Raw genomic sequence first — 111,542 nt, 5'->3', positions numbered from 1 at the left:
GCCGGTCACGCCCAGCTTCCCCTCGACCAGCGGCAGCTGACCCGAGGTGTAGACGTACGGGCCGGTGCGGAGCGCGGGCACATAGGAGGCCAGGGGCGCCGCGACGGCGGGCAGCGTCAGGCCGAGCCCGGCGAGCCTGCCCTCGACCGTGCCGTCCGCCATCAGCCCTTCTCCCGCTTCAGATAGGCCACCAGCTGCTCCGGGTTCGGGCCGGGGACCACCTGGACCAGCTCCCAGCCGTCCTCGCCCCAGGTGTCCAGAATCTGCTTCGTGGCGTGCACGAGCAGCGGTACGGTCGCGTATTCCCACTTGGTCATGGGGCCGACTGTAATGCCTCTCCGCCGGGCCCTGGTGCGTAGGGCGAGGGGGGACTGGTTAGGCTCCCCACTGTGAGCAGGCTCCATGTCATCAGTGGCAAGGGCGGAACCGGCAAGACCACGGTCGCCGCCGCACTCGCGCTGGCCCTCGCGGCCGATGGCAGGCGCACCCTGCTGGTGGAGGTCGAGGGCCGTCAGGGCATCGCGCAGCTCTTCGAGACGGAGCCGCTGCCCTACGAGGAGCGGAAGATCGCCACCGCGCCGGGCGGCGGGGAGGTGCACGCCCTGGCGATCGATCCGGAGTTCGCACTTCTGGACTACCTCCATATGTTCTACAAGTTGGGCTCGGCCGGACGCGCCCTCAAGAAGCTCGGCGCGATCGACTTCGCGACCACCATCGCCCCGGGGCTGCGGGACGTCCTGCTGACCGGCAAGGCGTGCGAGGCGGTGCGCCGTAAGGGCAAGGACGGCCGCTTCGTCTACGACTCCGTGGTCATGGACGCGCCGCCCACTGGCCGCATCACCCGCTTCCTGAACGTCAACCACGAGGTGGCCGGGCTCGCCAGGACCGGTCCGATACACAATCAGGCCCAGGCCGTGATGCGCGTCCTGAAGTCGCCCCAGACGGCGGTCCACATGGTGACCCTCCTGGAGGAGATGCCGGTCCAGGAGACCGCGGACGGCATCGCCGAGCTGCGCGCCGACGGCCTTCCGACGGGCGGGGTCATCATCAACATGGTCCGGCCCGCGATCCTCGACCACGAGGCCGTCGAGGTGGCCGCCAACGGGCAGCGCGCGGCCGTCGCCAAGGCGCTCTCCCAGGCCGGCCTGGGCGGCGCGCGCCGCGGCGGCATGGCCGAGCGGCTGGTCGACCCGCTGCTGGAGCAGGCGCGCGAGCACGCCGAGCGGGTGATGCTGGAGCGGGCGCAGCGCGCCGAGCTGACCGGGCTGGGTCTGCCGCTGCACGAGTTGGAACTGCTCACGGACGGCATCGACCTGGCCGGGCTGTACCGGCTCGCGGCGGATCTGCGCAAGCAGTGGCCGGCGTGAGCGGCGCCCGCCGTAAGGGCGCCACGGACAACGAGTCGTACGCAGGAGGCGGCATGAGCATGGACGTGGCAGCCCGGCTGGACATCGACGTCCTGCTGGACGATCCGCAGACCCGCATCGTGGTGTGCTGCGGCTCCGGTGGCGTCGGTAAGACCACCACCGCCGCCGCCCTGGGCGTACGGGCCGCCGAGCGCGGCCGTAAGGTCGTCGTCCTCACCATCGACCCGGCCCGCCGGCTCGCCCAGTCCATGGGCATCGACGCGCTGGACAACATCCCGCGCCGGGTGGAGGGCGTCGGCGGCGGGAACGGTGGCGAACTGCACGCCATGATGCTCGACATGAAGCGGACGTTCGACGAGTTCGTGGAGGCGCACGCCGACCCCGAGCGCGCCCGGGCGATCCTCGCGAACCCCTTCTACCAGTCGCTCTCGGCCGGTTTCGCGGGCACGCAGGAGTACATGGCCATGGAGAAGCTCGGCCAGCTCCGGGCCCGCGACGAATGGGACCTGATCGTCGTCGACACCCCGCCCAGCCGGTCGGCGCTGGACTTCCTGGACGCGCCGAAACGTCTCGGCTCCTTCCTGGACGGGAAGTTCATCAAGGTCCTGATGGCCCCGGCCAAGGTCGGCGGCAAGGCCGGGATGAAGTTCCTGAACGTGGGCGTCTCGATGATGACGGGCACGGTCAGCAAGGTGCTCGGCGGGCAGCTGATGCGCGACGTTCAGACGTTTGCTGCCGCGATGGACACCATGTTCGGCGGATTCCGTACTCGCGCGGAGGCCACCTACCGGCTCCTACAGGCTCCGGGGACGGCCTTCCTCGTGGTGGCCGCGCCGGAGCGGGACGCCCTGCGGGAGGCCGCGTACTTCGTGGAACGGCTGGCCGCGGACCAGATGCCGCTGGCCGGACTGGTGCTGAACCGGGTGCACGGCAGCGGTGCCGAACAGCTGTCGGCGGAACGTGCGTTGGCCGCCGCGGAGATCCTGACCCTGGCGGGCGACCCCGTGGATCCGGACGATGCGCCCGCGAACGCCGCGGAGGGTAGCGATCCGGCCAAGAACGGCGCTGGGGCAGAAAATCTTGCCGACGGCGGATTTGTCGATCCCCCCTCAGGGAATGCTCAAGCGCGGAACCCCTCGGCAGCGGACCCCGACGTCTCCCCCACGTCGGCGGACTCGTCGGCGGAGCGGCTCGCCGCGGGACTGCTTCGGCTGCACGCGGAGCGTATGCAGGTGCTCGGACGCGAGCAGCGCACACACGACCGCTTCACGGCGCTCCACCCCGAGGTTCCGGTGGCCCAAGTGGCCGCACTCCCTGGCGACGTACACGACTTGGCAGGACTGCGGGCGATCGGCGAACGCCTCGCGGTCCCGCTGGAGCGGACCAAGCGCGCGGCGGGCTGAGTCGGTGCCCGCCGGGCGGTCGGCCGCCCGCGCATGGATGGAGACGCACGACAGCACGACAGACAGCAACAGCACGCACAGCGAGCGACAGCGGCAGCGGTGATGGCCCGTACGGCGCCCGGTGACGGACGCCGAGGACAGGCGCGCGGACGCCCGTAGCCGGGCCCCCGGGTTCGGGGCTCGGGCTTGCCTCAGGCTCCGACGGACGCCTCTGCTCAGCCGACGGCGCACGGCACGCACAGGCAGAGGCAGACCCACGCCCCATGCGCAGGCAGGCCACAGTCGCCCGTGGCCGAAGGCAGCACTAGCAGCCGAAGGTGGCACCAGTGGCCCAGGCGGTGGACCAACCCCCGGGCCGCGACGGCCTGTTAACCATGGCACACCAGGCCATGCCGCACCAGGGTGCCGCACCAGGCCATGCCACAGGACGCCATGTCAGCCGAGGCCGTGTCATACGCGCCCCCACAGCCCCACGGCCGACCGCGGCCTTGGCCGCGGTCGTGCTCGGAGGCGTGCGCGTACCCGTACCCGCCCCTGACGAGGCGCGCCCGTACTCGCACCCCCACTCGTGCCGAGACGAGAGGTGGGTGAGGTGATGATGAGGCGAGACGCTCACACCGGCAGGCCGTGAACCCAGCAGGCCAGTAACCCATCAGGTCAGCAACCCATCCAGGTCAGCAACCCATCAGGCCGTCAGCCCGGCAAGGCTGTCAGCGGCCACCGGCGGACCGCCGCCGGTCTATCCGACCGCGGCGAAGCGCTCGTAGTCCTCGTCGTCGAAGGGCAGAATCCCCGCGCTGCGCTCGTACTCGATGCGCGCGGTCTCCAGGAGCCTGCGCCAGGAGGTCACCGTCGGCCGGCGGCGCAGCAGTGCTCGCCGCTCGCGCTCGGTCATCCCTCCCCACACACCGAACTCCACGCGGTTGTCCAAGGCATCCGCAAGGCACTCGGTGCGCACCGGGCATCCGGTGCAGACCGCTTTGGCCCTGTTCTGTGCCGCGCCCTGGACGAACAGTTCATCTGGATCAGTAGTGCGGCAGGCGGCCTGCGCACTCCAGTCGGTTACCCAGCCCATGCTGGCGCCGTCCTCTCCCGAATCGGAGCTCCCCCACGGCGACAAACGGCATATTCACCGTCGCCAGTTGAGGACGTTACGGAAGCGAGACACAGTGCAACACCCCCTCCAGGCCCAATCTTGGATGGTCCGAACGGACTATGGGTACGCGGCAGATCACCCAACGGAGTGAGCTGACGACATTTGCGATTACTAGTGCAAATCCGGGCAGTTCACGCACCGAACAGCGGGCAGCTCGGGACAGGGGGCCGCAATCCGGGCAGCTCTCATCGCTCACTTGAGTGAGGGTGGAGGTGTGGCTCAGCCACACAGCTGTGACTGGCGTGAAACAGCTTATGCGAACACCCGGTCCCCTGTCCGGCGATTCGAGACGTAGGCTGCGTCCTATGGGAAACACGCGCTCGAGCGGAGGGCTGTCCACCGCTCAACAGGCCGCCAAGTTCCTCGGCGTCAGCGCGCTGGCCGGTGCCGTGATGGCCGGGCTCGCGCTTCCCGCCGTCGGGGCGCTCGGCCTCGCGGCCAAGGGAACGGTCGAGGAGTTCGACGGAATTCCGGCCAATCTCAAGACGCCGCCGCTCAGCCAGCGGACCACGATCCTGGACGCCGAAGGCGGGGAGATCGCGAAGGTCTACTCCCGCGACCGGACGATCGTGAAGCTGAAGGACATCGCCCCGTACATGCGGCAGGCGATCGTCGCGATCGAGGACGCCCGCTTCTACGAACACGGGGCGGTCGACCTCAAGGGCGTGCTGCGCGCGGTCAACACCAACGCGCAGGACGGCGGCGTCTCCCAGGGCGCCTCCACGCTGACCCAGCAGTATGTGAAGAACGTGTTCGTCGAGGAGGCGGGCGACGACAAGGAGAAGGTCGCCGAGGCCACCCAGCAGTCCATCGGCCGCAAGATCAAGGAACTGAAGTACGCGATCAAGGTCGAGAAGGAACTGGGCAAGAAGCGGATCCTCGAGAACTACCTGAACATCACCTTCTTCGGGCAGCAGGCGTACGGCATCGAGGCGGCCTCGCAGCGCTACTTCAGCAAGTCCGCCAAGGATCTGAAGCTGGAGCAGGCGGCGCTGCTGGCCGGTCTCGTCCAGTCGCCCAGCCGCTACGACCCGATCAACGCCCCGAACGCCGCCAAGGCACGCCGCGACACCGTTCTGCGGCGCATGGCCGAGGTGAAGGACATCACCCCGGCGCAGGCCGCCGCGGCCCAGAAGAAGCCGCTCGGCCTCAAGGTCAGCATGCCCAGGAGCGGCTGCATCACGGCCGTCAAGGGCGCCGGGTTCTTCTGTGACTACGTCCGCGAGACCCTGCTCAACGACCCGACCTTCGGCAAGACCGCGGAGGCGCGCGCCAAGCGCTGGACCCAGGGCGGTCTGACGATCCGCACGACGCTCGACCCGCAGGCCCAGGAGTCGGTCCAGAAGTCGATCAAGAAGCATGTCTACCAGTCCGACCCGGTGGCCACCGCGGTGACGCTGGTCGAGCCGGGCACCGGCAAGGTGCTGGGGATGGGCCAGTCCAGGCCGTACGGCTTCGGCGAGAACGAGACCCAGATCAACCTGTCCGCGGACAAGTCCATGGGCGGCTCGAACTACGGCTTCCAGGTCGGCTCCACGTTCAAGCCGATCACCGCGGCGGCCGCCATCGAGCAGGGCAAGAAGCCGTACCAGCGCTACTCCTCGCCGTACAAGATGAAGTATCCGAGCCCGGTCACCACCTGCAAGGGCACCTGGAGCAACGACGAGGGCGCGACGGTCGAGAACGAGAACGAGAAGGAGGTCGGCCCGTACGGGATGAAGGAGGCGACCGCCAAGTCGGTCAACACCTACTTCGTCCAGCTGATCAGCGACATCGGGGTCTGCCCGGTGACGCGGATGGCCGACAAGATGGGGGCGAAGCGCGCCGACGGCAAGGAGCACAACCAGGTGCCCTCCGTCACCCTCGGCTCCGAGGGCTTCTCGCCGCTGACGATGGCCAACGCCTACGCGACCTTCGCCAACCGCGGTGTCTACTGCTCCCCGGTCTTCATCGACTCGATCACCGGCCCCGGCGGCAAGAAGCTGAAGGTGCCGCAGTCGAAGTGCTCCCGCGCGATGTCGGAGAAGACCGCGGACACCATCAACACGCTGCTGCGCGGAGTGGTCGAGGACGGCACCGGCAAGCAGGCCGGGCTCCAGAGCCGTCCGAGCGCCGGTAAGACGGGTACGACGGACGAGCGCAGGGCCGCCTGGTTCGTCGGCTACACCCCGAACATGGCCGGTGCGGTGTGGGTCGGCGGCCCGGGCTCCAAGGGCGTCAAGATGGAGAACATCACCATCGGCGGCGTCCCCCACGACAAGGTCTACGGCGCGGACACCCCGGGCCCGATCTGGAAGGACGCGATGAGCGGCGCGCTGGACGGCAAGCCGGCGCCGGACTTCGTGAACGTCCAGATCAAGGACCCGAACCAGCGCAAGCCCCACGACGACAAGAAGCCGGGCGACCGCAGGCCGGGCCGCGACAAGGGCAACGACAACGGCGACAACGGCGGCCAGGACAACCCGTGGCCGGACATCTCCCTGCCCCCGGACCTGATCGGCGGCGGCAATGGGAACGGCGGGAACGGCAACGGGAATGGTGGCTGGCGCTTTCCGCGGTAGCGGTGGCTCGTGATGGAGCGCTGAAGGGGGCCGGACGGAGATGTCCGGCCCCCTTCTTATGTATGCGCGCGGGGATCCTTACGGCTCTTATGCGCGCGCGGGGATCCTTACGGCCGCGATGAGGGCCGTGGCAGCCTTACGGCCGCGATGGGAGCCGTGGCAGCCTTACGGCGCCCACGAGCCCACAGCGCCGAGCACGCCCACCCATCAACGCGACGCACGCACCTCGTAACACAACGCGACAAGGCGCGGCCTCAGGGCGGGGCTACCCGCCCGCGAGCTGCCGCTTCACCGCGGCGGCGACCCGGCCGCCCTCCGCCCGCCCGGCGATCTTCGGGTTCACGATCTTCATCACGGCGCCCATGGCCCGCGGCCCCTCCGCGCCGCCCGCCGCGGCCTCCCGTACCGCCTCGGCCACCAGGGCGTTCAGCTCGTCGTCCGTAAGGGGCTTCGGCAGATACTCGGCGAGCACCTCGCCCTCCGCCCGCTCCCGCTCGGCCTGCTCGGCGCGGCCGCCCTTCTCGAACGCCTCGGCGGCCTCACGGCGCTTCTTGGCCTCCCGGGCGACGATCTTCTCCACCTCGGCGTCGGACAGCTCACGTGCGCTCTCGCCCGCGACCTCTTCCTTGGTGATCGCGGTGATGGTGAGCCGGAGAGTCGAGGAGCGCAGCTCGTCGCGCGCCTTGATCGCCGCGGTGAGATCGTCCTGCAGCCTGGACTTGAGCGTGGTGGTCATGGCGTCGAGTGTGCCAGCACTGGCCGGGAATCACCCGAAGATTTCTCCCCCGGCGGCGTTCTGCGACCATGGACGGCATGCGCGCGCGATACGGAGTACCACTGGGAATCACGGCGGTCGGCGCGGCCGGTCTCGCCTATGCCGCCTGCTTCGAAGTCCGGTCCTTCAGGCTCCGGCGGATCACCGTTCCGGTGCTCCCGCGGGGGATGCGCCCCCTGCGCGTCCTGCAGGTCTCCGACATCCACATGGTGAGCGGACAGCGCAAGAAGCAGCGCTGGCTCCAGTCCCTGGCCGGGCTGCGCCCCGACTTCGTGGTGAACACGGGGGACAACCTCTCGGACACGGAGGGCGTGCCGGAGGTTCTGGACGCGCTGGGCCCGCTGATGGAGTTCCCCGGCGCGTATGTCTTCGGCTCGAACGACTACTACGGTCCGAAACCGCGCAACCCCGCCCGCTATCTGCTGGAGAAGGCCAGCGGTAAGCACGGTCTGAACGGCAACCCCCCGGTCGTCGGCGCCATCCACAACCCGTGGACGGAGCTCCGCGACGCCTTCGACGCGGCCGGCTGGGTCGGGCTGTCCAACACCCGCGGCCGGCTGAAGCTGGAGGGCATCGAGATCGCCCTCACCGGCCTCGACGATCCCCACATCAAGCGCGACCGCTACGCCGAGGTGGCCGGCGGCCCCGAGTCGGGCGCCGATCTCTCCCTGGCCGTGGTCCACGCGCCGTATCTGCGCGTCCTCGACGCCTTCACCGCGGACCGCTACCCCCTGATCCTCGCGGGCCACACCCACGGCGGCCAGCTGTGCATCCCCTTCTACGGCGCCCTGGTCACCAACTGCGACCTGGACGCCCGCCGGGTCAAGGGCCTCTCCCAGCACCAGGCCGGCGGCCACACCTCCTACCTCCACGTCTCCGCGGGCTGCGGCACCAACCGCTACACCCCGGTCCGCTTCGCCTGCCCCCCGGAAGCCACCCTGCTCACCCTCACCCCCCAGACCCCCTGACCCCACCCGCCCACCGGGACCGCCCCGACCTGCGGGACCTCGAAAACCGGATTTCGTCTCTGGCCATAGGTCCGCTAAAGTAGAGCTCGTTGCTTCGGGGTGTAGCGCAGCTTGGCAGCGCGCTTCGTTCGGGACGAAGAGGTCGTGGGTTCAAATCCCGCCACCCCGACTGAAGGAACACCAGGTCAGGGGCCTGATCCGCGTAAGCGGGTCGGGCCCCTGACGCGTTTCGGAGTCGGTCGGTGACGGCCGGGGCGCCGCGATGATCGTTCGGTCGGGTCACGTGCTCGGGTCATGGCCACGAAGGGCTGGCTGCGGGCGAGTTGCTGTCGCTCGGGTGCCGTCTCGGACGAGCCGGACCGGGCGTTGACGTACTCGTCGTGGCGCGGCAGGCAGACGTACGTGAATCCAAGTCCCTTGGCCCGGCGGTAGCTGCCCAACTTCACGGCCTCGACGGGGCGTGCGTCGGGCGGGACGCCTATTCGGCCGCGTCGGTCCAGCCCTGGCGGCGGAGGACGGCCGGGATGTCGGGGGCCTGGTAGTGGGCGCCCTTGAGGACCTTGCCGTCGGCGCGGAGGGTGGGGCGGCCGTCGGGGCCGAGTTTGGTCATATTGGCCCGGTGGATCTCGGCGATCACCTCGTCGAGGTCGATGCCGTGGACCAGAGCGGTGCCGTAGGCGACGTAGACGACGTCGGCCAGTTCGTGGGCGAGGTGGTCGAGGGTGCCGTGGGCGCTCGCCTCGGCCACTTCGGCGCACTCCTCGGCCAGGAGGTCCTGGCGGTGGGCGGCGAGTTCCGGTGAGACCTCGGTGGGGGTCGTACGGGCGTCGAGGCCGAAGGCCAGGTGGAATTCGCGGACGAGGTCGGCGGGAGAGCGGCGCATTCATCCGATCGTACGCGGGGGGTGGGGTGCTGGGTGCGGCTGAGGGGTGGTGCGCGGGCGCCGCCCAGCGCAGTGCGGCGCGTGGGGCCGTCGTGCGTCGGCGCGCGGATCCTTGGGCGGGTGCCTAGGGTGAGGCGTATCAGGTCCTCGACCTCCGCCTCCGGGGTGGTGCACCCATGAGTCTCAGCATCCGCAATCAGCTCCCCGCCACCGTCGTGTCCGTGACGCCCGGCGAGGCCATGGCCACGGTCCAGGGGCGGCTGGCCGGGGGGCAGGTCGTGACTGCCGCCGTGACCATGAGTGCCGTGCAGGAGCTCGGCATCGGGGAGGGCTCCGAGGTGACGGCGCTGGCCAAGGCCACCGAGGTGGCCCTGGCCACCGGGGAGGTCTCGGGGCTGAGCATCCGCAATCGCTTCCCGGGCACCGTCAGCCGCCTCACCCTCGGGGCCGCCATGGCCACCGTCGTCATCGACATCGGCGGCGGCCAGGAACTCACGGCCGCCATCACCCAGGACGCGGCGGCGGAGCTGGGGCTCGCCGAGGGCAGTCGCGTCACCGCTCTGATCAAGTCGACCGAGGTGTCGCTCGCCACCGTGTAAGGCCGATGGGCGTTGGGGTGGTGGGGTAGTGGGGTGGTGAGCCGGACGGCCGGATGGGCCACTGCCCTCGCCCCCTCACCCGCCCAGATCTCGCCAACCCCTCCCTCCCCCGCCCCACGAATTTCTACAGTGCTGTAGATTTTGACTCCGGTCCACCGAGCACCAGGAGGAGATCGTGGGAGTTTCCCTGTCCAAAGGCGGCAATGTCTCGCTGAGCAAGGAGGCGCCGGGCCTGAGCGCCGTCCTCGTCGGCCTGGGCTGGGACGTGCGGACGACGACGGGCGCCGACTACGACCTCGACGCGAGCGCTCTGCTGTGCGACGAGGCCGGTAAGGTCGCGTCCGACCGGCACTTCGTCTTCTACAACAACCTCACCAGCCCCGACGGCTCCGTGGAGCACACCGGCGACAACCTCACCGGTGAGGGCGAGGGCGACGACGAGGCCATCAAGGTCAACCTGGCCGCCGTGCCCGCCGAGATCGCCAGGATCGTCTTCCCGGTCTCCATCCACGACGCGGAGAGCCGCGACCAGAACTTCGGCCAGGTCCGGAACGCCTTCATCCGGGTGGTCAACCAGGCCGACAACGTCGAACTCGCCCGCTACGACCTGAGCGAGGACGCCGCGACCGAGACGGCGATGGTCTTCGGCGAGCTCTACCGCAACGGCGCGGAGTGGAAGTTCCGGGCGGTCGGCCAGGGGTACGCCTCGGGGCTCGCGGGCATCGCATCCGACTTCGGCGTCAATCTCTGACTGACGCCCTCCTGCGGCCGCCGGGCCCGGCCTTCCCCCTGAGGCAGGCCCGGCGGCCGATTCATTCCTACTCATCGAGGAAGCGCGGACATGACCGCCCCACCCGGTTTACAGGCCGAGGACAGGCCCGACTTCGAGCGGGCGCTGCACCAGGCGCTGCGTACGGCGGAGATCCGTGAGGCCCTGCGGCGCAACGGGGCCACCGGGGACGCGGACGTCCAACGGCTGCGCACCCAGGCGCTCGTGGCGAGCGAGCTGATCGCGACGGCCGCCGCGCCCGAATACGCCGCGTACCTCCGGCAACGCGCCGCCGCGGCGACTTCAGCGCCCGCCGCGCCCGCCGCGTCCACCGCGCCCGCCGTAGCTGCCCTGTCCGGCTCGCCCGCCCCCTCGGCAGGCGTCAGGGGACTGCTGCCCGTGCTCGCCGTCCTCACCCCGGCTCTGGCCGGCGCCTCGACCGCGGCCTTTCTGCTCCTCGGCGGGCTGCTGGGGCTCCTCGACTCCCAACGGGAGCTGGCCGACGCACTGTTGACCGCCGGGCTGACCAGCGCGACGATCGCGGCGTTCACTCTGGTGGTGGGGGCGGCCTGTCTGCTCGTCACCGCCGTACGCCACCGCACCTCGGCCCCCGACCAGCGCCCGCGCCCTCATGGGCGTCCACGCCTCCACCGGCCCCTACGCATCCACCCGCATCCACCCACGCACCCGCCCTACGTCAGGCGCCGGGATGACGCGGCCGTGGCCACGGCCCGTGACGCCTGGCTGAGGGCCCTTCTTCACCGCGGCATCCTGCCGTTTCTGCGCGACCGGCTGGAGAGGTCGCACAGCCCGTCCCGGACGAGTCAGAAGAGCGAGAGAGGAACCACATGACGGTAAACCTGGCCAAGGGTCAGCGGATCAGCCTGAGCAAGTCCGACGGGGGTGAGCTCACCGCGGTGCGCATGGGCCTGGGCTGGCAGGCCGCGCCGCGGAAGGGGTTCCTCGCCCGGCTGACCGCCAAGGAGATCGACCTGGACGCCTCGGCCGTGCTCTTCGCCGGACGCGAAGCCGTGGACGTCGTGTTCTTCCAGCATCTGACGAGCGACGACGGATCCGTACGGCACACCGGCGACAACCTCGTCGGCGGCGCCGGTCAGGGCGGCGACGACGAATCGATCCTGATCGATCTGCAGCGCGTTCCGGTCCATGTCGATCAGATCCTGTTCACGGTGAACTCCTTCTCCGGACAGACCTTCGCCGAGGTGCAGAACGCCTTCTGCCGTCTGGTCGACGAAACCAACGGCCAGGAGCTGGCCCGCTACACCCTGAGCGGCGGCGGCCCGTACACGGCCCAGGTCATGGCCAAGGTTCACCGCGCCGGCGGGACGGGCGGAGCGAGCGGGGGCTGGCAGATGTCGGCGATCGGCGCGCCCGCCACCGGGCGGACGTTCCAGGATCTGCTGCCGGTCCTCGCCTCCCACCTCTGACCGGTCACCCCTGCCGCCGATACGGCCTGTGGCGCGCTTCGCGCCACCCGAGGGAGAATCTGAGGGTGACCGAGCGAAAGCCACCGGGCATCAGTTTCGAAACGTGGGCCGACCGACAGATCCGCGAGGCGGAGGAACGCGGCGCGTTCGCCAACCTCAAGGGCAAGGGAAAGCCCCTCCCCCATCTCGACAAGCCCTACGACGATCTGTGGTGGGTCAAGGAGAAGATGGCCCGCGAGAAATTGTCGTTTCTGCCGCCGACACTCGTACTGCGCAAAGAGGCGGAAGACGCGCTCGCCGCCGTGGAGAAGGCGCCGTCGGAGCGAATGGTGCGGGAGATCCTCTCGGAGGTCAATGACAAGATCCGGGAGGCGATCCGGCGGCCCCCGCCCGGCCCGCCGCTCAATCTCGCGCCCTTCGACATCGACGAGGCCGTACGGGCGTGGCGGGAACGCCGGGACCGCGAGCGGGCGGAGGAGGGCTGAGTGGGTGGGCCGGGATGCGTGCCCCGGCCCACCCGCAGTCCAGAGCCTCGGGCCCGCCCCGGACTACTCCTCGTTGCCGTACGGGCGAGTGATGATCTCCATGCCATGACCGGCCGGGTCCATGAAGTACAGCCCGCGCCCGCCGTGATGGTGGTTGATCTCGCCCGGCTGCTTCAGATGGGGATCGGCGTAGTACGTGACCCCCTGCTCCCGGATCCGCGCGAAGGCCGCGTCGAACTCCTCGTCCGAGATGAGGAACGCGTAATGCTGCATGACGATCGACTCGCCGGGAATGGTGGCGAAGTCCAGGGTGACACCATTACTGGTCTCCACCGGAACGAACGGGCCCCATTCCTTCCCGACCTCGAGGCCAAGAATGTTCGCCAGGAATTCGGCGGATTCGTGATTGTCCAGAGAATGGACGATCGTGTGATTCAACTCGACAGACACTGTGGAATGCCTCCGTAAGGCAATCTCACGGGCACCTCCATGCCTCACCCAGCCGGTGACCGACACGCGATGCCGTACTCCCGATCGTAGGCGCCGCCGCCTACGGCCGTCGAGGGCCCCTGCCCCCTCCTCCTCAGCCTCAGCCCTCTCCTCGGCCTCGGGCCTCTCCTCAGCCTCGGGTCTCCCCTCGGGCCTCTCTTCAGCCTCTGCCTCAGCCTCGCCTCAGTCGGCGGGATCCCCGTCCGCGGGCCCCTTCCGCACGGCCGCCACGCTGAAGATCCCGCCCTCCGGGTCGCGCAGCGCCGCGATGCGCCCATAGGGGGTGTCGGCCGGCAGGGCGAGGACGCCGCCGCCGAGCTCCGTGGCGCGTTCGGCGACCTCGTCGACGTCCTTCACACAGAAGTAGACCCGCCAGCGGGGCCGGACGTTCGGGTCCGGGGCGGCCTCGATGGCGCCGCCGCGCAGCCCCGCGACCGCCTTACCGTCGATATGGAGGACCACCCGGTCGTGCTCGAAGCGGACGTCGCAGCGCTCCCGCCCCTGGGTGTCCCAGCCGAAGACCTGCCCGTAGAAGAGCGCCGCCTCGAAGGCGTCACGGGTGCGCAGCTCCAGCCATACGGGCGCGCCCGGTCTGCGCTCGCCCCACCAGGCGGAGGTCAGATCGCCCTCCCAGATGCCGAAGTTGGCCCCGTCCGGGTCGGCCGCCCAGGCCACCCGGCCGCTGCCGAACTCCAGCGGCCCGACCGCGACCGTGCCACCGCGCTCCTGGACGCGTGAGGCCACCTCGTCCGCGCTGTCCGCCGCGAAGTACGTGGTCCAGATGACCGGCAGGCTCACCCCCGCCGACGGGGACGAGGCGCCGATGCCGACGGTCGGTACGCCGCCCTCGGTGTACGCGATGGTGTAACGGCCGTGCCCCTGCCGGGTGGGGCGGAAGCCCCAGCCGAAGAGCTCTCCGTAGAAGTGGTGCGCGCGGTCCAGATCCGCTGCCATGAGACTCACCCAGCAGGGCGCGCCCTGGACAGCACGGAACCTCTCCCGCAAGGCCGCTCACCTCACTCGTATCCCTGGGGGCGCCACAGACGTCCCGCAGGCAGCCGTCATCGCTCGCGCATCGTGCCCGATATGTACACCTTCCTCTGATTTCCCGGCCCGCGCCACCTTCCCGCCCACCGGCGTGCCCACCGGCGTGCCCACCCGTGCGCCCGCCGATGCGCTCTCCGGAGTGCCCGCACGGGGAGGGAGCACACGCCGTTGTGGCGCATCACACCGGAGCGCGTCCAGCATCGGAGCACGGCCGTCCGGGCACGGCAGGGCAGTATTGCGCCATGTCGAATCTCCGCTCAAACATCGTCGCCTGGCTGGGCCGCAAGTACTTTTCGAGAATCCAGAAGAACGGCTTCGACTTGTCCAAGATGTCGTTCCTCCCGGACGCCACACTGGCACCGCTGAGGCGCGACGGCCTCGACCCCATTTCCGATCTGTCCCGAACCAGGGCAAAGGAACCCATCAGCAAGATATGGCTGCCTTTCGGTATCAATGCCTGGCTTGTCACCGGATATGACGAGACCAAGGCGGTGCTCGGAAAGGCGAAGGGCTTCAGCTCCGATTTCACCAACCTCGCGGAACGGAACATCGGCGTCGCCCCGCAGCAGAATCCGGGAGGTCTCGGTTTCAGCGATCCACCGACGCATACGAGACTGCGACGCCTGCTGACGCCCGAATTCACCATGCGGCGGCTCAGCAGGCTCACCCCGCGCATCCACTCCATCGTGGAGGAGCGCCTCGACGAGATGGCCGCGGCCGAGGGCCCGGTGGACCTCGTGGAGGCATTCGCGCTTCCCATTCCCGCGCTGGTCATCTGCGAACTGCTCGGTGTGCCGTACGAGGACCGCGATGACTTCCAGCGCCACAGCACGGCGCGGTTCGACCTCTTCGGCGGGGCGAACGCCTCCTTCGGCGCGATGTCGGACTCCCTCTCCTATCTGCACGGGATCGTGCGGAAGCAGCGTGAGACGCCCGGCGACGGGCTGCTCGGCATGCTGGTGCAGGAGCACGGCGACGAGCTCGACGACCAGGAGCTGGCCGGGCTCGCCGACGGGGTGCTGACCGGCGGTCTGGAGACCACCGCGAGCATGCTGGCGCTCGGCACGCTGGTGCTGCTCCAGGCACCCGAGCACTTCGCCGCGATACGTGACCAGGACGATGTCGTGGACCCGTTCGTGGAGGAGCTGCTGCGCTACCTCACGGTGGTGCAGGTGGCCTTCCCGCGGTTCGCCCGCGAGGACATGGAGATCGCGGGCACCCGGATATCCGCCGGCGATCTGGTGCTGTGCTCACTGAGCGGGGCCAACCGGGACGAGAAGCTGGGACCGGACATGGAGCGGGTCGATCCGCACCGGCAGGCCCCCTCTCATCTGGCCTTCGGGTACGGCATCCACCGCTGCATCGGCGCCGAGCTGGCCAAAATGGAACTCCGGGCCGCCTACCCCGCGCTCATACGGCGGTTCCCGGAGATGCGGCTCGCGGTACCGGCGGAGAAGCTCTCGTTCCGGAAGCTCTCCATCGTCTACGGCGTGGAGGAGCTGCCGGTGCTGCTGAGGTAGCCGAGCCCGGGGAGGGGACGGGGCGAACGGGAGGGGAGGGGGACGGGGTGAAGGGAAGGGGGCGGGGGCCGGAGGGGTGGGAGGGTAGCGGGTATCGGGTATCCGATATCGGGAGGGAATTCAGAAGCGCTCGACCAAGTGCTCGCGCTCACGCGGGGGCTCGTACGACGCCGGCCAGAAGTCGGTGATGGTCTGGATCCGGCCGTCCGCCGAGGCGGTGAAGAAGCTGATCGCCTGCGTCTCCTCCTCGTCCACGCTGAAACTCACCCAGGAGACCGCCTGATCGCCGTCGGTGATGACGCGCTCGACCTCCAGGCTCCACTCGCCCACGTGCTCCGCGTTGAAGCGGACCACGCCGTCCCGGCCGAGCACCCGCTCGCGGGTCTGCGGCAGCTCGTAGCGGACGTCGTCGGCGAGGGTGGCACCGAACGCCCGCCAGTCCCTGGCCTGGGCCGTTGCCCAGTACGTCTCCACCGTCGCGGCTATGTCGGCCATCAGCTCCCCCTCGGTGTGCGGCCTGGCGTCCATCCCGCCGGGAACGTTATCCACAGGCGCGGGGCGACGCCAGCGCGCATGTCGGGGTGCGGCGCAGAATGGTGGGCATGACTGAGAGCACGGAGTCCATGCCGGACTGGGAAAAGCGCTTCCGGGCGCCGCGAGTGGGGCTGCCCGACTGGGCGGAAGACGCCCCGGACCACTCGCTGTTCGTCTCGAACGCCACGGGTACGTACGAGCTGTACGCATGGGACCGGGCCACCGGTGCCCAGCGGCAGGTCACGGACCGGCCGAACGGGACGACCGACGGGGTGCTGTCGCCGGACGGCCGGTGGATCTGGTGGTTCTCGGACACCGACGGCGATGAATTCGGGGTGTGGCTGCGCCAGCCGTTCAGCGGCGGCGAGACGGACGAGCGCCCGGCCGACGAGCCCGCGACCCCGGGTCTGGCCCCCTCCTACCCCGCGGGGCTCGCGCTGGGCCGTGACGGCACGGCGGTCGTCGGGCGGTCCACCGACGAGGACGGCTCGACCATCCATGTGGTGCGCCCGGGCGGCGAGTCGGAGGAGATCTACCGGCACCGCGAGTCCGCCGGAGTCGGCGATCTCTCCCATGACGGAACGCTGATCGCGATCGAGCACACCGAGCACGGCGACGCGATGCACTCGGCGATCCGGGTCCTGCGGCCGGACGGGACGGCCGTCGCGGAGCTGGACGACACCAAGGGCGGCACCGAGGAGCTGGGCCTGTCCGTGATGGGGTTCGCGCCCGTGGAGGGGGACACCCGGCTGCTGGTCGGGCATCAGCGGCGCGGCCGGTGGGAGCCCATGGTGTGGGATCCGACGACCGGTGTGGAGACGGCGCTGGCGATCGACCTGCCCGGTGACGTGGGGGCGGACTGGTTCCCGGACGGATCGGCGCTGCTGGTCGAGCACAGCCATCAGGCCCGCAGCGAGCTGTGGCGGTACGACCTCGCCTCCGGCGAGCTGACCCGCCTGGAGACCCCGGCGGGCACGATCTCGGGCGCCACGGCCCGGCCGGACGGCACGGTGGAGTTCCTGTGGTCGTCGGCCGAGAAGCCGCCCCAGGTGCGGTCGACGAGCGGGCGGACGGTGCTGGACCCGCCCGGATTCACCGCCCCGGAGTCGGTGCCGGTCACCGACGTCTGGGTGGACGGCCCCGGCGGGCGGGTGCACGCGCTGGTGCAGAAGCCCGCGGGCGAGGGCCCCTTCCCCACGGTCTTCGACATCCACGGCGGGCCGACCTGGCACGACAGCGACGCCTTCGCGGCGGGCCCCGCGGCCTGGGTGGACCACGGCTTCGCCGTGGTGCGGGTCAACTACCGCGGCTCCACCGGCTATGGGCGGGCGTGGACGGACGCGCTCAAGCACCGGGTCGGGCTGATCGAGCTGGAGGACATCGCGGCCGTGCGGGAGTGGGCGGTGAGCTCCGGGCTCGCCGACCCCGAGCGGCTGGTGCTGGCCGGTGGTTCCTGGGGCGGCTATCTGACGCTGCTGGGGCTGGGGACCCAGCCGGCTTCCTGGGCGGTGGGGCTGGCCGCGGTCCCGGTCGCCGACTATGTGACGGCCTACCACGACGAGATGGAGGCCCTGAAGGCGATGGACCGCACCCTGCTGGGCGGCACCCCGGAGGAGGTGCCCGAGCGGTTCGAGGCGTCGTCCCCGCTGACCTATGTGGAGAAGGTGCGGGCGCCGGTCTACATCTCGGCGGGGGTGAACGACCCGCGCTGCCCCATACGGCAGATCGACAACTATGTGGAGCGGCTCGAGCGGCAGGGCACCCCGCATGAGGTCTACCGCTATGACGCGGGGCACGGCTCGCTGGTCGTCGAGGAGCGGATCAAGCAGTTGCGCTTGGAGATCGAGTTCGCTCGGCGTCATCTGGGGTCGGGTCCGCGTCCGGCGCCGTCGGAGCCCTCGGCTCGGGCGGCGTGATGCCGAGGGCCAGATCGCGGGCCGTCTCGGCCTCGCGGCGGAACAGCCGGAACCACATGAAGACCACGAAACCGGCGAAGACGAACCACTCACCGGTGTAGCCCAGGTTCTGGAAGGCCTTGATGTCGAGCCCGGTGCCCTCCGCCACCGTGGGGGGCACCGGCTTCAGAGCCCCGGGAGCCTCGGCGGAGGTGACCCAGGCGTCGTACACCTGGTACGGCACCAGGTTGACCAGGGAGGCGGCGCTGATCATGCCCAGCTGACCGCGGGGGAGGCCACCGCTCGCGCTCACCCCGTCGCCGCCCTGGTGCTCGGACGCCTGCAGCGCACCGGTGACGGTCACCTCGCCGGAGGGGGGTGCGGGCACCTTGGCGGTGGCCGCCGGATCGTCGGCGTCGCCGGGGAGCCAGCCGCGGACGACGGGCAGCGCCTTGGCGCCGCCCTCGGCCTCTCCCCTGCCCCCGGCCTTGATCCCGCCCTTGTCCCCGTTCTTGTCCCCGTTCTTGTCCCCGTCGTTGTTCACATCCACGCGCAGCAGAGTCAGCACATAGAAGCCGTCGCGGCCGTCCAGCCGCCGGTCGGGCACGAGGAGTTGATGTGCGGTGTCGTATCGGCCGGTGGCGGTGGCCCGCTCCCCGGAGGTCTTCGCGGTGACCGGCAGCAGATCGCCCAGCGGCCGGGCCGCAGCCTTCCGCTCGGCGGACGCCTCGTCCTGCTGCTGGTTGTGCGTGTTGACACGCGTCTCGAAGCGGCTGAGCTGCCAGCTGCCCATGAAGAGGCAGACCGGGATCGCCAGCAGGGTGAACACGTTGATCACCCACCAGCGGGGTGTCAGCAGAAACCGATACACACCCCCACGGTACGGGCCTCGCGTCGCGGCCCCGGCGGCGGGGCCGCCTCACAGAGCCCTACGCCGCGGCCCCGGGATCCCGCCTGGGCGCACCCGGACGGCCGCGGGGCCTCCCGGCTCAAGGCCCCCGGGAGGCCGCTGCTCCGCGGCTCTGGGAGGACGTCGGCGGGCTGTGGAGGGCGAGCGTCGGGCTCTAGGACGCCAGCAGACCGGTGCGGTAGATCGTTCCGGCGCAGGCGCCGCCGATCGTCACGCTCGCCGCGGCGGGGTCGCCCGCCTCCGGCGTATGGCTGACCAGGACGCTCGCGTCCTGCGGCTCACCGCCACCGCCGCCGCCACCCGGGGTGCCGCCCGGATCGCCCGTGCTGGGGTCGTCCTGCGGTCCGTCCTGGGCCGCCTCCGTGGAGGGGTCGGGGGTCGGGGTGCCGGTGGTGGAGCAGCCGCTGGTGCCGCCGCCCGACGCCGGGATCCAGGCGAACTTGACCTCGTACGCCTGGCCGGGCTTGAGGATGAGCGTGCCCGGCTGGGTGGAGGGGTCGGGCAGTCCCGCCGCCGCGTCTCCCGCCGTGTGGTCCACGACCAGGATCCGCGAAGCATCCGCACCGCCCTGGGCGCTCACACCCACCGAGCCGCTGCCCTCGACCGTGCAGGCCCGGTCCGAGACGTTCACGACGCGGAACGAGCCGTAGACCCGCCCCTCGGCGTCGGCCGCTCCGACCGATCCGGCGCCACCGCTGGTGAGCTGGGCGCGGCTGCAGGTGGGAGAGGTGGCGTTCAGCGTGTTGGTGGGGTCGGGGGCCGCACCGCCGGAGCCGCCCTCCTCGCCCTTCGACGGCCTGTCCTTCTCCTTGTCCTTGCCCTTGCCGCCCTTGTGCTCCTCGACCGTGTCGGAGGGCCCGTCGGCGTCCTTGCCGCCGCTGCCCTCGCCGTGCGGACCGCCGCCGGCCTCAGGGGTGCGGTGGCTGCTGGCGGCGTTGGCCGGGCGGTCGTTCGAACTGTCGCTGGTGGTCGCGACGTGCACCAGCGCCGGTACGGCCGCGCAGCCGAGCACCACCGCCGCCACGGCCCCGACCAGGGCCTGGCGCCGCCGCGCACGGCGGGCGGGCACGGCGCGCCGAAGATGGTCGAGGGAGTCGGGGGACGGCTCGAGCTCGTCGACGACGCGGTGCAGCAGCCGCCGCAGCGCCTCCTCGTCCTCACCGCCGGGCTCGTCGTCGTCGAGCCGAATCCGGAAGGGCGTCACCCGCTCCGGCTCGGACCCGGCGGACTTCTTGCCCTCCGTGGCCTCGGCGGACCCGGTGTGCTCCTCGGCCGACCCGGTGTGCTCCTCGCCGGACCCGGTGTGCTGGCCGGCGCCCGCGGGCTCCGCAGGCTCGCGGGCCTCCGCGCCCTCACGGGCATCCCCAGGCTCACGGGTCTCCGCGGACCCGGCGGACTCACGGGCCTCAACGGGCTCCGCGGACCCGGCGGACTCCCGGCCAGCCATGGACTCCGCGGCCTCCGCAGACTCCGTCGCCTCTACCGGCTCCGTGGGCCCCGTCGCCTCTCCCGTCTCCGTGGTTTCCCCTGGCTCCCGGGATTCCGGCTCGTGGCCGTGGAGCCGGCCAGGCTCCCCCGGGTCCGGCGTGGATGTGATGTGGTTCATGCCGGAGCCTCCATGGCGACGCGGAGCGCCGCGATGCCGCGCGAGCCGTACGCCTTGACCGAGCCGAGCGATATGCCCAGCGTCTCGGCCACCTGGGCCTCGGTCATATCGGCGAAGTAGCGCAGCACGAGAACCTCGCGCTGACGGCGCTGAAGTCCCCTCATCGCCTTGATCAGTTGATCGCGTTCAAGCTGTTCGTACGCCCCTTCCTCGGCACTGGCCATATCGGGCATCGGCTTGGAGAGCAGCTTCAGCCCGAGGATGCGCCGGCGCAGCGCGGAGCGGGAGAGATTGACGACCGTCTGCCGCAGATAGGCGAGGGTCTTCTCGGGATCCCGGACTCTTTTGCGCGCCGAGTGCACACGGATGAACGCTTCCTGCACGACGTCCTCGCAGGACGCGGTGTCGTCGAGAAGGAGCGCGGCGAGACCGAGCAGCGACCGATAGTGGGCGCGGTAGGTCTCGGTGAGGTGATCGACTGTGGTGCCCGCTGCCATCGCGTCGTCAGTGTCCTCGCGCCCTGTTGTGATGTGCGCGGGGCGGGCCGTCGGCCATGGCGCGATCACCGGCATGCCACCTGGGGCACGCGGGGGGCGTACTGCCGCGCCGCCATGCCCTGGAACCGTTGCGATGCCGAATACCTCTGCCACGCCTGTTGGACACGCCGCCCCCTGTCAGGGTTGTACGCGCGAGGCACCGCTTTTGACGATGCGTTGAATGCCCCCATGCGCACCACTCTTCCCCAATGCCCCAGTTATCCCAGCGCCCACTGCGGGGCGGCTGGAAAGACGCTCCCCGCCCACTGCCGGTTGCGGCGGGCGGGGAGCGAATACGTCGATCACATCAACGGCCCAGCTCAGCTGGTCCAGGCCAGTGACACGCGCACAGGATATTCACATCTGCGGGACGACGCACTGGTGAAACGTCACTTTAAGACGGTCGCTCACGTTACGGTCCCCCGGCCCCCTCATATCGCGTCCGGGCCCCTCCTACCGTGTCCCGACCCCCTCTTACGGCGCCCGGCCACTACCGCGTCCCGGCCCCCTCTTGACCCAGTGGCGGGCCCGGGGTCACCGTGTGGCGGCCCCGCCCGCCAGCTCGGCCGCGACGACCTCCGCGATCTGCGCGGTGTTCAGCGCAGCGCCCTTGCGCAGGTTGTCGCCGCAGACGAACAGCTCCAGCGCCTTGGGGTCGTCCAGCGACCGCCGCACCCGGCCCACCCACGTGGGGTCGGTGCCCACGGCGTCGGCGGGCGTCGGGAACTCGCCCTCCGCCGGGTTGTCGCACAGCACCACCCCGGGGGCGCCCGCCAGGATCTCGTGCGCCGCCTCGACCGTCACCTCGTTCTCGAACCGCGCGTGCACGGCCAGCGAATGCGTGGTGACCACGGGCACCCGTACACAGGTCGCGGTGACCCTCAGCTCCGGCAGCCCCAGGATCTTGCGGGACTCGTTCCGCACCTTGAGCTCCTCGGAGGACCAGCCGTCCTCCTGGAGCGAACCGGCGAACGGCACCACATTGAGCGCCATCGGCGCCGGGAACGGCCCGGTGTCGCCCACCGCCCGCCGTACGTCCCCGGGGTGGGTGCCCAGCTCCGTGCCGGCGACCAGCGCGATCTGCTCGCGCAGGGCGTCGATGCCGTCCTTGCCCGCACCGGAGACCGCCTGGTACGAGGAGACGATCAGCTCGCTCAGCCCGAACTCGGCGTGCAGCGCGCCCATCGCGACGATCATCGACAGGGTGGTGCAGTTGGGGTTGGAGATGATGCCGCGCGGGCGGACCCGGGCCGCGTGCGCGTTCACCTCCGGCACCACCAGGGGGACATCGGGGTCCATCCGGAAGGCGCCGGAGTTGTCGACGGCCACCGCGCCCTTGCTCGCCGCGATGGGCGCCCACTGCGCCGAGACCTCGTCGGGGACGTCGAACATCGCGACGTCGACGCCCTCGAACGCCTCCTCGCTCAGCGCGACGACCTCGACCTGCTCGCCCCGGACGGTCAGCTTCCGGCCGGCCGAGCGGGGCGAGGCGATCAGCCGGATCTCGCCCCAGATGTCGGCGCGCTCGGAGAGGATCGAGAGCATGACGGTGCCGACGGCGCCGGTGGCCCCGACGACCGCGAGAGTGGGTTTGTCGCCCCCGGCGGCACCGCCATGGCCGGTCATCGTCCGGTCCCTCCGTAGACCACCGCTTCGTCGGTCTCGCTGTCCAGGCCGAAGGCGCTGTGCACGGCCACGACCGCGTCCTTCACATCGTCGGCGCGGGTGACGACCGAGATGCGGATCTCGGAGGTCGAGATCAGCTCGATGTTGACCCCGGCGTTCGACAGCGCCTCGAAGAAGGTCGCGGTGACCCCCGGGTTGGTGCGCATACCGGCGCCGATCAGGGAGATCTTGGCGATCTGGTCGTCATAGCGCAGCGAGTCGAAGCCGATCAGCGACTTCGCCTTGGTCAGCGCCTCCATCGCCCGGTGGCCGTCCGTCTTCGGCAGCGTGAAGGAGATGTCGGTCAGCCCGGTCGACGCGGCGGAGACGTTCTGCACCACCATGTCGATGTTGATCTCGGCGTCGGAGATGGTGCGGAAGATGGCCGCGGCCTCACCCGGCTTGTCCGGCACCCCGACGACCGTGACCTTGGCCTCGGAGGTGTCGTGCGCGACTCCGGAGATGATCGCCTGCTCCATGCCTTCTTCTCCTTCTCCCGCTTCCGGCCGGTTGCGCACCCAGGTGCCCTGGTGGCCGGAGAAAGACGACCGTACGTGAATGGGGATGGTGTACCGGCGCGCGTACTCCACGCAGCGCAGGTGCAGCACCTTGGAGCCGCTCGCGGCGAGCTCCAGCATGTCCTCGTACGGAATCTCGTTGATCTTGCGAGCCTTCTTCACCACGCGCGGATCGGCGGTGAACACGCCGTCCACGTCGGTGTAGATCTCGCACACCTCGGCGTCCAGGGCCGCGGCCAGCGCGACCGCGGTGGTGTCGGAACCGCCCCGGCCGAGGGTGGTGATGTCCTTGCTCTCCTGGGACACGCCCTGGAAGCCCGCGACGATCGCGACCGCGCCGAGCTCGAGCGCGTCACGGATACGGCCCGGCGTGACGTCGATGATCCGTGCTTTGTTGTGGACCGCGTCGGTGATGACTCCCGCCTGGCTGCCGGTGAACGACAGCGCCTCGTGACCGAGGTTTTTGATCGCCATCGCCAGCAAGGCCATGGAGATCCGCTCTCCCGCGGTCAGCAGCATGTCGAACTCGCGCCCAGTAGGAATCGGGGATACCTGCTCGGCGAGATCGATCAGCTCGTCCGTCGTGTCGCCCATCGCGGAGACCACGACGACCACCTGGTGGCCGTTCTTCTTGGCTTCCACGATTCGCTTGGCGACCCGCTTGATGCCTTCGGCATCGGCAACGGAGGAGCCTCCGTACTTCTGCACGACAAGGCCCACGTGCGCTCCTCGCAGCTCTCAATAATGCGGTCGGCTCAGTCTAACGAGCGGCCGGAATATGCCCTCCCAATATCACATAGCGAGACGAATGCCTCGCAAAGTGATCAGGGGAAGGCGAGGGGCATCACACGGCGCGACGTCCACGCACACGCGAGATTCCCCGCATCCCTCCCACCCGCTCAGCGACGAACCCTGCCCGCTCACCGCGGAAGCACACGGGAACGTAACCCAGCTCACAGGGTCGGACGTCGGGCACTCCTCAGCTCGGCCCCGAGCGCAGGCCGAGCGGTCCCGCGATCTCCGCCGCCATGACCCGGCCGGCCTCCTCCGCGAGCTCCTCGTCACCGCCCGCGTTGCTGTCCGTGTCCAGGCCGTCCAGCTCGTCCAGCGGGCTGTCCAGCCGTACGTGCGCGACCAGCGACTGCAGCGCGCGCAGGGCCGCCGAGGCGGTCGTCCCCCAGTTGGAGAGGTACGAGAACTGCCACCACCACAGCGCCTCGCTGATCCGGCCCTCGCGGTAGTGCGCCATCCCGTGCCGCAGATCGGTGATGATCCCGGCCAGGTCGTCGGAGATCCGGCAGGCGACCGGCTGGCTGCGCGGCACGTACGGGTCGAAGACCTCCGAGTAGATGTCCACCGGCTCCAGCAGCTGGGCGAAACGCTCACGCAGCTCGTCGACGTCCGGCTCCGGGCCGGCGTCCGGTTCGTACCGCTCGTCCGGGACGAAGTCCTCGTGCGCGCCGAGCCGGCCGCCCGCGAGGAGCAGCTGAGAGAGCTCGAGCAGCAGGAACGGCACAGCGCTGTCCGGCTCGTCCCCCTTGGCGACTTCGGTGACCGCGACGATGAAGCTCTCGATCTGGTCGGAGATCTGGACCGCGAAGTCGTCCGGGTCCGGGTGGGCGTCGTGCAGCGTTGCGTCAGACATCGAGAAGTCTTCTCCCTTCGAAGGCACGACCCAGCGTGACCTCGTCGGCGTACTCCAGGTCTCCACCGACAGGGAGGCCGCTGGCCAGGCGGGTGACCTTCAAACCCATGGGCTTGATCATGCGCGCGAGGTACGTGGCGGTGGCTTCGCCCTCCAGATTCGGATCGGTGGCCAGGATGAGCTCGGTGACCGTCCCGTCCGCGAGCCGCGCCAGCAGCTCCCTGATCCGCAGATCGTCCGGGCCCACGCCCTCGATGGGGCTGATCGCCCCGCCGAGCACGTGATAGCGGCCCCGGAACTCACGCGTCCGCTCGATCGCGACGACGTCCTTCGGCTCCTCGACCACGCAGATGATCGCGGGGTCGCGACGGGGGTCCTGGCAGACGCGGCACTGCTCGGCCTCGGCGACGTTCCCGCAGGCCGCGCAGAACCGCACCTTCTCCTTGACCTGCGTCAGCGCTTGCGCGAGACGGCGGACGTCGGTGGGCTCGGCCTGAAGGATGTGGAAGGCGATCCGCTGCGCGCTCTTGGGACCGACGCCGGGCAGCCTGCCCAACTCGTCGATGAGGTCCTGGACCACGCCCTCGTACACGCCTTCATCCAATCTCGCGCCGACGCGCGGTGGCCGTACTTCACATGAATATTCGGTTGCGCCGTGCCCTCACGGCCGGGGGACGCCACGCTCTTGCGGCCGGGCCGCCGCGACGACTCTTACGGCTGCCGCGACTCGTACGGCTGCCGCGACTCGTACGGTCGCCGCGACTCGTACGGCCGGTCCCGGAGAACCCGAAGGTCAGAACGGGAGCCCGGGCATACCGCCCAGCCCCTGGGCGAGCGGGCCGAGCTTCTGCTGCTGGAGCTCCTGCGCGGCGTGGTTGGCGTCACGGACGGCCGCGACGACCAGATCCGCGAGGGTCTCCGTGTCCTCAGGATCCACGGCCTTGGGATCGATGACCAGGCCCTGCAACTCACCGGAACCGGTCACGGTCGCCTTCACCAGACCACCGCCCGCGGAACCCTCGACGTGGGTGCGGGCCAGCTCCTCCTGGGCCGCGGCGAGGTCCTGCTGCATCTTCTGAGCCTGCTGCAGCAACTGCTGCATGTTCGGCTGGCCACCACCGGGGATCACGGCTTCGCTCCTGGCGCTCGACAGTCGTTCTCTTCGATAGCCCGAGCCTACGTGCTCCCAGTGCGCCTTGCTCTACGCCGTACGGAGGAGACGCGGCGACGTGAGACACGGGTGCGGGGCCCGCGCCTCCTACTCGTTGACGATCTCCTCGATCACCGTGGCACCCAGCTCGCGGACGATCAGGTCGTGCCCGCTGAGCGCGGTGTCGTCCAGGTCCGGGTCGTCCTCGGCCGGCATGTCGTCCTCGATCGAGACCCGCGGCGGCTCGGGCTCCCGGTACGCCGCCGCCTCGGGGGGCGGACCCGCGTCCGCGGAGCCGGACGCCGCGGAGGACGCGGAGGGCGCGGCCGGGGGCGGGGAGGCGGGAGCGGGCCGGGGGGCGGACTGGCGGGGCGGGGCGGACTGGCCACCGCCGCCGAAGCCGCCGCCGCTGCCGGGGCCGCTCCCGCCGCCGAAGCCGCCACCGCCGGTGGCACCTCCGCCACCGGCACCGGATCCGCCTCCGCCGTAGCCGCCGCCGCCTCCGCCGTAGCCGCCCTGACCGCCCGGGCCGCCCTGACCGCCCGGGCCGCCCTGGCCACCAGGACCACCGGCACCACCGAAACCGCCCGGGCCACCGGGGCCGCCGCCCTGCTGTCCGGCGCCCCCCGAGGGGTCGACGATCGCCTCGATCCGCCACTGCACCCCTATGGCGTCCTGGAGCGCCTGCCGCAGGACGTCCTCGCTGCCGCCGCCCACGAAGCTGTCGCGCGCACCCGCGTTGGAGAAGCCGAGTTGGAGGGTGGTGCCGTCGAAGCCGGACACCGTGGCGTTCTGGCTCAGCAGGATCCAGGTGAAGCGGCGGCGGTTCTTGACCGCCTCCAGGATGTCCGGCCACATCTGCCGCACCTGGACGGCGCCCTGCGCCATGCTCGGTGCGCCCGGCGCGGATGTGGAAGGCCCGGGCCCGGCGGCGGGGGCAGAAGGCGCGGTCGGGGCGCTCGGGGCAGTCGGCGCGGAGGGCGCCGCGGGCGTCTGCGAGGAGGGGCCGCCACCCTGCCCCGGCGCGGTGGCCGTGGGCCAGCCGCCGGGCTGCCGAGCGGGCGCCCCGGCGCCCTGACCACCGCCACCACCGGAGGCACCGCCCGCACCGGACGCGCCACCGGGAGCACCTGAAGCCCCGGAAGCCCCGGAGCCGGGGGCAGTTGCCGTGGGCCAGGCTCCGGGCCGCGATCCGCCGCCCTCGGCGGCGGGGGCCTGGGCACCCGACGGCCACGCTCCGGGCCGCTGCCCGCCGCCACCCTCCGGGGGCGCGGTCGCGGCCGGGGCACCGCCCTGCTGTCCACTGTCTACGGCGCCACCCGGACCGCTGTCCGCCGCGGGCCGCGCCCCGGCAGGCCACCCGCCGGGCGCCTCACCGCCGTCCGAACTCCCCGGACCGCCTGGGGCCTGCCCCTGACCGGGCCCGCCCCCGGCCATCGCCGCACGCGCGGCGGCCGGGCCGGACGGCCCACCGGCGGGAGGACCGACGGGAGCGTGAGCGTCGGGCCCCGGTACGTACCCCATGGCGGGCCCGGGCCCCGCAACGCCACCACCGCCGACGCCACCACCGCCGATACCGCCACCGGCACCGACTCCGCCGCCCAGGCCGCCCGCGACGGCCCCGCGCTCCAGCCGCTCCAGCCGCGACTGGACGGACCGCTCATCGTCGAAGGCGGCGGGCAACAGCACCCGGGCGCAGATCAGCTCCAGCTGCAGCCGCGGCGAGGTGGCGCCGCGCATCTCCGTAAGACCCTCATTGACCAGGTCCGCCGCCCGGCTCAGCTCGGCGCCGCCGAAGACCGACGCCTGCGCCTGCATCCGCTCCACCACATCGGCCGGGGCATCGATGAGCCCCTTCTCCGCCGCGTCCGGCACGGCGGCGAGGATCACCAGATCGCGCAGCCGCTCCAGCAGATCGGCGACGAAGCGCCGGGGGTCGTTGCCCCCCTCGATCACACGGTTGACGACCTCGAACGCCGCCGCCCCGTCGCTCGCCGCGAAGGCGTCCACGATCGAGTCCAGCAGCGAGCCGTCCGTATAACCGAGCAGCGAGGTCGCCATGGCGTACGTCACGCCGTCGTCAGCCGCGCCCGCGAGCAGCTGGTCCATCACCGACATCGAATCCCGCACGGACCCGGCCCCGGCCCGCACCACCAGCGGCAGCACCCCGTCCTCGACCGGAATCGCCTCGCGCCCGCAGACCTCTCCCAGATAGTCGCGGAGCGTCCCGGGCGGCACGAGCCGGAACGGATAGTGGTGCGTACGCGACCGGATCGTGCCGATGACCTTCTCCGGCTCGGTGGTCGCGAAGATGAACTTGAGGTGCTCCGGGGGCTCCTCGACCACCTTCAGCAGGGCGTTGAACCCCGCCGAGGTGACCATATGGGCCTCGTCGATGATGTAGATCTTGTAGCGGCTGGACGCGGGCCCGAAGAACGCCTTCTCCCTCAGCTCACGGGCGTCGTCCACACCACCGTGCGACGCGGCGTCGATCTCGATCACATCGATCGACCCCGGCCCGTTCCGCGCGAGGTCCTGGCACGACTGGCACTCGCCGCACGGCGCCGGGGTGGGACCCTTCTCACAGTTCAGACAGCGGGCCAGGATGCGCGCACTGGTCGTCTTGCCACACCCGCGGGGACCGCTGAAGAGATACGCGTGGTTGACCCGGTTGTTGCGCAGCGCCTGCTGCAGCGGGCCGGTGACATGCTCCTGCCCGATGACCTCCGCGAAGGTCTCGGGTCGGTAGCGGCGGTACAGCGCAAGGGACGACACGCTTACGACGATATCGGGGACCACGGACAACGGGCCCACACCCGCATCCCCACAGCCCTTCACGGCCCCACAGACGCAAGGGGCCCCTCACGCACCCGCCAGAGCCCACTTACCCTTGCTGCCTTCCGGCCCTGGGGGAGTTCGGTGAGATAGCGCCACGTGAGGGGCTGGCCCCTACCTTAGCTGATCGACCCCGGTGGGAACGAGTTCGCGAGCACTCCCGATCGTCTTGTAGAGTCTCCAGCGGAGGATTCGCCTAGAGGCCTAGGGCGCACGCTTGGAAAGCGTGTTGGGGGCAACCCCTCACGAGTTCGAATCTCGTATCCTCCGCACCTCGCCTGAACAGGCAAAACGAGGGGCCCCGCTGATGATCAGCGGGGCCCCTCGTCGTTGTCCTCAGTGCTCGTTGTCCTGGTTTTTGTCCACAGGGGGCGTTTCCTGGGGTCCCCAGATAGCATCGGCGATCTTCCGGGCCACGTCCTTGAGCATGGCGTCCGGCACGTGGAGATACCGCGCCCGCATGCTCGCGGAGGTGCCCGGCTCCCATCCCATGATCTGATCGATGACGCGGTCCGGGACACCGAGCAGCATGAGCACGGTGGCGGCCGTGTGCCGGGCGTCGTGCAGCCGGGCGTCCCGAACCCCTGCGTCTTCCAGTAGCCGCTTCCAGTCGTGGTAGTCCGTGTTCGGGCTCAGCGGGCCACCGAGCGGCTTGGTGAACACATAGTCCGACTCGGCCCACAGGTTCCCGGCCGCCTTGCGCTCGCGCTCTTGCGCCTCGGCGTGTGCGCGGAGCATGGCGACCAGCGGGCCCGGCAGGGGCACGGCGCGCCGGCCCGCTCGGGACTTGGTGTTCTTGGTCTCGCGCCGTACCTGCACCTTGCCGGGGCAGTAGCCCGCCTTCCTGCCGCACGGTGAGGCTTCGGGGCATCCGTGCTCGTACCTGGGGCGCAAACGGTTCCTCCGCAGCTTCAGATACTCGTTGGCCAGGTCGACGTCAGACCAGCGCAGTCCGAGCGTCTCGCCCTGTCGCAGTCCGAGCGCGAGCGCCAGCATCCAGCGGGCACTGTTCCGGCGCTTGTTGGCTTCGAGCAGCAGACGCTGAACCTCTTCCACGGAGTACGGCTCTACCTCTGTTTCGTCCTCTTCCATCCGTGGCGGCTTCGCCAACGCGGCGGCATTCTTCGCCGCGTAGCCGCGCCGTACCGCCTCCCCCAGAGCGGTTCGGGCGGTGCGGTGAGCCTGGTGAGCCGTACCGGCCTTACGCGCCCCGTTCGCCTGCATACGGCGATACAGACTCTCCAGGTGCTCGGGCTGCAAGCGGTCAAGGCGGTGCTTGCCGACACCAGGCACGAGGTGAACGCGAACGGCGACCTCATAGCCGTCGTACGTGTTCTCGCTCACGGTCGGCTTGGCGATGTTCTCAACCCAGTGCCAAAGCCACCTCTCAACCGTCCACGGCTTGCCGGGTTGAGCCGCCGAACCCGCGTCGCGCTGCTTCTCAAGCCGCCGGACTTCGTCAACCAGTTCGTCACGCGTCGGGCGCGTCACGTGTCGGCGGTACGGCTCCCCGTTGTCCTTGTAACCCATCGGCACACGGGCGTGCCAACGGCCGTCTTTCCCGAAGTAGATCGCGGACTCGCCGTTGGCGCGGCGGGTGCGCTTCTTCTCCTCTGCCACAGGCGGGCTCCTTACCGAGGTGCGATGAAAAGCACGGAGGGCTGGCCCCAGGTAGGACCAGCCCTCCGAGGGAGGCGATTCAGGCGCTGCGCTGCTCGGCGCGGCGGCGGGCGACGTATGCGGCGGGCGCGTCCGCGGGGACACGGCGGAGACGGCCAACCGGGATGGACTCCAGCTCTCCGGCGCGGATGAGCGCGAAGCATGTGGTCCGGCCGATGCGAAGTCGGCGGGCAGCCTCCTCGACCGTGAGGAGAACCAGGGTCGGATCGTCGGTGGCGGAGGGCGTAAGGGTCCCGTATTCGTCCAAGGGGCACTCCTGTTGAACCAGGTGGGGATGGGCGAACAGGGCGGCGGGCTGTCCTTGGTCGGGGGCCGCTGCCCTGGGATTCGGTGACAGAACTGACAGAACCCTGGTGATAGCGCTCTGACCTGCCGGTTTGGGCTCAGAGACGGCTGTGACAGAACTCGCGAAAACTCTGACAGAACCTGCTGGCAGGGGGTTCTGTCACAGACGGCCCATCCGAGCCGGTTGGGTTCTGTCAGAGTTTCCGGAGGTTTTGTCACAGCCGCCGATCCGGCTGTTTCCGCAGGTCAGTGGGTTCTGGGTGGGGTTCTGTCGGTTCTGTCGGTCGGTTGGGGGTTGTGTCAGGCGCTTCGGGTGAGGCGGGGGTGGGTGTCGTAGCGGGGGGAGGGTGGCCGGCCGCCGCGTCCGGAGCGTGGGGGCTGGGGCTGCTGGCGGATCCAGCCGTGTTCCTCCAGCAGGGCCAGGGCGGGGTCGAGGTCGGCGATGGCGGGGAAGTCGCCTCGGGGCAGGCCGCGGAAGAGGTCGCGTTTGGTGAAGCCGGTGAGGCGGGCGTCGGTGAGGTGGGTGAGGACCTGGTGGGCGGCTTCCTGGGCGGGGTCGGCGCCCATGGAGTCGAAGACGTGCTGGGCGTGGACGGTGAAGTAGTCCCCGAGGCGGGTGGCGGCGGCCAGCGTCGCGGCCTCGATGGGCCGGGTCCAGCCGTGGTCGGGGTGGGTGGCCAGGTGGAGCAGTCCAGCGATGCGGGCCACGGCTCCATCCCGCTTGCTGGCCCACTTCACGATCCCGGCCAGGGAGCCGCCTTTGCCGATCCTGGACTCGGTGACCTTCTGGTAGGCGAGCATCACCTGGTCCGCCTCGGGGGTGAGGGTGAGGACGGCGGGGTCGGTCCATCCGGCCATGGCCAGCGCCAGGCCGCCGAGCCGCTGGGTGTAGGTGTCGGCGACGTGGTCGGGGATGAGGTCGGGGGTGAGGTTGCGGCGGCCGACAAGGGATTCGGGCTGGGCGTACAGGAAGCGGGCGAGCAGCCCGCGGCCGTCCGCGCCCTTGATCTGGCCGATGGACTCCAGCACTTCGGGCTGGACCGCGAGGCCCATGGTGACGGCGGGGTGCTCGATGTGCTGGGCGTCGCGGCCCTGCCGGTTGACCCGCACCATGTCCCCGGCGTGGCCCTTGAGGAAGACCTCCATGTTGGGGGTGCCGCTGTAGCGTCCGGCGATGATGTCGAAGATGCCGCCCTCCGGGGAGAGGACGGAGATGCGGCCTTCCTGCTCGGCCAGGAGGGTGGCCAGGTTCTCCGGGGTCACGTCGTCGGCGACGAGCTGGGGCTTGCAGGGGACCTTGATGTCCTCGGCGGCCTGGGCGAGTTCGACGGCCTCGGCGGTGAGCTGGTCCCGCAGACCCGGCTCGGCGTTCGCGGCTTTGGCGGCAGCCTTGTCGGCGGCGGCCTTGGCCAGGCGCGCGGTGGTCTCGGCCTCGGCACGGGCCGGGCCCGAGAGCTCCACGAGCGTCTTCTCCGCCGCCATCAGCGGTTCGGTCATGAGGGCGAAGACTGCGGATTTGCGGTTGCCGGGGTCGAGGGCGACGGCGGTGTAGAGGTTGACCGGCTCGCGCCAGCGCCCCCGCACGCAGACCGTAGCCCGGCCGCCGGCCGCCGTGGCGATGACCGACAGGGCCAGGCATCCGGCGAGATCGGCGGGGGTCTGGGTCTCCTCCGCGACGGCGGTGACCATGTCGGCCAGCCAGTCGGGCAGGGAGTCCACGGGGAACGCCGGAAGCGCCCGGTGCGGGCTCAGGGGGACCGGTTCGTCCCATACGGGGCCGGTGACGTTCTCGGCCGCCAGTTGGTCGAAACCCGCCCACAGATCGGTGTCGGGTGTGGTCATGCGGCGTTCTTCTCTTCCCTGGAGCTGCGGAGCGGGCAGGAGGTCTTGTGGGCTTCGTGGTCGGCAATCAGGGCGAGCACCCGGCGGCGGCCGACCGCGCTGCGGTCTCGTCCGCAGGAGCATGTCGAGGTGGCGGTGGGCATGGCCTGCCAGTCCGGCGGTGCGGTGATGTGGAGCCACGCGATGGGGTACCGGCCGTCGCCCTGCTGCCCGTCAGAGCAGGAGACAGAGGGGACGCCCTGACGGGCGGCGCCTTCCGGGGCGCCTACGGCCGTCTTGGGCGGGGCCTGTACGGCGTCCTGCGGCAGGCTTCCCGTGCTGCTGGGGTGGGAGGTCACTCGGCTGCCCCCATGCTGTTGAGGCCGTTGGTGACCGCTCGTTCCGCGTACGCCTCGGGGACGCCGACGGATACGGCGGCGGCGATGATCTGCTGGCCAATGGCGTCCAGTCCGCAGGGGCCGGGGCACTTGGTGTGCTGGGCTGCCAGGAAGCGGGCCACGCCGAATGCCTGCGATCCGGCGCCCGATTCGGTGTGGGAGCGCACCATGTCGAGACCGCGTCGCAGCCCGGTGCGGACGTACCGCTCGGTGTGCCGGCACCCGGTGGCCACGGTCCGGTCCCACTCGGCGCGGGCCGGAGACGAAGAGACCACGGCGCCGCGCGCGGGGGTGGTCTCTTCCTTGTCCACGAGGGCGCGGACGGTCGACGGCAGAACGGCCAGGGGGCCGGTGCCAGGGCCGAGCCAGCGGGCGTAGGACATGCGTGACTTGATGTCCACGCCGGGCCGGACCTGGTTGGCCGAGGGCATCGTTCCTCGGTAGATCCAGTGCTCGCCGCGCGTGGTCGGCACGGTCCTGGTCGCCGGGAGGGTCTGGTGGGCCCATGCGACGGCGCGGGGGTTGTCCAGGTCCACCACGGTCAGTCCGGCCCCGCCGGGGTGGTAGGCGACGGCTACGGCCTGGCGCCAGGCCGGGGCCCACGCGGACGAGGTGAGCACGGTGGGGTCGGTGGTGGCCGCGGCCCAGGCGTGACAGACAGCAGGGCACAGGCAGGGGCCCGGGGTCTTCATGTTGGGCCTGCCGCCGCAGGCGAGCCCCGCGCAGGTGCGGCAGTTCCCGAACGGCACCTTGCCTTGGCGGAGCGGCAGCACCGGCACACCGGTCCTGGCCAATTCGAGCGCGGTTCGTAGGTGCTCGTGGGCGGGGCGGTCTCGCCGGGGTGGATCGGGTTGGTGCATGCTGGGGGTCTCCTGTTCCGTTGTGGATGGGCAGGGGAAGCCGGGGCGGCGGGCTGTCCTTGGTCGGAGGCCGCCGCCCCGGGCATCGCTATCGAGCCGACTGCTGGCGGGCGTGCTGGGCCCGGGGCTCCAGCAGCGCAAAGTGGAGCGCGGATTCGGCGAGCTGTCCGTAGGCGTACGCGGCGTCGCTCACGCCGCTCGCGGCGTCGAGGGCCTCGTGCAGTTCACCGGCTTCGTGGTCCGCGAGCTGGGGCTGTTCGTCGAGGTACTCGGCGTACATGCCCGCTTCCTCGCAGAGGGCCCACCGGGCATGGGCCTGGACGAACTTCTTGTAGCCGCTCCAGCGCTCCAGGCCCGGCATCAGCGACGGGACCGGGCACAGCTCACCCGGGATGGCGTAGAACCCTTCCCAGCTGCGGCCGAGCTGGACGGCGTCGGGCTGCTGGCCCTCCAGGACGCGCAGGATGGCCCATGCGGTGCCGTAGGCGTACCCGGTAGCGGTCTGGGTGTAGAGGGTGCGCAGCTTGAACGCCTGCTCCCTGAGGGCGTCGCCGATGGTGAACAGGGCGGAGTCGTGCGGGCGGAACGGCACCCCGCCCGGGGCCCGGCCGTCGAGACGGACCTCCCCGTCCACCGGCCGAAGCCGGTCGAGGTCGTAGGCGTCGCGGGCGAGTTCGGCGGCGCGGGCGGCGCGCTGGGCTTCGCGGGCGGCCGCGCCGAGGGCGTACACGCTGTCGGTGAGGGATTCGAACCAGGGCATGGGGCTGGTCATGGTGTGGTGCTCCTGTCGCAGGTCAGGTGGACGGTTCGGATGCTGGTGAAGCCTTCGGCGGTCAGCTGCTCGGTTGTCGGGGTCATCTGGTGCAGTTCGCGCACCACGTCCTGCGGGACCTGGCGGGTTCGGGCGGTGTTGCGGGCCTGGCAGATGGCCAGCGGCAGTTGGAAGAGGATGGCCACGGCGGGGCGCTGGTAGTAGCGGGCGCGGGCGAGGAGTCCGGCGCGGACGTGGGGCAGCACGTTGGTGCTGTCCACGACGGTGGTCAGCCCGCGTGCGAGCCGGGCCTCCAGCAGGAGGTTCTGGATCTGGGCTGCGGTGGGTGTGGCGGACTGGTCGGCGGCGTCGTCGGTCGCCATCTGGCGGTAGTCGTCCAGGCACAGGCGGCCGGTCGGGAAGTGGCGGCGGGCGTAGGTGGACTTGCCCGCTCCAGGTGAGCCGACCAGGACGATGAGACTTCCCGGGGCGTATGGAGCCTCCATGTGGTGGGCGCCCCTCACTTGTTCTTGGACTGGGCGAGCTTGAGGGTGATGCCGCCGACGCCGAGGGGTCCGGCGACGGCCCCGGCGATAGCCGTTGCGGTGTGGGCGGCGACGTCCATCAGCCAGCACAGGGCGGCGGCCAGTCCCCAGCCCCCGGCGACGACCGCTCCGGCGATGGCAAACGGGATCAGGACGCGCCGCCACGGGAAGCCGGTCGGGTTGGTGTCGTTGACGACGATGACGACCGGCTGTCCGGTGGCCTGTGCGCGCTGGTAGACGTTGGCGGGTATGTGCGGGGCGAGGTTGCCCGGGATCGTGTGGTGTGGGTCGGGCTGTTGCACGGATGCCTCCTGGGCGGTTCGGTGCGGGTGGTGGCGGCGTGTCAGCCGATGCGGCCCAGGGACTCCGCGAGGGACTGCAAGGCGTCGTTGATCGTGGGGGCGGCGCCGGTCGAGGCGAGGCAGAAACCGAAGAGCGCGGCGATGGTGGCACCGGCGGGGCCGAGGGCGCGGTTGCGGAGCATGAGGGCCAGGAGTGCTCCGAGGAGGAGGACGGTGGACATGGAGACGATCACGGCAGCTCCTTACTGAACGTGACGAGTGAGGTTGTGTGGGTGTGGGGGTCCCACGGTTGTTGTGGAAGGGGTTGAAGCCGCGGGCAGCCGCCTGAGGGGCGGATTCGTGGGTGGCTGTGTGGGACTCCCACAGCCCCCACATGCAGGTCACAGGCCCCCACAGGGTGTGGGACCCCCACAGGCCCTGTGGGGGCCGTTGTGGGGGGTGTGGGGGCCTGCGTGTGGGACGGGTACCGGTTACCGCGCGTCGCGGTAGCGGCGGATGGCTTCCGCGAGGGTCTCGGCGAGGTAGCCGGTGCGCGGCTCGCTCTTGCCGACGCGGAGGGTGCCTTTGCCGGGCCGCTCGACACCGACCGCGCGCAGAATGCGGCCCAGCTCGGTGCCCAGTTCGGTGGCGGCGAGGCCGAGTTGCTCGGCGAGGTCGGCGGTGTGCATCCGCCCGCCCGCAGCCGTCACCGCGTCGTACGCGCGCTGAAGCAGCGGCGGTACGCGCTCGGACTCGTCACCAGCGGTGGTGTCGCTGGTCTCGGGGGGTTCGGTGCGGCTGTACGAGAGGTTGAGGCCGCGGGGCCGCTGCCGGTCTGTGCGGCGGGTGCGGTCGGGTTCCTCGGTGGTGCCGTAGGTCTGATCGATCTCGGCGAGGAATCGGGCAGCGAGCTCATCCGGGTCGTCCTCGGCCCGGCGCTGGTAGGACAGGTTCAGCGACCTGTGCCGCCGCTCGCTGTCGTCACCGGCTGCGGGCGGTTCGGGCTTGTCCAGGACGGCGGTCGTCGTTCCGGCCGCACCGGGTGCCTGATCGTCATCGGTCTCGCCGTTCCTGACGGCCTCGGCGGCCGTGGCCAGCCAGCCTGCCCGCGCCGGGCTCCACCGCTCGCGGTAGTCGTCACCGGCTGCCTCGACCGAGACCTGATCGAGGGTGGGGCGGCGGTCGTTGGTGGCGAGGACCACGCGGCGCACCATGGAGGGGAGGGATTTCCAGCCCTTGAACTCGGTGGGGGCGAAGCCGTTGGCGCCGCTGTCGCCGATGATGCCGGCGCCCTTCTCGTTGAGCTGGTTGCTGTCGATGCGCACCTTGGGGAAGAGCTTGCCGACGTTGTGGCCGGAGTTCTCGCCGGAGGTCAGCGCGATGGACAGCGGGGAGAACCGCTTGACCACGGTGTCGCCGATGGTGTTGAGGTTGCCGTCCACCGCGGTGAGGACCTTCCGGAGGCCCATCGCGCGGGTGGTGCGCATGACTTCCTTGATGAGCTCGGCCAGCTCCCGCTTTTCCGGCTCGCGCCGGTTGTTGGCGTGCGCCAGCGCCTCGGCACCCTCATCGATGACGATCTCGATCTGCGGCAGCTCGGGCGAGATGGGCAGCAGGGTGGTGTCCTGCTGCCGCATCAGCTTCTGGTACCGCAGCTGACGGGCCTTGTTGATGCGCAGTGCGGCCTTGAGCATCCGGATCGCTTCCTTCGGGGTGGCCGCGAGCCAGTCCACCCCGGGCCGGGTGCCGGCCGGGGCGGGGTTGTCCGGGTCGTCGGGCTCGATGAGCCCTTGTGCCTCCAGCCAGGGGGTGACCCAGGGGATGCCGATGGCGCCCTGCTTGAGGTCGATGACCCAGGTCAGGGCGTCGGTGCAGCGGGCGAATCCGGTGAGGATGATGTCCATGAACGTGGACTTGCCCGATCCGGGCGGGCCGAGCAGCAGCGCGCACGCCTCCCGGAGGAAGACGCGGATCTCCTCGCCGTTGGGGCGCAGGCACCAGGGGATGCCGGTGAGGATTGACAGGGGGCTGTAGTCGTCGGGGTAGAGCTTCTCCTCCCGCATGATGTTCTTGGTCATCACGTCGAAGACGACCAGCCCCTGTGCGGCGCCCTCCTCGACGTGAACGGTGCACCCGAGCGGCAGGCGGGCGTCGGCGGCCAGGGCGCGGGAGCGGGAGCTGATGCGGTCCCAGGTCACCCCGCCACCGGGCAGCTCGGCCTCGACGGAGAATCCGGCCCCGGTCTCCCAGAACTCCACCGCGACGACCTTGACGTCCACCATGCAGACCCGGCGGATGCGGTCCTGCCACTCGGCGGCGATCACGCGGCGGCGGCCGTCCATCTCAGCGGCCGCGGCCCTGGCTGCGGCGGTGAACCGCTCCTCCTCGGCGACTTCTTCCCAGGCGGCGGTGTGGGAGGCGGCTGCCCCGATGCCCACCCCAAGCGCGGCCAGCGATCCGGCCGCTGCCCACGACAGCGGTCCATGGGCCATGGCCCACGTGGTCCAGCCGCCTGCCACCAGCCAGGACGCGGCGCGGGCCACGGCGGTGCGCAAGGTGAGTTTGCGGCGGACGCTGTGGCCGATGCCGTGGCCCAGGGCTCCGGCGGCGCCGATCAGCAGAGGCCAGCCCTCGGGCATCCCGGTCGCGGTGCCCAGCAGCGCGGCCGCCGCCGCACCCGTGGTCGCCGACAGGGCTCCGGTGATCGGCCCGTGGCTGCGGGCCCAGTCCAGCGGCGGCAGTGTGCTGCCGGCGCCGGGGGTCTTGGTCTTCTTGGTGCTGTTGAGGTTGAGTTCCTTGAGGCTGCGGGGTTCTCGGCTCATCGTTTCCTGCGTCGTCATGTCCGGCTCCAGACGGGGATACAGGTCGGGCCCGCACACCAGGTGGTGTGCGGGCCCGTGCGGGGCGGCGGTGGGGTTACTGGTTGTTGGTGGTGTCCCAGCCCTCTTCGGCGTTGTTGCGGGGCTCCTCGTGGCGCCGGATGTCCTGCTCGTGGACCACGCGGAAGGTCGTGAACGCTTCCTCGGCCTCATCGATGGCCAGTTGCAGCGCCTGGTAGATCGCGTCCAGGGAGGTGCCGACTTCCGGCTCCAGCGGGAATTCCTCGTCCGACTTCTGCGCGAGGATGGCGAAGGTGTTCGCCACGCTCGCCAGGGCTTCGGGGAAGCCCTTGATGGTGTCGTGGACGTGCATCATGCCGTCCGGGTCGTAGTTCTTCGCCGCGGCTTCCATCTCGGAGGCCGACTCGTTGAACAGGAAGCCGGGCCCGGCGGTGGTGGACATGGTGGTGGAACCTCCTGTGCTGGTGCCTGCGTAGGCGTGGTGGCTGCGGGGAGCGCGCCGGACCCTGGAGCCGATCGGCTCCTCGTCTTCCTCGGCGGCGGCGTTGTCGAGCGTGGCCTTGTACTCCGCGCGGATGAGGAAGTCGCGCTCTTCCCTGGCCCGCCGCGCGGCGGCGGCCAACCGGGCGTACACGCGCTGGCCGGGCCACATCAGCCAGCGCCAGCCGAGCCGGACCCCGATCGGGTGGGTGATCATCCCGATGGCGAAGAACGGCACGCTGATCGCGGCAGCGAGCACCTTGCGGCCGTAGCAGCGCAGCGCGGAGGCGGTCAGCCGCCGCCACAACCGCCACCGGGCCCACGCCCGTTTCCGCAGCTCCCGCATCCCGGCCAGCCGCCGCGCGGTGCGCTCATCCTTGGCCGCGCGGACGCGTGAGCGCATCCGGCGCATGGCCTGCCGCATCCGCTCCCGAGCCGACCCCACCAGGCCCCTGATGCCCCCGCCCCTGGTACGCGGGGCGCGGCTACCAGCCGCCTTGGACCTGGGGGACTTGGACAAGCCCAACCCCTTGCCTCCCGACCCCCGGCCGCTGGAGCCTTTGCGCCTGGTTGCCCGCTGCTCGGCCTTCCGAGCGGCCTTGGCCGCGCGCCGGGCGTCGCTCAGATTCCGCCGGTCAGCGGTGTCCTGACGGCGCCGCTCAGCACGCGTGGGGGCGGCCGCCTGACGGTCCGCACGGGCCGCCTTGACCGCGCCGAACGCGCCCTTGACGCCCCTGGGGCTGCGGCCAGCCTCGGCCGCCCGGAGCTTGGCCGCCTGACCTGCCGCGCGCAGCGACCGAGCCCCGCTCCGGCCCGCACTGCCCAGAGCCGCGTGGGCGCCGTTGCCGCGGCCTCGGGGGCTGCCTCCAGCTCGGCCAGTACCGGCATGACCCGCGCTGGAGCCGTGCCGGGCACGACGGCCGCTCGATCCGAAGCCGGTACGACCGGAGCGGGGGTCGGCGTTCCCGCCTCCGTGGCGCCTGCCCCCGTGGGTACCGGTGGTGGTCTTCTTGGCCGCCGACCGGCGGCGCAGTGCTGCGGCACCGGCCGCGGTCGCGGCGATGCCGGCGGCCGCCAGACCCGTGATGGGGGCTCCGGCGGTCAGGACGGAGGCGGATACGGCGGCAACAGTGCTGTTGGCGCCGATGACCGTCAGCGGAACAGCAGGAAGGCCGCCCGGCGTATGCGCCAGCCCACCACCCGGAACCTCCGGCTCGGCCGCCGGTGCGTGGTCCGGTGCGGGCGGTGCGTCGGGGATCTGTTCATCATCGGTCGCGGTCTCGTCGGCGGTCAGGATGGTGTCGGACACTGGTCACACTCCTTTCCAGGAGCAAGGAGGGCGGCCCCGGCCGGGCCTGGACAGCGGGCCGGGGCCGCCTGGTGCGTCACTTGGACTTGTTGAGGTAGGCCGCCAGGGCCAGGAGCGCGGTGGCCAGCTGCGTTTCGGTGGTCAGCGTGGCGGGGTCGTGGCTCTGGTGGGCGATCTGCGCGTTCTGGATGTGGTCGTACGCCTGGGCGGCCAGCTCATCCGGTTGCAGACGCTTCAGCTCACGGACGGAGGTACGGCCGGAGAACAGCCGAGCAATCACCGCGGGGTCCTTCCTGTCATCAGGGCTGTTGGGGGGACGTGGGATCAGGTGTGGCTGGGGTGGGCGGCGGCGATCTCCTGCCACCGCCGGTTCTCGACCGCGTCAGCGCGGGTCAGCCGGACGGTGAACGCGCAGCCGGGAACCGCGCAGCGGTGCGTGACCGTGTGAGGCGCCTGCCTGAGCTGGTGCAGGGTGTCGCGGAAGGCGATGTACAACGCCAGCGCGCAGGCCACAACGAGGGCCAGCGGCACGTCGTAGGTGCTGAGCTGGTACCCCAGATAGCCAACCATCGCTGCGGCGACGACCTCGGCGAGCATGGGGAAAAGACGCTGCTTCACGAATGCCTCCAAAGGCATGAACAGAGTGATGGGAATCGGGTCAGGCAGCGAGACCGAGCGGATAGGCGCAGGTCGCGCACGCCCCGACCGAGGGTGGGATGACGTATCCGGCGTCGCGTCGGCAGGTGGGGCAGGTGCGGCGGGCGGTGTTCGCCTTGGCCAGCGCTGCCCACTTCGCCGGGGTCATGGGTCGGACGGGCTTGGCCCGGTCGATGCGGTACAGGTACGCGACCAGCGACCCGCGCCCGCGTCTGGGGCGCTGGAGCTCGGCGACGACGTCCTGTCCGCCGGGGCGCAGGTTCATCGCGCGGAGCTGTCGGCGCGTGGCCAGTCCGTCCGGCGCCAGGTGCCACCGGTAGACCGGCAGGGCGGTCATGAGCGGGCGGTGCCGTTGACGCCGGTCAGGGCGCGCGGCTGGTGCGCGGTGAGCTGCGCGGCGCGCGCGGCACGGAAGTCACGCAGCCAGTTCCGCGCGTTCCCCGGGTCCACCGAGCATCGCTCGGCCAGTTCCGCGGCGCTCGGCTCGGCCCCGTTGCTGGTGGTGACCTGGGACAGGTAGAGCTGCCATCCGGCTTGCTTGGCCTCGGACTTGAACACCGGGTCCGGGTCGCTCGCGGCATGCTCGGCCACGTCCCCCAACAGCCGCTCCCGCAGCGCGGTGGCTTCCTCGATCTGGTCCGTGACCTGCTGCAACGCGGTGCGCGCTTGGTCGTGGGTCCGCTGAAGAGCGTCGGTCTTGACGGTCAGTCGCTCCAGCCGCTGCTGCTCGTCTTCGACGGTGGTGCGGATGCGGTCGGCTTCCTGCTGCGCGGCAGTGATCAGGCCATCCGCGCGCTTCCGCGCGGCCTCCTCGGCCTGCCGCGCGTCCTCCGCGCGCTGCCGCGCAGCCTCCACCTCACCATCCACACCCTGCCGCTGCTCAAGCAGAGCGGCGTGCTCTTCACGGGCCGCTTCGAGGTCGCGCTGCGCGGTACGCAGGGCCTCTTCCGCGCGCTCCCGCGCGGCTTCGGCCTCCTGCCGCGCGGCATCCGCGCGCGAGCACTCCAACCGCTCCGCAGCCGGGGTGACCGCCAGGCCCTCGATCAGCGCCAGTACCGCCGGGGCGTCCGCGTAGTTCAGGCGAGCCACCTCATCCGCGCGGGTGAGCGCGGCCAGACGGCGCACCAGGGCCAGCGACTGGCCGGTGTCGGTGGCGACATCGGCACGATCCAGCGCCTTCTGCGCCCTGCGCCGCAACACCCGCAACCGGCGCCGCGCCCGCCGGGAGCTCCCCTTGACTGGCCCGGTTTCCAGGGCCAGGCGGAGCCGGTAGACCCGGTGCGCGGCCCGCTGCGCCAGCGCGGCACGGGCGACGGTGGAGGAGGAGGTGCGGGCGTCCAGGCCCAGCAGCGCGAAGAGGGCGGCCCAGGCGTGCTGCCACAGCAGCACCACCAGCCGGACCGGGCCCGGCCGCCCACCCGTCTCGTCCTGGTCGGGGCGCTCGTGGTGCAGCTTGCTGCGCAGTTGCAGTTCGATTAGCCAGGCGGCCAGGCCGGGGATGGCGGCCAGGACCGGGCGGGCCCACCAGTTCGGGGCGTGGACGGCGTTCATCGCGGCGGAGAAGGACACCAGCAGCCAGGCGGTGCGGTGCATCAGCCGCAACTCCGGCGTCCACCCCACCTCCGGATCAGCCGCCCGGTACATCATCACCAGCAGCGTCATCTCGGCCGCGTCGAACACCGCGATGAACGCCACCGCCAGCAGTGCCGGCAGTCCTGCGGTGCCGGTGGCGAATCCCCACAGGCCGTGGACGGAGACGGCGACGCCTCCGAGGGCGACGACGGCCTGGGGGCCGATGCCGGACAGCCACGCCGACTTCCGCAGCCGCCCCACCGCCCACGCCGCGAGCGCGAGCACCAGCACAGCGGCAGCCAGGGGAGCGGCCCAGGAGAGCCAGCCCGGAGCGGCCGGGAATAGCTCGAACAGCCAGGAGGTCATTGGATGCCTCCCCCGGTGTCGAGGTCGGTGCCCCGGCGGCCGTCGCGGCGGCCGTTGACGGTCCGGTAGGCGGGGGTGAGGGTGTGGGTGATGGACCAGCCGCCGCCGGTCTGCTTGACCCCGTACATCGCCTCATCCGCCCCCCGCAGCGCCGCCGACAGATCGACGGCAGGGCCGGGGCCGGGGGTGTAGAGGTAGGCGCCGATGGAGGCGCCCAGGGGCAGCGGCAGCCCGTCGTAGGTGACCGGGGAGCACAGCCACTGGTGCAGGTGGGTCAGCGCTCCGCGCAGTGTCTCGGGGTCGGGGCAGTGGATGACGGCGGCGAACTCGTCCCCGCCGAGCCGTGCTGCGGTGCCCAGGGGCTCGGCCCACTGGGCCAGGCGCCGGCCGGTCTCGCGGATCGCGGTGTCACCGGCCGCATGGCCGTGGATGTCGTTGACCTGCTTGAAGCCATCGAGGTCAATCACCAGGGTCGCCACGACATCCCGCCGCGTCTTGCGCAGTATCCGAGCGGCGGTCTTCTCGAACGCGGCCCGGCGCGGCAGACCGGTGAGCGCATCCCGCCCGGCCTGGTCGATCAGGCGGTGCTGCCACAGCCCGTGAACGGTCCACCCGGCAGCCAGCGGGGCAGCGGCGGACAGGGCCGCAAGGGTGTGGCTCATGACCGGCCCCTGTTCTCCCGCCAGGCGGCGGCCTCGGCCTCGGAGAACATGTGGCAGTGCCCGACATGCACCTGGATGCCCTCGATCACCGTGACGACGTCCGTGTGCCGGAAGGGGCCGTATCCGGGGTCATTGGTGCGCTCGGTGACATCAGCGTCCAGACGCGCTGCCCACGCCCTCACATCCTCAGCGGTGGGGGCGGTCAGGTGGATCTCGCTGCCATACCTCAAACTCGCCTTCTGCAACGGCAGATCGGCGTGCCGTGTCAGGAGCTCCCGGGCCAGTTCGCCGGTACGCAGCAGGGCCCGCTCATCGGCGGCGATCATCTCCAGCGGCGACTGCACGGCCGTAGTGTTGGTCGCGCTCACGCTGCCACCGCCTTCGACGCGTTCGCGGTCCGGCCCGTGCTGCGAGCCGGGCGGGGGAGGCGGCTGAGGCTGGGGAACAGCACCGGGGCGTGGGCCTCGATGGCCTCGGCAGCGATCCGGCTCACGCTGTCGATCAGCTCGGGGTCGTCGGCGAGGATGTCCCGGGCCGCGTCCAGACGGGCCGCACGCTCCTCGTCGCTCTCTCCCTCCTCGCCGAGCCACAGCTCGAGCGGGGTGCCGAGGGCGAGTTCAAGGTAATCGGCGTCCGTGGCCACCTCGTGGTGGCCGATGAAGCTCTTCATGGGGAAGCTCCGAAGTCGTCGGATGGGCAGGGGAAAGCCGGGGCGGCGGGCTGTCGTTGGTCGGAGGCCGCCGCCCCGGGGGTGGGGCAGAAGGGGGTCAGCGGGTGTAGACGTCGCCGCTGACGCTGTGCGCGCTCACGCGCAGGTTGCGACTGCCGCCGACGCGGACGTCGCCGGAGACCGTCTCCGCCCGCAGGTAGCCGCAGGCGGCATCCGCAGCGCGGACGATGACGTCACCGGAGGTGCTGTTCAGGTCCGCGTCGTTGCCGCTGTAGAGGTCCACGGCGATGTCACCGGAAACGGTGCGGGCGCTGAGCCGATCGGTGACGCGGACGATGTCCAGGTCGCCGGAGGTGGTCTGGGCGCGCAGCTCGCAGGCGCCGTTGAGCCGCAGGTCACCGGAGACGGAGCGGAACTCCATCCGGTCCACGTAGCCGTTGACCACGGCGTCGGCGGACTGGGAGACCACCGCGAGCGAGGAACGCGCCGGCAGGAGCACCCTGGCGCGGATCTCGCTCACCGTCGTCGTGGTGTGGACGCCGTTGCCGTGGATGACGCGTCCGTTGACCATGGTCACGCCGGTCATGGAACCGGTGACCACGCCCATGTGCTGCACGATCCGGTTGCCCCGGATGGTCTGCGTCATCACGTTGCCCGGCAGCTCCGGGACTTCCAGCGCCAGGCTCTGCCCGTCCTGGCGGGCGCGGGCCCGGTTGACCGCGTCCGCGGCCGGGCCCGAACAGTCATCGGTACTCAGCACCACACGAGCCGTGCGCAGACTGTCGATGACCTGGGCATCGACGCTGCCCATCGGCAGGTGAAGGCCCAGCACCACCGGGCCGGGCGTGGACATCTCGAACGTGCGCTCCGTCATACCGAAGCTCCTTGAACGTCAGGGAAGAGGAAGAGGACCGGGGCGGCGGGCTGTCCTTGGCCGGAGGCCACCGCTTCCGGGCGAACGGAACGGGCTGAGCCAGCTCCCCTCACCGCCCGGCACTGGCCAGGCGGATCGGGCAACCGTCAGTCGCGAGCCGCGCCGCTCTCCAGCGCTCGGAGGCCGGCCAGGTTCTTGATGTGCTGATCGGCCAGCTCCTGCCGCTGTGGCAGGGGCAGATGCGTGTGGACGAGCTGGTGGGCAGTCGCCCGGACACGATCGCGGGCCGCTTGAAGCGGCGAACGCGGATCGGCCGGACGCGGGATTGCCGTGGTCACGGCTACTCCTCTACGGCGGTGACAGGCTTTGCGTCTGTCGGGTGGATGGATGGGCCGGGGCGGCGGGCTGTCGTTGGTCGGAGGCCGCCGCCCCGGCGAGCAGGGCAAGGAAGGTTCGCGGAGCGGAGCGGTTCTACCGCTGCCCGCTGCCGCCGCAGGAGCCGCAGGGCTGGCGGGTCTGCGAACCGTTGCCGGTGATGACCCACTGGCCTTCACCGGTGCCGTTGCAGGTGGTACAGCGGATCGGGATGTTCGTCAGCGGTCGGGTGTCCATCACTTGACCCCGCTTCCGCCGCAGGAGCCGCAGGTCCGCCAGGTCTGGCGGGTGACCCCGCCTTCCGAGGTGTCCTCGGTCCGACCGCCGGCGCCCCCGCAGGAGCCACACGTCGCTGCCATCAGCGCACACCCCCCGACCGGACGCGCCGCAGGGCCTCGTCCATGTCCGGGTCGCTGTCACCGGGGTTCGCGGCGAGTAAGCCGCGTGTCATGCTGGTGATCACAGGTTGCCTCTCCTACAGGTGCCTGTTGCGGTCCCCGGGGTGCCACCCGGGGACCGCGCATTCGTTCTCATCAAGCAGACAGGCAAGCCGACGGCTCAGGGCCAGGTGCGGCGTCCTGTCTGCATGACGAGCGGCAGTCGTGATGGGGACATCACCCCCGGGCTGCCTCTCGCAGGTACGGCATTCCGACAGGCCCTCTCCAGGTGCCCATGTGCCGCCCTTAAGCGCGTGCGTACGGCCGGTTGCCTCGGTCAGTTGCGCCCGTCTGCCCGGTATCGGGTACGGGGATGATCCGCTCGCTCAGCGCAGCCGTCCCGGTGTCACCCAAGACGGCCACCGGCCGCACGTCCGGGGATGTTCCGGCCTCCCCGGCCGCCGTTCTGACCTGCTCCGCTCGCCCCGGGCCCGACCTTGCGGGCCCGCGGACTCAGCCGCTGTCACCTCCCGGATCGCCTCCGGGGTCGTCACCAGCGAGTCGCGCAGGTCTTCAGTTCTCAAGCCAACAACCGCTGCCTTTGGGCTCGTTTCACGGAGTCCTCCGGCGCGTTGCGATACATGTAATACATGTATCGCTCCACCCGTCAAGCGACTGCGAGGAGCAGCGCTTCCTTGATGTGACTCCAGGTTGCTGGCGGGCCGTCAGACGTACGACTGCGCTGATGGACGGCTCCGGGACGACTCGCTAAGGTCGAAGTCGTCCCAAGACGTCCCTGCCGTGCGGGAGGACGACGAGATGGCCAATGAGCGGCTCCGAGGCGCGATCTTGGAGCGCGGATTGACCTACGAAGAGGTCGCGGAGCGCTTGGGCGTTGCGGCCAAGACGGTGGAGCGTTGGATCAGTGAGCCCAACCGCAAGCCCTATCGCCGGTTTCAGTACGCGGTCGCCTCTTTGCTGAGGTACGAGGTCTCCTACCTCTGGCCCGATGAGCGCACCATGGCGGAAGTCGCAGCTGCGGGTAATGCCGAGTTGGTCAAGCTCTACCCGCACCGATCCGCCGTACCGCACAGCCTTTGGCCCGCTCTCTTCTCTCAGGCCGTCCGGCACTTCGATGTGCTCGTGTACTCCGGCTTCTGGCTCACGGAAGATCCTGCATTTCTGCGGGTGGTGAAGGAGAAGGCCAGTGGCGGCGTGCCGGTCCGATTCATGCTCGGCGACCCGGACAGCGCGGCCGTCGCGACTCGCGGTGATGACGAGGGCATCGGTCCAGCGATGGCCAGCAAAATTCGTAACGCCCTGCTGAATTACAGCCCTCTGTTCGGCCTGCCGGGCGTGGAGTTCCGGCTGCACAGCACCACGCTCTACAACTCGATCTACCGGACGGATAACGAACTGCTGGCCAACGGCCACGTCTACGGCGTCGGTGCGTACCTCGCACCGGTTCTGCATCTCCAGCGCGTGCCGGGCGGCGAGCTATTCGATACCTACGCCGAAAGCGTCGAACGCGTCTGGGAGAGCGCACGCCCGATTTCGTCACCAACCGATTGCGCAGGCATTCACGCATGAGCCGGATCGACTACTACCACGACCCTGACGCGCCAAAAGCCAACTCCGTCGTGCCATCTATCACCGCTGTAGTCCAGAATGAGGCCGGACGTCTCCTGCTCATTCATAAGACGGATAACGACCTGTGGGCCCTCCCCGGAGGGGGCCACGACATCGGCGAATCCGTCTCCGAAACCGTCGTCCGAGAGGTGGCGGAGGAGACTGGCATCACCGTCGAGGTCGACAACATCGTCGGGCTCTACACGGACCCCAACCACGTGATGGCGTACGACGACGGAGAGGTCCGGCAGCAGTTCTCGATCTGCTTCCGAGCTCACCCCATCGGCGGGGAGCTCCGGACGAGCAGCGAATCAAAAGAGGTCCGCTGGGTCTCCCCAACGGACCTCGATGACCTGGACATCCACCCGTCGATGCGGCTGCGCATCAGGCACGGCCTGGACGCTTCGCGGAACGAGCCCTACCTTGGCTGACCGGCTTCTGCCTCAGCCATTCGGCTCTCGACTCGCGCAGCCGCGGCATGGATCTCGGGGGCAGCGCGCTGAATGAATCGGCCGACGACCGTGTCCGGCCCGTAGCGCTGGACGATCTCATCGAGCCGCGCGGCCGGCGTCGTGTGGCCGCCGTCTGGGGTCGTTGTCATGTCGCAGAAGATGAGCGCATCCACCAGCTCGGGCCGCTCCATCGGGAACTCCCCCTCCAGCTCCTCGCGCAGCCCCCGCTCCTCGGCCTCCAGGAGCGCGCAGGAGTGGTGCGCCACCAGCCTGACGACGCGCTCGTCTGCGCCCTCCTGGTCCCGCAGAAACCGGGCACCGTCGAGGGGATGGAAGCCGGTGGTAGCGATCGAGGGCGAGTACCCGATGTCGTGGAGAACCGCGGCGGCCTCCAAGAGGTCGGCATCGCGGCCGAGGATCGGACGCAGAGAAGCAGCGCACTTCGCGACCCCTAGGGAGTGCGCCCAGCGGCGCGGCAGTGGTTCGGCCAGCAGCGATTCGGAGAGCGCGTATGCCCGCTCGGTCAATGCCATGCTGGCCAGCCTACGAAGTCTGGATGGAAGCCGGGAGAGCACGAACCGTGCGGCCCTTGCCCTGGACCGTCGCGAGCAGCCCTTGCCCTTCCATCTGGGCTAGCGCTCGGCGTACCGCCGTCCGGGACGCACCGAAGTCCTCGCAGAGTCGCGCCTCGGAGGGGTACGCATCCCCGACAGCCAGTGGTGTCGTCGTGATCAGCTCCGTCATTCGCTCGACCAGCGGGCGCCGGTCAGACGTACCGCTTACCGTGCGGCCGGCCCCGGGCGCCGAGTGGATCAGGCCCTCATCCTGTAGCAGTGCCAGGGCTCGCCTGACCGTCGTCCGCGATACGCCGTGATCCCTCATGAGCTGCGCCTCAGAGGGCAGAGTCCCAGTGATCCGCCCCTCCTTTATTCCCTTGCGCAGCGCATCGGCAATCACCAGATATGTACCTCGCGGGCTGGCCCCCGGCATCTGGTCTCCTCCGGTCCTCTTCAGATCCTCGCGCCTTCAGGTCTTCACGACCCAGCCCTAGCCTCGCATGATCACCTCCCTCCCGGATCGGATCGAGCGGCCGTTAGCGCCACCAGCGAGGCAACCAGCCTCACTGAGCAAGTAAGTCAGACCCGGTATCAGGCTCGCCTTGCTGTCGTTGAGGCGGACGTCGAAACTGGACGACCTCACCCTCGCTCGCTGAGGTGGTACCCGTTCGCGGGCGGAGATCTTGAGGAAGAGGAGCAATCGAGCGAAGAACGGTCGGGTGGATCGCTAGATGCTCGGCAGCGTTGATATACGGCTTGGCCCCGAACTGGCGAGTTAGAAGGGTCCCGAGCAATAGAGGTGTCTCTTGTCCGACTGTCACAGGCTCGTTCTTACGCCAGCCTCTTTGGGTGAGCTGAACGTAAAGGGATCGTTTGCGGCTATCGCTTAGGTTCCCGATCGCGTAGCCTCGCATGATCAGTGCCTGAATGGACACTCCCCAGGTTGCTTTTAGGCGTGCGTAGCCGGTCAGGGATAGCCGATCTGTGATCTCCGCGACTGCTCTCTCGCGAGGCACAAGAAGTGCACCTGCGAATCTATTCGCTTCTGTCTCCGGATCCGTCGCATGTGGGCGGAAAGTGTGGAGAATCAAATGAGCGAGTTCGTGCGCGAGCGTGAATCGATCCCTATCACCCTGGGCGCCGGGAAAATAAGTAATGAGTGCCGTTTCGCCTATTCCGCCCCAATATGAGAGGCCAAAATGGTTCTGCGTGGCGCTCCGTTCCTCACTAACAGGGTCAGTGAGCACAATGGGCGCAACTGCGATGCCCGTTCTCTCCATGGCCCGCGTCAGGTTGGGGATTGGCTTGTCAGGAGCAAGCCGAAGAACCTTGCGTGTAGCGTCCGCCAGCTCTTCAATATCTTCAGGCTTCAGTTCATCCGCTGTGGCGTACGGGAGGGGAGGCACCGGGTAGCGAGCATCCTGGAGGATGTCTTCACTTACCCGGTAGCTCTCCCCATAGAAGGCTTGAACCCGCTTTGTGACGGTGCGACTTGCTGATGCAAGCTTGCGGAAATGGAGCGAGTCTCGCGGGATGGTAGAGGGGCGCGCGTAGAAGAAGGACATCGGTGTACCGGTTCCATCAGCTACAGCGCGTAGGCCCTCCTCCGTGGCGTCTCGGGCCCCCGTCTCGACTTGAGAGATCCAACTCTTGCTCATGCCGCATATGTCCGACAGCGCGGCCCCTGTGAGGCCCAACAGTTCTCTCAGGGTGCGCAGGCGCTCACCAGGTGAAGCCCCTAGCACCGTGCTCATTTGCCGTCATCCTCCATAGGTATATCGATCTCGTCGAGGCCCTCTGCGGCAGGCTCGAAGTGCAAGTTCTTCAGATCGACCGCAGTCTCAGGCAGGGGGAAGTCTAGATCGGTTTTCGCCTTGCCGCCGAAGTTCCACCTGCCGATGGGACGAACCACCCGAAAGGATGGCACTCCCGTTCCTGCATTGATGCGCCATAGCGCGAGCAACTTGTCGTTCGGGGGTCCCTGGAGCTTTTCCTGTAGCGGCAGAGGGGGGTTGTGGTAATAAGCGGTGCGTGCCCGGTTCGGCCCTGGCGGGGGCACATCCTTGTCGTTGAGGGCATGCAAGACGCGTACCGAGTACTCGCTATCAGTTAGGGACAGCTCCCCGTTGCGCGCGTGGTTGCCCGCGAGTGCCCAGACTCCGAGGTTCGTCCTGCGCAACCTGTAGTGCGCAAGTGCCCGAATCGTGTGTGTTCCGTGCCATGTGTACACGTGGTGGGAGAGCTCTGGCAGCGCTTCGTCGCGGCGCTGAACCGCCCATGCGAAGACGTCATGGAGCGGCTCGCAGAGGTCCGCGAGGGCATCGCGTACGCGCTCAACCTCATCCTTAATCATGGGCGTGAAATTATCACAGTACAAATTAAGGGTGTAAGGGTGCGTGCCGGCCATCTCGCCCCCGGGGCGCTCGTCGGGGGCTGCCCGCGCTCCGTCATGCGGGACGAAGGGCCCTTGGCCACGAGACAGGCACGTGGCCAACCTGCGGCCAGGCTGAGGCCGCTATCGGCGGGACGCGAAGTCGGCATGCAGGTCAGAGGGGCCATCGCTTCTGTGTGGACGACCCAAAGCCGTTGCCGCTTGCGCCCCTAGCTGTGCCACACGCGCCGGGCGCACACCTATCCGCGTCCATGCGCTCTACCGCAGAACTCCGAGGTCGCGAGGCTGGCAGGACAACGCTCTCGACCCGCCGGAGGCAAAGTGGCTCAGCAGAAGAAGAAGTGGGACCAACCTAAGTGCGGGGCTCCGCTGAAGTACCGCCGTGGTCGTTGCAAGCAACCAGCGCAGATAGGACGCACGTGGTGCGCGGACCACCCTCCCGCCTGGACGAAAGAGGGGGTGGCCAAGCGGAAGGCCGAGGAAGCCAAGCGAGCCCGTAAGCGGTGATCATGTGGGCTGAGACAGGTTCGCTCCGTCTCAGCCCACGCGAGCACCCCGCTGCGCGCTCTGTCGCTGAGGGGCACCCCGAGAGGTCAGGTCGCTCAACACGCCTCACAGGCGAACGGCCGAGCCGAAGATCTGTTGTCCTGGTCTTTGTCCAGTGCGCTGACGTACGCCACCGTTCACCGACGTACGCGTCCCCCGTCTGAGCTGCTGCATGAACGCCCACGGACGCCCCCGTACGGCCATGCGGACAGTTGGAAAGCGTGTTGGGGGCAACCCCTCACGAGTTCGAATCTCGTATCCTCCGCCAGTGCCTTCACCGGGCACGATGCCGAAGGGCCCCACCGCTCGCGGTGGGGCCCTTCGGCGTTCTCCGTCTTACTTTGCGTCTCGGCTGGGGCCGACGGCTGCCGTCCCGTCGAACGGATTCCGCTGCTGCGGGAAGGTGGGCGCGCAGTCGGGGCAGGCGTACACCGTGCCGCCGCCGACGCTCGCGCCGTGCCCGATCGCGACCACGACCGGATGCCTGGTGGTCGTCAGGCAACGGGCGCAGACCTGAACGCTCACCGGGCCGTCGCCCCCTCGGCCGGCTCAGCGGCAATCGCCCGCACCAGGACCTCGCGCAGCCGGACCGCGTCGGTCAGGTACCGGTCCGGCCCCACCGGGATGCGCCAGTGCAATCGCGGACCATCCGTCCAGCCCGCGGGGGGCACGCCGACGTACGTAACCGCGGCTCCCTGCACGCACAGGGCCTGTACCTGCTGCAAGCCGCGCCAGTCCTGGGCATGGCCCGCCGGGACGAGCCAATACATCAATCCGTAGTCGGCGATGACAGCACCGGACGCGTCGGCGAGCAGCTTCAGCGCGCACTCGCCGATGTCCGCTGAGGCCCGTACCGCGTCCCAGTACAGCCCGACTTGAACCAGCTCCACGTCGTCGCCGTTCGGCGGCATCCACGGCAAGGTCTTGGTGGTCATGCGTCTCCTTCCCCGTTACGGGTAGTGAGGAGACGGAACCGTGCGTCATGCTGAAGCGGCCAGCTCCGACCCGCGCCGCGCATGTCCGTATGCGGTCAGCGCATACGGACAACGGACGAACGGCGAGACCCAGGTACGAAACAGGGGTGGGCATGAACTGGTCTGCGCAGGCGATCTGGGACGCCTCCCGCCGAGGTGACTTCGGCCGGGTGGTGAGCCTGGCTCGCCGCGCCACCGGCGTCTCTCAACGTCAGCTCGGTGACGCTTGCGGAATCAGCCAGTCCGCCGTCTCACGCCTCGAAGGCCGCGGCGCGGCCTCCTACGACATGACCATCCTGGCGAGAGCCGCCACGCATCTGCACATTCCCCCGCGTCTGGTCGGTCTCGCCGACCACGCGGCGGCCCAGGCCGCCGAGAATGGACCGCTCGACGTGGACCGGCGCAACTTCCTCGCGGGGACCGCGGCGATAGCCGCCGCACCCGCGCTCACCGCACTTCGCCCCCACCCCGTGGACGCCGACCAAGCGGCAATACTCCGCACGGCCACCACAGCCTTCCGCCGCCTGGACGGCACCACTCCTTCCCGGCACCTGTCCGAACCGGTCCTGGCGCACCTGCGGCTCTCCCAGACCATCACGAGCGAGGCCGAGAACCCGGAGCAGCGCGCCCGTCTGGCCGCCGTGGGCAGCGAAGCGGCGTCCCTCGCCGGGTGGCTGGCCTGGGACATGAACGACATCGGCTCGGCCCGTACGTGGTACGGCGCAGCCATCAAGGCCGCCCGCACCTCCGGCGACCGGCTGCTCCTCGCGTACCAACTCGGCAGCCTGGCCGGTTTCGAGGCGGACGCCGGTAACGCCGCCCAGGCGCTGTCGCTCATCCACCGGGCCCGTCGCCATCTGGGCGAAGACGCACCGGCCATCGGCTCAGCGTGGCTCAGCACCGTGGAAGCCCAAGCACACGCGGCATCCGGAAACGCGACTGCCGCGGACACCTCCCTGCTCCAAGCCGCCCGCAGCACAGACGCCCTCCAGGACGAGCAGCCGCCCCCGTGGCCCTGGGTGTTCACCTTCACCCACAGCAAGGTCGCAGCGGCCCGGCTGACCTGTGGTGCGCGGCTCGGCCTGCCGAAGTGGGTAGCCGACTCCCAAGACGCAGCGGCTGCCGCGCTGACATCGAGCCACGAGAAACAACGCGCGCTGCTGAAACTCGACCTCGCCGCCGCACACCTCACAAGCGGTCGACTAGACGGCGCGTTCGCCCTCGCCACTCGCGCCCTGGAGACCGGCCTGCGGTACCGATCGGGCCGGATCGTCGAGCGAGCCCGGGGACTCCGACGGACCTACGCGTCGCCGACTCCCCCCAAGATCGTCCGCGACTTCGACGACCGACTGCACGGCATCTACCTGTGACCACGAAAGGACACTTCATGCGACTGGGCATCACCGGCCACCGAGGTCTGCCCCCGAAGACGGAGCGCCTGGTTCGCCTGGCCCTAGAAGGCGAAGTCACGCGCCGCGGACCCGATCTGGTCGGAATCTCCTGCATCGCCGACGGCCCGGACGCCTGGTTCGCAGAGCTGGTGCTGAAGGCCGGCGGCCACCTTGAGGTCGTGGCGCCCGCGAAGCAGTACCGCGACGGTCTGCCGGAGGAACACCACGAAACCTACGACCGCCTCCTCAAGCAGGCGACCGAGGTCCACCGCACGGGTCTGGTCGAGTCCAACTCGCAAGCCCACATGACCGGGAGCGAAATACTGGTCGACCTCGCGGACGAACTGATCGCCGTCTGGGACGGCCAACCGGCCCGCGGCTACGGCGGCACCGCCGACGTCGTGACCTATGCCAACCGCACCGGCGTCCCCACCCGAGTGATCTGGCCGAGGGGTGCCACCCGCGACTGACCGCACCGCAGGAGGGCTCCCTCCTGCATATGCCGAACCGACGCGAGCGGTGTCAAGGCGGCTCGCTCCGCTCCCCGCGCGCGGCCCGGCCCCCGGCCGGGCCTGCGCTCCTGTCTCCGCCCCGCTCCAGCCCGGCCGGTGTCCGTGCCGCGCGCGTGGACGAGCCGAGGGCCACAAGGCGAACACCGTGGGTGAGCCGCCAAGGTCAGAACGGTGCCTCCGGCGGGGGATCGGCCGGCACCGGGATGGATGGGGCGCCGTCGCCGACTGCGGGTTCGTCGTAGCGTGCGCGGGGGTTCCATCCCGTACGCCGTCGACCCAGGCAAAGCCGAGCAGACGCGGTTCCTGGCGTCCAGGTCGTTCGTACAGTGGCGCGCTCCGCCAGGAACCCCGCCTGCTCTACGGTGTGTGGGTCGACGGCGTACGGGATGGAAGCTGGGGCGAGTGGGGGCTTAGGTCCGGCTGGACGTCGGCGCACCGAAGCACTAGACCTACGCAGCTACCAAGATTCAGCCGTCGGCGTGCCATCCGGATCGAGCCCGTGCGGCCAAGGGTCCTCGAACCCTTCGCGGCTTGCTCTCTCCTTCGAGAGCGTACGTACGGCACCTGCGTCCCCGGCATTAGCAGCCTGTAGCGCAATCTCAGCCGCACCAGCGTGATCGCCCGTATACTCTTTGAGCTCACTGAGTCGACACAAGGCATATGTATTTCCTGCCTCGATCGCTCGCCAATAAAGAGACTCAGCCTCCTTAAGATTTCCGGCTTTTTTCATCAAGTCGGCGAGGGGCGCTAGCGGAGCATTATCGCCCGACCCAATGAGCGCTCGATACAGAGCTTCCGCTTCCTTTAGCTTACCGCCCTTCTCTCGATTGTTCGCAAGCTCGATTAAGGCGTACGCATTCCCATCTCGCCCGGCACGCTCCAGCATCTTTTCAGCTTGATCATCATCTTCTGACTTAAGCAACAGGTAGTGACACATAATTCCATAAGTGTCACCATTGCGGCTGGCATCTGCTACGGCATCGAGAAATCCTCTATAATCCCCAGCATCCCCCTTCTCTTCGATTCCAAAAATTGGATGCGCTACCTTTTTTCTTGAGTCCCACGGCCCCATAGATGAGTGCCGTGCTCCCGCCACTCTGTCCAGACGCCCTATCGTTGCGCGTGCGGCCTGGCGCACCATGAGACAGATCGAGCGAGTGAACAGAGAGATGGCCTCGAGACCGTCTCCACCTCTGTCGGATACGATTCGCCCCAGGGAGCCCAGAGCTTCGGTATCCCCTAGATCTAAAGCTTGCCGGTACAGCCTCTCTGCCTTTTCCACATCCCCCAAATTCTCGTAAATCTCGGCGAGGCGATAAGTGGCCTCCCCGTCGCCGGCTCCAGAAGCCTTCCGGTACCACTCTTCGGCCCCGTCTCTGTCACCGGCGTCTTCACGAAGATACCCCACACTATTCATGGCGCGAGCATTCCCTATTTCGGCTGCCCGCCGATATAGAGACTCGGCCAATTCGGGGTGTTCTTCCATCCATATATCCGCTAGCTCAATCACCGCAGAGGCATCCCCTTGTTCCTCAACCCGTCTGGTTAGGCGATGGGCCCAGTAGAGTCGGTGCCGGCCGTGAGCAGCGACGGCCAGATTTGCGAGTTCTACGGAATCCGTTAGATGCTCATGAGCTGCCTCCCAGAACGAAGCTGGCGGGCAAAATTGGTTACGCTCAAGTCGTCCCAGTTGTTCGAGCGAGTCTGCCAGTCGGTATTTACTCGATCCGATATCGGTTATCTGGTGCAGTTGATTTCGATAAGACGCGCCGCGAATGCGAACGGGCGCCAGGGGCGCCAAGTCCCCATGGACTGGCCTATTGGATTCGCAAAAGGCTTCGTCAAGCCAATTAGACCCAAGAGTCAAGTATTCGGGATCTGTGAGATAGTCCTCTGCCGCATGAGCAAGAAAACTCCCCGGTATGTGATTCCCGACACCGAAGCGATGTCCGTCCATGGCGGCCTGGATCAATGCTCTCACGGCAGGGGCGGCCATTCTGTACCGCTCGGACAAGGCTGGAGCTCCTGCGAGATATTGAGTTAGGCGCCCGTCTTGCGCTTGCTTTAATGCTTGAGCCAGTTGCGGGTCGCCTGCGCTTGCCATGACCCGGGCATCTCTGATTGCGACTGCGTCAAAATTGTCTGGAACTGAGATCAAGCGCCCCGCCAAGAGTTCCCGCGTTTGCGGGTATGGATCCTGCTTTCCCGGTGCGGGAAGAGTCGTGTATTCAGTCGCGTAGTTGTTCCATAACGTACCCAAAATCAGGATTGGGCTAATCTGTCGGTTAAGTAGGAGAGATCGAAGGGCGGCCGCAATGTGCTCTCCCACCCCTTGACCGGCACCAATGTAATGCTGGGCTTCGTTTAGCCATACCACAGTGCGCGGCCCCACACGCTTGAGATCGTTCAAGGCGGCCTCAGCTCGTGTGGGGTCGAATGGGTGCCAGAGGCACCATCCCCGAGGCGCTAGGGGTTGAATCGCCTCCCAACACGCGCGGGTCTTCCCCGTCGAGGACGGACCGACCAGCACGACCATCCCGCTTTGGCCGTCGGCTGCCGCCTCAACAAGATTCTTAAGATCTCGATCGTGGTTACGACGTACATAGCCGGGCAGCCGGCGAGCCTGCATGCTCTTCGGTTCACTCAAAGCAGGTACGACGTCAATGGCCGGATGAACTTCAAGGTCGTGGGGGTCAAACTCAGCGATTGGCCGCCCAATGCCCCCCTCTAGGGAGGCCGCGCTCCCCTCTGGAGACCTGTGTTGAACACCAACAGCGGTCGTCCGAAGCTTCAGGAGAGCCTGCACGTCGAGGTGGAGTGCTCGGGCAAGCGCGCCAACAGTTCGGGCGGAGGGAGCAGGAGCGGACCTGTTGAACGCTTCGCTGACAGCAGTTCGTCCCAACTCCGAGCGCCGTGCAAGGGCAGTTTTCGTTATACCCAGCTCCGCCAACCCGCACTCCAGACGAGCACGTAGTTCAGCCAGGGCCGCCTCAGACGACGAATCATCCTCCATGGCCATGCCATCTCCCGTGGTCGTTCGCTCCTGTTCGTCTTCGACCAGTTCTACCGTCGCGGACCACAACGAACAGCAACTTGACGAGATTGAGCGGCACAAGCTGACGCACCGATAGGAGATCGATCGTGTCTGACCACTCTGCCGTTGTTGTTCTGGGCTGCGCCGTGGTCGTGTTGCTCGCTGTGCTTGTCGCGATTGCTGCCGCAGCCTTTGCACGCCGAGATCGCGCCACCTACCCCGTAGCTTGCTCGAAGGCAGCCGCAGCATTCGGAACGGCCCTGACACTGGCTTGCAGTGTCACTACGGCGTTGGTGGCCGTCACACGCTGATCAAAGGTCTCCAGCCCGCCGGAGCCCCCTCATTGATCGCCTCCACCGACCTCGGCAAGCAGATTCGCGACGCGACTGATCGCCCCCTCGATCACCGTCTCGCCGCCGAGTTCTGGGGCATCACCGACCCCCATCTGGCCATGAAGGTGAACGCGATCGTCGGCGGCACCCCCGCCTACCGGCGCGAGTTCGCGCGCGGCGACACCCCCGCAGGACCGGACGACTTCGATGACTGGGTCGTCCGCACCGTCCTCAATCCCGAAACCCCCCTCTTCCGCGAGGCCCGCTATCTCCTCGCGGAAGAGCCCGACCTTCGCGACCCGGCCCTGTACCTGTCCGTCCTGGCCGCCGTCGCCGACGGCAACGCCACTCGCGGAGGCATGGCCGGCTATCTGGAACGCAAGGCCACCGACATCGCGCACCCCATCAACGTCCTCGAAGACGCCGGGCTGCTGCACCGAGACGCCGACGCCTTCCGCGACAACCGGCCCACCTACCGCATCGCCGAACCCTTGATCGGCTTCTACCACGCCATCATGCGCCCGGTCTGGGACCAACTCGAACACCCCGGCAGCGCGCCACGGGTCTGGCAGGCCAGTCGTCGTCGCTTCGTCAGCAACGTCCTCGGGCCCCATTTCGAACAGGTCTGCCGTGACTGGGCCCTTCATCACGCCGACCCCGAACTCCTGGGCGGACTACCCGCCCACGTCGGACATGGCGTCGTCCACGACTCCAAGACCCGCACCAGCCACGAGGTCGACGTGGCGGTCATCGGTATCGCCGACGGCGCCAAGCCACCGCTCCTGGCCATCGGGGAGGCCAAGTGGAACGACACCATGGGCATGGTCCACATCAACCGCCTCCAGCACATCCGCGACCTCGTCATGCGGGCGGGACGCTACGACACGAGCGCCACACGGCTCATCTGCTTCAGCGGAGCTGGATTCAATGACAAGGCGTACGCCGCGGCGGCAGCCGATCCGGGCATCCGACTGATCGACCTGGCGGCCCTCTACGGGCAGGTCTGAAGCACGCCCCCCCGCTTACCCGGCCGGCAGGAACAAATGTGGGCCGCGTCGCCGACTTCCTGGGAAGCCGACCTCAGCCGAACGAAGGGGAGGCCGCCTTGCGTGCGCGGAGCCAATGCGCCGCAGTGGGTGCCGGTGCACCCGCTCAGGCGGTGCGGCGGTCGCGGGTCAGGTAGAGGGCCGTGGCGGAGGCGATGGCGGTGAGGCCGGTGATCGCGCTCACGATGATCTGCTGGATGCCGCCGAAGGCGAAGTTGGCGGCGACGTTGACGATGGCGGCGAGGGCCAGGACCAGCCAGAGCAGGGACTTCATGAGGGGTTCCTTCCGGAGGGGCCCTTGGTGGGCCGGTGAGTCGGGGGGGTCGTCTTCTTGGGCCGGTGAGTCGGGAGGCGTCTTCTTGGGTCGGGGGTTCGGGGGCCGGGATTCGGGGGTTCGGGTTCGTTTGCTGGGGTCTACGATTCCGGGTTCGCCGCGCCGGCTCGATGGGCCGCGCTCCCGGATCCGTGGTGTAGCGGGCTACACCCCCGCCCATCCACCTACCGGCCGGCGCACTCCGCTCCCGCGGGGGCGGCCGGTCGCTTAGCCTGACCGCCATGCGGGAGACGGTGCGGCGGGCTGGGTGGGCCTCGGTCGAGTTGCTGCGAGCGGCCGGGCTGGCCCTGGCCTCGTACTTGTCCATCGCGGTGGTGATCTTCGCCGCCGTGGCCATGGCCACCGTCGTGGGGGCTGGGGTACTGCCCGAGTCGGTGCTGCTGCTGCGCAGGACGGCCGGGTACAAGCGGCGGCTGGTGGGTGCCTGGACCGGCGAGCCGGTGCCCGAGGCGTACCGGCCGCTGACCGGGGAGGCGTTCGCGCGGGCGCGGGCGGCGGTGGGGGATCCGGCCACCTACCGCGATCTGCGCTGGCTCGTGGCCCACGCCGGTTACGGCTGGCTGCTGGCCTGCTGTGCGATGCCGGTGTGGGTGATCGGGCTGCTCGTCGACGGGGTGTGGTGCGGGCTGCTGGGGAAGCGGGCCGTGGTGTTGCCGCTGATCGAGCGGCTCGTCGACCTCGACGCGGCGTGGTCGCGGGCGCTGCTGCTGCCGTCGCCGGAGGCGCTGCGCAGCGCCCGGCTCGCCGAGCGGGTGGAGGAGCTGTCCGAGACCCGGGCGGGCGCCGTCGCCGCGCACGGGGCCGAGCTGCGGCGCATCGAGCGGGATCTGCACGACGGTGCGCAGGCGCGCCTGGTGGCGCTCTCGATGCGGGTGGGGCTGGCCCGGCGCGCGTACGAGAAGGACCCCGACGCGGCGCACAAGCTGCTGGAGGACGCGCAGGACCAGGCCGAGGAGGCCCTCACCGAGCTGCGCCACGTCGTGCGCGGCATCCATCCGCCGATCCTCACCGACCGCGGACTCGTCGGCGCCGTACGGGCGCTCGCGGCGGGCAGCGGGCTCGAGGTGTCCGTACGGGACGACGGAGTGGAGGACGGGCCCCGGGCCCCGGCGGCGGTCGAGGCCGCCGCGTACTTCGTGATCGCGGAGGCGCTGACCAACGCGGCCAAGCACAGCGGGGCGCGACAGGCGTCGGTCGGCCTCGTCCGGATGCCCGATAGGTTGAGGGTCGCGGTACGGGACGAGGGGCGGGGCGGGGCCGATCCCTCGGGCGGCAGCGGGCTGCTCGGCATGCGGCGCCGGGTCGCGGCGCTCGACGGGACCGTGGAGATGACCAGCCCCGTCGGGGGGCCGACGCTGATCGAAGTGGAGCTGCCGTGCGTGTGGTGATCGCCGAGGACAACGCTCTGCTGAGGGAGGGCATGGTCCTGCTGTTGAACTCCGCCGGGCACGAGGTGGTGGCCGTCGCCTCCAGCGGCCCCGAGGTGCTGCCCGCCCTCCTCGAACACCGCCCGGACGCGGCCGTGCTCGACGTCCGCATGCCGCCGGGCTTCCGCGACGAGGGGCTGCGCGCGGCGCTCGCGGCGCGGCGGGAGATGCCCGGTCTGCCGGTGCTGGTGCTCTCGCAGTACGTCGAGGAGACCTACGCGGCCGAGCTGCTGGCCGACGGCGCGAGCGGGCTCGGCTATCTGCTGAAGGACCGGGTGGGGCGGGTCGAGGAGTTCCTGGACGCGCTGGAACGGGTGGTCGCGGGCGGTACGGCGCTGGACCCGGAGGTGGTCAAGGAGCTGATGACCCGGCGCCGGGACGATCCGGTGGACTCCTTGACGCCGCGCGAGCGCGAGGTGCTGCACCTGATGGCGGAGGGCCGGGACAACGCCACGATCGCCCGGACGCTGGTGGTCTCGGAGCGCGCGGTCAGCAAGCACATCGGCAATGTCTTCGCCAAGCTGGGCCTGCCGCCGAGCGACAGCGGGCACCGGCGGGTGCTGGCGGTCCTGGCGTATCTCAACAAGGGCGCGACGAGCACGGGGGAGTCGGCGGACAGGCGGTGAGGCCGAGCCCGGTGCGGGCCCCGGCCCCGCCGGGGCTCTGCCCCGGGCCCCGCTCCTCAATCTCCCCCAGCTACCGCTGGGAGGTGCCCCCTGGAGGGGCTGGAAACGTACCCTCAGCGCCGGAGGGGCGGAAAACATACCGTCCCCGCAGTGTCGGCCACGCCGGTGGCAGTGAGCCCGCCGCCGCCGTCGCCACGACCACCGCGACGATCGCCGCGGCCTGCACCGGCGGCAGGTACGGCAGCGTGCCCGCCGTGGCCGCGCTGAAGGCCAGCAGGGGGACGGAGGCCACGGCCGCCCCCACCACCAGGCCGGTCACCACCGTGGCCGCCGCCTCCAGCCGCAGCATCCGGCGCAGTTGGCGGCGGCCCGCGCCCGCGAGCCGCAGCAGGCGCAGCTCGGGGCGGCGTCCGGTGGCGATGAGGGCGAGGGTGCTCAGGACGGCGATCACCGTGAAGGCCCCGATCGCCGCGACCACCGCCACCGACACCACCTCGGCCAGCGCCTGGCCCTCCGCCTCGCTCCTCACCGGCGCCGGGTCCCGCTCCACCCGGGCCCCGGGCACCGCCCGCGCCAGCGCCTTCGTGAGCGCCTTACGGTCGGCATCGGGCGCGGCCGCGACCAGGATCCGCCCCGCGCCGGGCATCGACGTGTGGTGCAGCAGCTCATCGCGGGCGAGGAGGAAGTCCCCGAGCGCGATGGAGCGTTCGTACGTCGCCACGACCCGCAGCCGTGCCTCCTGGCCGTCGCCGAACCGCAGGGTCACCATGGAGCCGGGCCGCGCGCCGAGGGAGTCCGCGCGGTCGGCGCCGACGGCGACCGTGCCGGACCGCAGCCGGGCGAGGTCCCCGCTCCGCACCCCCGGGTCGAGGGTGCGCGTCAGCCGCTCCGGGGTGACGCCGAAGACCGGCAGCCGCTCGAGTTCGGGCGAGCCGAGTTGGCTCCGGGCCAGCACCACCGTGCCGGGGACGACCTCCGTCGCCGCCCGCACCCCGGGCACCTCGCGGATCCGCTCCACCGCACCGGCCGTAAGGCCGCCGTCCGCGCGCACCGCCACGTCGGCGTGCAGCACCTGGCGGGCCTGGGCGTCCCCCGCGTGGGTCATGGTCGCGCCCCCGGAGAGCTGGACCCCGGCGAACGCGGTGACCAGCACGATCGGGGTGATCGCCGCGCCCAAGCGGTGGGCGGACGCGGCGCAGTTGGCGGCGGCGAGGCGGCCGCCGGGGCCGAACAGCCGCAGCGGGGCGCCGAGCAGCCGCATCGCCCCCTGCGCGATCCACGGCCCGAGCACCGCGCAGGCGATCACCATCGTCACCGCCGCCGCACCGGCCGCGGCCGCCGCGGTCGCGCCCTGCTGGAGGGCGGCCGTTCCGGCCGAACTCGCGCCCACGCCCAGCAGCACCAGCCCGGCGATGCCCCGCGCCCTGCCGGGCGCCCGCTCGCGCAGCGCCTCCGCCGGGCGCGCCGTGGCGGTCCTGGAGCAGCCGATGAGCGCCGCGATGCGGGCCACCAGGACGGTGACGGCGGCGGTGACCAGGGGCGCGGGCCACAGCAGCGGGGGCAGCGTCAGCTCGAGTCCGGTGGGCAGGGCGCCCCGCGCGTCCAGCAGCGCGCGCAGCCCCAGGTACGCGGGGGCCGCCCCGGCCGCGCCCAGCAGCGCCGCCCAGGCCGCGACCCGCCCGACCTCCCGGCCCACCGCGCCGCGCAGCTGCCCGGGGGTGGCGCCGACCGCCCGCAAGAGGCCCAGTTCGTGGGAGCGTTGGCGCAGCGCCTGGACGATGGTCGACGACACGACGAGCAGTGCCACGAGGACGACGGCCCCGGCCACGGAACCGAGCGCCGCCAGCAGCTCGCCGCGGGCGGGCGCGGCGGCCAGGAACTCGGCCTCGCCGCGCTCGCTTCCGGTCAGGACGCGCACGGTGTCCGGGTCGCCGTCCGCGCGGTGCCCGACGTCGGTGACACCGGCGGTGTCCAGGGCCTTCCGCACCCGTCCGGCCAGCTCCCCCGGGCCGGTGCCGGGTTCGGCGACGACCCCGATGGCGTCCAGGTCCTCCGGGTGGCCGGACAGGCGCCGGGCCTCGGCGCCGGTGAACCAGACGGCGGTACGGGGGCCGTCGGCGACGCCCACGACGGTGTACGACGCGTCCCGGCCGCCCACGCGCAGCGTCAGCCGCGCGCCGACGCGGCCCGCCTCGGCACGGTCCGCCCCACCGCCCACCACCACCTCGTCCGCCCGCTGCGGGGCGCGCCCCGTGCGCAGCGCGTGGGGCGCCAGGCGGGCGGTCTCCCAGGGGCGGCCGGTGGCGGACCGGCCCGCGAGGCCCACCGGGAATTCCACGTCGGCGACGGCCGTCCGCACCCCGGGCACCCCGCGCACCACGCTCAGCGCCGTCCGGGGGATCCGGACCCGCTCGGTGAGCCCGGCGCTCGCGGTCTCGCGCTCGCCCAAGGCCGTCGCGCTGAACCGGGTGTTCTGGTCGCCGGCCACCACGAGATCGGCCCCGGCGTACCGCTCCACCCGTGGCTGTGCGCTCCAGGCCGAGACGAGGGTCAGCCCGAAGGCGCCGAGCAGCAGGGAGGTGAGGGCGAGCGCGGCGAAGACGGCGGTCCACGCCTTACGGTGGGCACGCGTGGCGCGCGCGGCCAGGAGGGCGGCCACCTTCATGCCGTCCGCCCTCCCAGGTCCTTGAGGACGCGGCGGATGTCGGCCGCCTCCGGCCGCTCCTGCCGCCAGACCAGCTTCCCCCGCATCAGGAACAGCGCCTCGTCGGCCCAGGCGGCGGCGAACGGGTCATGGGTGACCATGACGACCGTATGGCCGTCACGGTCGACGGCCTGCCGCAGCAGCGTCAGCACCTCCTCCGCGGCGGCGGGGTCGAGCGCCCCGGTCGGCTCGTCGGCGAAGACGATGTCGGGCGAGGTCACCAGCGCGCGGGCGATCGCCACCCGCTGGCACTGCCCACCGGACAGCTCCGACGGCAAGGAACCGCCCCGGTCCCCCAGCCCGACCGCCGCGAGCGCCCGCAGGTCCCGGCCGTCGACGCTCTGGCCGCCGAGCATCAGCGGCAGGGAGACGTTCTCCGCGACGCTCAGCGACGGCACCAGGTGGTGCGCCTGGAAGACGAAGCCGATCCGCTCCCGCCGCAGCCGGGTCAGCGCCGCCTCCTTCAGCGAGGACAGCTCCGTGCCGCCGATGCGCACCGTGCCCGCCGTCGGCCGGTCCAGCCCGGCGGCGCACTGGAGCAAGGTCGACTTCCCGCACCCCGAGGGGCCCATCACCGCGAGGAACCGTCCGCGCGGCACCGTCAGATGGATGGGGTGCAGCGCCACGGCCCCCGGCTGGTACTCCCGGGTGACCCCGTCCAGGGTCAGCGCGTGGTGCCAGGTCCCCGTCCGCTCCGCGGTGGCCGTCGTACGGCCGCGCCACTGCCGGTTCATCTCTCCGCCCCTCTGTCGCGCCGGGCGGATCAACGGGTCCGCCGGTCATGAAGAACGCTAGAAACGGGCGCGGGCGGGCGGGAGAGAGCGCGGTCCCGTACCGGGAGGGGTACGGGACTCCGGCCCGGGGGTGGAGCTGGCTCCACCCCCTCTCGATCGCCGCAGGTCTTCCCCGGTCCTCCCCCGATCCGCCCCGGCCCCTCCCCGGTCTTACCGGTTCGCGGGCGACTCCCCGGGCGCGCCGCCGTGGCGAACCCCGCCGGGGACAAGATCCTGGACCCCCACAAGACCGGTATATGAGACAGAAGCCCACAGAGAGGCACCAGGCACCCATGGATGTCAGCGCCCGTATCGAGGCCGTCTACGCACAGATCGTGCACCGCAACCCCGGGGAGTCCGAGTTCCACCAGGCGGCGCGCGAGGTGCTGCCGGCCCTCGCCCCCGTGCTCGGCGCGCATCCGGAGTATCTGGAGGCCCGGATCGTGGAGCGGCTGTGCGAGCCGGAGCGGCAGCTCGTCTTCCGGGTGCCGTGGGTGGACGACGACGGCGAGGTCCAGGTCAACCGCGGCTTCCGGGTGGAGTTCAACAGCGCGCTGGGCCCCTACAAGGGCGGCTTGCGCTTCCACCCCAGCGTCGATCTGGGCATCGTGAAGTTCCTCGGCTTCGAGCAGATCTTCAAGAACGCGCTGACCGGCCTCGCCATCGGCGGGGGCAAGGGCGGTGCGGACTTCGACCCCAAGGGGCGCTCGGACGGCGAGGTCATGCGGTTCTGCCAGTCCTTCATGACCGAGCTCCACCGCCACCTGGGCGAGCACACCGACGTGCCGGCCGGGGACATCGGAGTGGGCGCCCGCGAGATCGGCTATCTCTTCGGCCAGTACAAGCGGCTGACCAATCGCTTCGAGGCCGGGGTGCTGACCGGTAAGCCGGTCTCCTGGGGCGGTTCACCCGCGCGTACCGAGGCCACGGGGTACGGCACCGTCCACTTCGTCCAGGAGATGCTGCGCACCCGCAAGAGGGAACTCGACGGCCTTACGGTCGTCGTCTCCGGGTCCGGCAATGTGGCCCTCTACGCCATCGAGAAGGTCCACGCCCTGGGCGGCCGGGTGGTGGCCTGCTCCGACTCCTCCGGCCATGTGGTCGACCCGGACGGCATCGACCTCGCGCTGCTCAAGGAGATCAAGGAGGTACGGCGGCAGCGGATCGCCGCCTATGCCGACGCCAAGCCGGGCGCCGTCTTCTCCGGCCGCGGCTCGGTCTTCGAGCTGCCCTGCGAGGTGGCGCTGCCCTGCGCGACCCAGAACGAGCTGACCGAGCAGAGCGCGATCGCCCTGGTCAAGAACGGTGTACTGGCCGTGGCCGAGGGCGCCAACATGCCCTGCACCCCGGCGGCGATCGAGATCTTCCGGGAGGCCGATGTGCTCTTCGGCCCCGGTAAGGCCGCCAACGCGGGCGGCGTGGCCACCTCCGCGCTGGAGATGCAGCAGAACGCCTCCCGCGAGCGCTGGACCTTCGCCCAGACCGAGGCCCGCCTCGCCGCCGTCATGACCGAGGTCCACACCCTGTGCCGGGCCACCGCCGACCGCTACGGCTGCTCCCCCGACGACTACGCCCTGGGCGCGAACGCCGCCGGATTCGTCCGGGTGGCGGAGGCGATGGCCGCCCAGGGCGTCGTCTGAGCCGATCCGCCGGAGGCGCCGAGCGGGCCGCACCGGCCACGGGTCACGTCGACGGCGTATCCGCCACCCTGCGCACCGCGTCCAGCACCGGCTTGCGGAGCAGCAGCAGCGCCGCGTCGTCGTGGAGCCGGCCGCCCACGTGGGACAGCAGCTCGTCGTGGAGCGAGGCGAGGGTGCGGGACGGCTCGTCGCAGATGTGCCGCGGCACCCGTTCCAGCAGCGGGAAGTACTTCCGGCCGCGGTCCCGCGCCTCGATGACCCCGTCGGTGTAGAGCAGCAGCTGGTCGCCCTCGGCGAACGGCACCACCTGGAGGCTCGGCAGTTCGCCGCCCAGGGAGGCCAGGCCGAGCGGCGGGGCCGGGCGGGTGGGCTCGACGGCGATGACCCCGGCCTCGCCGACCAGCAGCGGCGGGGCGTGTCCGCAGTTGACGAGCTCCATACGGCCCTCACTGGGGTATCCGGCGACCACGGCGGTGACGAAGTCGTCGGGCGCCAGGTTGCGGGACAGGCTGCGCTCGATCCTGGCGACGACGTCGAGCAGGTTGGGCTCGTCGTAGGCGGCCTCGCGGAAGACGCCGAGCACCAGCGCGGCGGTGCTCACCGCGGGCAGCCCCTTGCCGCGTACGTCGCCGACGATCAGCCGGACCCCGTGCGGGGTGGGCAGCAGGGCATAGAGATCGCCCCCCACCCGTGCCTCCGCGGCGGCGGCGCTGTAGCGGACCGCCACCTGGAACTGGCCGACCCGGGCGGGCACCGGTGTGAGCAGGGCGTTCTGGGCGGCCTCGGCGACCGAGCGGACGGCGGCGAGGACCTGCTCACGGCGTCTGCGCATGGCGCTGGCCCCACAGCTCGCCAGGGCCACGGCGGCGGGCGTGGCCAGGATGATCGCCTGGGTGCGCACCGATTCATCGCCCTGGGTCCCCAGCAGCGCGCCCACCGCCACGGCGAGCACCCCGATCCGGATCACCCCATACGGTCCGGAGTGGGCGGCGGCGAGCGCCGGGCCGACGGCGAGCAGTGGCAGCCAGGCCAGCCCCTCGGAGGTCACGAGGGCGAGCAGGGCCACACCACAGATGATGAGGACGGGGACCGCGGGGGCTATGAGCCCAGTACCGTCCGGCTGGTCCGAGTCGTACGGGCGGAGTCGGGCCGGGAACATGACCTGCTTCGCTGCTCTCTCTCCACGGGGGCAAGTGATACCGGAGGTGTCCGTTTCCTCCAGAGAAACAGCGATTCGATAGGTTCGGCAAGGCCCGCGTTTTCAGATAGTGAGCGAGAGGTTCCTGCTCACCCGGCTCGCCGTCGGCACCAGGCGGGTCCGGAACAGCTCACGGTGCGGATCCGCCTCCGCCAGCCGGGCCAGCCGGTCCGCCCGCAGCGAGATGCCGAGCGAGCCGAGCCGGCCCCCGCAGTAGATCGGCACCGCGAAGCAGACCGTGCCCAGGGCGTACTCCTCCAGGTCCGCCACCAGGGGGCTTCCGGTCGGGGAGTCCAGGCGGCGCAGCAGGTCGTCGGAGCGGGTGACGGTGCGCGGGGTGAGGTCGACGAGCGGATGGCGGGAGAGATAGTCGCGGCGGGCCTCGTCGTCCAGTTCGCGCAGCACGCATTTGCCCAGCGCCGTGGCGTGCCCGGCGTCCTCGCACCCGACCCACAGATCGACCCTGGGCGCCTGCGGGCCATCGACGATGTCCGCGATCCGGATCTCGCCCTCGTCGTAGAAGGTGAGGTACGCGGCGGCGGAGAGCTCGTCGCGCAGCGCGGCCAGGGCGGGCCGGACCCGGGCGAGCATCGTCTGCTCACGGCTGCCGACCTGGAGGGCGCGCAGCCTGTCGCCGATCACGAAGCCGCCGTCGTCCAGCCGGGACACATAGCCTTCGTGGGCCATCGTCCGCAGCAGGTGGTACGTGGTCGCCAGCGGCAGCCCGGTCTCCCGGGCGAGCCGCTTGGCCGGCGCACCGCCCTCATGTGCGCCCACTGCCTCCATCAGCCGGAAAGCCCGCTGAACGGATGAGATCAGTGTAGGCGCCGTTTGAGCACCCATATGTCAAGCTTGCTCCTGGTGTGACCGGATGAGCAAGATCTGATCTCTCTCGCGATCCGATCCCACGGAGACGCGCGCGAGGGCGCCGACCGGCGTGGTCGGCGCCCTCGCGGGCTTGCGGACTTGTCCTCGCGGACGTGCCTTCGCGGCTTGTGGATTGGTTCGGTTCGGATCGGTGCGGATCGGTGCGGATCGATTCGGTGCGGATCGGTTCGGTGCACCGCGGTCAGCCGGGGGAGATCCGGCCGCGCCAGGCGCCTTCCGCCTCACCGCGATGCTCGATGAAGTCCTTGAACCTCCGCAGGTCGCCCTTCACCCGCCGGTCGAGCGTCCCGGTCATGTCCGCGGCCTTCTCCGCCATCCCGCTCGGCTCGAAGACCATCGCCAGATTGACCCGGGTGTGGCGCTCGTCCACGGGCTCGAAGGTGACCAGGCCCTGCTGCTGGACATCACCGGAGGTGGTGCGCCAGGCGATGCGCTCATCGGGGAGCTGATCCACGATCTCGGTGTCGAACTCCCGGTGCACACCGGCAATGGAGGTCGCCCAGTGGTTATGGCGATCGTCCACCTGGGTGACCTGGTCCACGCCTTCCATGAACCTCGGGAACTCGGTGAACTGAGTCCACTGGTTGTACGCGGTGTGGAGCGGAACCCCAACCTCGACGGACTCCCGCACGGTGCTCATCGGTGACTCCTTTCGACGTTGTCGCGTCGCTCACCACGGCGGGTTTCCGGGACCGCCGAGCCGAAACATGCACGGGCGGGGGGGCAGGGGCTGATCAGCGCAGCGGGTGCAGCGGGGCCAGCTCGGCCGGGGAGGTGCCGGTCGCGATGGCATCGGCCAGCAGCCGTCCGCTGAGCGGGCCGAGCGCCACGCCCCACATGCCGTGCCCGCCGTTGACGTAGACGCGCGGCGAGCCGGTCGGGCCGACCAGCGGCAGTCCGTCCGGGGTGCAGGGGCGGGCGCCGACCCAGGTGTCCGTACGGGCCTCCCAGTCGATGCCCCGCAGCAGCGGGCGGGCCGCCGCGATGATCGCCTGTATGCGGCGCGGGTCCACCGGCCGGTCCGCGGGGGCCAGCTCCATCATTCCGGCGACCCGCACCCGGCCCTCGCCCAGCGGGGTGCAGACGACCTTCTGGGCGGCCAGATAGGTGGGACGGGTGGGGGCGCCCTCGGCCGGGACGCTGAAGCTGTAGCCGCGTCCGGCCTGGACCGGTACCCGGACCCCGAACGGGCGGACCAGCGGGTCCAGCCAGGCGCCGGTGGCCACGACGGCGACGTCCGCGCGGAGTTGGCCCCCGGAGGTGGTGACGGCCACGCCCGCCGGCCCGAGGTCCCGGATACCGGACACCTCCGTCCGCTCCAGGATCTCGCCGCCGCGCTCGCGCACCGCGTCGGCGAGGGCCCGGACGAAGTTCCCGGGGTTGAGATAGCGCTGGCCGTGGAGTTCCACGGCCGCGCCGATGCCGTCGCCGAGCGCGGGCTCCAGCGCACGGGCCCGGTCCCCGTCGACCTGCTCGTACGCGATTCGGAAACCGGCCGCGCGGGCGTGCTCCAGCTCCTCGACCATCGCGGCGCGCTCGGCCGCGGTGCGGAAGGCGATCAGACAGGGTTCGGCGGGCCGGGTCGGCTCGGCGACGCCGTCCGCCGCGAGCGCGTCGTACGCGTCCAGCGCATGGCGGTTCAGCGTGGCGAAGGTGGCGGCCAGGACCCGCCAGCGGCGCGGGGTGCAGTTCCGGGTGAAGGTGAGCAGGAAGCGGGCGAGCCGGGGGTCGGGCCGGGGCGGGATGTAGACGGGCGACTCGGGGGAGACCAGGCTGCGCAGCCCGTAGCGGAGCGCCGCCGGTTCGGGCAGCGGCAGCGTCAGGGCCGGGGACAGCCACCCGGCGTTCCCCCAGGACGCCCCGGCCGCGGGGTGGCGCCGTTCCACGACGGTGACCTCGACCCCGTGGTTCCGCAGCGACCAGGCGGTGGCGAGGCCGACCATGCCCGCGCCGACGACGACGGCGCTGCGCGGTGGGCGGGACGGACCGGTGGCAGTGGGCACGGATGCGCTCCACATGGCTCCTCCGCTCATCAGCGCCGGTGGTCGCCGGGGCACTACCCGGTCCCGTTCACTCTGATGCGCGACGGCACGGATTATCCGGCGGTGTGCGCTACTCGATACCCGCCGGGCGCCGCCGCCAGTGGCCGGTGGCCTGCTCGAAGGCGTGGCCGACCTGGAGGACCGCGAAGTCCGCCCGGTGCGGCCCGACGATCTGCACCCCGACGGGAAGCCCGCCGGGCGTGAACCCGGCCGGTACGGACAGCGCGGGACTGCCGGTCGAGCTGACCAGGTACGCCGAGCGCATCCAGTCCAGATAGTCGTCCATGGCCACCCCGGCGATCTCGGTCGGGTACTCGATGCCGACGTCGAACGGCACCACCTGGCTCACCGGCAGCAGCAGCACGTCATAGCGGCCGAAGAACTCCCGGACCCGGTGGTAGAGCAGGGTGTGCAGCACCTCCGCGCGGCCGATGTCCGGCCCGGTGAGCTTGCGCCCCTCCTCGGCGTTCTCCCGGATCGCCCGCTTCAGCCCGTCGGGGTGACGGTCCATGAGCGCGCCGAAGGCGACCTCGAAGATCGAGGCGCGCAGCGTACGGAAGACCTCATCGGCCCCGGTCAGGTCCGGGCAGGCCCGCTCCACGACGCAGCCGAGGCCGGTGAAGACCTCCGCCGCCGACTCGACCACCGCGGCCACCTCGGGCTCCACCGGCACCAGCCCGCCGAGATCCGGCGACCAGGCCACCCGCAGCCCCGTCAGATCGCGGTCCAGCGGGCGGGCGAAGCGGGCGCCGGGCTCCTCCAGGGCGATCGGCGACCGCGCGTCGGGTCCGGCGATGGCGGACAGCAGCAGGGCGGTGTCCGCCACCGTGCGGGCCAGTGGCCCCTTGACGCCGAGGGTGCTCCAGGCGTTCGCGGCGGGCCAGGAGGGGACGCGCCCGGGCGACGGGCGCAGCCCGACGACGTTGCAGAACGAGGCCGGGTTGCGCAGCGAGCCGCCGGTGTCGCTGCCGTCCGCGATCGGGATCATGCCGGAGGCCAGCGCGGCCGCCGCGCCCCCGCTGCTGCCGCCCGCGCTGCGACCCAGGTCGTGTGGGTTGTGGGTGGCGCCGAAGACGGGGTTGAAGGTGTGCGAACCGGCCGCGAACTCGGGCACGTTGGTCTTGCCGATGGTGATCGCCCCGGCGGCCCGTATCCGCTCGATCAGCAGATCGTCCTGGTCGGGCACGCCATCGGCGAGCGGTGAGCCATGGCTGGTGCGGATGCCCGCGGTGTTGTGGGTGTCCTTGTGGGCGATGGGCAGCCCGTGCAGCGGCCCGAGCTCCTCCCCCGCCGCGATCCGCTCATCGGCCTGCTGGGCGGCCTCGCGGGCACGGTCCGCGACGAGGGTGACGATCGCGTTGACGGCCGGGTTGACCCGTTCGATACGGGCCAGATGGGCCTCGAGCAGCTCGCGTGCGGACAGCTCGCGGGAGCGCAGCAGCGCGCTGAGGTCCAGTGCGGTCCTGAAGCAGAGATCGTCGTCCGTCGTCGTCACGGTCGCTCGCCTTCCTCGGTGGTCTTCGCTGCGCGGGTCTTCGAACCACGGTCTTGACGGGGCTCGTGGTCCTTACGGAACTCGTGGTCCTTACGGAGCTCACAGTCCCTATGGTGCCCATGGTCCCTATGGGGCCCCATGGTCCCTATGGCGCTCACGGTCCTCATGGGCCCCAAGGGCGGACTCCATGGTCGGGGAAGCGGCCGGGCGGGGGGAGAGCGCCGTCACGGCGCCCGCCACCAGCACATTGACCGCCAGCGCCCCCGCGCGGTCAGCGGCCGCCGGCTACGGACGCGCTCCGGCGGCTCCGGCGGCTCCGGCCGCTCCGGCCGCTCCGGCCGGCACCGGAACCCGCGCGGCCGAGGTGCCGAGCCCGGTGGGCCCGTGCCACGGGGCCACCGGCCACGCCCCCGCATCGCCCCCGGCGCCCGTCGCGGACCCGGCCTCGGCCCCCACCGGCCGCCGCTGGGCGCGGAGCAGCTCCTCCTCCCGGTAGCGCGGGACCTCGCGGTGCCAGTTCAGGATCCCGGACATCCAGTCGCGCAGCTCCTCCACATAGCCGTCCATCGCCTTACGGGCCTCCGGCCCCAGGCCGAAGTCGTCGTACAGCACCGGGAACTCATGCGCCGCGACATGCTGGAACTGCCGCATCCGGGACGTCATCAGATCGTTCACGACGGCGACCCCGGCCGGATAGTCGCAGTCGAAGAAGTTCTGGACGACGAGGACGCCGTTGTGGACCTCGCCCTCGAACTCGATCTCCTTCTGGTACGAGAAGACGTCGTTCAGCAGCGTCGCGTAGTCCATGGCGGCGTTCTCCAGCGACCGGACCGGGCCGCTGCGGTAGATCTCGGGCGGCACCCGCCGCCCGCGCGCCAGTCGGCACAGGCTCATGGTGAGGTCGGAGCCGAAGGTGTGCCGGCGCATCTCGATGTAGTCGACCGGGTCGGGGATCCGGTTCTTCGTGTGGTTGGCCAGCTCCCACAGCCAGCTGGCGGTCATGTTCTCAACGGCCTTACGGAGTTCACGGCGCGCCGGGTCCGTCATCGGGCCCGCCGTACGGCTCCACAGGTCGGCCAGCGACCGCTCCAGCGCGTTCGCCGGGGCCGGGGTGGGGCCCGCGTCGAGCGGCATGAACGCCCCGAGCCGGGCGTTGCAGGCCCGGGCCCCGACCAGGTCGTGGGTGCGGCCGAAGACCGCCGGGTAGTAGTCGTCCGCGTAGGTGCCCCAGGCCAGCCAGCCCGACGCCAGATCGAGCTCGTCCAGGGAGCCGTCCGGGTGGATGCCGGCGGCGCACAGCGGGAGGTCGGCGGCGAGCATCCGCCGCTCGTCCCAGACGTGCGCATGCGGGATGCCGGGCTGCGGTCCGAGGATGCCCATCCGGTGTGCCCAGGCGAGCAGGTGGTCGCGGGCGGTGGGCAGATGCCGATTGAGCCGGAGGGTGAACGGCATGAAGAAGTCCGGCAGCAGGGACGGCCCGGTCCGCTGGAACGGGACATGGCTGAACCTGCGGGTCCGGGCCGCCTCCGCACGGCCCGTGGTCAGCGGCAGGCTCGCCGCGGAGGTGCCGAGGCCGCTGAGCGCGAAGGGCGACCACGCCGGGGCCTTGTCCGGGCCGTCCGCATCCTGCGCGCCGTCAGGGCCGTTCGCGTGCGCGCCGTTCATGTACCGGCTGGAGCGCATATGCCACTCATGGCCGCCGGACTGCCAGTCCTGGAGCCCCTTGACGTAGGCGAGGACCCCCGCGCAGGCGGCAGGGTCCAGGCCGTGCTCGGCGAAGAGCGGGCCGAGCTCGGTGAGCGCGGTGTCCTCGAACTGCTGCAGCCGTGAGGTGAGCAGTTCGTTGACGGAGTCGGCCGCCTCCTGGGTGGTGCAGCACAGGAACGTCTCCAGGACCAGGACGCCATTGCTGAGCTCACCCTCGTCCTCGATCTCCCGCTGGTACGAGAACAGGTCGTTGCGCAGGTGCACCGCGTCCGCGAAGGCGTCCCGCAGCACCCGCATCGGCCGCGCCCCGGCGATCACCGCGGGCACCTCGGCCCCGACGGCGTGCTCCACCAGCCCGGCCGACCAGGGCGCGCCGCCGACCTTACGGCGCATCTCGATGTACTCGACCGGATTGGGGACCCGGTCGATGTTGATGTTGGAGAGTTCCCAGAGCGATTCGTTGAGCAGGTTCTCGGTGCTCTCCCGGAACCGCGCCCGCCAGTCCGGCGACATCGAGGGCACCGTCCGCGCCCACAGATCCGCGAGCCCCGCCTCGACCGGGTTGGTGGGCTCCGGGGTCCCGGCGGCCGGGTCCATCGGCATGAAGGCGGGCAGCCGGTCGAGATACGCCTTACCGGCCACACGGTCCTGGGAGCGCTTGAACGTCTCCAGGAAGTGGTCGTCGAAGAAGAACACCCACACATACCAGTCGGTGACCAGCGAGAGCTCCGCGCCGGAGCAGTCGGGGTGGGTGTACGCGCACAGCAGGGCGTAGTCGTGGGCGTCGAGATCCTCCTGCTCCCAGATCCCCGAGCCCTCGAGCATGCCCCGCTCGCGGGCCCACCGGGTGGAGTGCTCCCGTGCCTCCTGGACATGGGGGTTCAGCCGCGCCGGATACGGCATGTAGAAGTCGGGGAGTTGAAAGGGCTGTGTCACTGCGGGGCCGGCACCTCTCGTGCGACGGTGGCCCGTGGCCGTCGTCCGGCTACGGGCTGGGGTCCGCTACGGGCTACCCAGACCGCAACTGGCTTATCCGACAGCCCCATTAGTCACACAAATGCGCCCCCGTGACCGGCGCCCCTTGCCGCGTACCCCTGACAAGGGGCGCCGGTCGAGTGCGGGGATCATCCGTCGCGTCTCCGGAAGGCCCATTCCATCCTCGGCTCCATCGCGAACCGGAACGCCCGCTGGACGGGCGGCGTGCACAAGGCGGTCACCACGGCCACCGCCACCGCCGTCACCACCATCTCCCCCAGCGGCCGGTGCAGCCACGGGTGGTCGTACCAGTCCCAGAAGCGGGAGCCCTTGGCGAGGAAGCCGTGCAGCAGATAGCCGTACAGCGTCCCGGCGCCGAGCACCGTGAACCACATCCGGCGCCGGGGCACCCAGGCGAGGAAGCAGACGGTGAGCACCATGGAGCAGCCGAAGAGGGCGAACGTCATGACCGTCCCGACCCACCACGGCGCACCGAGCTCCTGCGCGCTGTCCCGGCGGTAGAACCACGCCGGGTTCATCCGCGGCACGGCCCAGTAGGCGAAGACCACCGCGGCGGCCACCACCGGTACCGACAGCCATCTGACCTCGCGCCGCCGCACCATCCGGAAGTGCTCCGGCCGCAGGTGCAGCCCCAGCACGAAGAAGGGCAGGAACTGCAGCACCCGCTGCAGGTCGAGGTCGTCACCGATATTCGGTGAACAGACGGCGAGTGCGGCGATGGTGAGGGCCAGCGCCACCGGCCACCGCACGATCCGCCACAGCGGCGTGGTCAGCCGCCAGACGAACAGCGCGATCAGGAACCAGGTCAGATACCAGGGGTCGAGCAGACTGACCGGATAGGACGGGTCGTCGTCAGCCCACCGCTTGAAGAAGGTGTACGCGACCTCGAAGAGGACGTACGGGACGGCGACACCCGTGATCAGACGCTTGAGCCGGTCCGGCCGGAGATCGAAATTCCGCGAGAAGTACCCGGAGATGAGAATGAACGCCGGCATATGGAACGTATAGACGGTCATATAGAGCGCGGATGCCGCTCTGCTGCCGTCTCGCAGGGGCTCCCACGCGTGCCCCATGGCGACCAGCACGATCGCCAGGTATTTGGCGTTGTCGAAGAACGCGTCACGTTGTTTCGGCGTGGGGGACGGAGCCGGTGCCGCCTCGGGGGGCGTGGACGCCGGTGCGCGCCGCGCGGGCAATGTCGGCAGTAAGGACGAGACGTTCATCACATACGCCCTCCCGTGAACCGTGCGGGGAAAATCCTGCCTCTTTTCAGGTTTAGGCGGAGGGTTGCGGAGTGGAACATTCCACGCACCATAGTGGCGCTCGCGAGTCCACGCCCCAAAAGGCTCAGCTCTCGCGTACAAGGGTTTACGCCCAGCCCAGCGCATCCGTCACCTCCTCAACTTGGGAACTTCTTTACCTCTCCGGTCAGTTCACAGAGTGATGAAGAGGGGCCGATCCGCCCTGCCTTGACCGACCCCGCCTGCTAGCTTCTACACAACTGTAGATCCTAACGACCCTATGGAGTGTGACTGGCCATGGCCCTGTGGGACCGCATCAGGGAGTCCGCCCAGACGATGCAGACGCAGCTCGTCGCGAAGAAGAACGACTTGAAGAGCGGCGCCTTCCGCGACGCGAGCATGGCGATGTGCGCCCTGGTGGCGGCGGCGGACGGCTCGGTCGACCCGTCCGAGCGGCAGCGCGTCGCCCAGCTGATCGCCACCAACGAGGTGCTGCAGAACTTCCCGGCCGACGATCTGCAGCGCCGCTTCAACGAGTACGTCAACAAGCTCACCACCGACTTCGACTTCGGCAAGGTGAGCGTGATGCAGGAGGTCGCCAAGGCCAAGAAGAAGCCCGCCGAGGCGCGCGCCGTGATCCAGATCGGCATCGTCATCGGTGGCGCGGACGGCGACTTCGACAAGACCGAGCAGGCCATGGTCCGCGAGGCGTGCTTCACCCTGGAGCTCCCGCCGGCCGAGTTCGACCTGTAAGGCGAGGCGTACAAGCCGTAAGGCGGCCCGGAAGCAACAAGCCGCAGCCATAAGCCGCAGCCGTAAGCCGCAGCCGTAAGGCGGCCACGCGATCCGTAAGGGCGCGACCTGGAGCTACAGCGGGGTCGCGGCGTGCAGGACGAGGACCAGGGCGACCGCCGCGTTCGCCGAGGACAGCGCGGACGCGGCGGTGCCCACCGCCGCGATCCACAGGGCCAGCCCCGCCGCCGTCCATGTCGGCGGCCAGTGCCGGGACGGCTCCACCGGCTCCAGCAGTGCCGCGACCCTGCGCGGCACCGGCCCCGGCGCGGCGAACCCGGCGAGCGCCGGCCCCGGCGCGCCCCGGGAGACCAGGGCGGCCTTGCCGACCGCCCGCGCCGTGACCCGGCGGTCGCCGACCTCCCGGGCCGCCTCCTCGTCCGCCCAGCGCTCGGCGCAGTAGTCCACCGCGGTCCGCAGCGGCCGCAGCAGCGGGTTGGCCCGCGCCGCGAGCCGCGCGGCCAGCAGATAGCGGTGGTGGTGCGCGGTCAGATGGGCGCGCTCATGCGCGATCAGGGCCCGCCGCTCGCGGGCGCTGAGGCTGTCCAGCATCCCGGTGGAGACGACGATCCGGCCCGGCGTCCCCGTTCGCCCGGAGGTCCCGGGCAGGGCGTACGCGTACGCCCTGTCGTCCGGCAGCACCGCGACCGGCGACTCCGGCAGCCCGGCGAGCGCGAGCCGGGCGTCCCGCCGCACCCGGCCGTGACGCAGACAGGTGGCCGTGCAGGACACGGCCACCGCCGCCAGCGCGCCGATCGCCGCCTTCCCGGCCACCACGTCATAGGGCACCGCCGCCCGTACCTCGGGGTCCGACCAGCTGTCCGGCAGCGGATTGCCGGGCAGCTGCGCCGTGCCGACGACCATCAGCAGCCCCAGGCACAGGGTGGAGCACACCGCGAGGACGGTGCCGACGAGCGTCAGCAGCCGGGTGGCGGTGCGCGGATGGAGATGTTGCTCGGCGAGCCGGGCGATCGGCAGCGCCGTCAGGGGCAGAACCAGCGGGAGGAAGACGAAGACACCCATCGGTCAGTCCTCCGGCTCCTCCGCCACGTCGCTCAGCAGGTCGCGCAGCAGCCGCTCGTCGTCCTGGGTCAGCCCGGTCACAAAGCTGGCCAGGACCGCCTCGCGGTCGTCCTGGCCGTCCAGCACCCGGCGCATCCGCAGCGCCGCGAGCCCCGCCTCGTCCGACGCCGCGCGCCAGACGAAGGAGCGGCCCGCGCGCTCGCGGGTCACGGCCTGTTTGGCGTGCAGCCGGGACAGGATGGTCATGACCGTGGTGTAGGCGAGCTCGCCCTCGATCCGCTCCTGCACCCATGCGGCGGTCACCGGCCCCGGCGCCCGGCTCAGCGCCGCGAGCACCTGCGCCTCCAGTTCGCCCTGGCCACGCCGACGGGGGCGGCGGGGCCAGCCGGGCCCGCCGGTCCGGTCGTGGTCCGTCACACCGTCTCCTTCCCCACCGCACGCGCCCGGCGCGCGGCGCTCCATCGTAGCGAGCGACGGGCCGCCACCTCCCTCGCCGGGCCGCGCCGTCCCCCCTGGCTCGGCCCCCGCCGCGCGTTCGCCCCTTTGGCCTGGCTGTACGCGCGGGCCCGGGCCGCCTCACCGATGCTGAGCAGGGGGACGACCCCGACGAAGGAACGCACTCAGCCATGACGCAGACGCAGGGCTCGCTCGTACGGCAGATCACCGACTACGCCCATCGTGCCGACCCGTACCCGATCTACGCCGAGCTGCGCAAGACGCCCGTGGTGCACGACGAGGAGGGGCCGTACATCGTCTCCACCTACTGGGAGATCCACGGTCTGCTGCACGACCCCCGGCTCAGCTCCGACGCGCGCAACCTGGACCCCCGGGCCGCCTCGGAGCTGCCCGAGGAGGACGACCCGGGGCTGCCGCCCAGCTTCCTGAAGCTGGACCCGCCCGAGCACGACCGGCTGCGCCGGCTCGCGACGGCGCCCTTCGGCCCGCCGCACACCCCGCGCCGGCTCCACGAGATGCGCGGGGAACTCACCCGTATCGTCGGCGAGCTGATCGACGGCTTCGAGGGGCGGGACCGGATCGATCTCGTCGACCACTTCTCCTACCCCTTCCCGGTGACCGTGATCTGCCGGCTGCTCGGGGTGGATCGGGAGGACGAGCCGCGCTTCCACGCCTGGGCCGACACCCTCGCCGCCAGTCTGGACCCCGACTCGGAGGCGGACGCCGCCGAGCGGGGGCGGATCGCCCGGCAGGCCCGTACGGAGCTGGCGGCGTATCTGTCCGAGCTGATCGAGGAGCGACGCCGCGCACCCGGCGACGACATGCTCTCGGCCCTGGTCAACGGGGACGGCCCGGAGGGGCGGATGAGCCGGGTGGAGCTGCTGAGCACCGCGGCGCTGCTGCTGGTGGCGGGGCACGAGACCACCGTCAACCTGATCACCAACGGGATGCTGACCCTGCTGCGCAACCCCGATGTGCTCGCCCGGCTGCGCACGGATCCCCATCTGGTCGTGCCGCTGGTGGAGGAGCTGCTGCGGTTCGATCCGCCGGTGCAGATGCTCCCCCAGCGCACCCCGCTCTCGGACATCGACATCGCGGGCGTGACCATCCCCCGGGGGGCGTCCGTCTGGCTGCTGCTGGCCTCGGGCAACCGCGATCCGCAGCGGTTCCCCGACCCCGACCGGTTCGATCCGCAGCGCCGGGACAACCAGCACCTCGGCTTCGGCAGCGGCGTCCACAGCTGTTTCGGCGCCCCGCTGGCCCGGCTCGAGGCGCAGATCGCGCTGACCGAGCTGGCCCGTCGGCTGGACGAGCCCCGGCTGCTGGAGGACCCGCCGACCTATCGGCGGAACGCGGTACTGCGCGGACCGCGGCATCTGCCGCTCGCGTTCGAGGGGCTGCTCCCGAAAGGCTCCCCGAACAGATCCCCGAACGGGTCCCGGTGACGGCGGGGTTCACCGGGCGCGGAACGCGGACGCTCTCGTCCCGGCCGCGTCCTTCCCACCCCTGCCCGTCCCGGCCGCGCCCCTCTCGGCCCGGGCGGCGATGTTCCGGGCCATCCCGCCGAAGACGAGCGCGTGCCACGGCGCGACCGACCACCAGTACAGATGCCCGGCGAGACCGCGCGGATGGAACAGCGCCCGCTGCCGGTACACCGCCCCACCCCGCCCGTCCGGCGCGACCACCATCTCCAGCCAGGCCAGGCCCGGCAGCCGCATCTCGGCGCGCAGCCGCAGCAGCCGGGGCGGCAGCACCTCCTCCACCCGCCAGAAGTCGAGGCTGTCCCCCACTATGAGCCGCGCCGCGTCCCGGCGGCCCCGGCGCAGCCCGACGCCGCCCGCCAGGGTGTCGATCCAGCCGCGCAGCGCCCAGGCGAGCGGCAGCGAGTACCACCCGTTCTCACCGCCGATCCCCTCCACCACCCGCCAGACGTCTCCCGGCGAGGCGTCCACCGCGCGCTCGCGGCGGTCCTGGTAGAGGCTGCCGCCCGCCCAGTCGGGGTCGGTGGGCAGCGGATCGCTGGGCGCGCCGGGGGTGGCGGCGGAGGACCAGCGGGTGGCCACCTCCGCGTCGCGGATCCGCCGCAGGGCCAGCTCCAGCGCCCGGTCCACGCCGAGCGGCCCGCCCGGCGGGTCCGGCACATGGCGGGTGATGTCCCGTTCGGCGCAGACCACTTCATGGCGCAGCGACTCCACCAGCGGGCGGGCGATGGCGCCGGGTACGGGGGTGACCAGGCCGACCCACAGACTGGACAGACCGGGGGTGAGCACCGGCACGGGCACGATCAGCCGCCGCCGCAACCCGGTCACCCGCGCGTACCGCCGCATCATGGCGCGGTAGGTGAGGACGTCGGGGCCGCCGATGTCGAAGGCCCGGTGCACCTCGTCCGGCAGCGTGGCGCAGCCCACCAGCAGCCGCAGCACATCGCGGACGGCGATGGGCTGGGTGCGGGTGCGCACCCAGCGGGGCGTCACCATCACCGGCAGCCGCTCGGTGAGATAGCGCAGCATCTCGAACGAGGCCGAGCCCGAGCCGATGATCACCCCGGCCCGCAGCACGGCCGTCGGCACCCCGGAGTCCAGCAGCACCCGGCCCACCTCGGCCCGGGACCGCAGATGGGGCGAGAGCGCGCCCTCGGGGACGCCCTCCGGGGTCAGCCCGCCGAGGTAGACGATCCGGCGCACCCCGGCGGCGCGGGCCCGCGCGCCGAAGATCCGGGCGGCGCGGCGGTCGGTCTCCTCGAAGCCGGATCCGGTGCCCAGCGCGTGGACCAGGTAGTACGCGACGTCCACGCCCTCCATGGCGGCGCCCACGGACTCCTCGTCGGTCACATCGCCGCGTACGGTCTCCACCCGCCCCGCCCAGGGCTGGTCGCGCAGCTTCCCGGGCGAGCGGGCCACGCAGCGCACCTGATGCCCGGCGGCCAGCAGCTCGGGGACCAGCCTGCCGCCGATATAGCCGGTGGCGCCGGTGACCAGACAGCGGCGCGGCTCCGGCGAACGCTCGCGATGCGGCTCCGGGGAACGCTCGCGGCGCGGCTCCGGCGCACCGTAAGGGCCCGGCGGGCGCTGGGGAACGGCCATGAGGCCATGGTGCGCGGGCACGACGAAACCTGCGAGGTGGGCTCCCTTCGGCGGCATTGTCCGTATCAGGTGTTGGAGGTCGCTCTCCGGTCTCCCCGACCTTCGAGCCTCTCAGCCCGACCATCTAGAAGACGCTCTCGGGGGACTTACGTCCTCTGTCCTGAGCGCCTCTCCGGTCGAGCTCCCTCGCTCGCCCCGCAGGCTGTTATTTACGTTACTCCTGACCCCCATGAGCGCCTAGTCCCTTTCGAGCATTTTTTCCAATTTTTCGAGTGCGACCGAAGCGCGGCCGCGTGCGGCGGGACGCGGCTCCGGCCCGGCACTCGGGCGCCTTGGCTGCGCCGGGAGGGGCTTGCCCGGTAGGCTTTCCGTGTGATCTTCAAGCGCATCGGAAACGGTCGGCCCTATCCCGACCACGGCCGGGAAAGCACCCGCCAGTGGGCGGATGTCGCCCCACGCCCGGTACGTCTTGACCAGTTGGTCACGACGAAGCAGCAGCTCGACCTGGAGACGCTGCTCGCCGAGGACTCCACGTTCTACGGGGACCTCTTCGCCCATGTCGTGAAATGGCAGGGCGACCTCTATCTGGAGGACGGGCTGCACCGGGCGGTGCGCGCCGCGCTCCAGCAGCGCCAGGTGCTGCACGCGCGCGTCCTGGAGCTCGAGGGCTGACCGCGCTCCCGCCCCCGATGACCGATCGCCGTTGATCGACTTCCGATCCGTGTTGGCCCTTTCGGGTTGGTCTGAGCACCAACCATTGATCATTTAGTAGGCATCGCCACCTGGCCGCACTACGCTGCGCACATGAGCATGCTGACCCCTCCCGGCATGGGCGGAAAGTACCGCATTACGGGCGATCGCTACCCGCGGATGAGCCGGCCCCGGAGCCGCCGGCGGCTGGTGTTCACCGCCTTCGGCTCGGTTCTGGCGCTCGGCCTGGTCGGATGGGGAACACTTCAGCTCATCGACGTCTTCTCCGGCGACAGCGGCGGCCAGAAGGTCCGCGCGGCGCACGGCACCGGGGACTGCCCGCGCGGCGACAAGCACCCCGACGAGAACGCCAAGTCCGGCCGGTCCGACAGCGGGCAGGGCGGCCAGGGCGGTCAGCACGGCCGTACGGGCGGGAAGCCGCCGAAGCCCTCCCAGATCACGGTCAACGTCTACAACGCGACCACGCGCTCCGGCCTCGCCAAGGACACCGCCAAGGAGCTGGAGAAGCGCGGCTTCAAGATCGGAAAGGTGGGCAACGCCCCGACCCAGTACGACAAGAAGGTCAAGGCCACCGGGATACTGCTCGGCGCCCCCGGCGCCGGTGACGGGGCCTTCAATGTGCTCGGCACGCAGCTCGCCGACGCCCAGACCAAGAACGACGCGCGCGACGGCAAGGACATCGACCTGATCATCGGCAACGGTTTCAAGGACCTGGTCAAGCAGAAGGACGCCGACAAGGCGCTGGCCGCCCTGGCCAAGCCCTCGCCCGCGCCCTCCGGATCGCCCTGCCGCCGATGAGCCGGGTGGAGCTCAGCCCGCGGTGCCGTACATCCGGTCGCCCGCGTCGCCGAGGCCCGGCACGATGTAGCCCTGCTCGTTGAGCCGCTCGTCAACGGACGAGGTGACCACCGTCACCGGCGCGCCCGCCAGCTCGCGCTCCATGAGCTCGACGCCCTGGGGCGCCGCCAGCAGACACAGCGCGGTCACGTCGTCGGCGCCCCGCGATATCAGCTCCCTGATCGCCGCGACGAGCGTCCCGCCGGTGGCGAGCATCGGGTCCAGGACGTAGACCTGACGGCCGGAGAGGTCCTCGGGCATCCGGGTGGCGTAGGTGGACGCCTGGAGCGTCTCCTCGTCGCGGATCATGCCCAGGAAGCCGACCTCGGCGGTGGGCAGCAGCCGCACCATGCCGTCGAGCATCCCGAGACCGGCCCGCAGGATCGGCACGACCATGGGGCGCGGATGGGACAGCCGTACCCCGGTCGTGGCCGTCACCGGGGTCTCGATGTCGACCTGCTCGGTGCGCACATCGCGCGTGGCCTCGTACGCGAGCAGGGTCACCAGCTCGTCGGCGAGCCGCCGGAAGGTGGGGGAGTCGGTGCGCTTGTCGCGCAGCGTGGTGAGTTTGTGCGCCACCAGCGGGTGGTCGACGACGTGGATCCGCATGGCAACGACACTAACCGAGCCCCCGGAGCCCGGCTCCCGCCGGTGACGCCCTCCGTGCGCCTCCCCGCGCTCGACCGTCTGCCGCCGTACTGGCATCAAACCGCCGATTCGGGGGAAAGTGGGCAACAGCGCCCGGACCTCCACCGGGCGACACCTCGGCCCCGAGGAGTGATGTGACCATGGCCGACGCGACCGCGATGGAAACCGCCGCGGACCGCCGCCGCCGTCGCGACCGCTTCCTGCGCGCGCTGAACGAGGCCCGGGCGGTACGGAACCAGGTGCGTCCCCGGCAGGCCCGCGCGGCCCGGATGCGCCGGGCGATACACATGCGGACGTTCTCCTGGTGAGCCCTGGTGAGCTTCCGCCGAACCGCCGGAGACGGTTTCCGCGCGTTTCGATTCCGTCCGCGTGAGCCACATCTCTTTGGACTGGTGCACGACGCAGCGTGGAAGACCTCTCGCGAAGCGACGGTTTCTGCCACGATTCCGATTGGGGCGGGACACTGTCCCGCCCGCCCCCGGCACGCCTATGACCAGTGGGAGAGTCACGGTGTACTTCGCCGCATTGCTCGCGCGCACCGCAGAAGGGTGGGAAGCGAGCGACACAGAGCTCGATGACGTGGAAACCCTGACGGACTTGATCGAACTGGCCCGTCTGGCCTCCAAGGACGACGACACGGTATTGGCCTTCATCGAGCACGAAGACGCGTGGTTCGGCGTCGTCCGCGTGGACGGCGAGGACGACCCGCACATCTATGTATCGGACGCGGCAGCGGCCGCCCGCACCTCGTACGGCTCGATGCTCACCGACGAGCTGCTCGGCCGGGACCCCGACGACGATCTGGACAGCCTGGTCGACCTGGACGGCACCGAGGACGGCGAGCCGGACCGGGATGACGAGGACGCGGACGACGCCCCGGTCCCGATCGGCCCGCTCGGCGACGCCGACATCCTGGCCGACCTCGGCATGGACGAGAAGGAGCTGAAGGCCCTCGACGGGGACGCCCTCGAATCGATCGCCGAGATGCTGGGGTGCAGCATGGAGGGGCTGGAGGCGGTGCGCTGACCGCCGCCACACTGATGTCATGACCGATCCGCTGACCGGCCTCCTGCCCGGCCCCGACCCCGACCCCCTCCGCGATCCCTGGCGCGAGCCGATGCGCCTGGCGCTGGAGGAGGCGGTGCGGGCACCCGAGACGGGAGATGTGCCGGTCGGCGCCGTCGTGCTGGGCCCGGACGGCTCGGTGCTCGGCCGCGGCCGCAACGAGCGCGAGGCCCATGGCGACCCCACGGCCCACGCCGAGGTCCTCGCCCTCCGAGCCGCCGCCCACCACCTCGGCGGCTGGCGGCTGACCGGCTGCACCCTGGTGGTCACCCTGGAGCCGTGCACGATGTGCGCCGGCGCGATCGTCCTGTCCCGCCTGGACCGGCTGGTCTACGGCGCCGTGGACGAGAAGGCGGGCGCGGTCGGCTCCCTCTGGGACGTGGTCCGCGACCGCCGCCTCAACCACCGCCCCGAGGTCATCGCGGGCGTCCTGGCGGAGGCGTGCGCGGCCCCCCTCACCGCCTTCTTCCGCACGTCCTGAGCCCCGCCGCACGGGCCGGTCCCGGAACCGATTTCGGTTCCCGGCCACCCGTCCGCTAGGCTCTCCCTCGGTAGCGTGTCCGAGCGGCCGAAGGAGCGCGCCTCGAAAGCGCGTGAGGGGGCAACTCCTCCGTGGGTTCAAATCCCACCGCTACCGCTCGAAGAACGTAGGGCCCGGCTCATCGCGAGCCGGGCCCTACGTCTTTGTGTGCGCGGGTGTTGTTCCGGTTTGTGTGCGCCGGTTGTGCCGGGGCCGTTCCCGTCAGGGGCCGGACGGGGGCGGTTGCTGCGGGGGCTGCTGCTGGTTGGGGTCGGGCTGGGGTTGCTGCTGCTGATTCGGGTCGGGCTGGGGCTGTTGGGGCGGGGGCTGGTTCGGAGGCGGTTGGTTGGGCGGGGGCTGGTTCGGCGGGGGCTGCGGCGGCGGAGGCGGGTTCGGCGGGGGCTGGTTCGGGGGCGGCTGATTCGGAGGGGGCTGGTTCGGCGGGGGCTGGTTCGGCGGGGGCTGCGGCTGCTGCTGGGGCTGGTCCTGCGGCTGCTGCTGGCCCGGGTCCGAGGGCTGATCCTGCGGCTGCTGCTGGCCGGGGTCCGACGGCTGATCCTGCGGCTGCTGCTGGCCGGGGTCCGACGGCTGATCCTGCGGCTGGTCCTGCGGTTGCTGGCCGGGGTCCGAGGGCTGGTCCTGGGGCTGCTGCTGATTCGGGTCCGTCGGCTCGTCGGAGGGCTGCGACTGCTGCGAGGGGGTCCCGGAAGGGCGCTCGGTCTCCAGCGGGGTGAACCGGTCGGACGGCTTCAGGGTGACCTTCGGCGCCTCCCGCAGCCGCGGGGCGTGCTGCTCGCCCGGCATCGCCAGGAACGAGGGATAGTCGGCGCGGGCCAGCACCGTGTCCCGCGGGTCGCCGCTGCCGTCGCCGTCACCGAGCGGGCGCTTCAGCAGCTCGGCCTTGCCGATCCCCACCAGCACGAGGTGTTTGACGTTCTTCGTGGCCGGCCGGATGACGGTCACCGTGCTCCGGGAGAAACCGTTCCACTCGGGCCCGGTGAAGGTCGGCTTGGCGTGGCGCGGCGGGGCCGAGACCTTCACGGGATTTCCGGAGTCGCACTTCACGACGGGCAGACCGCGCCCATCGACGAAAACCGCCGTTCCGGCCTGGAGAACGGCGGACACCGGCTTCACCCCACCGCGGTAGCCGTAGGTCTTCGCGTAGGTGTCGGAGCGCAGGGTGACGCTCGTGAGCCGCTGGACGAAATCGGAAACGCCGTCGGGCGAGATGTGCTGGACCTTGCTCCAGGCGGCGCCCTTCTGCTTGTCGGCGTCCAGGTCGTGGAGCAGGCCCTGCCGGTCACAGGGCTGCCGGTTCCGGACGCCGGCGTAGAGACCGGGGGTGTTGCCGCGGAAGGCGCGGCCTCCGTTGGAGGGCGAGACCACGTGTTTGCGGTCCCGGCCGGCGGAGGAGGTGAACGCGGGGACCGAGGTCTTTCCGACGGGTTCCCGCCGGTATTCGACCGTCGAGGCGTGTCCGGGGGCTTCCCCGGGCGCCTCTTTGGAGGCTTCCCCGGATGCCTTTTCGGAGGAGGAGACCATCCCAAGGACCACCACGACGGCGACCACGACGACGAAACCGACGACGAATGCTGAACGACGCGAGGTGAGGTGCCATGAGATCGAGCGCATTTCCCTCTCCTTCCCTTACCTCGCCCCCATCCTGCGCTCGCTCCGCACACCCCCGCTTCCCCCGAAACCTTGACATCTCACCCCACCTTTGGGGGACTTGGGCCGCGTTTGCCCGTCGCCGCTCGCAGAGCCGCCCCCGGCCCGGGGTGCACCCGGACCGGGGGCGGTCACTACCCCTCGCGGTCTGTGCGCGGCGAATCCTCCGATCATGTCGGATCTTCGTCGCGTATCTAGACTAAACGGACGTGCTCCAGTTGGCAGCAGAACGGACAGGAGATACGGACCGGAGTTTCCGAACCGGAGTTTCCGGACCGGAGCGAAGAGCCGGAGTTTCCGGACCGGAGTGACGGACGGCAGCCGAGGAGGACCGGATGAGCGGCCCTGTCGTGGCGGGGGTCGACGGCTCCCGGCGCAGCCTTACGGCGGCCGAGTGGGCCGCGCGGGAGGCGGCGCGGCGCGGGGTCGCGCTGCGCCTGGTGCACGCCTGTCCACCGCTGCCGCGCAGAGTCTCGCCGGTGCCCGGGGCGGACGCCTGGCAGAACGTGGGCGAGCAGATGCTCGGGCAGACGGTGGCCGACTTCCGGGCGCGCCTTCCGGAGCTCGGGATCGACGGGGAGCACACCGACGCCGAACCGGCCGATGCCCTGCTGACCGCCGCCGCGAGCGCCGGGCTGCTGGTGGTCGGGGCCCGGGGCTGGGGCGGCTTCGAGGGGCTGGCGGTGGGCTCCGTGGCGCTGCGGGTTGCGGCGATGGCGGACTGTCCCGTCGTCACGGTCCCGGAGGAGCGCCGTACGGGTGCCGGGTGGGACGGTACGGATGCGGACGAGGTGCGGCTCGGCTTCGACGCCCACGCCCCGGCGGACGCGCCGACCGCCTTCGCGTTCCGCGCCGCCCAGGAGCGGGGCGTACCGCTGCGGGTGGTGCACGCGTGGGCGCTGCCCCCGGCCTCCCCGTCGGCCTGGATGCTCACGGTGCTGGAGGAGGACCGGGCGATGTGGGAGGACCAGGAGAGCCAGGTGGTCTCCGACGCCCTGCGGCCGTGGCGGGAGGGCTGCCCCGAGGTGGCCGTGGTGCCGGACGTCGTTCTGCTCAATCCGGCGGAGGCGCTGGTCAGGGCCTCGGAGCGGGCCGGGCTGCTGGTGATCGGGCGCCGTACGGCCACCCGGCCCACCCAGCTGCGGCTGGGGCCGGTGGCCCATGCGGTGCTGCACCACGCCCACTGCCCGGTGACGGTCGTACCGCACCCCGGACCATGAGCCCACCTCCCACACCCTGAGCCAGCCCCCGTGCCCCGTGCCCCGAACCCGCCTCCCGCACCCTGAGCCCGCAGCCCGCAGGCGCTCAGCCGAAGAACACCCCGAATTCCGAGTACAGCGCCGGCTCGACGCCCTTGGTGCCCACCGTGGCCTCCGCGAGCGGTATCCGCACGATGTCCGTGCCGCGCAGCGCCACCATCGTGCCGAAGTCCCGGTCCTTGACCGCGTCGATCGCCCGCAGCCCGAAGCGGGTGGCCAGCCAGCGGTCGAAGGCGCTGGGCGTCCCACCGCGCTGGATATGGCCCAGGACCGTGGTGCGGGCCTCCTTACCGGTGTGATCGGCGATCTCACGGGACAGCCACTCGCCGATGCCGGACAGCCGGACATGGCCGAACTCGTCCAGGCTGGAGTCCTTGACCACCATCTGGCCCGCCTTCGGCACGGCCCCCTCCGCCACCACCACGATCGGCGCGTATCTGATCGTGAAGCGGTTCTCCACCCAGGCGCAGACCTGGTCGATGTCGAAGGGCTGCTCGGGGATCAGGATGACGTTGGCACCGCCCGCGATGCCCGAGTGCAGGGCGATCCAGCCGGAGTGCCGCCCCATGACCTCGACCACCAGGGTGCGGGTGTGGGATTCGGCGGTGGTGTGCAGCCGGTCGATCGCCTCGGTGGCGATATTGACGGCGGTGTCGAAACCGAAGGTGTAGTCGGTGCCCGCCACATCGTTGTCGATCGTCTTGGGCACCCCGACCACCTGGATGCCCTCGCCCCCCAGCGCCGCGGCGACGCCGAGCGTGTCCTCGCCGCCGATCGCGATGAGCGCGTCCACCTCGTACTCGGCGAGCGTCCGCCGCACCCGATCGACCCCGTCCTCGCCGGCCAGGGGGTTGGTCCGGGAGGAGCCGAGGATGGTGCCGCCGCGCGGCAGGATGCCGCGCACGGCCGGGACGTCCAGCGGCACGAGGGCTCCTTCGAGCGCGCCGCGCCAGCCGTCCCGCACCCCGACGAACTCGAAGCCGTGGACCTCCACGCCCTTCCGGACGATGCCGCGGATCGCGGCGTTGAGCCCGGGGCAGTCACCGCCGCCGGTCAGCACACCGACACGCATCTCCGCTCCCTCCGCCGGCGGCGCGAGCCGCTGCCGCCGCCGCTCCTTCCGGCACCACTCTTGCCACCCCCTCTTTCTCCAGAATCCACCCATATGTAGCGCGGCGCCCACAGCGGCGTAGGGGTGTCCCCACAACACCGATGTGTTCATCCGACTGATACGACTGATGCGCCAGAGGTGTGGATAGACTCTCGCAACTGCACAAGGGCACAGCGGGGAGAGGCAGCACAGATGGCCCAGGCGAAGAAAATCGCGCTCTATATGCTGATCGTCTTCGTGCTGTACACGATCATCAAGACCCCCGCCCGGGCGGCCGACCTCGTCCAGGTCGGTTTCGAGGGCATATCGGACGCCGCGAAGAGCGTCGGCGAGTTCATGACGGAGCTGACCAACTAGCCTCGCACCCCTCCCGTCCCCGCCCTCGAACCCCCGCTTCTCTCACTCCCTTATCGGGCGTTTTCTCCACCAACACGTGGTAAAGCGGTGCTTGCACACAGTGCACATGTCTTGTGATGCTATGACCGCTTTTGCCGGGTGAGTACATCGTGAAGGGGTGGCGTGACCGTGTCGGCCCGTACCGCGCCCAGAACCCCGCCCCAGGGCGATGGCGGCAGCGAAAGCGGCAGAAGCCGCGGGGCTGACGCCAGAGCGCTCACCCAGGTGCTCTTCGCCGAGCTCTCGGGCCTCACCCCCGGAACCCCCGAGCACGCCCGCGTGCGCGCCGCGCTGATCGAGGCCAATCTGCCGCTGGTCCGCTACGCCGCGGCCCGCTTCCGCAGCCGCAACGAGCCCATGGAGGACGTGATCCAGGTCGGCACCATCGGCCTGATCAACGCGATCGACCGGTTCGACCCGGACCGCGGGGTGCAGTTCCCGACCTTCGCCATGCCGACCGTCGTCGGCGAGATCAAGCGCTACTTCCGCGACAACGTCCGCACCGTCCACGTCCCGCGCCGGTTGCACGAGCTATGGGTGCAGGTCAACGGCGCGACCGAGGACCTGACCGTGCTGCACGGCCGCTCCCCGACGACGGCCGAGATCGCCGAACGGCTCAAGCTCAGCGAAGAGGAGGTGCTGGCCTGCATCGAGGCGGGCCGCTCGTATCACGCCACCTCCCTGGAGGCCGCCCAGGAGGGCGACGGACTGCCCGGCCTGGTCGACCGGCTCGGCTACGAGGATCCGGCGCTCGCCGGAGTCGAGCACCGCGATCTGGTGCGCCATCTGCTCGTACAACTGCCCGAGCGCGAGCAGCGTATCCTTTTGCTCCGTTACTACAGCAACTTGACGCAATCTCAGATCAGCGCCGAGCTCGGTGTCTCCCAGATGCATGTGTCCCGGCTGCTGTCCCGGAGCTTCGCCCGGCTGAGATCCGCAAACCGGATCGAGTCCTGATCCTTGCGAGGGACCTCCGCCCCGGGACCTCAAGGCTGTAATGTCGACATGGCGCTACAGCGTGTTGCCGACATGTGACATTCTGCAGGAACCGCGTTTGCCGCGGCCCGACCTCCGGTATTCAGGGGGAGGCTGCGTCGGACGCGAACCGCGCAGCTGGGATCCGTCCGCGACCTCTAGGGGGTGGCATGTCCGTAGAACTGGGCAGCTCGAAGGTGCTCAACAACGACGCACCGCACATGCCTGACGACTGCGACGCCATCGACACCCGCACCCTCTCCCGCTCCCTCTTCCTGCGGCTCGCCACACTCGACAAGGACAGTGCGGAGGCCGGCTACGTCCGTGACACCCTCATCGAGCTGAACCTCCCGCTCGTCCGCTACGCGGCGGCCCGGTTCCGCAGCCGTAACGAGCCGATGGAGGACATCGTCCAGGTCGGCACCATCGGCCTGATCAAGGCGATCGACCGCTTCGACTGCGAACGGGGCGTGGAGTTCCCGACGTTCGCCATGCCGACCGTCGTGGGCGAGATCAAGCGGTTCTTCCGCGACACCAGCTGGTCGGTGCGGGTCCCGCGGCGGCTCCAGGAGCTGCGCCTGGCCCTCACCAAGGCCAGTGACGAGCTGTCACAGAAGCTCGACCGCTCCCCGACCGTCACCGAGCTCGCCACGGCGCTGGGCGTCTCCGAGGAGGACGTGGTCGACGGGCTCGCGGTGGGCAATGCCTACACGGCCAGCTCGCTGGACTCCCCGTCCCCCGAGGACGACGGCGGCGAGGGCTCGCTCGCCGACCGGCTGGGGTACGAGGACAGCGCGCTGGAGGGCGTGGAGTACCGCGAGTCGCTCAAGCCCCTGCTGGCGAAACTGCCGCCGCGCGAGCGCCAGATCATCATGCTGCGCTTCTTCGCCAATATGACGCAGTCGCAAATCGGCGAAGAGGTCGGGATCTCCCAGATGCATGTCTCCCGGCTGCTCACCCGGACCCTGGCCCAGCTGCGCGAGGGCCTGATCTCGGACTGACCGCCACTGGCCGGTCCCCTGCCGGATCCCTGTACACCGGATCCCTGTACACCTGACGGGTCGTCAGCCACACTGGCCCGATGCGATACGCATGGAGCCGGACAACGGGCCGCCGAGGTACGGCAATCGCCTCCTCGGCGGCCGCGCTGTGCCTGGGGGCACTCCTCAGCGGCTGCGGCGGTGGCGGCGACGGCTATGTGGCCGCCGGTGCGGCCGGACCCGACGGCCGGCGGACCGCGAACGCCGTGCCGCCCAAGGACGGCGTCGACCTGGTGCCCCTGGACGAGGACGGCACGGACAACGCCCGCGGCGGTAAGGGCGGCACGGACGGGAAGCGCGATCGGGGCACGGCCGGACCCCAGGCCACCACGGACGGCAGAGCGGACGGCCCCGCCTCGCGTGCGCCCTCGGCATCGGCGCGGGCCCCCGGCCGCACGGACGGCCCGGGCGGCCCGGGCGGCGGGAAGAACGGCTCCGGGGCCCCGGGGCGTACGGACGACGGCCCCAAGGGCGACGGCGGGCCCACGGGCGACGGCCCCGGCGAGCCCTCGCCCTCCGGCCCGGGCTCGGGCTCCTCGGACCCCTCCGGCACCCCCACGCCCACCGGACCGGCCGCCCTCAAGGTCGGCAAGCCGGAGCGGACGGCGACCGATGAGCGCTGGTGCGAGAAGGTGAAGGTCGAGTTCCGCAACACCGGAGGAGCGCCCATCGCCTCGGGCACCGTCACCTTCGGGACGCATGTGATCGACGCGCTCGGCATCGACTGGGCCACGCTGGAGTCCAAGGAAGAGCTGCCCGCGCCGATCGGCGCGGGCCAGAAGAAGGAGAAGACCTGGACGGTGTGCGTGGACGACTGGCGGGTGCCGCTGGGCATGCATATCGAGACACAGGACGTCTCGGTCAGTTGGAAGCCGTAAGGCCGACCCGGCAGCCGTAAGGGGCGCGGGAACTCGGGCCCCCGAGAGAGCTCAGCCCCCCGCTGGAAGTGTCAGGGCTTCGCGGACTCAGCCCAGCGCCAGCCAGGCCACCGCCGCGACGATCACCACCGCGGCGATCACGCCGACGATCAGGCCGACGCGCGAACCGCCGCCCGATCCGGCGGACGTCTGAGGCTGCCGAGTGCCCTCGTCGACGAAGGCGCGGAACATCTGAGTGGAGCCGGCCGGGTCGTGGTTCCCGTTGGGGCTCTGGGGGTTGTTCGCCATGAGCCCCGACCCTAGCGAACGAGCGGATTCCGGGACACCCCCGGGTCTCAGCAGCCCCTCGCACCTCAGCCACCCCGCTTGACTCACTCCAGGACGACTCTTTAACGGCAATTTACCGCCCAGACCGCCCCTTCATTTGCCTGTAGCAACTAACTTCTTCTATGGTTGCCTTAAGCAACTGACCATCCTGATCAATCTCCCTGGGAGGTGCCGTGGCCACTCAGCGCCACTATGAGGAGCTGGCCCGGCAGCTCAGCGCCATCGGCACCGTCAAGCGCGGGCTCGGGCGCGCCCTGCCGGCCGACTGCCCGTCGGGCGCCGCCGTCGTCCTGATGCTCCTCGACCGCTACGGCGAGATGCGCATGAGCAAGCTCGCCGAGCTGCTCGACATCGACATGTCGGTGACCAGCCGGCATGTGGCACATGTCGCGAACCGCGGCTGGGTGGACCGCAAGCCCGACCCGCTCGACCGGCGGTCGCGGCTGCTGAGCATCAACCCCAGCGGACGAGCCCTGCTCGGTCAGGTCTCCGAGCGCTACACGAACGCGCTCGCCAGTTGTCTGAGCGACTGGTCGGACGAGGACGTCGACCGCCTCAATGAACTTCTCGCCCGGTTGCGGACGAGTTTCGGGGACACCCGTTCCCGGGCCCTGCCGCATCAGGCGGAGACCAGCACCACCCGTACACCTTCGCAACGTTAAGGAACTTCATGGCAACGACCACACCGGACGGTGGTGTGCGGGGACCCGCGGGGCACCCCGCCCACGCCAAGCACGGCGGAGGAGGCCACAGAGGCCAGCACGGCCACGCCGCGGACTCCTCGGCGCCGATGACCCACCGGCAGATCATGGAGGCCCTCTCCGGGCTGCTGCTGGGGATGTTCGTCGCGATCCTGTCCTCGACGATCGTCTCCGCCGCACTACCCAAGATCATCGCCGACCTCAACGGCAGCCAGTCCTCCTACACCTGGGTCGTCACCGCCACCCTGCTCGCCATGACGGCCACCACGCCGCTGTGGGGCAAGCTCGCCGACCTCTTCAGCAAGAAGCTGCTGGTCCAGATAGCCCTGGTGATCTACGTCGCGGGCTCCGTGGTGGCCGGTCTGTCGCAGAACCCCGGCATGCTGATCGCCTGCCGCGTGGTGCAGGGCATCGGCGTCGGCGGCCTGTCCGCCCTCGCCCAGATCGTCATGGCCGCGATGATCTCCCCGCGCGAGCGCGGCCGTTACAGCGGTTACCTCGGCGCGACCTTCGCCGTCGCGACCGTCGGCGGTCCGCTGCTGGGCGGCGTGATCACCGACACCGACTGGCTGGGCTGGCGCTGGTGCTTCTACGTCGGCGTGCCGTTCGCCGTCATCGCGCTGATCGTCCTTCAGAAGACCCTGAAGCTCCCGGTGGTGAAGCGGGACGTCAAGGTCGACTGGGGCGGCGCCTTCTTCATCAGCGCCGCGGTCTCGCTGCTGCTGATCTGGGTCACCTTCGCCGGCGACAAGTACGACTGGCTCTCCTGGCAGACGTACGCGATGGTCGGCGGCTCGATCGTGCTCGGACTGATCTTCACCCTGATCGAGTCCAAGGCGAGCGAGCCGATCATTCCGCTGCGGCTGTTCCGCAACAAGACGATCACCCTCGCCTCGCTGGCGTCGCTCTTCGTCGGTATCGCGATGTTCGCCGGAACCGTCTTCTTCAGCCAGTACTTCCAGCTGGCGCGCGGTAAGTCGCCCACCATGTCCGGCGTCATGACCATCCCGATGATCGGCGGTCTGTTCGTCTCCTCGACCATCTCCGGTCAGATCATCACCAAGACCGGTCGCTGGAAGGCATGGCTGGTCAGCGGTGGTGTGCTGGTGACGGCGGGTCTCGCGCTGCTCGGCACCATCCGGTACGACACCCCGTACTGGCACATGGCGATCTACATGGCGCTCATGGGTCTCGGCATCGGCATGATGATGCAGAACCTGGTGCTGGCCACCCAGAACCAGGTGGCCCCGCAGGACCTCGGCGCGGCCAGCTCCGTCGTCACCTTCTTCCGCTCCCTGGGTGGTGCGGTCGGCGTCTCGGCGCTCGGCGCGGTGCTCGCCAACCGGGTCACCCACTTCGTCAAGGAAGGCCTGGCCGACCTCGGCCCCAAGGGCGCGGCGTTGGGTCACGGCGGCACCGGCGGCGGTGGCATCCCCGATGTGCAGGCGCTGCCCGAGCCGATGCGCACGATCATGGAGAGCGCCTACGGGCACGGTGTCGCGGACGTCTTCCTCTTCGCCGCCCCTGCCGCGTTCCTCGCCTTCCTGCTGACCCTGTTCATCAAGGAGGTCGCCCTGAAGACCAACTCAGGCACCCAGCAGGCCGCCACGGACACCACGGACGCCCCGGCCACCGACGCGGCCCCGGCCGACGCGGTGGCGGCCACGGCAGCCACCGGGCAGGTCGCCGACCTCGAGCCCGCGCTCGTGGGCGCCCCGGCCGCCGCGGTGCGCGAGCCGGACGCGGGCGGCGCCTTCGCGGCCACCGCCGCGCAGACGGCCACCGCTCCGCAGCGCCTTACGGCGTTCGCCTCCGCCGGGGGCGACGGCGCGGACCGTCAGCCCCGGCAGGGTGTGCACGGCTTCGTGCGGAACGCGGAGGGCGGCCCCGTCGCCCGCGCCGCGGTGACGCTGATCTCGCTCGCCGGGCGGCAGCTGGGCCGTTCGGTGGCGCACCCCGACGGCTCGTACGCCCTGGACGCGCCGGGCTCCGGCTCGTACGTCCTGATCGCGGCGGCCGACGGCCACCAGCCGCAGGCGTCCACGATCGTGGTCGGGGACGAGCCGCTCGGCTTCGACATCGTCCTGTCGGCCACCAGCGGCCTGGTGGGCACCGTGCGCGGTGCCGCCGACGGCCGGCCGGTGGACGCGGCGATGGTCGTGGTCACCGATGTCCGCGGCGAGGTGCTGGCCACCGGGAAGACCGGTGAGCAGGGCGACTTCGGCTTCGAGGAGCTGGTCTCCGGGACCTTCACGGTCGCGGTGAACGCGCCGGGCTACCGGCCCGCGGCCCTGCCCGTCGAGGTGGGCGCCCAGGGGCTGACCCGGGTGGAGATAGCGCTGCAGGCCGGCGCCCGGGTGCAGGGCATAGTCCGGGCCGGTGCCGACCGGCGGCCGCTGCCCGACGCGCGGGTCACCCTCGTGGACTCGGCCGGGAACGTGGTCGCCACCGCCACCACCGGTGAGGACGGCGCGTACGCCTTCACCGACCTGGACGCGGGCGACTACACGGTCATCGCGAGCGGCTACCCGCCGGTCGCGGGGGCGCTGACGGTCTCCGGACCCGGCGTCGACGGCCATGACGTGGAGCTCGCCCACCCGGGCGAGTGACGGACCCCGGGTCCGGGGCGCGCATGAGCGGAGACGCGCCCCGGACCCGGCCCGGGCGGCGGATTTCTCGGCCGGACCCGGAACCCGGATCCCGGCGGCGGTGTAGTGAAGGCAGGGGACGGCCTGACGCCGCCGCCCGGATCCGGTGCACAGACACGACGAGTACCACCAGCACGACGAATACGACCAGCACAGCCATGACGACCAGCACGGCGCGCACGACCAGCGCGCCGGGCGACATGAGCCACACGAGCAACACGCCGAGCACGACGAGCAACACGGCGACACCCGAGCGGGAGCGAAACGCGGCATGACGACCACAGGAGCAGGAGCAGGCGGGGGAGCGGGACTGCGGGCCCGGATCCGCACCCGCGACGGCTGGGCGGTCCAGCACGCGGTGCTGACCGTCACCGATATGACGGGCGCCCAGGTGCTGCGCGCGCAGGCCGATGCGGACGGCGCCGTGCGGACCGACGAGCCGCTGCCGCCGGGGGCGTACACGATCATCGCCACCGCGGTCGGCTACGCCCCGGTCGCGTCCACGGCGATCGTCACGGCCTCAGGGCGGGCCGACGTGGGCAACGTGGTGCTGGCGCGCCAGGGCGGGGTGGAGCTTCCGCCGCCCGGGGCGTGGACGATCGACCCGGCGCATTCGACGGTGGCCGCGGTCGCCCAGCACCTGGGCATCTCCAGTGTCCACGGCCGGTTCACGGAGTTCAGCGGGCGGATCGAGGTCGCCGAGGACATCGAGAAGTCGCGCGTCGAGGCGGTCATGCGCGCCGCCAGCATCGACACCGGCAACACGATGCGGGACGGCCATCTGAAGTCCCCCGACTTCCTCAATGTCGAGGAGTTCCCGGAGCTGACCTACCGCAGCACGCATCTGAGCGCGGCCGGGGCCGACCGCTGGACGGTCCACGGCGAGCTGTCGATGCACGGCGTGGTCCGGGACGTGGACCTGGACCTGACGTACCTGGGCACGGGCCCCGACCCCTGGGGCGGGGTGCGGGCGGCCTTCCGGGCCGTCGCCGAGCTGCGCCGCGAGGACTTCGCGATGAACTACAACCAGGTGGTCGCGGCGGGCATCGCGGCGATCGGCACGACCCTGCGGGTGGAGCTGGACATACAGGCGGTGCAGGGCGAGGAGCTCCCCACGGCCTGAGGCTCCGCCCCGGCGCGGTCCCACCCTGCTCGGCGATGCACGGCGCGCTATCGCTCCCGCAGGGTTTCGATACCGGCGATCGCCAGGTCCAGCGCGAAGGTGAAGTCGCGGTCGTGCATCTCCTGGACCGTGGTGCCGCCGCGAGCCTCCATGATCTTCCGCGCCTCGTCGAACTCCATACGACCCTCGACCGAGCTCATCATCTCGTGGAACAGCTCGTCCTGGGTGACTCCCTCCGCCCGGCAGCGGGCGGCGAAGCGGCCCTCGATCGTGGAGAAGCCGTAGACGAACTGGTAGACGAGGGACAGCGCGCTGGTGATCTTGTCGTCCGGCAGTCCGCTGTGGCGCATCACGGTCAGCGCGGCCTTCTGGAAGACCACCGCGTTCGGCCCGATGTTGAGGTACTCCCCCAGGAGCGCCGGAAGCCAGGGGTGGCGGACCAGCACCCGCCGGTACTCGGAGGCGACCTGGCGCAGCTGCTCACGCCAGTCCCGCGGCTCGGCCGGGGCGTGGTCATGGCCCTCGACGGGGCCGACGGCCTCGATGGGCAGCGCTATCTCGCCCATGGCCGCGTCGAGGACGAGTTCGAGCAGATGGTCCTTGGTCTCCACGTACCAGTAGACCGACATGGCGGTCACCCCGAGCTCCGCCGCGAGCCGTCGCATCGAGAAGCCCGAAAGCCCCTCGGCGTCCAGCAGCCGCATCGTCGCCGCGACGATCTTCAGATGGTCGAGCCCGACGGGCTGCTGGTCGCCCTTGCGCTTGGGGGTTTTGCGTTCGGAGAGCCAGACGCTGGACCGCGGGCGGACGGTGCGGCTGCCGGTTGCCATGGCGGCGCCTCTCTTTCTCCGGTGCGCTGGCGCCACGTACGTCCCGGGACCGGGCACGCGGCACCTCACTACCTGAAGATGCTATGCCGCCGGGGCCTCCTGTGAAGATCGTTCGGCCCTGCTGAGCAGCAGCGCGGCCAGCACTCCACCCGCCAGCACGGCCGCCGCGCCGACCAGCTGGCTGGTCTCCACCCCCGAGGCGAAGGCGTCCGCGACGGCCTCGCGGTCCTCGGGGGTACGGGCCGCGGCGAGGGCGGCCGGAAGCGAGCCCGCCCCGGTGGCGACCGCGGGCAGCAGCGAGCCGAAGCGGGAGTTGAGCACGGCGCCGAGGACGGCGACACCGAGCCCGTTGCCGCATTCGGTGAGCGTGCCGTTGACCCCCGCGCCCACCCCCGCCTTCTCCGGCGGGATGGCCGACATGATGGCGTTCGCCATCGCGGGCATGGCCAGCGCGATACCGGCCCCCATCACCACCAGCCCGAAGAGCATCCCGCCATAGCCATGCGCGCCGAGCGTCGCGATGGCGGCGAGACCGGCCGCGAGCAGCCCCATCCCGCCGACGATCGTCACCGGGGTCCCGAGCTTCGGCAGCAGCCGCGCGCCGACACCGGTGAGGTTGAGCGCGACGATCACCAGCGCGAGCGGCGCGGTGCGCAGCCCCGCGTCCAGCGCGTCATAACCGAGCACGAACTGCAGATGCTGGGTGAGCAGGAAGAGCGAACCGCCCATCCCGAAGGCCACCAGGATGCCGCCCGCCACCGCGCCCACGAACCGGCGGTCGCGGAAGAAGTGCATGTCCAGCATCGGATACGGAATATGACGCTCCCACAGCGCGAATCCGGTCATCACGGTGACGCCGATGAAGGCCGACAGCAGCACCCGGCTGGAGGTCCAGCCGTGCTCCGGCCCGGAAATGATCGCGAAGACGATGCCGGTCATGCCGACCGTGGACAGCAGCGCGCCGAGCAGATCGGGGCGGTCACTGGTCGGCGCCTTCGACTCCGGCACCATCCAGACCACGGCCACCAGCCCGAGCAGCGCCACCGGGATATTGATCAGGAAGATCGAGCCCCACCAGAAGTGCTCCAGCAGCGAGCCGCCGATCAGCGGCCCCGCGGCGAAGCCGAGGGAGCTGACCGCACCCCACAGCCCGATGGCCTTGGCCCGTTCGCCCGCGTCGAAGACCTGCACCACGACCGCGAGCGTCGTGGTCATCAGCAGCGCCCCGCCGATGCCCATGCCCGCGCGGGCGGCGATCAGCTGGCCGGGGTCCTGCGCCATCGACGCCGCGAACGAGCCGATGCCGAACAGGGCGAGCCCGGCGACCAGCAGCTTCTTCCGCCCGTAGCGGTCGGCGGCGCTGCCCGCGGTGAGCAGCAGCCCCGACTGAACCAGCGAATAGGCGTTGATCATCCACTGGATGTCGGCCGTGCGGGCATCCATCTCCCTGGCCAGGGAGGGGACCGCCACATTGAGGATCGTGTTGTCCAGCAACACGGTGAGCTGGGCGAGGCAGATCACGGCGAGGATCAGCCAGCGCTGGGGATGACCACCCGGGGACTGATCGGGTGGCGCGGAGGCGGCGTCGGCGGTCGAGACCGTCATGGGGACTCCAGGCAGGGGACTTCTACGGCGTATGACGATGTGCTGAGCCCTACACCGTACAAGTGCCGCTGTACGCCGTACAGCGAATTATGTGCGCGCGTCGCATACGCGTACGGGCCGGTGATCGCGGGGGTGAACCCGCGACCACCGGCCCGTATCCACGGGGCTCCGGCGTCAGTCGGAGGACTTCGAGGACGTGGTCGCCTTCTGGGTGAGGTCATAGAGCGTGGTGCTGCCCACGGTGACCTTCTTGTAGGTGGACTCGATCCACGAGGTGATCTGGGACGAGGTCCCCTGGCCGCCGCCCGGCCCGCCGCCCATGCCGGTGCCCGAGGAGATGAAGTAGTGGATCTTGCCCTGCTTCACATACTCCTTGAACTGGGCGAGCGTCGGGGACGGGTCGCTGCCGTTGAAGCCGCCGATGGCCATCACGGGCTTCTCGGTGGCGAGTTGGTAGCTCGCGGCGTTCTGGGAGCCGATCGCCGCGGCCGCCCAGGTGTAGTCGCCGGCGTTCTTCTCCAGCTTCGCCTCCACCTCGGCGTCGACCTGCTGACCGTCGAGCAGTCCGCCCATACCGCCGCCACGGCGGCCGCCCTCGCCCATGCCGCCGCCGGGCCACATGCCCGGCCGGCCGTTCTGCCCCTGGCCGCCCTGGGCGTTGCCCGTGCCGTTGCGCGGGGACTGGCCGCCGCCCGGGAAGCCACCGCCGGGGAAGCCGTTCTGGCCACCACCCGGCTGACCGCCGCCGGTGCCACCGCCCGGCACGCCCTGCGGACCGCCCTGGCCCTGACCCTGGCCTTGCCCCTGCTGGCCCTGACCACCTTGGCTGCCCTGCCCCTGCTGGCCCTGACCCCCCTGGTTGCCCTGCCCCTGCTGGCCCGCGCCCTGGCGTGCGTTCTGCATCCCCGGCGGACCGCCCATACCGCCGCCCGGGAAGCGGCCACCGGGGCCGCCCATACCGCCCGCCACCGACGGACCGGCGGTCACGATGGAGCCGTGCTTCGGGGTGTCGACCGTGTTGAGCGTGTACGCGACCGGCCCGGCCAGCCCCGCCGCGAGGCCGAGGCCCGCTGCGGCCAGCGCCGCCCTCCGCCCCAGGCGCGCCGTCAGCGGCATCCCGGCCGCCGCCGCGAGCCCGCCGATCAGCACCGCCCAGCGCAGCCAGGGGTGCCAGTCCGGCGACCGCCCCAGCAGGACGTACGACAGGTACGCGGTGACCGCGACCGTGACGGCCAGCACCGCCGAGGCCGCCGCCCCCGCCCGGCCGCCCTCGTTCCGCCGCTCCCACAGCAGGGCCGCGCCCATGCCCACGAGCGCCGCGATATAGGGCGCCAGGGCGATGTTGTAGTACTGGTGGAAGATCCCGGACATGAAGCTGAAGGTGGCGAAGGTCATCAGCAGCGCCCCGCCCCACACCAGGAAGGCCGCGCGCCGGGTGTCGGTGCGCTTGGCCCGCCAGGTCAGCCAGACCCCGGCCGCCAGCAGGATGAACGCCGCGGGCAGCAGCCAGGCGATCTGACCGCCCATGTCGGAGCCGAAGAGCCGGTCGATCCCGGTCTCGCCCCACCTGCCGCCACCGCCACCGCCACCCGGACCGCCCCCGCCGACGCTGCCGGTCTCGTCGCCGTTGATCCGGCCCAGACCGTTGTAGCCGAAGGTCAGCTCCAGGAAGCTGTTGTGCTGCGAACCGCCGATGTACGGGCGCGAGGACGCCGGCCACAGCTCGACGATCGCCACCCACCAGCCGCCGGACACCACCATCGCGAGCCCCGCGAGCAGCAGCTGCCCGATCCGCCGGCCGAACTTCGCCGGGGCGCACACCGCGTACACCACCGCGAGCGGCGGCAGGATCAGCCACGCCTGCAGCGTCTTGGTGAGGAAGCCGAGGCCGAAGCAGACCCCGGCCAGCACCAGCCACTTGGTGCGCGCGTCCTCCAGGGCGCGCAGCACGCAAGTGACCGCCGAGACCATCAGCAGGCACAGCAGCGCGTCGGGGTTGTTGAAGCGGAACATCAGCGCCGCGACCGGGGTCACCGCGAGCGCCGCGCCCGCGATCAGCCCGGCCGCCGCGCCGAACCCGCGCCGTACGGCCGCGTACAGCACCCCGACCGTCGCGACGCCCATCAGCGCCTCGGGGACGAGGACCGCCCAGGAGGAGAGGCCGAAGAGCCGCACCGACAGGGCCATCGGCCACAGCGCGGCCGGGGGCTTGTCGACGGTGATGGAGTTCGCGGCGTCGGAGGAGCCGAAGAAGAACGCCTTCCAGCTCTCGCCGCCCGCCTGCACGGCGGCCGAGTAGAACTGGTTGGCGTAGCCGGACGCGCCCAGGCTCCACAGATAGAGCACGGCGGTGGTGGCCAGCAGGGCCCACAGGGCGGGCCGTGCCCAGCGCGGGTCCTCCGGCCGTCCCCGCCAGGCCCGCGCCAGGCGCGAGCCGCCGGGCGCCCGCGGCCCCGGCCGGGGAGCGGCGTCGGGCATCGGCGGCGGCCCGGCTTCGCGGGTGCCGTAGTCGTAGGTGGTCATCGATCGGTCCTCGGGTCGTGGTCGGTCGTGGCCCCGCTGTCCGACGGGAAGACCCAGGCCCGGAAGAGCAGGAAGCGCAGAACGGTCGCGGCGAGGTTCGCCGCGATCAGCACGGCCAGTTCGGTGCCGTGCGAGGCGGTGCCGGGGACGGCGTCCAGGGCGGCCAGGGAGCCGCTGGTCAGCACGAGGCCGATGCCGAAGACGACCAGCCCCTGGGCCTGGTGGCGCATGGCCCGGTCCCGGCCGCGTACGCCGAAGGTGAGCCTCCGGTTGGCCGCGGTGTTGCCGAGCGCCGACAGCAGCAGCGCCAGCGCGTTGGCCACCTGCGGACCGGTGCCCATCCGGAAGAGGGAGTACAGCAGCAGATAGACCAGCGTGCTCAGCGCGCCGACCACACAGAACCCGACCAGCTGGCGGGCCAGGCCCCTCGGCACCCCGCTCAGCTCCCGGTCGCGCGGATCGTCGCCGAACGGACGGCGCACCCGGTCCAGCGGCAGCGCACCGGTGGCCAGCGCGCGCCCCACCCGCCACACGCCCTTGAGGTCCTCGGTGGCCGTCCTCACGATGTGGACCGTGCTGTTGGGGTCGTCCACCCAGTCCACCGGCACCTCGTGGATGCGCAGCCCGGCCCGCTCGGCCAGCACCAGCATCTCGGTGTCGAAGAACCACCCGGTGTCCTCGACCAGCGGCAGCAGCCGCTCCGCGACGTCCTTACGGATCGCCTTGAACCCGCACTGGGCGTCGGAGAAGCGGGCGGCCAGGCTGCCGCGCAGGATCAGGTTGTACGCCCGCGAGATGAACTCCCGCTTGGGCCCGCGCACCACCCGTGAGCTGCGGGACAGCCGCGATCCGATCGCCAGGTCGGAGTGCCCGGAGATCAGCGGGGCCACCAGCGGCAGCAGCGCCTTGAGGTCCGTGGACAGATCGACGTCCATATAGGCGAGCACGGGCGCCTCGGACAGCGACCACACGGTGCGCAGCGCCCGCCCGCGCCCCTTCTGCTCCAGCCGGACCGCCGTCACCTCCTCGATGCTCTCGTCCAGGTGGGCCGCGAGGTCGGGCGTGCGATCCGTACTGGCGTTGTCGGCGATGGTGATCCGGAAGCCGTACGGGAACGTGCGGGCCAGATGGTCATGCAGCCGTCGTACGCACCGCTCGAGGTCCGCTTCCTCGTTGTAGACGGGGATGACGACGTCCAGCACCGGACGGCCGCGCACGACCGTCACCGGCCCGCGCACGGGCAAGGTCTGCAGGGGTGTCTCGGGCGGAGCCCCGAGAGGGGTGTCGGTTCGCATGGGGTCGACGGTCGCGAGCCGCGCTGTCACGGCTGTGTGGTCAGCCTGTGGCCTGCCTGTGAGTCCGTCACGCCCTGGTGAACGACCCGGTGCACGGGCAGGTGGACGCCGAACACGGTGCGCCCGGGCACGCTGTCCACCGTCACCCGCCCGTCGTGCGCGGCCACGACCGCGTGCACGATGGCCAGGCCGAGCCCCGTGCTGCCCGCGGCGCGGGAGCGCGAGGCGTCACCGCGCGCGAACCGCTCGAAGACATGCGGCAGCAGCTCGGGCGGGATGCCGGGACCGTCGTCCTCGATCTCCAGCGAGACGTACGAGGGCAGGCCGTACGGCGCCGGATACGGCGAGGGATACGGCGACGCCCGCGGCCCGCGCCACAGCACCCGCGCCGTGACCGTGGTGCCGGCCGGGGTGTGCGTCCGCGCGTTGGCGAGGAGGTTGACCAGCACCTGGCGCAGCCGGGCGTCGTCGCCGTGGACGACCGCGGGGTCATCGGGCAGCTCCAGCCGCCACGCGTGGTCGGAGCCGACCGCCCGCGCGTCGCTGACCGCGTCCACGACCAGCGGGGACAGATCGACCTCCGCGCATTCCAGCGGCCGACCCGCGTCCAGCCGGGCCAGCAGCAGCAGATCCTCGACCAGCCCGGTCATCCGCCCGGCCTCGGACTCGACCCGGCCGAGGGCATGCCGGGTGTCGGGCCCGATCTCCTCCCGGCCGCGCCGGGTCAGCTCCGCGTAGCCGCGGATCGAGGCGAGCGGCGTACGGAGCTCATGGCTGGCGTCGGCGACGAACTGCCGCACCCGCGTCTCGCTCTCCTGGCGGGCCGCGAGCGCCGACTCCACATGGCCGAGCATGCGGTTGAGCGCCGCGCCCACCTGGCCGACCTCGGTGCGCGGATCGGCCTCCGAGGCCGGGACGCGCTCGCGCAGCGCCACCTCGCCGCTGTGCAGGGGGAGCTCGGAGACCCGGGTCGCGGTCGCCGCCACCCGGCGCAGCGGGCGCAGCGAGATGCCGACCATCGCGGCCCCGGCGATCCCGGCCGCGACCAGCCCGGCCGCGGTCACGCAGACCTCCACGAGGATGAGGGTGTTGACCGTCTCCCGCGTCTGGTCGAGCGGGAAGGCGAGGATGATGCCGCCTTCCCGGTGGTCCCACTGGGCCACGGCCCGATAGCCGCCGAGGCCGGGCAGATCGATGGTGTGCACCTGTCCGTCCAGCGGGACGGCGGCGATCGCCTTCCGCTGACCGCTGGTCAGGGGGTCCACCCGGTTCTCGGCGTCGACCTCGTTCGTCATGGGCGAGTCATTGCTCTTGCCGGACATGGAGATCTCGCCGTCCTGGCCGAACCGCGCCCCGACCGTGCCGATGGGCTGACCGGGCGAGGCCACGAAGAGCACGTCGTCCCGGGGGAGTTCGCGCACCGGGCCCGGCTTGTTCAGGAACCGCCCGACGGACGCGCGCAGATCGTCGTCCACCTGGCCCTGGAGGTACGACTGCAGGGCGAGGGTGGTGACCGTGCCGATCACCGCGCAGACCACCGCGATCAGGGCGACGGCCGAGACGACCAGGCGGGTGCGCAGGGACCAGGTGCGGCGCCCGGCCCGCTGAGCGCGCCCGGCTCGTTGAGCGGTCCCCGCCCGTTGACCGGTCCCCGCCCGTTGAGCGGCCCCCGCCCGTTGAGCGATCCCCGCACGCCCGGCGCGTCCCGCCCGCTGGGCGCGCCGGGCGTGTGCGCGCCCCCGCGCCGCTCCCGCGCCCGGCGGCGGCTGGGGGACGCCGGGCAGGTCGGGGGCCCCGGGCGCCTCGGGGACGCCGGGCGTCCCGTGAGTGCCGGGCGTCCCGTGAGTGCCGGGCGTCCCGTGAGTGCCGGGCGTCCCGTGAGTGCCGGGCGTCCCGTGGGTGCCGGACGACTCGGGGACGCCGGGCCCCCCATGGGCGCTGGGCATGTCGGGCCCCCGGGGAGGCCGGGGCGGGGGGTGCGCCACGGTGTCTACTCCCCGGGCTTGATCAGATACCCGGCGCCCCGCCGGGTATGGATCATCGGGCTGCGCCCCGCGTCGATCTTGCGCCGCAGATACGAGATGTAGAGCTCGACCACGTTGGCCTGGCCGCCGAAGTCATAGCTCCAGACCCGGTCGAGGATCTGCGCCTTGCTGAGCACCCGGCGCGGATTGCGCATGAGATAGCGCAGCAGCTCGAACTCGGTCGCGGTGAGGTGGATCTCCTGCCCGCCGCGCGACACCTCGTGGCTGTCCTCGTCCAGGATCAGATCGCCGACGGCCAGCACCGACTCACTGCGCGCGGCCGCCGCCCCCGACCTGCGCAGCAGCCCGCGCAGCCGGGCGACGACCTCCTCCAGGCTGAACGGCTTGGTGACGTAGTCGTCGCCGCCCGCCGTCAGCCCCGCGATCCGGTCCTCCACCGCGTCCCGCGCGGTCAGGAACAGCACCGGGACATCGGGCAGTTCACGGCGCAGCCGCCCCAGCACCGTGAGCCCGTCCATATCGGGCAGCATGATGTCCAGGACCACCACGTCCGGGCGCAGCTCACGGGTGGTCCGGATCGCCTCCGCGCCGTCACCCGCGGTGCGCACCTCCCACCCCTCGTAGCGCAGTGCCATCGACAGCAGGTCGGCGAGCGCCGACTCGTCGTCCACGACCAGCACCCGGACGGGGCTCCCGTCGGGGCGCAGCAGCTCGGTACGCCCATGAGGCGAGGTCGGCATCATGGCCTCCACCCTCGGAGCGGGCCCTGAGAGGTCCCTTTCGGCTGCCTGTGAATTACCTGAGAATCCTGTGGAGGCGGGGACGAGACCGGCCGGGAGGCGAAACCACGGATCCGGGGCGCGGAACAGCTGCGGGCCGGCCACGGAATAAACAGCTGCGGGGCCGCGGAATGGACATCCGCCGGGCCACGGAATAACCGGAAGGACTCACCGGCTTCCCCCTGTATGACTTCTCGTCCCGCACTTGGCAAGATCGGCATCTGGACCGCGGCCCTGAAGACGGACTTCGCCCCATCGGAGCAGGTCAGCGAGGCGGCAGCCGAACTGGACGAGCTGGGGTACGGCGCCATCTGGCTCGGTGGCAGCCCCAGCCCGGATCAGGCCGGAGTCCTGCTGGACGCCACCTCCCGGATCACCGTCGCGACCGGAATCCTGAGCATCTGGGACCACGAGGCGGCCTACGTCGCCGAGCGGCACGCCGCGCTCAACGCCGCCCACGACGGCCGCTTCCTCCTCGGCCTCGGCGTGAGCCACAGCGCGCTCGCCGGTGAGCGCTACCAGCGTCCGTACACGGCGATGAAGGAGTACCTGACCGCGCTGGACTCCGCCCCGGCCCCGGTCCCCGCCGCCCAGCGGGTCCTGGCCGCCCTCGGCCCCAAGATGCTCGAGCTGTCCCGCGACCGCGCGGCCGGCGCGCATCCGTACCTCGTCACCCCGGAGCACACCGCCAAGGCCCGCGACGTCCTGGGCAAGGAGGCCGTGCTCGCGCCGGAGCTGAAGGTCGTCCTCGACACGGACCCGGACCGCGCCCGCGCCACCGCCCGCGACTACCTCGGCCGCTACCTCGCGCTGCCCAACTACACCAACAACTTCCGTCGGCTGGGCTTCGAGGACGCGGACTTCGCGGACGGCGGCAGCGACCGTCTCCTCTCCGCCATGTACGCGCTCGGCGACGCGGAGACGATCCGGGCGCGCGTGGACGAGTTCCTGGCCGCGGGCGCGGACCACCTCGCGATCCAGGTGGTGAGCGGCGACCCGCTGACGGTCCTCCCCCGCGAGGAGTGGCGCACGCTGGCCGAGGCGCTGCCGCTGGACAAGAGCTGACCCCTCGAATCCCCGAGATCACTCGCCCGGCGCCGGCGCGGGCGCCGGGCATGCCTCACTTCCGGAACGGCCACAGCGCGTCATATCCCGAACAGCCGCGCCGCGTTCCCGTAACACACCCCGCGCAGCCACTCCTCGTCCTGCCCGACCCGCGTCAGCGCGTCCAGCGCATGCCGGTATCCGTACGGGATGTTGGGGAAGTCGCTCCCGAACAGCACCCGGTCCCCCAGGGCCGCCAGCCGCCCCCGCTCCGACCGCGGGAAGGGCCACTGGCGCTCGGTGAAGTCGGTGAACGCCATCGTGGTGTCCAGGTGGACCCCCTCGTACCGCTCCGCCAGCCCCAGGAAGTCCGCGTACTCCGGCAGCCCCATGTGCGCGATGATCAGGCGAAGCCGAGGATGACGGGCCAGCACCCGCCCCACCGGCTCCGGTCCGGTGTGCTTGCCCGGCTGGGGCCCGGAGCCGCAGTGGATGACGACGGGCGTCCCGCTCTCGGCGAGCACGCCCCACACCGGGTCGAGCAGCGCGTCCCCCGGGTCGTACGCCCCTACCTGCACATGGGCCTTGAACACCCGCGCCCCGCCCTCGAGCGCCGCGCGCACGTACCCCTCCACACCGGGTTCGGGGAAGAAGGTCGAGGTGTGCAGAGAGTCGGGCGTACGGGCGGCGAAATCGGCCGCCCAGCCGTTCAGCCACCGCGCCATGTCCGGCTTGTGGGGGTAGAGCATGGCGGTGAAGGCCCGCACCCCGAACGCCCGTAGCGTCGCGAGGCGTTCGTCCTCCTCCTCGCGGTAGGTGATGTGCCAGCGGGGCTCGACGGCGTCGAAGAAGGCCCAGACTTTGTCCAGTACGCGCTGGGGCATGAAGTGGGTGTGCACATCGATGAGTCCGGGCAGCCCGAGCTCTTGCCAGAAGCGCTGCACCGACACCACGGCGGGATCGTTCATACGGATCACGGTAGTTGCCCCGGGCGTATTGCTACAGCCTCGTCTCAAGCTCTCGCATCGAGTTGATCACAGCCTCGACCAGTGGTTTTGTCACGCCCATGGCCAACCGCCCGCCTCGCGCCGCCACCCGATCCGGAACCACCCGATCCGGAATCACCCGGTCCGGAATCGCCCTCGTCTGCGCCCTCGGCGTCACCCTCCTCGCCCTCGCCACGGCCGGCTGCGAGGACGACACCGCCGCGTCCGGCCGACGGCAGCCCGCGACCCGCGCCGACCTGGCGGCCGACCGCGACGGCGGCAAGACCCTCCGGCTCGGCGAGCCCACGTCGGTCACCTACAAGCGCGGCTCGGACCATATGCGCGGCGCCCTGCGGGTCACGGCGGTGAGCGTGCGCAAGGGCACCCACGCCGAGCTGCGGACGGCGGGCGCGGAACCGTCCGACGTACGGACCACCCAGCCGTACTACGTCACCATGACCTTCGAGAACATCGGCGAGAACTCCCTCCACTACCCCTTCCTCAACACCCCCACCGGCCTCGAGGACACAAGCGGTGTGGACGACCAGCCGCTCATCACCGGCGACACCGAGGTGACCGCCTGCCCGGGCAAGGACCCGGACGACTTCGCGGTGGGGGCGAAGGTCTCCCTGTGCAAGGTGTTCCTGGTGCCCAACGGCATACGACCGTCGGTGGTGACGTACAGCACAGGCGATGACACCAAGCGCCCGGTGAGCTGGAAGGTCACGCGCTGAGGGCTGCGGGGCCGGGGCCCTCGGCGCGGCCGAACGACCGAGCGACCGAACGACCGAGCGACGGCCGAACGATCGAGGGCCCGGCACTGAAGAAGTGCCGGGCCCTCGATACCTGAGTAGCGGGGACAGGATTTGAACCTGCGACCTCTGGGTTATGAGCCCAGCGAGCTACCGAGCTGCTCCACCCCGCGTCGGTAGACGTAACTCTACGTCGTTCTCCCCGCCAAGGGAAATCCACCGTCCCCACACCGCCGTCACCGGAGGCCGGCCGCGAACGCAACCACCCACGACAGCGCCGAATTCCAGTTGATGGCGACCTCATTGGTCGACCACGAGTCAATGTCGTCGACGTAGCAGAACTGCGGCTCGGGGTGATGCGGCGGATCGACCGTGTAGTCGAACAGCATCCTCTTCGCCTTCGGGTCCTGGACCTTTCTGTTCGCGCCGCCGGCGATCGAGCCGGCGGGCGGCTCCGGAAACGCCGGGTCGGCCTCGTGACCGTAGATGCGACTGTGCTGGTTGTGGGAAGGGTGTTCGCCGTACCCGGTCACATAGGACTGGTTGAGGGCGTTGCGGCCGAGGATGTAGTCCAGCCCCTCCAGCGTCCCGTCCCGGTACCGCTGGTCGCCGGTCAGGTCGAAGGCCGTCGCGATGACGGCGAGCTTGTTGAGCACCGCGCTGTTGGAGCCCCACTCGAGCTCATCGCCCGTGACCGGTATCCCGTACGCCTGCTCGCGCGCCGTCGCCAGGTACCCGTCCGCGGCGGCCCGCACCGAGGCGCGGACGGCGTCCCGTTCGGCCTCCGGCAGCGTGCTGGGCACGGTCGCCAGGTCGAGCCGGCCGAGCGCCGCGACCTGCTGCCAGCTGAACCCCTCCGGCGGGAACGGGTCACGCGCACCGATCCGGTACGGCGAGTTCCGCAGCGCGTCGAGGTAGGTCTGCTCGCCGGTGGTGAGGAACAGTTCGGCGGCGGCCCAGTAAGTCTCGTCGCACACGTGGACGTCGTCGTACGCGCCACCTCCCTCCACCTCGCCGCTGGCGAACATGTCCTGATGGGCCTGCGCGGCCTCCCAGGCGGTACGGGCCGCGGTCAGGCAGCGCGCGGCGAAGCCCGGGTCGTAGGGCGGGTACAGCCGGGCGGCCTGCGCGGCCGTCGCCGCCAGGTTGAGCGTCGCCGCCGTGGACGGCGGATGCAGATGGCGCGTCTTGTCGTCCTGGTCCGGGGACAGCGGCAGACCGGTCCACTCGTCGTCGTGCACCTTGTGGTGGGCCATCCCCTGGAGGGGCTTGCCGGCCGGCACCTGCATGCGCAGCAGGAACTCCAGCTCCCAGCGCGCCTCGTCCAGGATGTCCGGTACGCCGTTGCCGTGCTCGGGAACGCGCAGCTCGCCGTCGCCCAGCCCGTCCGGGCGCGCCCCGGGCACGGTGCGGGTCCGTTCGTACTCGCTGAGCAGCTGGTAGACGGCGATGCCGCCGTTGACCACGTACTTGCCGTGGTCGCCCGCGTCGTACCAGCCGCCCCGCACATCCAGCGCGTAGTCGCCCTCACCCGGTCTGCAGGGCACATTGGTGTCGCCCGTATTGGGAGGGACACCGATGTGCCCGGCCGGCCGGCCGTACCCGGGCGCCAGCTCGTCGCTGATCGGGATGCCACTGCGCTGCACGTAGAAGAAGTGCAGGGCGTCGGAGCGCAACTGGTCGTACAGGGTGGGAGAGATGTCGAACGGGTAGCTGGTCTGCCCATCGGCGGTCAGCGTGTACCCGGCCCCGGCCTCCGTCACCGCGCCGAAGTCCACCGTGTGGACCCGCTGCCCGGAGGAGGTGTCGCTCCCGCGAGGCGTCGACGTGCCGGACGCGACGGTGACACCGTCACGGTTGTTCACCTGCCAGGGGACCGGCCCGGCGGCATCGGTCACGACGGTCGCGCGTTTCGGCCCGAAGGGCAGATAGCCGACCTGGTTGACCCGCACCCGCGAGCCGGTGTCCGGTACGTACCGCGGCAGTGGATCGCCGCCCAGGAGCGATACGTCGTCCAGCCGGAACACCCAGGGCTCGGGGTCGCCGCCGATGTGGAACGAGACCTGGCCGTGCTCGGTGTCGAGGGTCGAGGAGAACGTGAACGTGTACCGCTGCTCCGCGTCGAGCGGGATGTCCTGAGTGAACGTCGCGGTGTACGGGTCCTTGCCGAGCTGCACCTGGGCCTTCACCGTCACGGGCCGGCTCGCCGAGGCGCTGAACGAGAGGGTGTACGACGTGCCCTGCCGCAGCGGGATGTCGTTCTGCCCCACGATGACCTTGGACGGGCCAGCCGTGCCCCCCGGTACGTCGGCCAGCAGTCTCTCGTCGACCACGGAGAGCCGCGCGTCTTTGGAGAACCAGAAATCGGTCTGCTCCGCGAACCCCCCGTTGAAGACCTTTTCCTGTGGATTCATCGCCATATTTCCAGCGTGACCAGTGCTTCCCCGGCCCGCCACACGAGCAGCCGAACCCCCGGGCCGCCCCGGCGAACAGCACCACCAGCACAAGAGCGCAGGGAAGGCTCACCGCGACCAGCTGCCTCCGCTCCGCCGGCCCGCCCCGGGCATTAGTGGAGCGTTAGCCGTACGGCGGTAGATCATCAGCGGTGACCGGCAGCCTTGTTCTCACGAGCCCGAAACACCACGTCACGAGAACGGGGAAGACCATGTCGCACCGCACCGCCCTCCGCCACACGCGCCACGCCCGCAAGGCCGCCGCCGCCATGATCATCGCTGTCGCCGCGCTCGGGCTCACCGCGTGCCAGGACGTCGAGACCGACTCCTCGTCCTCCTCACCCTCCGCCTCCGCGAGCGCCCCGCAGTCCCCCGCACCCACGGCGAAGACCCAGGACCAGGCCCAGGACTCGGCCAAGGGCACCCCGTCGGGCACCCCCAAGAAGTCCGGGATGAAGTGCACGAACCAGATCAACTACGCCGGGGACTCCAGGTCCAACGCCGAGATCAACACCATCGGCGAGGA

Annotated in this window: 106 protein-coding genes, 4 tRNA genes, 1 other RNA gene and 1 pseudogene (1 of these 112 running past the window's edge); 40 read left to right on the top strand and 72 right to left on the bottom strand. The window is 70.8% G+C overall.

The features are described 5' to 3' along the window. Together IEJ02_RS09650 and sp36 are read right to left on the bottom strand one after the other, a co-directional pair. Positions 1–162 carry the beginning of a RidA family protein gene (locus IEJ02_RS09650; RefSeq protein WP_137978594.1) on the bottom strand. The gene continues 309 nt to the left of window position 1, outside the view, so the window shows 162 of its 471 coding nt (coding positions 1–162); its start codon is at positions 160–162; the stop codon falls past the left edge of the window. Further along, the gene (gene sp36 / locus IEJ02_RS09645) at positions 162–317 is read right to left on the bottom strand and encodes a Sp36 family protein (protein WP_020870215.1); all 156 of its coding nucleotides are present in this window, start codon (positions 315–317) and stop codon (positions 162–164) included. Before sp36 ends, IEJ02_RS09650 begins: the two co-directional genes overlap by 1 nt. 72 nt (positions 318–389) lie before the next feature. Here sp36 and bagA point away from each other — a divergent pair, with 72 nt between their 5' ends. Together bagA and bagB are read left to right on the top strand one after the other, a co-directional pair. Continuing rightward, positions 390–1,367, top strand: a complete 978-nt coding sequence (gene bagA / locus IEJ02_RS09640; RefSeq protein ID WP_191064371.1) for an ATPase BagA — start codon at positions 390–392, stop codon at positions 1,365–1,367. A gap of 53 nt (positions 1,368–1,420) precedes the next feature. Next, positions 1,421–2,770, top strand: coding sequence for an ATPase BagB (gene bagB / locus IEJ02_RS09635; RefSeq protein ID WP_191064370.1), 1,350 nt, complete (start codon positions 1,421–1,423; stop codon positions 2,768–2,770). Positions 2,771–3,509: 739 nt separating this feature from the next. Here bagB and IEJ02_RS09630 read toward each other — a convergent pair. Continuing rightward, a complete protein-coding gene (locus IEJ02_RS09630) occupies positions 3,510–3,845 on the bottom strand; it encodes a WhiB family transcriptional regulator (protein ID WP_020870211.1) in 336 nt (111 codons plus the stop codon). 386 nt (positions 3,846–4,231) lie between these two features. Between IEJ02_RS09630 and IEJ02_RS09625 the strand changes: the two genes are divergently transcribed. Beyond that, positions 4,232–6,487 (top strand): transglycosylase domain-containing protein, encoded by a 2,256-nt coding sequence (locus tag IEJ02_RS09625; RefSeq protein ID WP_191064369.1) that lies wholly within the window; start codon positions 4,232–4,234, stop codon positions 6,485–6,487. A 265-nt stretch (positions 6,488–6,752) separates the two neighbouring features. Here the strand turns inward: IEJ02_RS09625 and IEJ02_RS09620 are convergent, their stop codons facing one another. After that, positions 6,753–7,223 carry a GatB/YqeY domain-containing protein gene (locus IEJ02_RS09620; RefSeq protein WP_137978596.1) on the bottom strand — a complete coding sequence of 157 codons (471 nt, stop codon included), beginning with the start codon at positions 7,221–7,223 and terminating at the stop codon, positions 6,753–6,755. A gap of 77 nt (positions 7,224–7,300) precedes the next feature. Here IEJ02_RS09620 and IEJ02_RS09615 point away from each other — a divergent pair, with 77 nt between their 5' ends. Then, positions 7,301–8,230, top strand: a complete 930-nt coding sequence (locus IEJ02_RS09615; RefSeq protein ID WP_191064368.1) for a metallophosphoesterase — start codon at positions 7,301–7,303, stop codon at positions 8,228–8,230. A gap of 95 nt (positions 8,231–8,325) precedes the next feature. Next, positions 8,326–8,399: transfer RNA gene (locus IEJ02_RS09610), tRNA-Pro, on the top strand. Between the two features lie 309 nt (positions 8,400–8,708). Here IEJ02_RS09610 and IEJ02_RS09605 read toward each other — a convergent pair. Continuing rightward, entirely contained in the window at positions 8,709–9,113 is a 405-nt protein-coding gene (locus tag IEJ02_RS09605; RefSeq protein WP_191064367.1) for a pyrophosphohydrolase domain-containing protein, read from the bottom strand. A 176-nt stretch (positions 9,114–9,289) separates the two neighbouring features. Between IEJ02_RS09605 and IEJ02_RS09600 the strand changes: the two genes are divergently transcribed. From IEJ02_RS09600 to IEJ02_RS09580, 5 genes are all read left to right on the top strand, one after another. Continuing rightward, positions 9,290–9,712, top strand: coding sequence for a TOBE domain-containing protein (locus IEJ02_RS09600; RefSeq protein WP_191064366.1), 423 nt, complete (start codon positions 9,290–9,292; stop codon positions 9,710–9,712). 175 nt (positions 9,713–9,887) lie between these two features. Continuing rightward, entirely contained in the window at positions 9,888–10,463 is a 576-nt protein-coding gene (locus IEJ02_RS09595) for a TerD family protein (RefSeq protein ID WP_191064365.1), read from the top strand. A gap of 90 nt (positions 10,464–10,553) precedes the next feature. Next, positions 10,554–11,333: a hypothetical protein gene (locus tag IEJ02_RS09590; protein WP_191064364.1), complete on the top strand. Its 780-nt coding sequence runs from the start codon at positions 10,554–10,556 to the stop codon at positions 11,331–11,333. Continuing rightward, positions 11,330–11,929, top strand: coding sequence for a TerD family protein (locus tag IEJ02_RS09585; protein WP_137978601.1), 600 nt, complete (start codon positions 11,330–11,332; stop codon positions 11,927–11,929). The genes IEJ02_RS09590 and IEJ02_RS09585 overlap by 4 nt, the downstream gene beginning before the upstream one ends. A 65-nt stretch (positions 11,930–11,994) precedes the next feature. After that, complete coding sequence (locus IEJ02_RS09580) at positions 11,995–12,414, top strand: DnaJ family domain-containing protein (protein WP_191064363.1); 420 nt, start codon at positions 11,995–11,997, stop codon at positions 12,412–12,414. Positions 12,415–12,477: 63 nt separating this feature from the next. Here the strand turns inward: IEJ02_RS09580 and IEJ02_RS09575 are convergent, their stop codons facing one another. Continuing rightward, complete coding sequence (locus tag IEJ02_RS09575) at positions 12,478–12,864, bottom strand: VOC family protein (protein ID WP_191064362.1); 387 nt, start codon at positions 12,862–12,864, stop codon at positions 12,478–12,480. A 222-nt stretch (positions 12,865–13,086) separates the two neighbouring features. Beyond that, positions 13,087–13,857, bottom strand: a complete 771-nt coding sequence (locus tag IEJ02_RS09570; RefSeq protein ID WP_191064361.1) for a VOC family protein — start codon at positions 13,855–13,857, stop codon at positions 13,087–13,089. 335 nt (positions 13,858–14,192) lie between these two features. Between IEJ02_RS09570 and IEJ02_RS09565 the strand changes: the two genes are divergently transcribed. Next, positions 14,193–15,470, top strand: coding sequence for a cytochrome P450 (locus IEJ02_RS09565; RefSeq protein WP_191064360.1), 1,278 nt, complete (start codon positions 14,193–14,195; stop codon positions 15,468–15,470). Positions 15,471–15,590: 120 nt separating this feature from the next. Here IEJ02_RS09565 and IEJ02_RS09560 read toward each other — a convergent pair whose 3' ends face one another. Continuing rightward, positions 15,591–15,965: a nuclear transport factor 2 family protein gene (locus tag IEJ02_RS09560; protein ID WP_191064484.1), complete on the bottom strand. Its 375-nt coding sequence runs from the start codon at positions 15,963–15,965 to the stop codon at positions 15,591–15,593. A 98-nt stretch (positions 15,966–16,063) separates the two neighbouring features. On the opposite strand from IEJ02_RS09560, the gene IEJ02_RS09555 reads away from it, so the two are divergent. Beyond that, positions 16,064–17,920 (top strand): S9 family peptidase, encoded by a 1,857-nt coding sequence (locus IEJ02_RS09555; RefSeq protein ID WP_370467012.1) that lies wholly within the window; start codon positions 16,064–16,066, stop codon positions 17,918–17,920. Here IEJ02_RS09555 and IEJ02_RS09550 read toward each other — a convergent pair. The 10 genes from IEJ02_RS09550 to ffs all read right to left on the bottom strand — a co-directional run bounded on the left by IEJ02_RS09550 (position 17,826) and on the right by ffs (position 28,876). Continuing rightward, on the bottom strand, positions 17,826–18,770 hold the full coding sequence (locus tag IEJ02_RS09550) for an SURF1 family protein (protein ID WP_191064359.1): 945 nt from the start codon (positions 18,768–18,770) through the stop codon (positions 17,826–17,828). The genes IEJ02_RS09555 and IEJ02_RS09550 overlap by 95 nt on opposite strands. A 193-nt stretch (positions 18,771–18,963) precedes the next feature. Beyond that, complete coding sequence (locus IEJ02_RS09545) at positions 18,964–20,256, bottom strand: DUF4232 domain-containing protein (protein WP_223863637.1); 1,293 nt, start codon at positions 20,254–20,256, stop codon at positions 18,964–18,966. Between the two features lie 155 nt (positions 20,257–20,411). Beyond that, a complete protein-coding gene (locus tag IEJ02_RS09540; protein ID WP_030829843.1) occupies positions 20,412–20,987 on the bottom strand; it encodes a SigE family RNA polymerase sigma factor in 576 nt (191 codons plus the stop codon). A gap of 498 nt (positions 20,988–21,485) precedes the next feature. Next, positions 21,486–22,577 carry an aspartate-semialdehyde dehydrogenase gene (locus tag IEJ02_RS09535; RefSeq protein WP_191064357.1) on the bottom strand — a complete coding sequence of 364 codons (1,092 nt, stop codon included), beginning with the start codon at positions 22,575–22,577 and terminating at the stop codon, positions 21,486–21,488. Next, entirely contained in the window at positions 22,574–23,854 is a 1,281-nt protein-coding gene (locus tag IEJ02_RS09530) for an aspartate kinase (RefSeq protein WP_137978606.1), read from the bottom strand. Before IEJ02_RS09530 ends, IEJ02_RS09535 begins: the two co-directional genes overlap by 4 nt. A 259-nt stretch (positions 23,855–24,113) precedes the next feature. Beyond that, a complete protein-coding gene (locus tag IEJ02_RS09525) occupies positions 24,114–24,779 on the bottom strand; it encodes a DUF5063 domain-containing protein (RefSeq protein ID WP_191064356.1) in 666 nt (221 codons plus the stop codon). Further along, on the bottom strand, positions 24,772–25,371 hold the full coding sequence (gene recR / locus IEJ02_RS09520; protein ID WP_191064355.1) for a recombination mediator RecR: 600 nt from the start codon (positions 25,369–25,371) through the stop codon (positions 24,772–24,774). The genes IEJ02_RS09525 and recR overlap by 8 nt, the downstream gene beginning before the upstream one ends. A 201-nt stretch (positions 25,372–25,572) precedes the next feature. Continuing rightward, entirely contained in the window at positions 25,573–25,908 is a 336-nt protein-coding gene (locus tag IEJ02_RS09515) for a YbaB/EbfC family nucleoid-associated protein (protein ID WP_137978608.1), read from the bottom strand. A gap of 129 nt (positions 25,909–26,037) precedes the next feature. Further along, a complete protein-coding gene (locus tag IEJ02_RS09510; protein WP_191064354.1) occupies positions 26,038–28,704 on the bottom strand; it encodes a DNA polymerase III subunit gamma and tau in 2,667 nt (888 codons plus the stop codon). 75 nt (positions 28,705–28,779) lie between these two features. Continuing rightward, an RNA gene (ffs, locus tag IEJ02_RS09505) (signal recognition particle sRNA small type) lies at positions 28,780–28,876 on the bottom strand. 73 nt (positions 28,877–28,949) lie between these two features. Between ffs and IEJ02_RS09500 the strand changes: the two genes are divergently transcribed. Further along, positions 28,950–29,034, top strand: a tRNA-Ser gene (locus tag IEJ02_RS09500). A 66-nt stretch (positions 29,035–29,100) separates the two neighbouring features. Here IEJ02_RS09500 and IEJ02_RS09495 read toward each other — a convergent pair. The 21 genes from IEJ02_RS09495 to IEJ02_RS09395 all read right to left on the bottom strand — a co-directional run bounded on the left by IEJ02_RS09495 (position 29,101) and on the right by IEJ02_RS09395 (position 45,427). Further along, the gene (locus IEJ02_RS09495) at positions 29,101–30,384 is read right to left on the bottom strand and encodes a tyrosine-type recombinase/integrase (protein WP_191064353.1); all 1,284 of its coding nucleotides are present in this window, start codon (positions 30,382–30,384) and stop codon (positions 29,101–29,103) included. A 79-nt stretch (positions 30,385–30,463) separates the two neighbouring features. Next, positions 30,464–30,691 carry an excisionase family DNA-binding protein gene (locus IEJ02_RS09490; RefSeq protein WP_191064352.1) on the bottom strand — a complete coding sequence of 76 codons (228 nt, stop codon included), beginning with the start codon at positions 30,689–30,691 and terminating at the stop codon, positions 30,464–30,466. A 338-nt stretch (positions 30,692–31,029) separates the two neighbouring features. Beyond that, the gene (locus IEJ02_RS09485; RefSeq protein WP_191064351.1) at positions 31,030–32,571 is read right to left on the bottom strand and encodes a YfjI family protein; all 1,542 of its coding nucleotides are present in this window, start codon (positions 32,569–32,571) and stop codon (positions 31,030–31,032) included. Next, entirely contained in the window at positions 32,568–32,909 is a 342-nt protein-coding gene (locus IEJ02_RS48400; protein ID WP_317985768.1) for a hypothetical protein, read from the bottom strand. The genes IEJ02_RS09485 and IEJ02_RS48400 overlap by 4 nt, the downstream gene beginning before the upstream one ends. Then, complete coding sequence (locus tag IEJ02_RS09475; protein WP_191064350.1) at positions 32,906–33,808, bottom strand: bifunctional DNA primase/polymerase; 903 nt, start codon at positions 33,806–33,808, stop codon at positions 32,906–32,908. The genes IEJ02_RS48400 and IEJ02_RS09475 overlap by 4 nt, the downstream gene beginning before the upstream one ends. Positions 33,809–33,896: 88 nt before the next feature. Further along, entirely contained in the window at positions 33,897–34,580 is a 684-nt protein-coding gene (locus IEJ02_RS09470; protein ID WP_191064349.1) for a hypothetical protein, read from the bottom strand. Beyond that, positions 34,577–35,065 carry an AAA family ATPase gene (locus IEJ02_RS09465; protein WP_191064348.1) on the bottom strand — a complete coding sequence of 163 codons (489 nt, stop codon included), beginning with the start codon at positions 35,063–35,065 and terminating at the stop codon, positions 34,577–34,579. The genes IEJ02_RS09470 and IEJ02_RS09465 overlap by 4 nt, the downstream gene beginning before the upstream one ends. A 14-nt stretch (positions 35,066–35,079) precedes the next feature. Beyond that, positions 35,080–35,406 carry a hypothetical protein gene (locus IEJ02_RS09460; protein WP_191064347.1) on the bottom strand — a complete coding sequence of 109 codons (327 nt, stop codon included), beginning with the start codon at positions 35,404–35,406 and terminating at the stop codon, positions 35,080–35,082. 41 nt (positions 35,407–35,447) lie between these two features. Then, positions 35,448–35,639, bottom strand: coding sequence for a hypothetical protein (locus IEJ02_RS09455; RefSeq protein ID WP_191064346.1), 192 nt, complete (start codon positions 35,637–35,639; stop codon positions 35,448–35,450). A gap of 237 nt (positions 35,640–35,876) precedes the next feature. Further along, the gene (locus IEJ02_RS09450) at positions 35,877–38,225 is read right to left on the bottom strand and encodes a P-loop NTPase family protein (protein ID WP_191064345.1); all 2,349 of its coding nucleotides are present in this window, start codon (positions 38,223–38,225) and stop codon (positions 35,877–35,879) included. A 76-nt stretch (positions 38,226–38,301) separates the two neighbouring features. After that, positions 38,302–40,014 (bottom strand): hypothetical protein, encoded by a 1,713-nt coding sequence (locus tag IEJ02_RS09445; RefSeq protein ID WP_191064344.1) that lies wholly within the window; start codon positions 40,012–40,014, stop codon positions 38,302–38,304. Positions 40,015–40,090: 76 nt separating this feature from the next. Then, entirely contained in the window at positions 40,091–40,294 is a 204-nt protein-coding gene (locus IEJ02_RS09440) for a hypothetical protein (protein WP_191064343.1), read from the bottom strand. Between the two features lie 44 nt (positions 40,295–40,338). Further along, on the bottom strand, positions 40,339–40,632 hold the full coding sequence (locus tag IEJ02_RS09435) for a hypothetical protein (RefSeq protein ID WP_191064342.1): 294 nt from the start codon (positions 40,630–40,632) through the stop codon (positions 40,339–40,341). Between the two features lie 40 nt (positions 40,633–40,672). Then, on the bottom strand, positions 40,673–41,008 hold the full coding sequence (locus IEJ02_RS09430) for an RRQRL motif-containing zinc-binding protein (RefSeq protein ID WP_191064341.1): 336 nt from the start codon (positions 41,006–41,008) through the stop codon (positions 40,673–40,675). Beyond that, the gene (locus IEJ02_RS09425; protein ID WP_191064340.1) at positions 41,005–42,609 is read right to left on the bottom strand and encodes a DUF2637 domain-containing protein; all 1,605 of its coding nucleotides are present in this window, start codon (positions 42,607–42,609) and stop codon (positions 41,005–41,007) included. Before IEJ02_RS09425 ends, IEJ02_RS09430 begins: the two co-directional genes overlap by 4 nt. Further along, entirely contained in the window at positions 42,606–43,271 is a 666-nt protein-coding gene (locus tag IEJ02_RS09420) for a GGDEF domain-containing protein (protein WP_191064339.1), read from the bottom strand. The genes IEJ02_RS09425 and IEJ02_RS09420 overlap by 4 nt, the downstream gene beginning before the upstream one ends. After that, positions 43,268–43,639, bottom strand: a complete 372-nt coding sequence (locus IEJ02_RS09415) for a hypothetical protein (RefSeq protein ID WP_191064338.1) — start codon at positions 43,637–43,639, stop codon at positions 43,268–43,270. Before IEJ02_RS09415 ends, IEJ02_RS09420 begins: the two co-directional genes overlap by 4 nt. Then, positions 43,636–43,941 carry a hypothetical protein gene (locus tag IEJ02_RS09410; RefSeq protein ID WP_191064337.1) on the bottom strand — a complete coding sequence of 102 codons (306 nt, stop codon included), beginning with the start codon at positions 43,939–43,941 and terminating at the stop codon, positions 43,636–43,638. Before IEJ02_RS09410 ends, IEJ02_RS09415 begins: the two co-directional genes overlap by 4 nt. 97 nt (positions 43,942–44,038) lie before the next feature. Next, positions 44,039–44,815, bottom strand: a complete 777-nt coding sequence (locus tag IEJ02_RS09405; RefSeq protein WP_191064336.1) for a DUF4097 family beta strand repeat-containing protein — start codon at positions 44,813–44,815, stop codon at positions 44,039–44,041. A 146-nt stretch (positions 44,816–44,961) separates the two neighbouring features. Continuing rightward, complete coding sequence (locus IEJ02_RS09400) at positions 44,962–45,153, bottom strand: hypothetical protein (protein ID WP_191064335.1); 192 nt, start codon at positions 45,151–45,153, stop codon at positions 44,962–44,964. Between the two features lie 133 nt (positions 45,154–45,286). Continuing rightward, entirely contained in the window at positions 45,287–45,427 is a 141-nt protein-coding gene (locus IEJ02_RS09395) for a hypothetical protein (RefSeq protein WP_191064334.1), read from the bottom strand. Between the two features lie 959 nt (positions 45,428–46,386). On the opposite strand from IEJ02_RS09395, the gene IEJ02_RS09390 reads away from it, so the two are divergent. Both IEJ02_RS09390 and IEJ02_RS09385 read left to right on the top strand, forming a co-directional pair. After that, positions 46,387–47,157, top strand: a complete 771-nt coding sequence (locus IEJ02_RS09390; protein ID WP_191064481.1) for a helix-turn-helix domain-containing protein — start codon at positions 46,387–46,389, stop codon at positions 47,155–47,157. Further along, positions 47,154–47,627, top strand: a complete 474-nt coding sequence (locus tag IEJ02_RS09385) for an NUDIX hydrolase (protein ID WP_191064333.1) — start codon at positions 47,154–47,156, stop codon at positions 47,625–47,627. Before IEJ02_RS09390 ends, IEJ02_RS09385 begins: the two co-directional genes overlap by 4 nt. On the opposite strand, the gene IEJ02_RS09380 is transcribed toward IEJ02_RS09385, so the two are convergent. The 6 genes from IEJ02_RS09380 to IEJ02_RS09355 form a co-directional block, all read right to left on the bottom strand. Further along, positions 47,615–48,181 (bottom strand): HD domain-containing protein, encoded by a 567-nt coding sequence (locus IEJ02_RS09380; RefSeq protein ID WP_191064332.1) that lies wholly within the window; start codon positions 48,179–48,181, stop codon positions 47,615–47,617. The two genes, IEJ02_RS09385 and IEJ02_RS09380, sit on opposite strands and share 13 nt — an antisense overlap. Before the next feature lie 10 nt (positions 48,182–48,191). After that, positions 48,192–48,638 (bottom strand): GntR family transcriptional regulator, encoded by a 447-nt coding sequence (locus IEJ02_RS09375; protein ID WP_191064331.1) that lies wholly within the window; start codon positions 48,636–48,638, stop codon positions 48,192–48,194. Between the two features lie 130 nt (positions 48,639–48,768). Further along, a complete protein-coding gene (locus IEJ02_RS09370; protein ID WP_223863635.1) occupies positions 48,769–49,959 on the bottom strand; it encodes a helix-turn-helix domain-containing protein in 1,191 nt (396 codons plus the stop codon). Then, positions 49,956–50,558 carry a hypothetical protein gene (locus tag IEJ02_RS09365; RefSeq protein ID WP_191064330.1) on the bottom strand — a complete coding sequence of 201 codons (603 nt, stop codon included), beginning with the start codon at positions 50,556–50,558 and terminating at the stop codon, positions 49,956–49,958. The genes IEJ02_RS09370 and IEJ02_RS09365 overlap by 4 nt, the downstream gene beginning before the upstream one ends. Before the next feature lie 921 nt (positions 50,559–51,479). Beyond that, positions 51,480–51,668, bottom strand: coding sequence for a hypothetical protein (locus IEJ02_RS09360; RefSeq protein ID WP_191064329.1), 189 nt, complete (start codon positions 51,666–51,668; stop codon positions 51,480–51,482). After that, positions 51,665–52,078 carry a hypothetical protein gene (locus IEJ02_RS09355; protein ID WP_191064328.1) on the bottom strand — a complete coding sequence of 138 codons (414 nt, stop codon included), beginning with the start codon at positions 52,076–52,078 and terminating at the stop codon, positions 51,665–51,667. The genes IEJ02_RS09360 and IEJ02_RS09355 overlap by 4 nt, the downstream gene beginning before the upstream one ends. A 152-nt stretch (positions 52,079–52,230) precedes the next feature. Between IEJ02_RS09355 and IEJ02_RS09350 the strand changes: the two genes are divergently transcribed. Further along, entirely contained in the window at positions 52,231–53,487 is a 1,257-nt protein-coding gene (locus IEJ02_RS09350) for a helix-turn-helix domain-containing protein (RefSeq protein WP_191064327.1), read from the top strand. Positions 53,488–53,504: 17 nt separating this feature from the next. After that, positions 53,505–53,978 carry a hypothetical protein gene (locus tag IEJ02_RS09345; protein ID WP_191064326.1) on the top strand — a complete coding sequence of 158 codons (474 nt, stop codon included), beginning with the start codon at positions 53,505–53,507 and terminating at the stop codon, positions 53,976–53,978. A 499-nt stretch (positions 53,979–54,477) separates the two neighbouring features. On the opposite strand, the gene IEJ02_RS09340 is transcribed toward IEJ02_RS09345, so the two are convergent. Continuing rightward, entirely contained in the window at positions 54,478–56,430 is a 1,953-nt protein-coding gene (locus IEJ02_RS09340) for an SEL1-like repeat protein (RefSeq protein ID WP_191064325.1), read from the bottom strand. Positions 56,431–57,397: 967 nt separating this feature from the next. Between IEJ02_RS09340 and IEJ02_RS09335 the strand changes: the two genes are divergently transcribed. Next, positions 57,398–58,393 carry an AAA family ATPase gene (locus IEJ02_RS09335; RefSeq protein ID WP_317985767.1) on the top strand — a complete coding sequence of 332 codons (996 nt, stop codon included), beginning with the start codon at positions 57,398–57,400 and terminating at the stop codon, positions 58,391–58,393. Positions 58,394–58,538: 145 nt separating this feature from the next. On the opposite strand, the gene IEJ02_RS09330 is transcribed toward IEJ02_RS09335, so the two are convergent. After that, positions 58,539–58,706 (bottom strand): hypothetical protein, encoded by a 168-nt coding sequence (locus IEJ02_RS09330; RefSeq protein ID WP_191064324.1) that lies wholly within the window; start codon positions 58,704–58,706, stop codon positions 58,539–58,541. A 281-nt stretch (positions 58,707–58,987) separates the two neighbouring features. Between IEJ02_RS09330 and IEJ02_RS09325 the strand changes: the two genes are divergently transcribed. Together IEJ02_RS09325 and IEJ02_RS09320 are read left to right on the top strand one after the other, a co-directional pair. After that, the gene (locus IEJ02_RS09325) at positions 58,988–60,154 is read left to right on the top strand and encodes a sensor histidine kinase (RefSeq protein WP_137978609.1); all 1,167 of its coding nucleotides are present in this window, start codon (positions 58,988–58,990) and stop codon (positions 60,152–60,154) included. Continuing rightward, the gene (locus tag IEJ02_RS09320) at positions 60,142–60,819 is read left to right on the top strand and encodes a response regulator transcription factor (RefSeq protein ID WP_191064323.1); all 678 of its coding nucleotides are present in this window, start codon (positions 60,142–60,144) and stop codon (positions 60,817–60,819) included. Before IEJ02_RS09325 ends, IEJ02_RS09320 begins: the two co-directional genes overlap by 13 nt. Positions 60,820–60,889: 70 nt before the next feature. Here IEJ02_RS09320 and IEJ02_RS09315 read toward each other — a convergent pair whose 3' ends face one another. After that, positions 60,890–63,484 carry an FtsX-like permease family protein gene (locus IEJ02_RS09315; RefSeq protein ID WP_223863634.1) on the bottom strand — a complete coding sequence of 865 codons (2,595 nt, stop codon included), beginning with the start codon at positions 63,482–63,484 and terminating at the stop codon, positions 60,890–60,892. Continuing rightward, positions 63,481–64,257 carry an ABC transporter ATP-binding protein gene (locus tag IEJ02_RS09310; RefSeq protein ID WP_191064322.1) on the bottom strand — a complete coding sequence of 259 codons (777 nt, stop codon included), beginning with the start codon at positions 64,255–64,257 and terminating at the stop codon, positions 63,481–63,483. The genes IEJ02_RS09315 and IEJ02_RS09310 overlap by 4 nt, the downstream gene beginning before the upstream one ends. A gap of 332 nt (positions 64,258–64,589) precedes the next feature. Between IEJ02_RS09310 and gdhA the strand changes: the two genes are divergently transcribed. After that, a complete protein-coding gene (gene gdhA / locus IEJ02_RS09305; protein WP_191064321.1) occupies positions 64,590–65,936 on the top strand; it encodes an NADP-specific glutamate dehydrogenase in 1,347 nt (448 codons plus the stop codon). 43 nt (positions 65,937–65,979) lie between these two features. On the opposite strand, the gene IEJ02_RS09300 is transcribed toward gdhA, so the two are convergent. From IEJ02_RS09300 to IEJ02_RS09270, 7 genes are all read right to left on the bottom strand, one after another. Further along, positions 65,980–67,095 carry a PP2C family protein-serine/threonine phosphatase gene (locus IEJ02_RS09300; RefSeq protein WP_191064320.1) on the bottom strand — a complete coding sequence of 372 codons (1,116 nt, stop codon included), beginning with the start codon at positions 67,093–67,095 and terminating at the stop codon, positions 65,980–65,982. A gap of 102 nt (positions 67,096–67,197) precedes the next feature. Next, complete coding sequence (locus IEJ02_RS09295; RefSeq protein WP_191064319.1) at positions 67,198–67,977, bottom strand: IclR family transcriptional regulator; 780 nt, start codon at positions 67,975–67,977, stop codon at positions 67,198–67,200. Between the two features lie 226 nt (positions 67,978–68,203). Next, positions 68,204–68,662, bottom strand: coding sequence for an SRPBCC family protein (locus tag IEJ02_RS09290; protein WP_191064318.1), 459 nt, complete (start codon positions 68,660–68,662; stop codon positions 68,204–68,206). Between the two features lie 94 nt (positions 68,663–68,756). Further along, positions 68,757–70,025, bottom strand: coding sequence for an NAD(P)/FAD-dependent oxidoreductase (locus tag IEJ02_RS09285; RefSeq protein WP_317985766.1), 1,269 nt, complete (start codon positions 70,023–70,025; stop codon positions 68,757–68,759). A gap of 109 nt (positions 70,026–70,134) precedes the next feature. Beyond that, entirely contained in the window at positions 70,135–71,559 is a 1,425-nt protein-coding gene (locus IEJ02_RS09280) for an amidase (protein ID WP_191064316.1), read from the bottom strand. 285 nt (positions 71,560–71,844) lie between these two features. Then, on the bottom strand, positions 71,845–74,202 hold the full coding sequence (locus IEJ02_RS09275) for a terpene synthase family protein (RefSeq protein WP_369075642.1): 2,358 nt from the start codon (positions 74,200–74,202) through the stop codon (positions 71,845–71,847). Between the two features lie 188 nt (positions 74,203–74,390). After that, positions 74,391–75,485: an acyltransferase family protein gene (locus IEJ02_RS09270; RefSeq protein ID WP_223863633.1), complete on the bottom strand. Its 1,095-nt coding sequence runs from the start codon at positions 75,483–75,485 to the stop codon at positions 74,391–74,393. A gap of 315 nt (positions 75,486–75,800) precedes the next feature. Here IEJ02_RS09270 and IEJ02_RS09265 point away from each other — a divergent pair, with 315 nt between their 5' ends. Then, positions 75,801–76,256, top strand: a complete 456-nt coding sequence (locus tag IEJ02_RS09265; protein ID WP_191064315.1) for a tellurite resistance TerB family protein — start codon at positions 75,801–75,803, stop codon at positions 76,254–76,256. A gap of 114 nt (positions 76,257–76,370) precedes the next feature. Here IEJ02_RS09265 and IEJ02_RS09260 read toward each other — a convergent pair whose 3' ends face one another. Further along, complete coding sequence (locus IEJ02_RS09260; protein WP_191064314.1) at positions 76,371–77,318, bottom strand: M56 family metallopeptidase; 948 nt, start codon at positions 77,316–77,318, stop codon at positions 76,371–76,373. A gap of 3 nt (positions 77,319–77,321) precedes the next feature. After that, positions 77,322–77,735 (bottom strand): BlaI/MecI/CopY family transcriptional regulator, encoded by a 414-nt coding sequence (locus IEJ02_RS09255; RefSeq protein WP_020870142.1) that lies wholly within the window; start codon positions 77,733–77,735, stop codon positions 77,322–77,324. A 209-nt stretch (positions 77,736–77,944) separates the two neighbouring features. Here IEJ02_RS09255 and IEJ02_RS09250 point away from each other — a divergent pair, with 209 nt between their 5' ends. After that, a complete protein-coding gene (locus IEJ02_RS09250) occupies positions 77,945–79,219 on the top strand; it encodes a cytochrome P450 (protein WP_191064313.1) in 1,275 nt (424 codons plus the stop codon). 9 nt (positions 79,220–79,228) lie between these two features. On the opposite strand, the gene IEJ02_RS09245 is transcribed toward IEJ02_RS09250, so the two are convergent. Continuing rightward, on the bottom strand, positions 79,229–80,857 hold the full coding sequence (locus tag IEJ02_RS09245; protein WP_223863631.1) for an SDR family oxidoreductase: 1,629 nt from the start codon (positions 80,855–80,857) through the stop codon (positions 79,229–79,231). Positions 80,858–81,229: 372 nt separating this feature from the next. On the opposite strand from IEJ02_RS09245, the gene IEJ02_RS09240 reads away from it, so the two are divergent. Continuing rightward, the gene (locus tag IEJ02_RS09240) at positions 81,230–81,529 is read left to right on the top strand and encodes a type II toxin-antitoxin system VapB family antitoxin (protein ID WP_014061825.1); all 300 of its coding nucleotides are present in this window, start codon (positions 81,230–81,232) and stop codon (positions 81,527–81,529) included. Positions 81,530–81,661: 132 nt separating this feature from the next. Further along, entirely contained in the window at positions 81,662–82,366 is a 705-nt protein-coding gene (locus tag IEJ02_RS09235; RefSeq protein ID WP_191064312.1) for a LytR C-terminal domain-containing protein, read from the top strand. A 12-nt stretch (positions 82,367–82,378) separates the two neighbouring features. Here IEJ02_RS09235 and upp read toward each other — a convergent pair whose 3' ends face one another. Beyond that, entirely contained in the window at positions 82,379–83,014 is a 636-nt protein-coding gene (gene upp, locus IEJ02_RS09230) for a uracil phosphoribosyltransferase (protein WP_037956795.1), read from the bottom strand. A gap of 179 nt (positions 83,015–83,193) precedes the next feature. On the opposite strand from upp, the gene IEJ02_RS09225 reads away from it, so the two are divergent. The 4 genes from IEJ02_RS09225 to IEJ02_RS09210 all read left to right on the top strand — a co-directional run bounded on the left by IEJ02_RS09225 (position 83,194) and on the right by IEJ02_RS09210 (position 84,755). After that, a complete protein-coding gene (locus IEJ02_RS09225) occupies positions 83,194–83,361 on the top strand; it encodes a hypothetical protein (RefSeq protein ID WP_165556254.1) in 168 nt (55 codons plus the stop codon). Positions 83,362–83,542: 181 nt separating this feature from the next. Beyond that, the gene (locus tag IEJ02_RS09220) at positions 83,543–84,079 is read left to right on the top strand and encodes a tRNA adenosine deaminase-associated protein (protein ID WP_165556255.1); all 537 of its coding nucleotides are present in this window, start codon (positions 83,543–83,545) and stop codon (positions 84,077–84,079) included. 19 nt (positions 84,080–84,098) lie between these two features. Further along, positions 84,099–84,599 (top strand): tRNA adenosine(34) deaminase TadA, encoded by a 501-nt coding sequence (tadA, locus tag IEJ02_RS09215; RefSeq protein WP_191064311.1) that lies wholly within the window; start codon positions 84,099–84,101, stop codon positions 84,597–84,599. Between the two features lie 69 nt (positions 84,600–84,668). Continuing rightward, positions 84,669–84,755: transfer RNA gene (locus IEJ02_RS09210), tRNA-Ser, on the top strand. Between the two features lie 105 nt (positions 84,756–84,860). Here the strand turns inward: IEJ02_RS09210 and IEJ02_RS09205 are convergent. Next, complete coding sequence (locus tag IEJ02_RS09205; protein ID WP_191064310.1) at positions 84,861–86,270, bottom strand: DUF6777 domain-containing protein; 1,410 nt, start codon at positions 86,268–86,270, stop codon at positions 84,861–84,863. Positions 86,271–86,641: 371 nt separating this feature from the next. On the opposite strand from IEJ02_RS09205, the gene IEJ02_RS09200 reads away from it, so the two are divergent. Beyond that, entirely contained in the window at positions 86,642–87,526 is an 885-nt protein-coding gene (locus IEJ02_RS09200) for a universal stress protein (RefSeq protein ID WP_191064309.1), read from the top strand. A gap of 85 nt (positions 87,527–87,611) precedes the next feature. Here IEJ02_RS09200 and IEJ02_RS09195 read toward each other — a convergent pair whose 3' ends face one another. After that, complete coding sequence (locus IEJ02_RS09195) at positions 87,612–88,637, bottom strand: 6-phosphofructokinase (protein ID WP_191064308.1); 1,026 nt, start codon at positions 88,635–88,637, stop codon at positions 87,612–87,614. A 231-nt stretch (positions 88,638–88,868) separates the two neighbouring features. Between IEJ02_RS09195 and IEJ02_RS09190 the strand changes: the two genes are divergently transcribed. The 4 genes from IEJ02_RS09190 (at position 88,869) to IEJ02_RS09175 (ending at position 91,965) form a co-directional block, all read left to right on the top strand. Beyond that, positions 88,869–89,033, top strand: a complete 165-nt coding sequence (locus IEJ02_RS09190; protein ID WP_165556256.1) for a hypothetical protein — start codon at positions 88,869–88,871, stop codon at positions 89,031–89,033. A 162-nt stretch (positions 89,034–89,195) separates the two neighbouring features. Then, entirely contained in the window at positions 89,196–90,029 is an 834-nt protein-coding gene (locus IEJ02_RS09185) for an RNA polymerase sigma factor SigF (RefSeq protein WP_037956765.1), read from the top strand. Positions 90,030–90,217: 188 nt separating this feature from the next. Continuing rightward, the gene (locus IEJ02_RS09180) at positions 90,218–91,048 is read left to right on the top strand and encodes an RNA polymerase sigma factor SigF (protein ID WP_046085203.1); all 831 of its coding nucleotides are present in this window, start codon (positions 90,218–90,220) and stop codon (positions 91,046–91,048) included. Positions 91,049–91,128: 80 nt separating this feature from the next. Further along, positions 91,129–91,965 carry a hypothetical protein gene (locus IEJ02_RS09175; RefSeq protein ID WP_191064307.1) on the top strand — a complete coding sequence of 279 codons (837 nt, stop codon included), beginning with the start codon at positions 91,129–91,131 and terminating at the stop codon, positions 91,963–91,965. An 87-nt stretch (positions 91,966–92,052) separates the two neighbouring features. Here IEJ02_RS09175 and IEJ02_RS09170 read toward each other — a convergent pair whose 3' ends face one another. Then, positions 92,053–92,253: a hypothetical protein gene (locus IEJ02_RS09170; protein ID WP_137978623.1), complete on the bottom strand. Its 201-nt coding sequence runs from the start codon at positions 92,251–92,253 to the stop codon at positions 92,053–92,055. Between the two features lie 212 nt (positions 92,254–92,465). On the opposite strand from IEJ02_RS09170, the gene IEJ02_RS09165 reads away from it, so the two are divergent. The 3 genes from IEJ02_RS09165 to IEJ02_RS09155 all read left to right on the top strand — a co-directional run bounded on the left by IEJ02_RS09165 (position 92,466) and on the right by IEJ02_RS09155 (position 96,764). Then, complete coding sequence (locus IEJ02_RS09165; protein ID WP_191064306.1) at positions 92,466–92,954, top strand: MarR family winged helix-turn-helix transcriptional regulator; 489 nt, start codon at positions 92,466–92,468, stop codon at positions 92,952–92,954. A 128-nt stretch (positions 92,955–93,082) separates the two neighbouring features. Next, on the top strand, positions 93,083–95,602 hold the full coding sequence (locus IEJ02_RS09160) for an MFS transporter (RefSeq protein ID WP_498067028.1): 2,520 nt from the start codon (positions 93,083–93,085) through the stop codon (positions 95,600–95,602). 310 nt (positions 95,603–95,912) lie between these two features. Further along, entirely contained in the window at positions 95,913–96,764 is an 852-nt protein-coding gene (locus IEJ02_RS09155) for a YceI family protein (protein WP_137978626.1), read from the top strand. Positions 96,765–96,811: 47 nt separating this feature from the next. Here the strand turns inward: IEJ02_RS09155 and IEJ02_RS09150 are convergent, their stop codons facing one another. From IEJ02_RS09150 to IEJ02_RS09125, 6 genes are all read right to left on the bottom strand, one after another. Continuing rightward, a complete protein-coding gene (locus IEJ02_RS09150) occupies positions 96,812–97,594 on the bottom strand; it encodes a TetR/AcrR family transcriptional regulator (protein ID WP_137978627.1) in 783 nt (260 codons plus the stop codon). A gap of 81 nt (positions 97,595–97,675) precedes the next feature. Then, positions 97,676–99,199, bottom strand: a complete 1,524-nt coding sequence (locus IEJ02_RS09145) for an MFS transporter (RefSeq protein ID WP_191064304.1) — start codon at positions 99,197–99,199, stop codon at positions 97,676–97,678. A 174-nt stretch (positions 99,200–99,373) separates the two neighbouring features. Beyond that, the gene (locus IEJ02_RS09140; protein ID WP_191064303.1) at positions 99,374–101,722 is read right to left on the bottom strand and encodes an ArnT family glycosyltransferase; all 2,349 of its coding nucleotides are present in this window, start codon (positions 101,720–101,722) and stop codon (positions 99,374–99,376) included. After that, positions 101,719–103,017 (bottom strand): bifunctional glycosyltransferase family 2/GtrA family protein, encoded by a 1,299-nt coding sequence (locus IEJ02_RS09135; protein ID WP_191064302.1) that lies wholly within the window; start codon positions 103,015–103,017, stop codon positions 101,719–101,721. The genes IEJ02_RS09140 and IEJ02_RS09135 overlap by 4 nt, the downstream gene beginning before the upstream one ends. 26 nt (positions 103,018–103,043) lie before the next feature. Continuing rightward, positions 103,044–104,963 (bottom strand): ATP-binding protein, encoded by a 1,920-nt coding sequence (locus IEJ02_RS09130; RefSeq protein WP_223863630.1) that lies wholly within the window; start codon positions 104,961–104,963, stop codon positions 103,044–103,046. A gap of 44 nt (positions 104,964–105,007) precedes the next feature. Beyond that, on the bottom strand, positions 105,008–105,745 hold the full coding sequence (locus IEJ02_RS09125) for a response regulator transcription factor (protein WP_223863629.1): 738 nt from the start codon (positions 105,743–105,745) through the stop codon (positions 105,008–105,010). Positions 105,746–105,967: 222 nt separating this feature from the next. Between IEJ02_RS09125 and IEJ02_RS09120 the strand changes: the two genes are divergently transcribed. Then, positions 105,968–106,846, top strand: a complete 879-nt coding sequence (locus IEJ02_RS09120; protein WP_191064301.1) for an LLM class F420-dependent oxidoreductase — start codon at positions 105,968–105,970, stop codon at positions 106,844–106,846. An 80-nt stretch (positions 106,847–106,926) separates the two neighbouring features. Here IEJ02_RS09120 and IEJ02_RS09115 read toward each other — a convergent pair whose 3' ends face one another. Continuing rightward, positions 106,927–107,793: an amidohydrolase family protein gene (locus IEJ02_RS09115; protein WP_191064300.1), complete on the bottom strand. Its 867-nt coding sequence runs from the start codon at positions 107,791–107,793 to the stop codon at positions 106,927–106,929. A gap of 98 nt (positions 107,794–107,891) precedes the next feature. Here IEJ02_RS09115 and IEJ02_RS09110 point away from each other — a divergent pair, with 98 nt between their 5' ends. Continuing rightward, on the top strand, positions 107,892–108,545 hold the full coding sequence (locus IEJ02_RS09110; protein WP_191064299.1) for a hypothetical protein: 654 nt from the start codon (positions 107,892–107,894) through the stop codon (positions 108,543–108,545). A gap of 117 nt (positions 108,546–108,662) precedes the next feature. On the opposite strand, the gene IEJ02_RS09105 is transcribed toward IEJ02_RS09110, so the two are convergent. Then, positions 108,663–108,736 (bottom strand) — tRNA-Met (locus IEJ02_RS09105). Positions 108,737–108,799: 63 nt separating this feature from the next. Continuing rightward, on the bottom strand, positions 108,800–110,983 hold the full coding sequence (locus IEJ02_RS09100; protein WP_191064298.1) for a glycoside hydrolase family 9 protein: 2,184 nt from the start codon (positions 110,981–110,983) through the stop codon (positions 108,800–108,802). Between the two features lie 245 nt (positions 110,984–111,228). Here IEJ02_RS09100 and IEJ02_RS09095 point away from each other — a divergent pair. Further along, a pseudogene (locus IEJ02_RS09095) lies at positions 111,229–111,542 on the top strand (hypothetical protein); the annotation flags it as partial.

It is taken from the genome of Streptomyces sp. 5-10, from assembly GCF_014712245.1.
In the GTDB taxonomy this organism is placed as follows: domain Bacteria; phylum Actinomycetota; class Actinomycetes; order Streptomycetales; family Streptomycetaceae; genus Streptomyces; species Streptomyces violaceusniger.
This window is presented reverse-complemented; position numbering and strand designations above follow the sequence as displayed.

What these genes read in the sequence shown, in the direction of transcription:
- IEJ02_RS09115 (WP_191064300.1), bottom strand. Translation starts at nt 107,793, where the DNA reads ATGAACGATCCCGCCGTGGTGTCGGTGCAGCGCTTCTGGCAAGAGCTC.
- IEJ02_RS09620 (WP_137978596.1), bottom strand. Translation starts at nt 7,223, where the DNA reads ATGACCACCACGCTCAAGTCCAGGCTGCAGGACGATCTCACCGCGGCG.
- IEJ02_RS09430 (WP_191064341.1), bottom strand. Translation starts at nt 41,008, where the DNA reads ATGACCGCCCTGCCGGTCTACCGGTGGCACCTGGCGCCGGACGGACTG.
- IEJ02_RS09475 (WP_191064350.1), bottom strand. Translation starts at nt 33,808, where the DNA reads ATGCACCAACCCGATCCACCCCGGCGAGACCGCCCCGCCCACGAGCAC.
- bagB (WP_191064370.1), top strand. Translation starts at nt 1,421, where the DNA reads ATGAGCATGGACGTGGCAGCCCGGCTGGACATCGACGTCCTGCTGGAC.
- IEJ02_RS09395 (WP_191064334.1), bottom strand. Translation starts at nt 45,427, where the DNA reads ATGGACACCCGACCGCTGACGAACATCCCGATCCGCTGTACCACCTGC.
- IEJ02_RS09585 (WP_137978601.1), top strand. Translation starts at nt 11,330, where the DNA reads ATGACGGTAAACCTGGCCAAGGGTCAGCGGATCAGCCTGAGCAAGTCC.
- IEJ02_RS09100 (WP_191064298.1), bottom strand. Translation starts at nt 110,983, where the DNA reads ATGGCGATGAATCCACAGGAAAAGGTCTTCAACGGGGGGTTCGCGGAG.
- IEJ02_RS09325 (WP_137978609.1), top strand. Translation starts at nt 58,988, where the DNA reads ATGCGGGAGACGGTGCGGCGGGCTGGGTGGGCCTCGGTCGAGTTGCTG.
- IEJ02_RS09380 (WP_191064332.1), bottom strand. Translation starts at nt 48,181, where the DNA reads ATGGCATTGACCGAGCGGGCATACGCGCTCTCCGAATCGCTGCTGGCC.
- IEJ02_RS09145 (WP_191064304.1), bottom strand. Translation starts at nt 99,199, where the DNA reads ATGACGGTCTCGACCGCCGACGCCGCCTCCGCGCCACCCGATCAGTCC.
- IEJ02_RS09245 (WP_223863631.1), bottom strand. Translation starts at nt 80,857, where the DNA reads ATGGCCGTTCCCCAGCGCCCGCCGGGCCCTTACGGTGCGCCGGAGCCG.
- IEJ02_RS09205 (WP_191064310.1), bottom strand. Translation starts at nt 86,270, where the DNA reads ATGCGCTCGATCTCATGGCACCTCACCTCGCGTCGTTCAGCATTCGTC.
- IEJ02_RS09330 (WP_191064324.1), bottom strand. Translation starts at nt 58,706, where the DNA reads ATGAAGTCCCTGCTCTGGCTGGTCCTGGCCCTCGCCGCCATCGTCAAC.
- IEJ02_RS09545 (WP_223863637.1), bottom strand. Translation starts at nt 20,256, where the DNA reads ATGGCTGGCCGGGAGTCCGCCGGGTCCGCGGAGCCCGTTGAGGCCCGT.
- IEJ02_RS09600 (WP_191064366.1), top strand. Translation starts at nt 9,290, where the DNA reads ATGAGTCTCAGCATCCGCAATCAGCTCCCCGCCACCGTCGTGTCCGTG.
- IEJ02_RS09485 (WP_191064351.1), bottom strand. Translation starts at nt 32,571, where the DNA reads ATGACCACACCCGACACCGATCTGTGGGCGGGTTTCGACCAACTGGCG.
- IEJ02_RS09190 (WP_165556256.1), top strand. Translation starts at nt 88,869, where the DNA reads ATGGCCCAGGCGAAGAAAATCGCGCTCTATATGCTGATCGTCTTCGTG.
- IEJ02_RS09405 (WP_191064336.1), bottom strand. Translation starts at nt 44,815, where the DNA reads ATGACGGAGCGCACGTTCGAGATGTCCACGCCCGGCCCGGTGGTGCTG.
- IEJ02_RS09570 (WP_191064361.1), bottom strand. Translation starts at nt 13,857, where the DNA reads ATGGCAGCGGATCTGGACCGCGCGCACCACTTCTACGGAGAGCTCTTC.
- IEJ02_RS09140 (WP_191064303.1), bottom strand. Translation starts at nt 101,722, where the DNA reads ATGACCACCTACGACTACGGCACCCGCGAAGCCGGGCCGCCGCCGATG.
- IEJ02_RS09605 (WP_191064367.1), bottom strand. Translation starts at nt 9,113, where the DNA reads ATGCGCCGCTCTCCCGCCGACCTCGTCCGCGAATTCCACCTGGCCTTC.
- IEJ02_RS09175 (WP_191064307.1), top strand. Translation starts at nt 91,129, where the DNA reads ATGCGATACGCATGGAGCCGGACAACGGGCCGCCGAGGTACGGCAATC.
- IEJ02_RS09630 (WP_020870211.1), bottom strand. Translation starts at nt 3,845, where the DNA reads ATGGGCTGGGTAACCGACTGGAGTGCGCAGGCCGCCTGCCGCACTACT.
- IEJ02_RS09125 (WP_223863629.1), bottom strand. Translation starts at nt 105,745, where the DNA reads ATGATGCCGACCTCGCCTCATGGGCGTACCGAGCTGCTGCGCCCCGAC.
- IEJ02_RS09250 (WP_191064313.1), top strand. Translation starts at nt 77,945, where the DNA reads ATGACGCAGACGCAGGGCTCGCTCGTACGGCAGATCACCGACTACGCC.
- IEJ02_RS09560 (WP_191064484.1), bottom strand. Translation starts at nt 15,965, where the DNA reads ATGGCCGACATAGCCGCGACGGTGGAGACGTACTGGGCAACGGCCCAG.
- IEJ02_RS09195 (WP_191064308.1), bottom strand. Translation starts at nt 88,637, where the DNA reads ATGCGTGTCGGTGTGCTGACCGGCGGCGGTGACTGCCCCGGGCTCAAC.
- IEJ02_RS09385 (WP_191064333.1), top strand. Translation starts at nt 47,154, where the DNA reads ATGAGCCGGATCGACTACTACCACGACCCTGACGCGCCAAAAGCCAAC.
- IEJ02_RS09470 (WP_191064349.1), bottom strand. Translation starts at nt 34,580, where the DNA reads ATGACCAGCCCCATGCCCTGGTTCGAATCCCTCACCGACAGCGTGTAC.
- sp36 (WP_020870215.1), bottom strand. Translation starts at nt 317, where the DNA reads ATGACCAAGTGGGAATACGCGACCGTACCGCTGCTCGTGCACGCCACG.
- IEJ02_RS09425 (WP_191064340.1), bottom strand. Translation starts at nt 42,609, where the DNA reads ATGACCTCCTGGCTGTTCGAGCTATTCCCGGCCGCTCCGGGCTGGCTC.
- IEJ02_RS09120 (WP_191064301.1), top strand. Translation starts at nt 105,968, where the DNA reads ATGACTTCTCGTCCCGCACTTGGCAAGATCGGCATCTGGACCGCGGCC.
- IEJ02_RS09390 (WP_191064481.1), top strand. Translation starts at nt 46,387, where the DNA reads ATGGCCAATGAGCGGCTCCGAGGCGCGATCTTGGAGCGCGGATTGACC.
- IEJ02_RS09590 (WP_191064364.1), top strand. Translation starts at nt 10,554, where the DNA reads ATGACCGCCCCACCCGGTTTACAGGCCGAGGACAGGCCCGACTTCGAG.
- IEJ02_RS09135 (WP_191064302.1), bottom strand. Translation starts at nt 103,017, where the DNA reads ATGCGAACCGACACCCCTCTCGGGGCTCCGCCCGAGACACCCCTGCAG.
- IEJ02_RS09345 (WP_191064326.1), top strand. Translation starts at nt 53,505, where the DNA reads ATGCGACTGGGCATCACCGGCCACCGAGGTCTGCCCCCGAAGACGGAG.
- IEJ02_RS09375 (WP_191064331.1), bottom strand. Translation starts at nt 48,638, where the DNA reads ATGCCGGGGGCCAGCCCGCGAGGTACATATCTGGTGATTGCCGATGCG.
- IEJ02_RS09180 (WP_046085203.1), top strand. Translation starts at nt 90,218, where the DNA reads ATGTCCGTAGAACTGGGCAGCTCGAAGGTGCTCAACAACGACGCACCG.
- IEJ02_RS09260 (WP_191064314.1), bottom strand. Translation starts at nt 77,318, where the DNA reads ATGGGTGTCTTCGTCTTCCTCCCGCTGGTTCTGCCCCTGACGGCGCTG.
- IEJ02_RS09535 (WP_191064357.1), bottom strand. Translation starts at nt 22,577, where the DNA reads ATGACCGGCCATGGCGGTGCCGCCGGGGGCGACAAACCCACTCTCGCG.
- IEJ02_RS09625 (WP_191064369.1), top strand. Translation starts at nt 4,232, where the DNA reads ATGGGAAACACGCGCTCGAGCGGAGGGCTGTCCACCGCTCAACAGGCC.
- IEJ02_RS09540 (WP_030829843.1), bottom strand. Translation starts at nt 20,987, where the DNA reads ATGCCGGTGATCGCGCCATGGCCGACGGCCCGCCCCGCGCACATCACA.
- IEJ02_RS09315 (WP_223863634.1), bottom strand. Translation starts at nt 63,484, where the DNA reads ATGAAGGTGGCCGCCCTCCTGGCCGCGCGCGCCACGCGTGCCCACCGT.
- upp (WP_037956795.1), bottom strand. Translation starts at nt 83,014, where the DNA reads ATGCGGATCCACGTCGTCGACCACCCGCTGGTGGCGCACAAACTCACC.
- IEJ02_RS09450 (WP_191064345.1), bottom strand. Translation starts at nt 38,225, where the DNA reads ATGACGACGCAGGAAACGATGAGCCGAGAACCCCGCAGCCTCAAGGAA.
- IEJ02_RS09170 (WP_137978623.1), bottom strand. Translation starts at nt 92,253, where the DNA reads ATGGCGAACAACCCCCAGAGCCCCAACGGGAACCACGACCCGGCCGGC.
- IEJ02_RS09615 (WP_191064368.1), top strand. Translation starts at nt 7,301, where the DNA reads ATGCGCGCGCGATACGGAGTACCACTGGGAATCACGGCGGTCGGCGCG.
- IEJ02_RS09200 (WP_191064309.1), top strand. Translation starts at nt 86,642, where the DNA reads ATGAGCGGCCCTGTCGTGGCGGGGGTCGACGGCTCCCGGCGCAGCCTT.
- IEJ02_RS09110 (WP_191064299.1), top strand. Translation starts at nt 107,892, where the DNA reads ATGGCCAACCGCCCGCCTCGCGCCGCCACCCGATCCGGAACCACCCGA.
- IEJ02_RS09410 (WP_191064337.1), bottom strand. Translation starts at nt 43,941, where the DNA reads ATGAAGAGCTTCATCGGCCACCACGAGGTGGCCACGGACGCCGATTAC.
- IEJ02_RS09465 (WP_191064348.1), bottom strand. Translation starts at nt 35,065, where the DNA reads ATGGAGGCTCCATACGCCCCGGGAAGTCTCATCGTCCTGGTCGGCTCA.
- IEJ02_RS09270 (WP_223863633.1), bottom strand. Translation starts at nt 75,485, where the DNA reads ATGAACGTCTCGTCCTTACTGCCGACATTGCCCGCGCGGCGCGCACCG.
- IEJ02_RS09310 (WP_191064322.1), bottom strand. Translation starts at nt 64,257, where the DNA reads ATGAACCGGCAGTGGCGCGGCCGTACGACGGCCACCGCGGAGCGGACG.
- IEJ02_RS09370 (WP_223863635.1), bottom strand. Translation starts at nt 49,959, where the DNA reads ATGAGCACGGTGCTAGGGGCTTCACCTGGTGAGCGCCTGCGCACCCTG.
- gdhA (WP_191064321.1), top strand. Translation starts at nt 64,590, where the DNA reads ATGGATGTCAGCGCCCGTATCGAGGCCGTCTACGCACAGATCGTGCAC.
- IEJ02_RS09290 (WP_191064318.1), bottom strand. Translation starts at nt 68,662, where the DNA reads ATGAGCACCGTGCGGGAGTCCGTCGAGGTTGGGGTTCCGCTCCACACC.
- IEJ02_RS09130 (WP_223863630.1), bottom strand. Translation starts at nt 104,963, where the DNA reads ATGCCCAGCGCCCATGGGGGGCCCGGCGTCCCCGAGTCGTCCGGCACC.
- IEJ02_RS09355 (WP_191064328.1), bottom strand. Translation starts at nt 52,078, where the DNA reads ATGACCACCAAGACCTTGCCGTGGATGCCGCCGAACGGCGACGACGTG.
- IEJ02_RS09155 (WP_137978626.1), top strand. Translation starts at nt 95,913, where the DNA reads ATGACGACCACAGGAGCAGGAGCAGGCGGGGGAGCGGGACTGCGGGCC.
- IEJ02_RS09265 (WP_191064315.1), top strand. Translation starts at nt 75,801, where the DNA reads ATGGCCCTGTGGGACCGCATCAGGGAGTCCGCCCAGACGATGCAGACG.
- IEJ02_RS09235 (WP_191064312.1), top strand. Translation starts at nt 81,662, where the DNA reads ATGAGCATGCTGACCCCTCCCGGCATGGGCGGAAAGTACCGCATTACG.
- IEJ02_RS09525 (WP_191064356.1), bottom strand. Translation starts at nt 24,779, where the DNA reads ATGTCTGACGCAACGCTGCACGACGCCCACCCGGACCCGGACGACTTC.
- IEJ02_RS09420 (WP_191064339.1), bottom strand. Translation starts at nt 43,271, where the DNA reads ATGAGCCACACCCTTGCGGCCCTGTCCGCCGCTGCCCCGCTGGCTGCC.
- IEJ02_RS09225 (WP_165556254.1), top strand. Translation starts at nt 83,194, where the DNA reads ATGGCCGACGCGACCGCGATGGAAACCGCCGCGGACCGCCGCCGCCGT.
- IEJ02_RS09350 (WP_191064327.1), top strand. Translation starts at nt 52,231, where the DNA reads ATGAACTGGTCTGCGCAGGCGATCTGGGACGCCTCCCGCCGAGGTGAC.
- IEJ02_RS09220 (WP_165556255.1), top strand. Translation starts at nt 83,543, where the DNA reads ATGACCAGTGGGAGAGTCACGGTGTACTTCGCCGCATTGCTCGCGCGC.
- IEJ02_RS09295 (WP_191064319.1), bottom strand. Translation starts at nt 67,977, where the DNA reads ATGGGTGCTCAAACGGCGCCTACACTGATCTCATCCGTTCAGCGGGCT.
- IEJ02_RS09300 (WP_191064320.1), bottom strand. Translation starts at nt 67,095, where the DNA reads ATGTTCCCGGCCCGACTCCGCCCGTACGACTCGGACCAGCCGGACGGT.
- tadA (WP_191064311.1), top strand. Translation starts at nt 84,099, where the DNA reads ATGACCGATCCGCTGACCGGCCTCCTGCCCGGCCCCGACCCCGACCCC.
- IEJ02_RS09365 (WP_191064330.1), bottom strand. Translation starts at nt 50,558, where the DNA reads ATGATTAAGGATGAGGTTGAGCGCGTACGCGATGCCCTCGCGGACCTC.
- IEJ02_RS09555 (WP_370467012.1), top strand. Translation starts at nt 16,064, where the DNA reads ATGGTGGGCATGACTGAGAGCACGGAGTCCATGCCGGACTGGGAAAAG.
- IEJ02_RS09160 (WP_498067028.1), top strand. Translation starts at nt 93,083, where the DNA reads ATGACCCACCGGCAGATCATGGAGGCCCTCTCCGGGCTGCTGCTGGGG.
- IEJ02_RS09150 (WP_137978627.1), bottom strand. Translation starts at nt 97,594, where the DNA reads ATGGCAACCGGCAGCCGCACCGTCCGCCCGCGGTCCAGCGTCTGGCTC.
- IEJ02_RS09565 (WP_191064360.1), top strand. Translation starts at nt 14,193, where the DNA reads ATGTCGAATCTCCGCTCAAACATCGTCGCCTGGCTGGGCCGCAAGTAC.